Source organism: Streptomyces sp. 2A115, from assembly GCF_052245575.1.
In the GTDB taxonomy this organism is placed as follows: domain Bacteria; phylum Actinomycetota; class Actinomycetes; order Streptomycetales; family Streptomycetaceae; genus Streptomyces.
On sequence record NZ_JBQQCG010000042.1, the window covers coordinates 1 to 95,477 of the forward strand.

A 95,477-nucleotide genomic window follows, 5' to 3' on the forward strand; every position below is an offset into this window, starting at 1 on the left:
TTTGAGGGGTTAAGGCTCCCAGTAGACGACTGGGTTGATAGGCCAGATCTGGAAGCCCGGTAACGGGTGGAGGTGACTGGTACTAATAGGCCGAGGGCTTGTCCTCAGTTGCTCGCGTCCACTGTGTTGGTTCTGAAACCACGAACAACCGTCGTAGCCATGCCACGGCTCCGGTTGACAGTTTCATAGTGTTTCGGTGGTCATAGCGTGAGGGAAACGCCCGGTAACATTCCGAACCCGGAAGCTAAGCCTTACAGCGCCGATGGTACTGCAGGGGGGACCCTGTGGGAGAGTAGGACACCGCCGAACAAATTTTAGAGCTTCGGTTCTCGGACAATAAGTCCGAGAACCGAAGCTTTTTTGTTTTCCGGGGCTCTACCGAACCCCTCCGCGCTCCGGGTAGACGCCTGAGGGTAAGGTCAAGGGGCATCGTTGGCACGTTCCCACAGGAGGCCCCCGGGTGGAGGTCCAGGAGACCCGCGTCCAGACAGACCGGGTCCTCACCATCCCGAACATCCTCAGCATGGCGCGTCTGGCAGGCGTGCCGCTGTTCCTGTGGCTGATCCTCAGGCCGGAGTTCGGTGGGCCCGAGAGCGACGGCTGGGCGCTCCTGGTGCTCATGCTGAGCGGCATCAGCGACTATTTGGACGGGAAGCTCGCCCGTCGCTGGAAGCAGATCAGCAGCCTGGGCCGACTGCTGGACCCCGCTGCCGACCGGCTCTACATTCTGTCGACTTTGGTCGGTCTCACCTGGCGCGAGATTCTGCCGCTCTGGCTGACGGCTGCCTTGCTGGCGCGAGAGTTGGTTCTGCTGGTGATGGTGGGCATCCTCAGACGGCACGGCTATCCGCCGCCGCAGGTGAACTTCCTTGGGAAGGCTGCTACGTTCAACCTGATGTACGCCTTCCCGTTGCTGCTGCTCAGTGACGGAAGTGGATGGCTCGCGTCACTCGCTGCTATTTTCGGATGGGCGTTCGCGGGATGGGGTACAACGCTCTACTGGTGGGCAGGGATCCTCTACGTGGTTCAGGTCCGCCGCCTTGTCCGCGCGGACACCATGGCCGATTGAGCTCGCCGAATGGGCGGCCGTTAGTGGCCTCTGATGGCCCGCAAGCAGAACTGTGCGGGACAATCTGACGGGTGAAGTCGGCTATACCGTCGTCTCTTCAAGGAGGACGCTTCCGACATGAAGGCCGTCGTGATGGCCGGAGGTGAAGGCACCCGCCTTCGCCCCATGACCTCAAGCATGCCCAAGCCGCTCCTACCCGTGGCCAATCGCCCGATCATGGAGCATGTGCTGCGGCTGCTCAAGCGGCATGGGCTCAACGAGACCGTTGTAACCGTTCAGTTCTTGGCCTCGCTGGTCAAGAACTACTTCGGTGACGGTGAAGAGCTCGGTATGGAGCTCACCTATGCCAATGAGGAGAAGCCACTCGGTACTGCCGGCAGCGTCAAGAACGCCGAGGAGGCGCTGAAGGACGACACCTTCCTCGTGATCTCCGGTGATGCTCTGACCGACTTCGATCTCACCGATCTGATCAATTTCCATAAGGAAAAGGGTGCACTGGTCACTGTCTGTTTGACCCGTGTCCCGAATCCGCTGGAATTCGGCATCACCATCGTGGACGAAGAGGGCAAGGTTGAGCGCTTCCTTGAGAAGCCGACCTGGGGGCAGGTCTTCTCTGACACCGTGAATACGGGTATCTACGTCATGGAGCCCGAAGTTTTCGACTATGTCGAGGCCGATGTCTCCGTCGACTGGTCCGGTGATGTCTTCCCTCAGCTGATGAAGGAGGGCAAGCCGATCTACGGCTATGTCGCCGAGGGGTACTGGGAGGACGTCGGTACGCACGAGAGCTATGTGAAGGCGCAGGCGGATGTCCTGGAGGGCAAGGTTGACGTCGAGCTCGACGGCTTCGAGATCTCGCCCGGAGTGTGGGTCGCCGAAGGCGCCGAAGTACATCCCGACGCGGTACTGCGAGGTCCGCTCTACATCGGGGACTACGCCAAGGTCGAGGCCGATGTCGAAATTCGCGAGCACACCGTGGTGGGCTCGAACGTGGTCGTGAAAACCGGGGCCTTCCTGCACAAGGCAGTGCTGCACGACAACGTGTACATCGGTCAGCACAGCAATCTGCGTGGCTGCGTCGTCGGAAAGAACACCGACATCATGCGGGCCGCGCGCATCGAGGACGGCGCCGTCATCGGGGACGAGTGTCTCGTCGGCGAAGAATCGATCGTGCAGGGCAACGTCCGGGTCTATCCGTTCAAGACCATTGAAGCCGGCGCCTTCGTCAACACGTCGGTCATCTGGGAGTCCCGGGGCCAGGCACATCTCTTCGGCGCCCGCGGCGTGTCCGGGATCCTCAACGTGGAGATCACGCCCGAACTCGCCGTGCGGCTGGCGGGGGCGTATGCGACGACACTCAAGAAGGGGTCGACCGTCACGACGGCCCGCGACCACTCGAGAGGTGCTCGCGCACTCAAGCGGGCGGTCATCTCCGCGCTGCAGGCCAGCGCCATCGACGTACGGGACCTGGAGAACGTACCGCTCCCGGTGGCCCGGCAGCAGACCGGGCGGGGCAGCGCCGGCGGGATCATGATCCGGACGACGCCCGGGGTTCCGGATTCCGTCGACATCATGTTCTTCGACGGACGCGGGGCGGATCTGTCGCAGGGGAGTCAGCGGAAGCTGGACCGGGTGTTCGCGCGGCAGGAGTACCGGCGTGCGTTCCCGGGGGAGATCGGGGATCTGCATTTCCCGGCCAGTGTCTTTGATTCGTACACCGGCTCCCTGCTACGGAATGTCGACACCACCGGGGTTGCCGAGTCTGGGCTGAAGGTGGTCGTGGATGCCTCGAACGGGAGCGCCGGACTGGTACTGCCCAGTCTCTTGGGCAAGCTCGGTGTCGATTCGCTGACCATCAATCCCGGTCTCGACGAGTCGCGGCCCACGGAGACGGCGGACGCTCGTAGGTCGGGGATGGTGCGGCTCGGGGAGATCGTGGCGTCCGCGCGGGCAGCGTTCGGGGTGCGGTTCGACCCGGTGGGCGAGCGGCTGTCGCTCGTCGACGAGAAGGGGCGGATCATCGAGGACGACCGGGCGCTGCTCGTCATGCTGGATCTGGTGGCGGCGGAACGGCGTAGCGGGCGGGTGGCGTTGCCGGTGACCACGACGAGGATCGCCGAGCAGGTGGCGGCCTACCACGGGACACAGGTCGACTGGACGACGACGTCGCCGGACGATCTGACGCGCGTGGGGCGCGAGGAGTCGACGATCTTCGGTGGCGACGGTCGCGGTGGTTTCATCGTGCCGGAGTTCAGCAGTGTCTTCGACGGGGCGGCGGCCTTCGTACGGCTCATCGGTCTTGTGGCGCGGACGCAGCTCACACTCAGCCAGATCGATGCGCGGATTCCGCGGGCGCACGTCCTCAAGCGCGATCTCGCGACTCCCTGGGCGGTCAAGGGACTCGTGATGCGGCGCGTCGTCGAAGCGGCCGGTGACCGGTTCGTGGACACGACCGACGGCGTACGCGTGGTGGAGACTGACGGGCGTTGGGTGATGGTGTTGCCGGATCCCGCGGAGGCGGTCACGCATCTGTGGGCCGAAGGGCCCGATGACGCGTCCGCCCAGGCGTTGCTCGACGAGTGGTCCTCAATCGTGGACAGCGCCGGCCGCTGAGCTACGCGCGCGTGCCGGACGGCGCCCAAAGGGCCCGTTCGGCACGCCGGTGGGGCCATTCGGAGGTACTGGTTGCGACGTGCGACGATGTGCGGCATGCCGCAGCAGCCCCCCGTTCGGAGCACTCCTACGCGCCCCCCGCGCCCGGACGCCTCCATGTCGCTGCTCACCAACGTCATGGACCACAGCCTCGACGAGGGGTATGCCGAGGCGGCTGCCCGTAAGAATGCCGAAGGCGCCGGCGGTATGCCGAAGCCGTTGCGGGCGAAACTGGGACTGGCGGCCGGCCTGGTGCTCGCGGCCCTCGTGGTGACCGTGGGAGCGGCGCAGGCGCGGATAGCGGCTCCGGTCGTCGCCAAGGAGCGCGAGGAACTCATCGACCGTATCGACCGCGAGACGTCGGCGGCTGGCAAGCTCGAGGACAGCATCGACAAGCTCCGCGACGACGTGGGCGCGCGGCAGCGCGAGGCGCTGAAGAAGCACGGCGGTGACCAGGGTGAGCTGGTGGGCATCCTGTCGGGGGCGGTCGAAGTGCACGGCCCCGGTGTGAAGCTCGTCGTGAACGATGCCAAGGAAGCCGACCAGAGCGGTGACGGAGACGCACGCGAGACATCGGGCTTCTCCGACACCGGACGCGTTCGCGACCGCGACATGCAACGCGTGGTCAACGGACTGTGGGAGTCGGGCGCCGAGGCCGTCGCGATCAACGGACAGCGGCTGACGGCATTGTCCGCGATCCGGGCCGCGGGTGACGCGATACTGGTCGACAACAAGCCGCTGGTGCCGCCGTACACGGTGCTGGCGGTGGGGGACGGCCAGCGGCTGGGCACCAAGTTCCAGAGCAGTGGTGACGGACAGTATCTCAATGCTCTGAAGGAGAACTTCGGAATCCGGACCAGCATTTCCGTCGAGGACGACGTCAGGCTGCCCGCCGCACCGAGCGTGATCGTACGAACAGCAGAACCGAGCACAGAGAAAGGCACATCGTGATCGCCGTACTGGGCCTCGTCGTGGGAGTCGTGGCTGGATTGTTGGTCCGGCCCGAGGTTCCGGCGGTGGTCGAGCCGTATCTCCCGATCGCCGTCGTGGCGGCGCTCGACGCCGTGTTCGGAGGTCTGCGCGCGATGCTCGACGGCATCTTCGACGACAAGGTCTTCGTGGTGTCGTTCCTGTCCAACGTTGTCGTAGCCGCGCTGATCGTCTTCCTGGGCGACAAGTTGGGCGTGGGTGCCCAGCTGTCCACCGGTGTTGTGGTCGTCCTCGGTATCCGTATCTTCTCCAACGCCGCGGCGATCCGTCGGCACGTCTTCCGGGCGTGAGGCGGATGAGCGGCAAGGACGAGACCCCCGAGAACCCGCTGCGCAAGGAACTGCCCGAAGAAGTGCCGGCTGCCGCCTCCCCGGAGAAGCCGGATACCGAGTCTGAGCCGATCGGGCCGACTCTCACCGGCCGTCAGCGGCTGGTGAAGGGCCTGTGGCCGCCACGAGTGTCGCGGGCGCAACTCATCGTCGCCCTCCTGCTGTTCGGCCTCGGCTTCGGTCTCGCTGTCCAGGTGGCGTCCAACAGCGACAGTGACGGCGCCCTCCGCGGCGCGCGCCAGGAAGATCTCGTACGCATCCTCGATGAACTGGATGACCGTACGCAGCGTCTGGAGGAGGAGAAGCAGGGTCTCGAAGATCAGCGCACCGAGCTGGAGAACAGCTCGGACCAGGCTGAGGAGGCCCGCAAGCAGACGGTCGAGAAGGAGAAGCAACTCGGCATCCTTGCGGGCACCGTGGCGGCGCAGGGACCCGGCATCACGGTGACCATCGACGACACGAAGGGGACGGTCAAGGCCGACATGCTGCTCGACGCGATCCAGGAGCTGCGCGCCGCCGGCGCCGAAGCGATCCAGGTCAATGGTGTACGGGTTGTCGCCGACACCTATCTGACGGACGTGAGCGGCGGAGTCGGCGTCGACGGGAACAAGATCAGCGCCCCCTATCGTTTCAAGGTCATCGGCAAGCCTCAGGACCTCGAACCGGCCCTCAACATCCCCGGCGGGGTGGTGCAGACTCTGGAGAAGGAGCAGGCCACTGTCACGGTGGAGCGTTCGGACAAGATCGTCGTGGACGCCTTGCGACCGGCGAAGCGGCCTGACTACGCTCGGTCGTCCTCCCAGTGAGCCGGGGGCGCTTGGAGGCTGCTCCGCGAGGGCATGAGGTTGCGGGGGGTCGACGCACCGAATGGGTGGTGCGTGGTGGAAACTGTCTGGTGGACACGGACGTTGTGATGATGTCCGGCTCGACCGGTGTGTGTTGTCAGGGTTCGTCCTGCCCCACGGGCGGGTCTGTTTCGGTCAAGGGGAATCGCCCGTGAAGTTGTTTGCGAAGTTGTTCGGCAGGAGCACGCGAGAGGGTAGCGACAACGCCACTGCCCGGCATCGTGCTCCGCGCCATGGAGACGCCGAGGAGCAGGGGGATCGCCCGCTGTTCCGCGATCAGGTGGATGGTCCGGGCGGTGACATTTCCGGTGGTCAGGGCGCGCCGTCTGTTGACCCTGCCCAGTCCGGCCGCATAGGTTTCGGGGAACCGTCAGCCTCAAGTACGGGTGGAGGGTTTGCCTCCGACCCGTACGCGTCCAATGCCCCCGCGGGGCAGCCGCGGCAGGAGGATCCGTCCATGTCGGCCCTGGTGTGTACGAGGTGCGGGAACCGCAACGCGGAGGCGAGCCGCTTCTGCTCCAACTGCGGTGCGCCGCTGCGGGCCGGGGCGGTCCCGGAGCGTCCTTCGGAGACCACCTCGACGATCTCCATTTCGGGCATCGAGGCCTACGACGCCGAGGTCACCGGGCAGACGCAGATGCCGATGCTCTCGCCCGAGGCGCAGGCCGCCATCGACGCACTGCCGCTCGGCTCCGCGCTGCTGGTGGTGCGCCGCGGTCCCAACTCGGGCAGCCGCTTCCTGCTGGACGGTGAGCTGACCACCGCCGGTCGTCACCCGCAGAGCGACATCTTCCTCGACGACGTGACCGTGTCGCGCCGCCACGTGGAGTTCCGTCGCGCCCCTGACGGCTCGTTCACGGTGGCGGACGTCGGCAGCCTCAACGGCACGTATGTCAATCGGGAGCGGATCGACTCGGTCGCGCTGTCGAACGGCGACGAGGTGCAGATTGGCAAGTACCGGCTGGTCTTCTACGCGAGCCAGCGGGGCATCTGACCCTCCCCCAGACTCCGTCCGGGGGGACCCCCAGGAAGGTCCATGCTTCGAACACCGAGCGGCGGTGCCGGACACGGTACCGCCGCCGCGGACAACGGGCTGATGAGCATCGGCACGGTGCTGAACGTGCTGCGCGACGAGTTCCCCGAGGTCACCATCTCCAAGATCCGTTTCCTGGAGTCGGAGGGGCTCATCGAGCCGCAGCGGACCCCGTCGGGGTACCGGAAGTTCAGCACGGACGACGTCGAGCGTCTCGGCCACGTACTGAGGATGCAGCGGGACCACTATCTGCCTCTGAAGGTCATTCGCGAGCACCTGGACGCCATGGAGCGCGGTGAGGCGGTGCAGCTGCCGCCCCTGGGGCGCCAGCGTGACGGCGTGGTCCTCGGCGAGCCGGAGGGGCCGACGGCGGCCCGGATCGGCCGGGTCGAGCTGATGGCCGCCGCCGAGATCGGCGAGCAGGAACTCAAGGAGTGGGAGTCGTACGGGCTCATCACACCGTTGCCGGACGGGGGCTACGACGCCGAGGCGGTGACCGTGGCCGGGCTTGTCGTGGAACTCGGCCGGTTCGGTATCGAGCCGCGGCATCTGCGTGCCGTGAAGGCTGCCGCCGACCGCGAGGCCGGACTCGTCGACCAGGTCGTTGCCCCGCTCCGGCGTCACCGGAATCCGCAGACCAGGGCGCACGCGGAGGCGCAGACCAAGGAACTGGCGGGGCTTGCGGTGAAGCTGCACGCCGCGCTGGTGCAGGCGGCGCTAGGGGTGCGGCTGCCGTGACCCCGGGGTCCTGCGGGGCCTGGGATCGGCCGCCCATTCCGTGCCCGACTACCCAAAGGTGCCGAGCACGGCCTAGGGTTGCTGTGTGAACGAGCTCGACGTCGTAGGTGTCCGGGTCGAAATGCCCTCCAACCAACCGATCGTGCTCCTGCGTGAAGTGGGAGGCGACCGTTACCTCCCCATCTGGATCGGGCCGGGGGAGGCGACGGCGATCGCCTTCGCACAGCAGGGCATGGCTCCCGCGCGACCGCTGACCCACGACCTGTTCAAGGACGTGCTGGAGGCCGTCGGCCAGGAGCTGACCGAAGTGCGCATCACGGACTTGCGGGAGGGCGTCTTCTACGCGGAGTTGGTGTTTGCCAGCGGGGTCGAAGTCAGCGCCCGGCCGTCCGACGCCATAGCGCTCGCGCTGCGCACCGGTACGCCGATCTATGGCAGTGACGGGGTCCTTGACGACGCAGGCATCGCGATCCCGGACGAGCAGGAGGACGAGGTGGAGAAATTCCGCGAGTTCCTCGATCAGATCTCGCCCGAGGACTTCGGGACGAACAGCCAGTGAGCTTCTGGTGCCAACGTGCAGTGACTCTCCGGGCCCGTCGGACGACGGGCCGTGCGGCGGCCGTCCCCAGAGCATTCGGCTAGCCTTTCCCCGCGGTGGGACACGGGAAACCACTCTTAGGGTGATTATCACTCGGCGTGCCGAGTGTGGCGGTCGTTGACGCACCCCTGGTGGCTGCCTACCGTCGAGAAGGCAGGTCAAGGACGGAGGTCGGCGTGAGAAGCAGCGGCGACGGTACGGCTGGGGGTGCCCCGGGACGCAGTCTGGGGGAGAGCGGCCCGTACCCGCTTCACGGCAGCGCGGCCGATCACACACAGCGGCCGACGGCGGTACCGGGCGAGGGCGGGGTGGTGTCCGAGGAGGTCGGTTATCGCGGGCCCACGGCCTGCGCGGCGGCGGGCATCACCTACCGGCAGCTGGACTACTGGGCCAGAACGGGGCTGGTCGAGCCGAGCGTGCGGCCCGCCTACGGGTCGGGGACGCAGCGGCTCTACAGCTTCCGGGACGTCGTCGTCCTGAAGATCGTCAAGCGGTTCCTCGACACGGGTCTCTCGCTGCAGAACATCCGCACCACGGTCCAGCATCTCCGCGAGCGCGGGTTCCGCGATCTGGAGCGGATGACGCTGATGAGCGACGGGGCGACGGTCTATGAGTGTTCCTCGCCCGACGAGGTCCACGCGCTCCTCCAGGGGGGTCAGGGCATCTTCGGGATCGCCGTGGGCGTCGTGTGGCGGGACGTGGAGGGTGCGCTCTCGCAGTTGCACGGGGAGCGGGTCGACACGGGCGAGACCCTGGTCGGCCACAATCCGACGGACGAGCTGGCGCGGCGCCGCAATCGCGCGGTCTGAGGCGGCCGCGGCGTCCGGAGGCAGTCCGCAGCCCGAGGTCCGACAGGTGATGCCCCGGTGTACCGGGGCATTGTCAGTGGCGTAGGGCAGCATCGGACATGTGAGAGCCGCGCCCACGATCCTGCATCTCGACATGGATGCCTTCTTCGCCTCGGCGGAGCAGGCAGCCAAGCCGAGCCTGCGCGGGAAGGCGGTCATCGTGGGCGGCCTCGGACCGCGGGGAGTCGTCGCCACCTGCTCGTACGAGGCGCGGGTCTTCGGGGTGCATTCGGCGATGCCCATGGCCCAGGCACGCCGGCTGGCGCCGAACGCCGCGTATCTCGTGCCCCGATTCGGGCTCTACCGGGAGATCAGCGAGCAGGTGATGAAGCTGCTGCGGGACCTGTCGCCGCTGGTGGAGCCGCTGAGCCTGGACGAGGCGTTCGTGGACCTGGAGGCCGGGCAGGCGGCCTGGGACGAGGAGTCGGCACGGCTGGCCGGGGCTAGGCTGCGCGCCGACATCCGGACGGTGACGGGGCTGACCGGGTCGGTGGGACTCGCCGCCTCCAAAATGCTCGCGAAGATCGCCTCCGAGCAGGCCAAGCCGGACGGACTCGTACTGATAGAGCCGGGGACCGAACGGGCACTGCTCGCTCCCATGTCGGTGCGCATACTGCCGGGCGTGGGGCCCGCCACCGGGGACCATCTGCGGCGGGCCGGGATCGCCACGGTCGGGGAGATCGCCGAGGCGGGCGAGGACGAGCTCGTGAGGCTGCTGGGGAAGTCCCACGGGGTCGGGCTGTACGCCATGGCGCTGGCGCACGACGAGCGGCCTGTGGTGGCCGAGCGGGACACCAAGTCGGTGTCCGTCGAGGACACGTACGACGTGGACATCCACGACCGGGTGCGGGTGCGGATGGAGGTGCAGCGGCTCGCCGACCGGTGTGTGCGGCGGCTGCGGGGCGCCAGGCTGTCGGGGCGGACCATCGTCCTGAAGGTACGGCGGTACGACTTCTCGACGCTGACCCGGTCCGAGACGCTGAGGGGCCCCACGGACGACCCGGCGGTAGTGCGGGAGGCGGCCGGGCGGCTTCTGGAGTCCGTGGACACCACGGGCGGCGTACGGCTGCTGGGGGTCGGTGTCTCGGGGCTTGCCGACTACACGCAGGAGGATCTCTTCGCCCAGGCGCAGGCCGCCGCCGAGGAGCTGGAGCACTCGGTCGAGGAGGAGACGGAGCAGCCGGCCGAGGAGCCCGAGGCGCCCGCCGAGCGTCGGTGGAGTGCGGGGCACGATGTACGGCACGGTGAGTTCGGGCATGGATGGGTGCAGGGGAGTGGGCTGGGGCGGGTCACTGTGCGGTTCGAGACGCCCGACTCCGGGCCGGGCCGGGTGCGTACTTTTCGGACGGACGATCCGGAGCTGGAGCCGGCGGAGCCGCTGCCGCTGGTGGCGCGAAGACCTGGGGGCGCGGGGGAGCAGCTGCCGGGACGGGGTGTGTCCGACGCCGAGCCCGAGACGGCGTAGCCCGCAGCCGAGGCGATTCGGGCCGTGCGGGGCGTTTGTGGCGCTCCTTACGGGACGTCGTCCTTGCCTGCCAGGTGACCGAAGTCGTGGTCCGGGAGCGGGGGAGGGGGCGCCACGTCGAGGCCGTAGTGGTGGTAGAGCTGGATTTCCTGCTCGGGAGAGAGGTGGCGGCCGACTCCGAAGTCGGGGGCGTCCTTGATCAGGGCGCGGTCGAAGGGGATCCGCAGGGCGCCGTCGACGAATTCGCTGGGCTCCAGGGGTACGAAGGCGTCTCTGCTGAACAGGCCGGTGCGTATGGCCGCCCACTCCGGCGCTCCGGTCGCATCGTCGAGATAGACCTCGTCGACGGTGCCGATCTTGGAGCCGTTGCGGTCGAACGCCCTGCGGCCTATCAGGTTGCGCGGATCGATGTCGCTCTGCACGGGCCCTCCTGCTGCTCGCAACTCATCCCTAGGCACTACGAAAGAGCACTTTGAGGTGGGCGGCCACTCGGGGGAACCCCGCTGGTACCCTGGGCAACGGCTGCTGACCCCGTGCGGGAGAGTCCTCCAGGCTTCATCGGAGGCGCCGAAGGAGCAAATCCTCCCCGGAATCTCTCAGGCCCACGTACCGCACGGACGAGGTCACTCTGGAAAGCAGAGCGGGTGCCGACGGCTTCCGCTCTCACCGACGGTGAAAGCCGGTGCGCCTTCGTGGCGGACCGGTGAAACTCTCAGGTTGAGATGACAGAGGGGGAGGCCGTCGGGGTACCCGCGCCGTGGTGCCCCTCGAAGGTCGTCAGACCAGGAGGCCTCCTCAATGACCGCCCATCGCATTCCGCTCTCCGAGCTCGAACAGGGGATCCCCTTCGAGCAGCGCCACATCGGGCCCGACACCGAGGCCCGGGCCAAGATGCTCGCGCAGGTGGGATACGGCTCGTTGGACGAGCTGACGGCCGCCGCGGTCCCGGATGTGATCAAGAACGCCGACGCGCTCGAACTGCCGGGCGCGCGCACCGAGGCCGAGGTGCTGGCCGAGCTGCGTTCCCTGGCGGACCGCAACCAGGTGCTGGATTCCATGATCGGGCTCGGGTACTACGGGACGTTCACGCCGCCCGTCATCCTGCGCAACGTCATGGAGAACCCGGCCTGGTACACCGCGTACACGCCCTACCAGCCGGAGATCTCGCAGGGTCGGCTCGAAGCGCTGCTCAACTTCCAGACCGTGGTCGCCGAACTCACCGGACTGCCGACTTCCGGGGCGTCGCTGCTCGACGAGGGCACCGCGGCCGCCGAGGCCGTGGCGTTGTCGCGGCGCATGGGCAAGAACAAGAAGGGCCTGTTCCTGGTCGACGCGGACGCCCTGCCGCAGACCATCGCCGTGATCGAGACCCGTGCCGAGCCGACCGGCGTCGAGGTCGTCGTCGCCGACCTGAGCGACGGCATTCCCGCCGAGCTGGCCGAGCGTGAGATCAACGGCGTGCTCGTTCAGTACCCGGGTGCTTCCGGTGCCGTACGGGACATCAAGCCCGTCGTCGACCAGGCGCACGGACTGGGCGCCGTCGTCACCGTCGCCGCCGATCTGCTCGCCCTGACGCTGCTCACCTCGCCGGGTGAGCTGGGCGCCGACATCGCGGTCGGTACGACGCAGCGCTTCGGGGTGCCGATGGGCTTCGGCGGACCGCACGCGGGATACATGGCCGTGCGTGAGAAGTTCGCGCGGAGTCTGCCCGGCCGGCTCGTCGGCGTGTCGGTCGACGCGGACGGCAACAGGGCGTACCGGCTCGCCCTGCAGACGCGGGAGCAGCACATCCGCCGGGAGAAGGCGACCAGCAACATCTGTACGGCCCAGGTGCTGCTCGCCGTGATGGCCGGGATGTACGCCGTGTACCACGGGCCCCAGGGCCTCAGGTCCATCGCGCGGCGGACCCACCGTTACGCCACGATCCTCGCCGCGGGACTGAAGGCGGGCGGAGTCGAGGTCGTCCACGAGGCGTACTTCGACACGCTCACCGTGCGGGCGCCCGGGAAGGCCGCCGAGACCCTCGCGGCCGCGCGCGAGGGCGGGGTCAACCTGCACCTCGTCGACGCCGACCACCTGTCGCTCGCCTGCGACGAGACCACCACGCGGGCCCAACTGGGCGCCGTCTGGACCGCGTTCGGCGTGGAGGGCGACATCGAGGCGCTGGACGCGACGGCGGAGGACACGCTGCCCGCCGCGCTGCTGCGCACCGACGAGTACCTCACTCACCCGGTTTTCCACCAGTACCGTTCCGAGACGGCGATGCTGCGCTACCTGCGCCGGCTCGCCGACCGTGACTACGCGCTCGACCGCGGCATGATCCCGCTGGGCTCCTGCACCATGAAGCTCAACGGGACCACCGAGATGGAGCCGGTCACCTGGCCCGAGTTCGGGCAGCTGCACCCCTTCGCGCCGGCCGAGCAGGCGCAGGGCTACCTCACGCTGATCCGTGAGCTTGAGGAGCAGCTCGCCGAGGTCACGGGCTACGACAAGGTGTCGCTGCAGCCCAACGCCGGTTCGCAGGGCGAGCTGGCCGGTCTGCTGGCAGTACGCGGCTACCACCGCGCCAACGGCGACGACCAGCGCACCATCTGCCTCATCCCCTCCTCGGCGCACGGTACGAACGCGGCGAGCGCCGTGATGGCCGGGATGAAGGTCGTCGTCGTGAAGACCGCGGACGACGGTGAGGTCGACGTCGAGGATCTGCGCGCCAAGATCGAGCAGTACCGCGACGAGCTGTCGGTGCTGATGATCACGTACCCCTCGACGCACGGTGTGTTCGAGGAGCACGTCGCCGACATCTGCGCGCAGGTCCATGACGCGGGCGGCCAGGTGTACGTGGACGGTGCCAACCTCAACGCGCTGGTGGGGCTGGCCAAGCCGGGCCACTTCGGCGGTGACGTCTCGCACCTCAACCTGCACAAGACGTTCTGCATCCCGCACGGCGGCGGCGGTCCCGGCGTCGGTCCGGTCGGTGTGCGCGCGCACCTCGCTCCGTACCTGCCGAACCATCCGCTGCAGCCCGCCGCGGGGCCGGAGACGGGCGTGGGCCCGATCTCGGCGGCTCCGTGGGGCTCGGCGGGGATTCTGCCCATCTCGTGGGCGTACGTCCGTCTCATGGGCGGTGAGGGCCTCAAGCGGGCCACGCAGGTCGCCGTGCTCAGCGCCAACTACATCGCCAAGCGGCTCGAGCCGCACTATCCGGTGCTCTACACCGGTCCCGGCGGGCTCGTGGCGCACGAGTGCATCATCGATCTGCGGCCGCTGACCAAGGCGACCGGTGTGAGTGTCGACGACGTCGCCAAGCGGCTGATCGACTACGGGTTCCACGCGCCGACGATGTCGTTCCCGGTGGCCGGCACGCTGATGATCGAGCCGACGGAGAGCGAGGACCTGATCGAGATCGACCGGTTCTGCGAGGCGATGATCGCCATTCGCGCGGAGATCGAGCAGGTCGGCTCGGGCGAGTGGGCGGCGGACGACAACCCGCTGCGGAACGCTCCGCACACGGCTGCCGCGCTCGGTGGTGAGTGGGAGCACGCGTACAGCCGTGAGGAGGCCGTGTTCCCGGCGGGAGTCTCGGCCGCGGACAAGTACTGGCCGCCGGTGCGGCGGATCGACCAGGCGTACGGCGACCGGAACCTGGTCTGCTCCTGCCCGCCGCTGGACGCTTACGAGGAGTAGTCGCCCCCGGACATGCGTCAGGGCCGGCCCGGGAGTGCTTCCCGGGTCGGCCCTCGTTTCTGCGGGCGGCCTGCCTGTCGCCCGTGGTGCGCTGTGCGCTCAGGCGGCCGTCATCACCTGGTCGAGGACCCGCGGTCGGTGCGGGGCGATGATCTGGCCGTCCGGCAGAAGCTCACCGGTGTCCTCGAAGAGGAGGACGCCGTTGCACAGCAGGCTCCATCCCTGCTCCGGGTGGTGCGCCACGAGGAGCGCTGCTTCCCGGTCGGCGGAGTCGGCTGTCGGGCACGGTGGCTGGTGCTGGCACATGGATGGGATCTTTCGCTTCGGTGTGAGGTCGGTGATCGATGTCGTGTCTGTCCCGCGGCTCGAAGTGGTGCTCATGGCCGCCCCCCGTTTGTCTGATGGTCCGGAACCCAGTGTTGCCCTACGGGCGCCGATCCGCAGGGATTTCGCGGCAGCGCTCCTCACAGGTTCATGACGCATCACCCGGGCGGACGGTTCATTCCAACTGGGCTGTCCCTTCGGGTGGTTCGCGGTGGTCGGATGGGGCTAGTCCGGACGGGCCGGGCGTGCGCTGTGTCCCGGTGATGTCACTCGGTGCAGCGGCGTGCCCCGCGGCCCGGATGGGGGCGCGGGGCACGGAAGCCGGGGTGCGCTCAGGCGGGTGAGCCGAGCACGGAGCCGGGAGGCGCTCAGGCGGGTGAGCCGAGCAGCGGGGCGGGCGTGGGCGCGGATGTGGGCGCCGGCGTGAGGCGTTGGGTCAGAACGGGGAGCAGATCGGCCACGCGGTGCGGCCGGTGCGCGGCGATGCCGGGCGGCGCGGGCGCCAGCGGCACCAGGAGGTCGGTGGCGGCGGGGTGGCCCTCGGCGCCGTCGGCCTCGTAGTCGCCGTGCAGCCAGAGCGTGAGCATGTAGAGCTCGGGCACGGAGAGCAGACGGGGCTGGTAGGCCTGCGTCATCGTCTCCGCCTGGCGCAGGGCGCGCTCGGTGGCGGTGACGTAGGGGCCCTCGAAGAAGTGCGAGAAGGCCCAGCCGTCGGGGGTCAGCCTGGTCTCGGCGGCCGCCACGGCACGCTCGCCGCAGCGGATGAGGAAGCGCCACCCGGCGAGGCGGGTGGCCGAGGCGCCGTCCGGGGTGATCCGGTCGAGCACGTGGACGGGCAGCGGGAGCTCGGGCGTGGCGGGTCCCTGGGCGGCGCGCAGGGACGGGGTGCGCGCCTCGCGGACGGCGGTGGGAGAACCGAGTGCCGTGAGGACGGTGCGCAGGGCGGGCGCTGGAGCCGGGGGGACATGAAGCGGCATGGTGGGTCGCCTCTCATTCGACAGGCACAGGTGACGCGAGGGCGGGGGCGGACGACGCTGTCAGCTCTCGGGGTCAGAGGGGCGGGTGCGATGACCACGAGCGCCAACTCTCTGCCTCGTTCGCGGAGTTTATACGACACGTGTTCTGACGATGTTTCGTCTAGCCGGTCCGCTTATTAAGCGCAAGAGACAATTGGGTCGCTGTTACGAGCGTTTGGTCCTGGTTCTCCGCGGGTACTCGCCGATGACCTCGGAATACGCAGCCGAAGTGGACGGCCGGTTCTCGTCGGCGTTTTTCACGACAGTGCCGATCGTTGAAACTGCACACTGCCCCATGCCCCGTGAATGTGCCCGGAGGCAGTTGCGTTCAGCGTAGCGCCCGGTCGGCCTGTCCAGGGCGTTATCGATCACATTGCCTGGGCATCATCCCTCGTGACCCGGGACACCAGCGGCCGGTTCGTCGGGCTGCCCAGTCGAGGAGGGACACTTCGATGGGGGAGAAGGTCGAGGCGGTGCCGTTCGCGCTGTCCGATCGCCAGCGCTACCGCGCAAAGCTCCAGCAGTGTCTCGCGGGACTGGCGCGGTTGTTGGCGGAGAAGCGGTTCGACCGTCCCAAGAATCTCATGGGCCTGGAGATCGAGCTGAATCTCGCGGGCCCTGACGGTATGCCGAGAATGATGAATGCTGAAGTACTCGAACGTATAGCGAGCCGTGATTTCCAAACAGAACTCGCCATGTTCAATCTGGAAGTCAACATTGCTCCACACCGGCTCGGCGGCCGGGTATTCGATCGACTCGCCGAGGAGATACGCACCTCGCTCGCATACGCCCACCGGAAAGCGAACGAGGTCGATGCCGGAATCGTGATGATCGGCATTCTGCCGACACTCGCTCGGGACGACCTGGTCTCCGCGAACCTTTCCGACGTGGACCGCTACACACTGCTCAACGACCAGATCGTGGCCGCCCGCGGCGAGGACTTCGCGCTGGACATCGACGGCGTGGAACGGCTCAGCTGCACCTCGGCGTCCATCGCGCCCGAAGCGGCCTGCACCTCCGTGCAGTTGCATCTCCAGGTCACCCCGGGACGGTTCGCCGACGTGTGGAACGCGGCGCAGGCGGTGGCCGCCGCACAGGTCGCGGTCGGCGCCAACTCCCCGTTCCTGTTCGGCCGTGAGCTGTGGCGCGAGTCGCGGCCCCCGCTGTTCCTGCAGTCCACCGACACCCGCCCGCCCGAGCTCCAGGCGCAGGGAGTCCGTCCGCGCACCTGGTTCGGGGAACGGTGGATCTCGTCGGCGTACGACCTCTTCGAGGAGAACCTGCGCTACTTTCCGCCGCTGCTGCCCATCTGCGACGAGGAGGACCCGCACGGCGTCCTCGACGAGGGCGGCACACCCCGGCTCGCCGAACTCGTGCTCCACAACGGCACCATCTACCGCTGGAACCGCCCGGTGTACGGCATCGACGACGGCGTCCCGCATCTGCGCGTCGAGAACCGTGTGCTGCCCGCCGGCCCCACCGTCACCGACGTCATCGCCAACACCGCCTTCTACTACGGCCTCGTACGCGCCCTGGCCGAGGAGACCCGGCCCGTATGGACCCGGCTGCCCTTCGAGGCCGCGGCCGCCAACTTCGAGCACGCCTGCCGGTACGGCATCGAGGCACGCCTGGAGTGGCCACGGCGCGGCAGGTACGGCGGGACCACGCGGCTGCCCGCCGTGCAGCTCGTGCGGGACGAGCTGCTGCCGCTCGCGGCTGCCGGCCTGGACGCGTGGGGCGTCGAACCTGCCGACCGGGACCTCTACCTCGGCGTGATCGAGGAGCGGTGCAGGCGGCGGGCCAACGGGGCCACCTGGCAGTCCAGGACGTTCCACCGGGCGCTGGAGAGCGGCATGGGGCGGGAGGCCGCACTGGCCGCCACGACCAAGCGGTACTGCGAGCTGATGCACCTCGGCGATCCGGTCCACACCTGGCCGGTCGGATTACCGGAGCCCGCGATTCCGATGGGCTGATCGACTGGGCTGACCGGGTGGCCTGATCGGCTCCGGGCCGGGCTGATCAGTTCTGGCTGCCCGCCCCCACGATGGCCTTGAGGATCACCGAGTGGATCTGGGACGGGTCGGTGACCTGGTGGCCCGAGCCGCCGGTCGCCTCCGCGATCTCGTCGAGCTCGTCCCTGTCTGCCTCCGGGCCCACGGCGATCGCGATCAGCGGCACCGGGCGCTCCGGGTCGGTGAGCTTCCGGAGCTCGGCGATGAGGCCGGCGCGCGAGATGCTCCCCGGGTCCTGATTCACGCCGTCGGTCAGCAGCACCACCGCGTTGAACTTGTCCGGCACGTACGAGGCCGCGGCCGCCTTGTACGCCGCCAGCGTGGTGTCGTACAGGCCGGTCGGGCCGTCCGGGACAGGCTTCAGGCCGCTGAAGGCCGCCGACAGCCGGTCCCACTGGGTGCCGTCGCCCGCACGGTCGCCGAGCCGCTCGGTCGGTACGAGGACGCGGTAGTCGCGCTTGCCGTCGAGCTTGGTGGAGAACTCCCAGAGCCCGATCTCGTCCTCAGGGGTGAAGGTGGCCAGGGCCTGCAGCAGCGATGCCTTGGTCACGTCCATACGGGACTGGTCCGTGCCCGGCACCGGCTTCGACATGGACGCGGAGGCGTCGACGACCGTGGTGAGCCGGGCGCTCTGCACCGTGATCGTCCACAGGCCGAGGGCCTCCTCGATCTCCTTGTCCGTGGGCGGTTCGGCCAGCAACTCTCCGTACGGCTGCGGGCTGCGGCCGCCCGCCTGCGTGATCAGTTCCTTCGAGGTGTCGTCCTCCGTGCGGAAACCGTGCTTCGCCAGGATCTTCCGTCCGCCGGGCTCGCCGAGCAGAGTCATGAACCGCAGCGCGGCCCGGCTCTCGTCCGTGGTCAGCGCGGGCTCGTCGACCAGGGCGAACGGGTAGTCGAGCCGTGGTGACCCGTCCTTGGGATAGAAGAGGTCGAGGTCGTCGCCGCTGTCCGCCGACGTGTTGTACGCGAACGCCGCCTGCTCGGAGAGGATCAGCGCCTGGTTGCGCTTCGGGTTGCCCTGCTCGGTGCCGGAGAGGTCGCGCGGCAAAGTGTCCAGGACCTGGCTGTCGCTCTCGGAGATGCGCTGCGAGAGCGCCTTCGCCATGGCCGCCGCCACGGTGTCGCCGTCCGTGGACCTGCTCGCGGCCTGGGTCAGCCGAGTCAGGGCGAGCAGACCGGACGCACTGCGCGACGGGTCGCCCGCGCCGAGCTTCAGGCGGTCACTCGTCGTCGTAGCCCCCGCCAACTCGCTCCAGGTATACGTCTTGTCGGGCCACCCGAGGGATTTCGCAGCCGTCGGGATCATGGCGACGCCGACCGGGGTGAAGGCGACATTCCCCGTCGGTGTCACTCGAGTCGACCTGTCGTCCGCCAGGATCCGGTCCAGCCACACCTCCGAGTCCGGGACCCAGACATCGAAGTCGGTGGCGCTCTCATCCCGCGAGCGCAAGGCGTCCGTGACCTTGTACGCCTCCCGCGCGGTCACCCGGATGTCCAGGCAGCTGCCGTCGGAGGTCACGTCGTTGTCGCGGGCGTAGTCGGCCGCGTCCTTGAGTGCCGGCACGATGCCAGGAGCCGCGGCGATCCTGAGGCGTACCGCGCTGTCCCGGCAGGACGAGCCGAAGGAGAGCGGGCCGCCGTCCAGCGCGACCGCCGTGCCTGCGGCGACGACTGCGAGCGCGAGGATCGTCCCGATCGCCACGCCGCGGCGCCGCGCGCGCCGCCGGGGGCCGGTGACGCCCGTCCGGAACCCGTCAGGCAAGCTGTGACGTCCCATGGCGGTGGTATCCCTCCCCGGTCGGGCCTGGAGCCGTGAAGTGGCCGACTGATATGGCGTGGGGGGAGGTACGGCCGATACGGCGTCCGTCCCCTCGACAGCCTGTCGCGGGCGATCTTCGCAACTTCTTTCGAGACCCTAGCGGGGCGAAGATGGGGATGAGACGGGATTACTCAACTGGAGGCACGAGTGCAGGCGGAGACGGGGCCGGTGGCCGATTCTTTTCCCGATGAGCGGCCGGCACGGCGAATTTTCCGCGATGAAACGCTACTCGTGCTGGGGGTTTCGCTTGGGGCGAGCGGAGTCTCCGCACTGATCAGCTTTGTCGGGTCTGTCACCAAACCGGGAGGTCTGAAGGACCAGGCGGCCACGCTCAACGCCTCGGCCGCCCCCGGCCGCCCGTGGCTCGACCTGGCATGGCAGCTGTTCGGCATCGCGTCGGCGCTGGTGCCGGTGGCCCTTGTCGCGCACTTCCTGCTGCGCGAAGGGAAGGGGTTGCGCACGCTCGGGTTCGACCGCACCCGCCCGTGGCCGGATCTGGCTCGGGGCGCCGGGATCGCCGCGGTGATCGGCAGTTCGGGCATCGCCTTCTACCTGGCGGCACGCGGACTCGGCTTCAACCTCACCGTGGTCCCCGAGGCACTGCCCGAAGTCTGGTGGAAGTACCCGGTGCTGATCCTCTCCGCGATCCAGAACTCGGTCCTGGAGGAGGTCATCGTCGTCGGGTATCTGCTGCGCCGCCTCGACCAGTTGGGCTGGACGCCGGTCACCGCCTTGGTGGCCAGCTCCGTGCTGCGCGGCTCGTACCACCTCTACCAGGGCATCGGCGGGTTCATCGGCAACATGGTGATGGGCGTGGTCTTCGTCTACCTGTACCGCCGCTGGGGCCGCGTCGGACCACTGGTGGTCGCCCACTCGCTCCTCGACATCGGGGCGTTCGTCGGATACGCGCTGCTGGCGGGCAAGGTCGGGTGGCTGCCCACGGCGTGAGCCGGTGGGGAGGGGTGAGCTCAGGGGGCACGCGAAGGGCTTGCGAATGGCAGAAGGGGGCGTCGGCATTCTCGTACGCCCCCTTCGTGCTGTTTACGCGAGCAGCTCGCCCTCGATGACGGTGACCGCGCGGCCGGTGAGCAGCGTCCTGTCGCCGCGTAGCCCGGTGCGGACGCGGCCCGAGCGGGACGAGGCCTGAAGGCCGGTGAGGTCGGTGCGGCCGAGGCGCTCGGACCAGAAGGGGGCGAGGGCTGTGTGGGCGCTGCCGGTCACCGGGTCCTCGTCGATGCCGACGTTCGGGAAGAAGCACCGTGACACGAAGTCGTAGTCCTGGGCGGGGTCTTCGGCGAGGGCCGTGGCGATGATGCCGCGCTCGGAGTGGCGGGCGAGGGAGTTGAGGTCGGGGCTCAGACCCCGGACGGTCTTCTCGTCGGAGAGTTCCACCAGCAGGTCGCCGACGTTCGGGCCGGTGTCGTGGGTGGTGAGCGGCTCGGCGCCCAGGGCCTCGGCGAGGCCCGGCGGGACCTCGACCGGGGTGAGCGGGGCGGTCGGGAAGTCCAGCGTGACGGAGCCGTCGTCGTGTGCGGTGGCGATGAGCACGCCGCTTCTGGTCGCGAACCGTACGGGGCCGTCGGCGACTCCCGTGGTGGCCAGCACGTGCGCGGTCGCGAGTGTCGCGTGGCCGCACATCGCGACCTCGGCGGCGGGCGTGAACCAGCGCAGCGCCCAGTCGGCCCCACCGCCCTCCGGGAGGGGGTGGGCGAACGCGGTCTCGGAGTGGTTGACCTCCAGGGCCACGTGCCGCATCCAGGCGTCGTCCGGGAAGGACTGGGAAGCGTCGAGGATGAGGACCCCGGCCGGGTTGCCGGCGAAGGGGCGGCCGGTGAAGGCGTCCACGATTCGAATCCGCATGAGGGCAACGCTAGGGGCGAGGAAAGGCACAGGCCAAGGCCAATTCGGGGTGGGTGGACTGGTGGTGCGCGTCCCGGTGGTCCGTGGTTCCTGTTGGGTCGGCGGGGTTGGGTCGGGGAGGTGCGGTCGTCGTGACCGTGGTGGCGGGCCGGGTGGGTTTCGGGGCGCGGCTCCGGTCGTGACCGGGAGGGCGCGTCGGGCGGTGCACGGACGGGGCACGGACGGTGTCTCCATTCGCGGGGCTGTGATCGCCGCGCGGGTCGCGAGGGTGTCGGCTCTCGCCGTTCCTTCGTGTTTCGGCTGGTCACGGCCCTGAGGGTCCTCGCTGTCTCAGCGGAGATTCCGTGAATCTCAGCGAAGGCGAACGGGCGCCCGTCAGTCTCACCGAAGGCTGAGCCCCTGCCGGCTTCGGGCTGGGGTGCGGTGGAAGCTCTGTCGCGCGCGTACGGCGACGAGGCGTTGGAGCGTTTGAGCTGGAGGCCCGAGGCTGCTCCCTGTCGCGATGAGTTCCGGCCGGGGCGCGAGTCTGTTCTGGTGAGCGTTGGAGGAAGCCGTACGACGCTGCCCGGCACGAGACACCACGGAGGACACATGACGACCACGCCGAGTGACCCGACCACGGCACTGCCCGGCCGTCCGCCCGTCGTTGACCTGGCCACCTGGCAGGCCGCCCGTGACAAGCTGCTGGTCCGCGAGAAGGCGCACACCCGTGAGGGCGACGCGATCGCCGCGGCCCGGCGGCGCCTGCCCATGGTGGAACTCGACGGGACGGTCGAGGTCGTCGGACCCGACGGCCCGGTCGCGTTCCTGGACCTGTTCCAGGGGCGCGACGAGCTCGTGGTCTACAAGCACATGTGGTACGACGGCGCGCCGCACCAGGGGCAGTGCGAGGGCTGCACCACCACGGCCTGGCACCTTAAGGACGCGGTCTACCTCAACGCCCGCGGCGTCTCGTTCGCCATCCTGACCACCGGCCGTTGGGACGAGGTGGCCTCCTACGTCGAGTTCATGGGTTACACCCAGCCCTGGTACTCGGTTCGCGACGTGGCCGCGCCGGTCGGCGGGAGCATGGGTTACATCACCTGCTTCCTGCGCGACGGCGACCGCGTGTTCCTCACCTACTCCACGACGGGCCGTGGCAACGAGCGGGTCAACGGGTCCCTCGGCCTGCTCGACATGACGCCTTACGGCCGCGGCGAGGCGTGGGAGGACAACCCCGAGGGCTGGCCCGAGGGGCGCAACCCGTGCTGGTCCTGGCGCGCGGACGCGGACGGGAACTCCACCTGGGGCCCGACGAGCCGCCCCGTGCCGCAGTGGACCCGCCCCGGCGCGACCCCCGTGGAGACCCTCGGCCGGCACGGCCACCACCACTGACGCACCCTTGTCGACGGCGTCGGCAAGGGTGCTGGGTGCCGGGCGGAACCTTCGGACGATGCGAACGGCCCTTCGTGCGCTCGATCGGTGGGTGGTTCGCCCGGGAGGTGAAGGGCTCCTGGTAGGAGGGGGCTGTCCTGGCTTGCCGGTCCTACCAGGAGTCCGGGTCCGCGTGTCGTCCACGGGCCAGTCCTTGTCCTCCAAGTGCCAGTATTTGTCATGCCCCGCTCATGACTGCGGTGGTGATCGTCCGTCGCGACGGCACTCCTGCCGGCGTTCAGCGGTCCGTAGGGGGTGTCCCGCAGGCGCTGGTCCGCCGCCTCCCGCACCGAGGCGACCACCCGGGCGGGCATCGTCACGCCGGTCGTCAGCGCGCGCCGCTCGCGCAGCAATCCCACCGCCGCGTCGAACAGCGCCTTCCGGCCCTCCCGGTCGTCCAGGCCCGCGCCGCCACCCATGCGCGCAACTCGCTTCCGCCTCGCACCCTCCGTGTACTTCAGAGTTCACGCAGGTCCCGCACGTGTTTGAACCGGGTCTTCCACCGCTGTCCGCCGTACGTCTTTGGCGCCGAGGAGTCGGCGAGTCAGCGAGTCGGCGAGTCGGCGAGTCGGCCCAGGTCAAAGCACTCTCAGGCGTGCGATGGGCTCAGGGGGGTTTAGGGGCCGGTTTCGTTCCGAGGTTCCTCGGCCCCCTCATCGGGTTGCCGCAACGCCGTACCCCGCCGAGCGGCGCGAGCGTCCGAGCCCTCGGCCGAGGCTTGTCAGGCGAGCTGTTCCGATATATCGTTGAAGCATCGCGACAGATCAACGACTGAATGGAGTGATTGCGATGCGTTCCCATGGAGAGGAATTCGGACCGGGCTTCGGCCCCGGTCCTGGACGTGGACACGGCGGGCCCGGCCGGGGCGGCTTCGAGGGGCGGCGTGCCGCCTTCGGTCCCTTCGGACCCGGTTTCGGTGGTCCCGGCTTCGGTCCGGGCCCCTGGGGCGGGCGCGGAGGCCGGGGCGGACCGCGGGGCAGGGCGCGGCGCGGTGACGTACGCGCGTCGATCCTGGCCCTGCTCAAGGACCGGCCCATGCACGGATACGAGATGATCCAGGAGATCGCCGAGCGCAGTGGCGGGGCGTGGAAGCCCAGCCCCGGCTCGGTGTACCCCACGCTTCAGCTGCTGGAGGACGAAGGCCTGATCAGCAGCGCGACCGAGGGCGGCAAGAAGCTGTTCTCGCTCACCGAGGCGGGCCGTGCCGCGGCCGACGAGGGTCCCGACGCGCCCTGGGAGGACGCCGGGCGCGGGGTCGACTGGGAGGCGCTGAGCGACATCCGCCAGGCCGGCTTCGGTCTGATGGAGGCGTTCGGGCAGGTCTGGAAGACCGGCAGCAAGGAACAGCGCGAGAAGGCGCTGTCCGTCATCAACGAAGCCCGCAAGAAGCTGTATCTGATCCTCGCCGACGAGGACTGATGGCCCGCAAGTAGGGGGGTACTTCGATCTCGAAGTACCCCCCTGAGTGTGTGTTGGCGTCGAAGCCCCGGATGGTGCCGTCCTAGGCCACCATCCCGCCCAGTTTGCGCAGGGACTCGTTGAGGGCCGCCGTCGCCGAGTCCTTCAACTTGCCCGCCATCAGTGAGACGGCGGCGCCCGTGAACTCGCCGTCGATGCGGACCGTCGTGGCCTCGCCGTCAGGGGTCAGTGTGTAGCGCGTGGCGACGGTCACGGCCATCGGGCCCTTGCCGCGGATCGCGAGCGTACGGGCGGTCTCCAGCTCCTCGATGGTCCACTCGACCTCGGCGGGGAAGCCCATGAGCTTCATGTTCTCCTCGAAGGTGCCGCCCACTTCGAGGGTTTCGGGGCCGCCTTTCGGGAAGCTGGTGTGGGTGGAGTTCCACTCGCCGTACGACGAGAAGTCCGTGAGCTGCGCCCAGATCTTCTCGGCGGGCGCCTCGATCCGTGCTTCCGCGCTGACTTCGGCCATGCGACCACCCCTTCGTCTCGGGCGCTGCGCCGAGCGCAGCTACGGTGTCGCGGAACGTAGCCGCAGGCCCTGGAACATTCAATACTGATGAACCGTCAGAAAGTGTGGAGGCGGCCTCGGCGTCGGGGCCTCCGCGGTGCGCCAGTGGGAGGCAGGGGTCAGACCTGGCGTATCACCGCCGCGTCGAACAGGTCCCACGCGCGCGGGAAGGGCCCCTCGTCGTGGCAGTGCCACGCTTCCCAGAACAGGTCGGCCGGCAGCGCGTCCTCGGGTGCGTAGACCCGGTACACGTACTGCCTGCCGTCGATCGCCGGCAGAGCCACCAGCCAGCACCCGCTCTCCATGCTCCTGTGGACGGGCGCCGGAGCGATGCGGTTGCGCGTGAGGCGCGGGGCAAGGCGGCGCGCGCCGCCGAGGGAGAACGCCGCGATGTCCTCCGTAAGGAGGAGGGACCGGGTGTGGATGCCCACCCTGTGTTGGAGGCGGAAATGCTTCCGTGCGGGGATGACCGAACGCGGAGTGGCTGATGAGGTAGGGGATGTGCGACCCCGTATCCCCCACCAGCAGGCCGCCGAGCGCGGCCCGGTCCCCGTGGACATCGAGGCCCGGCTCGACGCGGAGCTGGCGTCGGTGGTCACCGGTGCGCGCAGGCGGGCGTTGCGAGACGGGGACCGGCAGATCGACACGGCCCACCTGCTGCACACGCTTCTGGAGTCCGACCCCGAGGTGCGCGCCGTCTTCGACAGCGCCCCGCAGGTCGCACGGCTGCTCGGCTATCTCGTCCAGCGCAGCATCGGCTACGGGCTGCGCTGGCAGAGCTCTGTCGAGGACTCCGGTGCCGTGCCGACCGTGATCGAGGGCGGGTGGTCGCCGGTCGCGGCTCGCGCCATGGAGGCCGCGTGCGAGTGGGCCGTACGGCGGGGCGACGAGCTCGCGGGCGGAGTCGACCTGTTCGCGGCGATCGTGACCGATCCCGAGTCGCGGGCGGTGGAGGTGCTGGGGCGCGCCGGAGTGGATGTGCCGGCGTTGCTGGCGCGGATCGGGACCGCGGCGGGGCGGGGCATAGAGGCCTGAGGCCGGGTGGGGCACAGAGCCGGAGGCTGGGTGGGGCACACAGCCTGAGGCCGGGTGGGCGACGGGGCAGTGGGTGCGCGCCGGGGGTGGCGGTCCACGGAGTCTGTCCGGCGGGCGAACTCCGGCCCCCCGGTGAGCAGCGGCGAGGGCGAGCCTTGACCTGCGCCCGAGTCGGTCCCGGTGTGTGTCTCGGCACTCGGCGCGTCCAGTCGTTGAGACAGGTGCCATTGGGTGTGACGCTCATGTCATCGCCTGTCATCATGTGGCGGTGCATACGTCTGAGAGCAGTCAGGGCAGGCGGGGGAGGGGCGTCGGGCTGGGCCTCGCGCTCGTGTCGGCGGTCGCCTTCGGGGGATCCGGTGTCGCGGCGAAGCCGTTGATCGAGGCGGGGCTCGACCCTCTTCACGTGGTGTGGCTGCGCGTCACGGGTGCCGCGCTGGTGATGCTCCCGCTGGCCGTGCGGCACCGGGGGCTGCTGCGCGAGCGTCCCGCGCTGCTCGCGGGGTTCGGACTCCTCGCCGTGGCCGGTGTGCAGGCCTGTTACTTCGCCGCGATCTCCCGGATCCCCGTCGGGGTCGCGCTGCTCGTCGAGTACCTGGCGCCGGCGCTGGTGCTCGGCTGGGTGCGGTTCGTGCAACGGCGGCCGGTCACCCGAGCCGCCGCCCTCGGGGTCGTACTCGCCGTCGGCGGTCTCGCCTGCGTCGTCGAGGTGTGGTCGGGGCTGAGTTTCGACGCCCTCGGCCTGCTGCTCGCACTCGGCGCCGCCTGCTGCCAGGTCGGCTACTTCGTCCTGTCCGACCACGGCGGCGACGCGGGCGAGGAGGCCCCGGACCCGCTCGGCGTCATCGCGTACGGACTGCTTGTCGGCGCGCTCGTCCTGACGGTCGTCGCGCGGCCGTGGGGGATGGACTGGTCGGTCCTCGGCGGCAGTGCGGACATGGACGGTACGTCCGTCGCGGCCTCGCTGCTGCTGGGCTGGATCGTGCTGATCGCGACCGTCATCGCCTATGTGACCGGCGTGGTGGCCGTGCGCAGGCTCTCGCCGCCGGTGGCCGGTGTCGTGGCCTGTCTCGAAGCGGTCATCGCGACCGTGCTGGCCTGGGTCCTGCTCGGTGAGCACCTGTCGATGCCGCAGATCGTCGGCGGTGCGGTGGTTCTGTTCGGTGCGTTCATCGCGCAGTCTTCGACGCCGGCCAAGGCCGCACGGGCACCGGTGGCGAGCGGCGGGGACGACGCCGAAAAGGAATTGTCGGCGCGGGGCAGCGCCGCCTAGGCTGCCGATCATGCATTCTGACGCACTCGTTCTTCCGCCGCCGGCCGCCTGAGGCGGGCCCTCCGGAATCCCCGCCCGGCCACTGGCCGGGCGGAACGGTGCTGCCCGCAGATGAAGTCCGAGGACCTTCCGCGCTGACGTGCCCTGTGCCCCGTAGGCACGACGCACGAGCGCGACGCGGTCCTTCACCGAACTTCTGCGTATCTGCGGAGAGAACACGTGTCGAATGCTGCTTCCGGCCTGCCCATCGGGCGAGGCCTCCTCTATCTGACCGTCGCCGGCGCCGCCTGGGGCACCGCGGGCGCGGTCGCCTCGCTCGTCTACCGGGCGAGCGACATGGGCCCCGTCGCCCTGTCCTTCTGGCGCTGTGCCGGGGGACTGGTCCTGCTGCTCGCCGTCCGGCCGCTGCGGCGCCGGTCACGCTCCACCGAACGACCCCGCCTGCCCCTTCGTACGCGCCTGCTGCGGACCGGCGTCACGGGCCTCGGGCTCGCCGTGTTCCAGACCGCGTACTTCGCCGCCGTCGAAGCCACCGGACTCGCCGTGGCCACCGTCGTCACCCTCGGCGCCGGTCCTGTTTTCATCGCGCTCGGGGCGCGGTTGACCATGGGGGAGCGGCTCGGGCGGGGCGGATTCGCCGCTGTCGCCGGGGCGCTCGCCGGGCTCGCGGTGCTGGTGCTGGGCAGCGGGGACGCGACGGTCAGGCCATGGGGCGTCCTGCTCGCGATCGTGTCCGCCGCCGGGTACTCCGTGATGACGCTCCTGACCCGGTGGTGGGGGCGCGACGGCGACGTCGACGTGTCCTCCACCACCGTGGGAGCGTTCGCCGTCACGACCCTGTGCCTGCTGCCGTTCGGCCTCGCCGAGGGGCTGGTGCCGCACACCGCCGCACCCGCCCAGGTCATCGCTTTGTTGGCGTACATCGCGGCGGTACCGACGGCCCTCGCCTACGCCCTGTACTTCGCGGGCGCCGCTGTCGTCCGCTCGGCCACCGTCTCCGTGATCATGCTCCTGGAACCGGTGAGCGCGGCGGTGCTGGCCGTCGGGCTGCTCGGCGAGCGGCTCACCGCGGCGACGGTCGCGGGCACGTCGCTGATGCTCGGGTCGGTCGCGGGGCTCGCGTTCGCGGAGACGAGGGGCGCGGGGGCCGCGGGGCGGGCGCCTGAGGAAGCGTCGGCGTTGCTCTGAACGAGCTTCTGCTACCGGCCGTGTGGGCTCCACCTTCGTAGGGCCCACACGGCCGGTCACTCCTGACAGAGCATCAGAGCGCAGCCAGGTAGTCGGGGAGCTCGATGCCGGGGGCCAGGTCGTCGGCGGGGAGCGGGGGGCCGTATCCCTTGCGGAGTGGGAGGACTCCGGTCCAGTGCGGCAAACCGAGGTCCTCGGGATCGTCGTTCGGGCCGCCGGTGCGCAGCTTGGCGGAGACCTCCGCGAGGTTCAGGCGGAGTACGGCGGTGGCGGCCAACTCCTTGGCGTTGGCGGGCCGGGAGTCGTGGGAGCGGCCGGGCACCACGTGGTCGACCAGCGAGTCAAGGGCTTCCCGCTTCTCGTCCGGGTCCGTCACCTGGTGGGCGACGCCGTGCACCACTACGGAGCGGTAGTTGATCGAGTGGTGAAAGGCCGAGCGGGCCAGCACCAGGCCGTCGACGTGTGTGACGGTGAGGCAGACCGGCAGGCCCGGGTCGGCCTGGCCCGCCATACGCAACGGGCGCGAACCCGTCGAGCCGTGCACATAGAGGCGCTCGCCGACCCGGCCGTACAGCGTGGGCAGCACGACCGGCGCCCCCTCGCGGACGAAGCCCAAGTGGCAGACATACCCCTCGTCGAGGATCGAGTGCACCATCTCGTGGTCGTATGCGGCGCGATTCGCGGAGCGGGTGGGGACGGTGCGGTCGGTCGGGGTGTAGGTGGCGGGGTGCGGGGCGGCCGTCTCCGTCATGTGGCTCTCCAGGTCTCCGTTGCCAATTGACATCTGTTCTCGCAGGTACGCCGTTGTCATCCGCTCTGGCGTGTACGCCGCGCGCCTGACTCCGTGCTCGCCTTGCGCAGCAGCATTGCACTAGTGCATACTCTGCTTTGTGCTAGGAGAGTATCGGATCGAGGGAAAGCGCGCAGCCGAGATTGCGGCCGCCGTCGAGCGGGCGGTGGGCGCGGGGGAGCTGGGCCCCGGACAACTACTGCCGCCCATGCGGGAGTTGGCGGTCCAGCTGGGCGTGAATCCCAATACCGTCGCGGCCGCCTATCGCACGCTGCGAGAGCGCGGGGTCATCGAGACCGCGGGTCGGCGCGGCAGCCGCGTACGGCCCAAGCCCGTGACGACGGCCCGTGAGCTGTCGCGTCCGGACGTACCTCCCGGCGTGCGGAACCTGTCCGACGGCAATCCGGATCCGGCCCTGCTGCCCGCGCTCGCTGAGGCGTTCGCGGAGGCCGCGGCGTACGCGGACCGCGAGCCGGTGCTCTACGGAGAGGCCGCCGTGGAGCCGGAGTTGGCGCGGATCGCCCGCGCGGCCCTGGACGCGGACGGCGTGCCGGACGGGCCGGTCGTGGTCACCTCCGGATCGCTCGACGCCATTGAGCGCGTGCTGGCCGCCCACCTCAGGCCCGGAGACGCGGTCGCCGTCGAGGACCCGGGCTGGCACAGTGTGCTCGATCTCGTGCCGGCGCTCGGGCTGCGGACGGTCCCGGTCGGCGTCGATGACGAAGGGCCGCTGACCGACGACGTACGAGCCGCCCTGGAAGCGGGGGCGCGCGCCCTGATCGTCACCGACCGCGCGCAGAACCCGACCGGCGCCGCGGTGAGCGCCACGCGTGCGCGTGCGCTGCGTTCTGTGCTCGAGGCGTACCCGGAGACCCTGCTCATCGAGGACGACCACGGTCATCGCATCGTCGATGTGCCCATCCACCCGCTGGCCGGCGTCACCCGGCACTGGGCCTTCACCCGCTCGGTCGCCAAGGCGTACGGGCCCGACCTGCGGCTCGCCGTGCTCACCGGCGACTCCGTCACCGTGGATCGCGTCCAGGGGCGGCAGCGGCTGGGGCCGGGCTGGGTGAGCCGGCTGCTGCAACGGGCCGTTGTGCGGCTGTGGTCGAGCGATGCGTTGGACTCGCGGGCTGTGGCGGCGGCGTACGGGCGGCGGCGGAACGCGCTGATCGGTGCGCTCGCTGAGCGTGGCATCGCGGCGCACGGGCGCAGCGGGATGAACGTGTGGGTGCCCGTCCCGGACGAGACCGGGGCCGTCGCGCGGCTGCTGCACTCCGGCTGGGCCGTCGCCCCGGGTGCCCGTTTCCGGATGAGCGCGCCGCCCGGGCTGCGGATCACCGTATCCACGCTCGAACCGCACGAGGTCGGGGCGGTGGCGGACGCGGTCGCCTCGGCTGTCGGGCCGGCGCCTGGGCGGCGTTACGTATGACTCACGTCTGAGTCCGGGCGCGGCGACGCGCGGTGCCTGGGCGGGGTTGCGTCGATGCCTTGGGGCTTGACTGGGCCGATGCCTTGGGCCTGGACTGGGTGAGTGCCGCTCCCGCCAGCACGATGACCGCGCCCACCGGCGTCGACCAGGTCAGCGATTCGCCGAGGATCGCCACGCCCGCGGCCGTGGCGATGACCGGGATGAAATACGTGACCATCTGGGCCGTCGTCGGACCGACCTCGGCGACCAGGCCGTACTGGACGAGCATGGCGACGCCCGTGCCCAGCGTGCCGAGCGCGATGATCGCGAGCAGCGGCATGACCGCGAGGCGGGTCGGCAGCGTGGTGAACAGAGGTGTGACCACGGCCAACTGGGCGGTGGCCAGCAGCAGTTGAGCACCGCTCAGTGACAGGTTCGAGTGGCTGGAGCCGGCCAGTGTGCGGCGGACGTAGATCCAGCCGATCGGGTAGCTGAGCGAGGCCAGCAGCGCCATCGCCGTGCCCGCCGCATCCTGGCCGTTGAAGCCCTGCCAGGCGCCCAGGACGGTCAGTACCCCGAGGAAGCCGATGCCGAGACCGGCGACTCGACGCCGGGTGGGCCGGTCCTCCGAGAGGGCGACCAGCGACAGGGCCATGCCCCACAGCGGCGAGGTCGCGTTGCATATCCCCGCCAGGGTGGACGGGATCGTCAGCTCGGCGTACGCGAACAGCGACCACGGCAGGGAGTTGATCAAGAACGCCGCGACCGTGAGATGCGCCCAGGTCCGGGCCCCGCGTGGCAGGCGCTCCCGTTTCCAGACCATCACGACCGCGAGCACCAGGGTCCCGAACACCAGCCGCCCGAGCGTCACTTGGAAGGGCGCGTACCCCTCCGTGCCGACCTTGATCAGTAGGAAACTGAAGCCCCAGATCAGTGTCAGGACGCCGAAGCGGACGCGCCAGTCGCGGGCGGGGTGACGGCGCGGTGTGGCGGAGACGGGCGGTGCGGCGGAGAGATGCGGGGTCGGAGGGGTGCGGGATTCGGTGACGGCTCTCATACGGACCACGATGACGGAGATGATCTCGTAGCACAAGCGAGATTTTTCGCCCGGTATCTCGTAGGATTGCTTACATGTTGAACCTGGAGCGCCTGCGCACCCTCGACGCCCTCGCCCGGCACGGCTCCGTCAGTGGGGCGGCCGAGGGGCTGCATGTGACGACCTCGGCCGTGTCCCAGCAGATGTCCAAGCTGGAGCGGGAGGTGGGGCAGCAACTGCTCGCCAAGAACGGGCGCGGGGTGCGGCTCACCGACGCGGGACGGCTGCTCGCCGAGCATGCCGCGCGCATTCTGTCCCAGGTCGAGCTCGCCCAGTCCGATCTGGAGGCGCAGCGCGGCCAGGTGGTCGGGGAGCTGCGGATCTCGGCGTTCCCCACCGCCGCCCGCGGGCTCTTTCCCGCCGCGCTCGCCGCGCTGCGTGCGGAGCACCCCGCACTGCGGGTCCGCTCGCGGGAGCTGGAGCCCGAGGAGAGTGTCGCCGGGGTGATCCGCGGTGACCTCGACGTGGCGGTCGTCCTCGACTGGTACAACAAGCCGATGACCGTGCCCGAGGGCCTCGTCAAGGCTTCGCTCCTCGACGACCCCGCGGATGTGGCGATGCCCGCCGGTCATCCGCTCGCCGACCGTGCCTCGGTGGACCTCGAAGACTTCGCCGAGGACGAGTGGGTCACGTGGGGCGAGGGCGAGTTCTGCCACGAGTGGCTGATGTTCACGCTTCGTGCGAAGGGGATCGAGCCGGTGATCGCCCACCGCGCGGAGGAGCACCATACGCAGCTCGCGCTGGTCGGAGCGGGGCTCGGCGTGTGCGTCGCGCCCCGGCTCGGGCGCGATCCGATGCCGGCCGGCGTGCGCACCGTGCCGGTGCGGCATCGCGTCAGCAGGCACGTGTACGCGGTGTGGCGCGCGGACGCGGACCGCCGACCGTCGATCCGGGCGGCGGTGGAGGCATTGCGGTCGGCGGGGACGGGCGTCGAGTAGTACTCGTCGGATGGCGGTGCGTGGCTCTTACAGTGAAGCCAGCTTGCGGAAGTCCCAGGAAGCCACGGACTCCGGCGTAAGCCGCATCCACGCGTGTCGCCCGTCGTGCGGCATCTCGGCCAGGCTGAAGTTCTTGCGGGCGAACAGCCGCTCCACGGCGTCGAGTTCGGGGCTCGGCTCGCCCGTACGAGGAGCCTCGCCGACGAACTCGACGGTGCCTGACAACTCGACGCCCCGCAGCTCGCCGTACTCCTCGCCCGAGTCGACCACCACGGCGACCCGTGGATCGCGCCGCAGGTCGGCCCAGCGCTTGCTGCGGGTGATCGAGTACAGCCAGAGCGACATGCCGTCCCAGGCGAACCAGAGGGTGCTGACATGCGGGGCGCCATCGGCCGAGACGGTCGCGACGCGGCAGGTGCGCTGGGTGGTGAGGAACTCGTCCAGCTCGCCGGGTGTCATCATGATCCTTCGGCCCCGGCGCTGAGTGACGGCCATACGGTTTCCCTCTTCTCTGAGGCAGCGTCAGGAAAGCATGGGCCGTCTTCCGTCCACGCGCAATGGTGGCTACGCTCGCCCTCCCCCGCTCCCGGAATCTCCCCACTCCCGACTTCGCTCGAGCGAGGGACTCCCATGGGCGGGGGACTCCATCGCCGACCAGGTCCCGACAAAGGCCCGCGGGCCGCCCGCGACAGGGGGAGCCATGCCGTCGTACGAAGAGCTCAGCGCACTCCTCGACCCCGCGACCACCGTCCTGCTGACCGTCGAGTGTCAGCAGGGAGTCGTCGGCCCGGACAGCGCGCTGCCCGAACTCGCGAAGGAGGCCCGTGCGTCGGGTGCCCTCGCCCATGTCGCCCGCCTCGTCGCCGCGGCCCACGACAGCGGCGTACAGGTCATCCACGCGGTCGCCGAGCGCCGCCCCGACGGCCGGGGCGCCAACCGCAACGCGCGGCTCTTCCGCGCGGCGGAACGCCTGCCGGTGCGGCAGCTGACGGGGACGACCGCGGTACGGGTGGCGTCGCCCATCGAGGTCGCGGACGAGGATCTCGTCGTACGCAGATTGCACGGGCTGTCGCCCATCGCGGGTACCGATGTCGACGCGCTGCTGCGCAACCTCGGCTGCCGCACGCTGATCGTGACCGGCGTGTCGGCCAATGTGGCGATACCCAACGCCGTCTTCGACGCCGTGAACCGCGGCTACACCGCCGTCGTCCCCAGGGACGCCATCGCGGGGGTGCCCTCCGACTACACCCCCGCGATGATCCGCAACACGCTCGCCCTGGTGGCCACCGTCACCACCACGGACGAGGTGCTGGCCTGTTTCAAGCGTCCGCTCAAGATCACATGAGCATGATCGAGTCTCCGTCGACCATGACCTTCGCAGCGGTCAGCCCACTGGTCGCGGGCCCCTTCTCGACGCTGCCGTCCGTGACGCTGAACTGGCTGCCGTGGGCGGGGCAGGTGATGAGGCCGTTGTCCACACTGTTCACCTTCTGCTTCTGGTGCGGACATGTCGTGGAGAAGGCCTTGAACTCGCCGGCGGTCGGCTGCGTGACGACCACGGACTGGTCGGCGAAGACCTTGCCGCCGCCCTCCGGTATGTCGCTGGTCTTGGCCAGCGCTTCGCCGCTGGAGGATCCGGAGGAGCTGGAAGAATCGGAGGAGCCGGAGGAGCCGGACGAACTGTCGTCGGAGCCCCCGCACGCGGTCAGCGTGGCGGCGATACCGGCCCCGCCGAGCGCCGCCAAGAGGGTGCGACGGCAGAGCGCCGGCGCAGGCTGAACTGATTCGCTGGACATGTGGCGGTCCCTTCCACAGATGTGCAGATGTGCTTTTGCGCAGACGTGCTTTGATCCAACAAGGGGTACGGGTATTTGAGCCGCGTAGTTCAGGTGGTTCAGGAGCTCAGCGACTTCTTGATGAAATCGAGATCCAGCCGGAGCAGGGTGTCCATCACGCCTTCCTGCGTGACCAGATGGGTCGCGCCGGGCGCCGGTTCGCCGTCCCGCAGCACGGTCACCGTCTGCCCGTCCAGGGTCCTCTGTCCAGCACGACGGTGTCGCCCCCGACCGCGGCGGTGTGCCCGCCCGGCTCGTCGGTCAGCCGCACGAAGCCGCCCTCCGGGTCGTACGACCAGACGTGGGCCTCGGTCGGCTCCTCGCTCGCCGAGAAAGAAGAGCCGCTCGCCCGTCACACCGAGCAGGGCTTGAGATTGCCCGTTGCGGATCCTGAGCGAGGTCGCCGGTTGTCGGCGTACACCTCCGAACGCGCACCGATTGGTACGGATCAAAGTGCGCAACGTCTATCCGGTGCGCGTCTGCCCCAAGAGCGGGTGGTCTCTCGGTGCCTTCCCCCAACAGGCATGACCTGCGCCGTCTGGTGCCTCTTCAGGGCGTGGTCCGGTCTGCTGCTTCTCGGGTGATGTCGGCGTAGAGGGTGATGTCGGCGTAAGGACGGAAGAGCGTCGGCCGGGCTTCGCCGGGGTCGCGTTCGGACAGGGCCGCCCAGCATCGGGCGATGAGCTCCCTGGCCCGGGTACCGGGCCAGGGTCGGGGCAGGAGCTGAGGCGGCGGCAGCGGGTCGGGCTCCATGGCACGGGTGAGTTCGGCCGCCAGCTCGACAGCGATCGTGAGCAGTTCGGAGGGGGAGAGTCCGGCAGAGCCGGTGAGCCGGTCGAGGCGGGGCCGGGCGATGCGGCTGAGGTGGTGACAGCGGTCGGCGATCTCCTGCAGGCCTCGATGACCAGGCTTCCGACGCCGCGGCCGCGCACGTCCGGGGCGACGGCGATGCCGTCCATGACGAGCTGTCCGGGGGCCGGGTGGCGTTCGAACAGGGCGAGGAGCGGGAGGCGGTGCTCGGGCACTTGGAAGTGGCAGTGGGAGGCGGCGCCGAAGGATGGGTTCCATGCGCTGTGGCACTCCGCTGCCTCGGTCATGCCGGAGGTGGGGAGTCCGTGGTGACCTTGGCGCGGTGGCTCGGGCATTCCTCACAGGCGATCACCCTCGGTTACTATGCTCACTTCATGCCGGAGGCCGGGAGTGAGGGGCGCACCGTCATTGACGGGATGCTCGGGAGGCAGGGAACGCGGCATGCCAGTCGAAACTCCCCAGACTCTCCCCGTGGCTGATCGCGGCAGACTCCCTGGAGCGGCGTGTCTGGAGTTGATCGTGGATTGTAAGGCTGAAGACTCGGATGGCCTGGGAAAATGTTGACTGGTGTCAGTGTGACCCGCTACATCACGCCCTTGCGCGAGGGCGGCTCGCTGCCGGGGCTCGTCGAGGCCGACGATCTCGGAACGTACGTCATGAAGTTCACCGGCGCGGGACAGGGGCGCAAGACCCTCGTCGCGGAGGTCGTCTGCGGTGAACTCGCCCGTCGCCTGGGCCTGCGCGTGCCCGGCCTTGTCACGATCGGACTCGATCCGGTCATCGGGCTCGGCGAACCGGACCAGGAAGTACAGGAGTTGCTCAAGTCGAGCGGCGGGCTGAACCTCGGGATGGACTTCCTCTCCCGGGCGATCGGATTCGACGCTCTCGCGCACCGGGTGAGCCCGGAAGAAGCCGGGAAGGTCGTCTGGTTCGACGCGCTGGTCAACAACGTCGACCGATCGTGGCGAAACCCCAACATGCTGGTCCGGCAAGGCGATCTGTGGCTCATCGACCACGGCGCCACCATGATCTGGCACCACAACTGGCCCGGGGTGCAGGCCTCCGCGGCCAAGCCCTACGACGCCTCCGACCACGCCCTCGCACCCTTCGGCCCGGACATCGCCTCCGCCGCCGCTGAGTTGGCGCCGCTGGTCACCGAGGAACTGCTCGCCGAGGTGACGGCCGCGATCCCCGAGGTGTGGCTGGCGGAAGAGCCGGGGTTCGACTCGGCCGACGCGCTCAGGCGCGCGTACGCCCAGCCGTTGCTGGCACGCGCCGCGACCATTCACAAGCGCATCCGTATCGAGGAGGGGACCAAGTGAGCGAGCGCGACGGCCGCGACGTCTACGAGTACGCGCTGCTGCGCGTCGTGCCGCGCGTCGAGCGGGGGGAGTGCTTCAACGCGGGCGTGCTCGTGTACTGCCGCGCGAAGTCCTTCGTGGCCGCGCGCACGCATCTCGACGAGGCGAAGCTGCGGGCCCTCGACCCGGCGGCGGACTCGGCCGGTGTGCGGGCCGCGCTGCGTGCCGTCGAGGGTGTCTGCGCCGGGGGCGAGGCCGCCGGGCAGGCCGCGCACGACGACGCCGGCCGGCGCTTCCGCTGGCTGATCGCGCCCCGCTCGACGGTCGTCCAGCCGGGTCCCGTGCACACCGGTCTCACCGCGGACCCCGAGGCCGAGGCGGAACGGCTGCTCGACCTGCTGGTCAGGTAATGGGTCACACGTACGGGGCATGTCGTTGACACTGGGTGCCAGGGCTTCTAGCGTCACGTCTGCCTCAGGTACTAAGCGGTCGCTCACTAGCGGGGGCGTACTGTGCGGGCCGCAGGCTTTCCAGGCTTCCGCAAGGTTGCCGAGACAGGTTTCCAAGGGTCTTTCCAAGGGCGAGGAGAACCAGCAATGTCCACCACTGAGCAGCGCGTAGCCGTAGTCACCGGTGCCGCGCGCGGCATCGGCGCCGCGACCGCCGTACGACTGGCAGCCGAGGGCCGCGCCGTCGCGGTGATCGACCTCGACGAGTCCGCGTGCAAGGACACCGTGGAGAAGATCACCGCCGCCGGTGGCAAGGCGATCGCGGTGGGCTGCGACGTCTCCGACGAGGCGCAGGTCGAGGCCGCCGTGACGCGGATCGCCGAGGAGCTCGGGGCCCCGACGATCCTGGTGAACAACGCGGGCGTCCTCCGCGACAACCTGCTGTTCAAGATGAGCGCGTCCGACTGGGACACGGTCATGAACGTGCATCTGCGCGGCTCCTTCCTGATGACGCGCGCCGTCCAGAAGTACATGGTGGACGCCAAGTTCGGCCGCGTCGTCAACCTCTCCTCGTCCTCGGCGCTCGGCAACCGCGGCCAGGTCAACTACTCGGCGGCCAAGGCAGGTCTGCAGGGCTTCACCAAGACGCTCGCGTTCGAGCTCGGCAAGTTCGGCGTCACCGCGAACGCCGTCGCACCCGGCTTCATCGTCACCGACATGACCGCCGCCACCGCCGAGCGGGTCGGCATGGGCTTCGAGGAGTTCCAGGCCGCGGCCGCCACCCAGATCCCGGTCCAGCGCGTCGGCAACCCGGACGACATCGCCAACGCGATCGCGTTCTTCACGGGCGACGCCGCCGGATTCGTCTCCGGCCAGGTGCTGTACGTGGCCGGCGGACCGCTCAACTAGGGCCGGGAGACAGGGACATGACCACTGTGGAACTCTCGGGCAAGGTCGCCCTCGTCACCGGCGCCAGCCGCGGCATCGGATACGGAGTCGCCGAGGCACTGCTGGCTCGCGGCGACCGTGTGTGCATCACGGGCCGCAACGAGGACGCGCTCAAGGAGGCCGTCGAGAACCTCGGCGCCGACCGGGTCATCGGCGTCGCGGGCAAGGCCCACGACGAGGCCCACCAGGCCATCGCCGTCGAACGCACCATGGAGGCCTTCGGCCGCGTCGACTTCCTGGTCAACAACGCCGGCACGAACCCGGTGTTCGGACCGATCGCCGACCTCGACCTCAACGTGGCACGCAAGGTCTTCGAGACCAACGTCGTCTCGGCGCTCGGCTTCGCCCAGCGGACCTGGCACGCGTGGCAGAAGGACAACGGCGGCGCGATCGTCAACATCTCCTCCGTCGCCGGCGTCTCGGCCTCACCGTTCATCGGCGCGTACGGCATCAGCAAGGCCGCCATGATCAACCTGACGCTGCAGCTGGCGCACGAGTTCGCGCCCAAGGTGCGGGTCAACTCGATCGCGCCCGCGGTCGTCAAGACCCAGTTCGCGAAGGCCCTGTACGAGGGCCGCGAGGCGGAGGCGGCATCGGCCTACCCGCTCGGCCGGCTCGGCGTGCCCTCGGACATCGGCGGCGCCGCCGCGTTCCTCACCTCGGAGCAGTCGGACTGGGTCACCGGCCAGACGCTCGTCGTCGACGGCGGCATCTTCCTCAACGCCGGAGTCGGCTGACGGAGGTGGCGGAAGGCGCCCGGGCGGCCCTGGCCGAAACCGTGCGGGCGCCCTCTGGTGAGGGATGCGCGAAGGAAGGACACCGTTCTGACACCGTACGGACATATTCGCTGATCAACGGCCCCGCCAGGGTGAAGACTCATCCGGCCGGGCGCTGCGGTATGGTCTGGCCACCCTTGTGGTAGGGCCGATCGAGGAGCGTGCACGTGTTCAAGCGGGACAGATACCTGCGTCACCTGGGGGCGACCACGTCCATAGCCCTGGTCGCCGGATGCGGTCTCTTCTCCTCGGACTCCTCCGACGGCGGGAAGTCGATCGTCGTGGGAACGACCAGTGAGCCCAGCACCCTGGATCCGGCGGCCTCCTGGGACAACTCGTGGGAGTTGTTCCGCAACGTCCACCAAACCCTGCTGAACCTTCCCGCCGGCGCGTCCCGGCCCGAGCCCGACGCGGCCGAGAGCTGTGAGTTCACCGACGGCTCGAGCGAGGTGTACAGCTGCACACTGCGTGAGGGCCTGAAGTTCTCCGACGGACACAAGCTGGACGCGAAGGCCGTCAAGTACTCCTTCGACCGGATCAAGAAGATCAACGTCAACGGCGGCCCCGCCGGCCTGCTGACCAGCCTCTCCCGGGTCGAGGCGAAGAGCGACCGCGAGGTCGTCTTCCACCTGAACCAGCCCGACGCGACGTTCCCCTTCGTGATCTCCACGCCCGCCATGTCGATCGTGGACCCCGATGAGTACCCCGCGAACGCGCTTCGCAAGGACGGCAAGGTCTCCGGCTCGGGGCCGTACAGCCTGGAGTCCTACGAGGCGGGCAAGCAGGCCGAGCTCGTCAAGAACGACAACTACAAGGGCATCGCGGACCGCAAGAACAGCGCCGTCACCATCCGCTACTTCAAGGGGTCGGCCGAGGTTGCCGACGCTCTGAGGGCCAAGGAGATCGACGTCATCTACCGCGGTCTCCGCGCCTCGGACATCGTGGACATCCAGGACAACGGTGAGAAGCTGGGGCTCCAACTCCTCGAGAACCCCACCACCGAGATCAGTTACCTGGTGTTCAACCCCAAGGACCCGTGGTCCAAGAAGCCCGCGGTCCGCAAGGCGATCGCCCAGATCGTCGACCGTCCGGCGCTCGCCCACAACATCTACAAGGACACCGTCGAGCCGCTGTATTCCATGATCCCCAAGGGCCTGGTCGGCCACAGCACCGGCTTCTTCGACGACTTCGGGGAACCCAGCTCCTCCAAGGCGAAGCAGCTCCTCCTGGAGGACGGCATCACCGAGCGCGTCCCGCTCACCCTCTGGTACACGACCGACCGTTACGGCTCCCAGACCAAGCCGGCCTTCGAGGAGCTGAAGCGGCAGCTCGAGGCTTCCGACCTGTTCACCGTCAAGCTCAAGAGCCGCCCCTGGAAGAAGTACGTGGAGGGGTACCAGAAGGGCGAGTACCCGATCTTCGGGCGCGGCTGGTTCCCCGACTTCCCCGATGCCGACAACTTCATCGCGCCCTTCGTGGGCGAGCAGAACGCCCTCGGTACCCCGTACACGACGTCCGAGATCACCGATGAGCTGCTGCCCGCGTCGCGCCAGAAGAGCGACCGCGGGGCCGTGGCCGCGGAGTTCGAGGAGGCCCAGCAGATCCTCGTGGACGACGCCCGGCTGCTGCCGCTGTGGCAGGGCAAGCAGCACGTGGCTGCGAACGAGGAGATCGGCGGTGCCGAGCTGGCCATCGACCCGGCGACGATGATGACGATGTGGGAGCTGTACCGGAAGACCAGCTGGTAGCCCCGCCTTCGGATCCGGTTGTCAGTGGGCGCCTGTAGGTTCTGTGCTCTGAGGGTGGCCGCGCCTCGCGTGGCCACCCATGGCCGCACGCGCTGCGGCCGTGAAGTGAGCGCACACCGGAGGAAGTTGACGTGACCGACACCGCCATGCTGCCCGAGTCCTGGCGCGGCGTCCTGGGCGACGAGCTGCAGAAGCCCTACTTCAAGGAGCTCACCGAGTTCGTCGAGGAGGAGCGCGCGAAGGGGCCCGTCTACCCGCCGCGCGAAGAGGTCTTCGCCGCGCTCGACGCGACGCCGTACGAGAGCGTGAAGGTGCTCGTCCTCGGCCAGGACCCGTACCACGGTGAGGGCCAGGGCCATGGCCTGTGCTTCTCGGTCCGCCCCGGTGTGAAGACGCCGCCCTCGCTGCGCAACATCTACAAGGAGATGAAGGAGGAGCTCGGCCACCCCGTGCCGGACAACGGCTATCTGATGCCGTGGGCCGAACAGGGTGTCCTGTTGCTCAACGCGGTGCTGACGGTCCGTGGCGGCGAGGCCAACTCGCACAAGGGCAAGGGCTGGGAGAAGTTCACGGACGCGGTGATCCGGGCCGTGGCGGAGCGGCCCGACCCGGCGGTCTTCGTGCTGTGGGGCAACTACGCGCAGAAGAAGCTCCCGCTCATCGATGAGGCGCGGCACATCGTGGTGAAGGGCGCGCACCCCTCGCCGCTGTCCGCGAAGAAGTTCTTCGGCTCGCGTCCCTTCACGCGGATCAACGAGGCGGTCGCCAAGCAGGGTCACGATCCGATCGACTGGCGGATCCCGGACCTGGGCTGAGGCGGAGTCCGCGGGGCGGGTGCGGCGGTGTCCCGGGCCCGGGCTTGTCGTGGCTCGGGGCCAGGCCTTGTGCGAGTGAGGGCTGCTGGTCCGTGAGCCGTCCGCGCTGTGTGCGTCGTACGCGTCGTCTGCGTGCTCTGCGTGGTCCGTGTTGTCCACGCCGTCCGTCACTGGCCTGGCTCAGTGACAGTGGCCCGTGGGGCCGCCTGAGGTCGATTGTCAGTGCCTGCCGTTAGCGTCGGAGGGTGACATGGCAACGGTCGGCGCGTGGGCGGTGGCCGGCGGACGAGCGCGGAGGACGACCCGGTGGCGGAGCAGCAGGAGCAGGCGGCGGCGGACGCGATGATGACCAGGATCGGACAGGTCGTCATGCTGCACCGCGGGGGTGACCGCGAAGAGGCCCGCGACCGTTTCCTCGACCTGTGGGCGGAGATCGGCGAGGACGGCGACCCGCTGCACCGCTGTACGTTGGCGCACTACATGGCCGACACGCAGGACGACCCCTCCGACGAACTCGCCTGGGATCTGCGAGCCCTGTCGGCCGCAGAGGAACTCAGCGACGACCGTGTCGCCGAGCACCACCAGTCGCTCGCGGTGCGCGCCTTCTATCCCTCCCTGCATCTGAACCTCGCCGCCGACTATGTGAAGCTCGGCCGTTCCGAGGCCGCCCGCAGCCATCTGTCCCGGGCGCGTGGTTCCGTGGACGTCCTCGGGGACGACGACTACGGGGACGGGATCCGCGCGGGGATCGGCCGACTGGAACTCCGACTCGAGGAGGAGGGCCTGTCGGGAGGGGCGCCCGAACCGGCTCCGGGGCGGGGGAAGGGGCCGGGTGGGGAGACGCTGGGGCCGCCGCGACGCAGGCCGTAGGGGGCGGGTGGGTTGAGCGGAGGACTTTCACCCCCGCCGCCCCTACCCGTCCCATCCCTGGGGGCTGCCGCCCCCAGACCCCCGCTTATCGGCCTGAACGGGCCTCGTCCTCAAACGCCGGACGGGCTGGTTGTGCCTGCACTGGGCTGGAAGGTTCAGCGGGCGACGGCGCCACGTAAGCCCAAAGGCGTCACTCCTTGCCGCAGAGCTTCAGCACCTCCGACGCCGAGCACGGCAGATGGCCGTGGGCCCGGATCACGGTCTCGCTGGTGCCCTGGCCGACGTAGGCGAGGAAGCTGGCGGCGAGGGAGCCTACGGGCGGGCGGTGGTAGGTGTAGGCGTACTCGGCTCCGCGGTACGGGTAGTCGCTCCTGCCGTACTCGATGTCCTCGACGGAGGCATCGGCGCCGTCGAGGACCACCCGGCGCAGGCCCTGGTGGCCGGTGGCGAGGTTGAGTTCGCTGTAACCGATGGCTCCGGGTATCTCGGCCACCTTGTCCAACACCTTTTCGGTGGAGCCGAGTTCACAGCGCATGACGGGGGCGGACCGGTCGTCCTTGCGGACGCAGTCCAGTGACGTGCTGGAGACCCGTTCCCAGCTCCCCAGCACCCGCCGCTGGAAGATCTGTCGCGTGCCGGAGTCGGCGTTCCGGCTGACGAGGACGACGGGCAGGTCGGGAAGCCTGTCGTCAAGCTGCTTCCAGCGCGTGATCTCACCGCGGTAGATGCGGCGTACGTCGTCCAGGGAGAGCCCCCGCTCGAGATCGATGTCGTCGTTGACGACGAGCGTGAAGACGGACAGCGCGATCCGGCGCCCCGACAGTTCGGGAGGACCACCGACCGTGGGGCCGTCGGAGAACGCGATCACGGACGGGGAGCCGGAGTCCTTCTCCGACTGGGCGCCCAGGGCGGCGAGTTCATCGACGCCGCCCGCGCTGCCGCGCGCGTCCACCGTGATGTCGGAGCCCTCGCAGTCCTTCTCGTACTCCTTCGCCAGCTCCCGTATCACGGGTGCGAAGGCGGTCGAGCCGGTGATCTTCAGCGTCCCCCGCTCGCAGCCGATCGGCGACTGGGTGTCGTCGCGGGCGACCACGAGGACCGCGAGCGCGACGACGCACAGCGTGAGCAGCCCGGTGATCAGCCGTGAGGCACGGCTGAACAGGGGCGGCTTCTCGTCCGGCGTCGCACTGCGGTTGGGGTGCACCTCGCCGTCCCGGATGCCGCCGATGAGCCGTATCCCGCTGCCCACGTCGCCGCCCGACAGCAGCACGAGCACCTTGAAGTGCTCGCCTCGGTTGAGCGGCACGCGCGGGATGCACAGCACGCCGTCCTCGTACCTGAGTCCGTTCGACGGGGTGAAGTGGTCCATGAGGTGGTGCGTGCCGGACGGCTGCGTGACCGAGACACCACGGATCGTGCGGTCCGCGAACACGGCGGTCAGGCCGTGCAGTTCACGTCCCGTGTAGTCCATGTCGGCGATGCTCTGCGAGCCGTCGTTCTCGATGCGGAGGAGGACGAGGGTCGCGTCGGCCATTCCCGGGGCCTCGTCGAACAGTCCGAGCCGTACGTTCGCTCTGCCGAGACGGACGTCGTCCCCTATCGGGTTGTCCATCTGTACGCGGTAGCCGATGCGTTTGCGGCGCGGGACCCGGCGCTCGTACCAGACCATGATTCCCGAGGCCACGATGCCGACGAACGCCGTGCCCACGGCGACGACGTTCTCTGCGCTCAGCCACTCCACGGCCACTCCACTGGGTGCCCCCGACCACTCCCGGAGTTCGACGGTTCGCACACTGTACGGGCGGGCTGGAGTCAACTCCGGTGGCGACAGGGGAAGTTCAGCAGCTGTTCAGGGAGTTGTTTCAGGAGGCTGTTCAGACGGTTGGACAGGGCGAGCGGGTCAGCCCTGTTTGGTGTAGGTCAGCTCGTCGCCGTTGCTCGTGTTCACGCGGCGGAGGCGGCCGTCCGGGAGGATGGTCAGTTCCGAGGCGGCGCCCGGGGTACAGGACGTGGCCGGTTCGCCGACGGTGACCTCGGACGGGCCGATCCGTAGCGGGCCGCCGGCGGCCGGGGCCTCGGCCAACTCCGCCCGGAACACGCAGTGGTACGTACCGTCGCCCGCCGGGCCGTCCGCTGTGAGCGCGAGCACCGTGTCGCCCACCTCGCCCTGCTGGATGGTGAGTCGGCGGGTGTTGCGGCCCGTGTCGTTGTCGATGGACCCGCTCCACGTGCCGAGGTACTCGGTGGGTACCGCCCCGTCCTCCGGCGTCTCCTCCTGCGTGGTCGACGGCTGGGTCGTGGGGTCCTGGGTGGCGGAGCCCTCGGTCGTGGGCGCGTCGGCCGTCGGGGACGCGGTGGGATCGCCGCCCGCGCGGTTGTTTCCGTCCCCGTTCATCAGCGTGAAAACGGACGCGCCCGCGGCGAGCGCGACGATCAGGGCCACCACGATCAGGACGGCCGTGGATCGGCCGCTCCTTCGCGAGGGCTCGTGGAGCGGGGCGGCTCCCGGCCCGTACGGGGGTGTTGGGCCGTAGGGGGGAGTCGAGCCCGGCGCCGGTGCGTACCCGCTCGGTGGCGGCGGCCCGGACCAGGCACCGGGCTGCTGCGGGTAGCCGTAGGCGGCGGGCTGGGGGTGCTGTTGCGGGATGGTCGGCGGAGGTGTTCGGGGCCCGCCCGTGATCACCGTGGGGAGGTGGTCGAAGGGGGCACCGCCCGGAGTGCCCGGCGGGGGCGGGGCGGAGTCGTCGGGGGCGGGGGCGTGTTCGGGGGACGCTTCGGGGGCGGGAGTGGGAATGGCAGTAGGGGTGGTGGGGGTGAAAGTGAGGCTCGGGGGCCATACGGGGCTTGCCGGGGCGGCCGGAGCGGCCGGAGCGGAGGCAGGGGTGACCGGGGCGCCCTGGGCATCCGCGGAGCCGGACGCACCGGAGGAGCCCCGGCCGCCCACCGCACCCGGGGCGCCCTGACCAGCCGGAGAACCCCCAGCGGCCACAGCACCTGGGGAGCCCGAGCCGCTCGTCGCACCGGGCGTACCCGTAACACCTGAAGCAGCAGAGGAGCCCGATGAGCCCGAGGAAGCCGATGAAGCCGATGGATCTGAAGCGCCCAGCGCACCCGAAACGCCCAGCGCACCCGAAGAACCCCGAGAACCCGACTTGCCCACCTCAGGACCCCGCGCCTCCGGATCCCTCACCTCCGGATCCTCCGTATCCAGCAACCGCACCGCGTGCCGCCCCAGTTGGGCCACCAGCATCCCCGGCAGCCACGGATCACGGCTGCGCCCGTCCGCGACCGTGTCCTCCGCGCCCGTGCGCTGCAGGATGTCGTCGAGGGAGGGACGGGCCGCGGGGTCCTTGCGCAGGCACTGCCGGACGAGATCGGCGATGCCCTCCGGAACACCCTCCAGGTCCGGATCCTCCTGGGCGATGCGGAACATCAGGGCGTGCACGCCGCTGTTGGTCGTACCGAACGGGAGGTCGCCCGTGGCCGCGTACGACAGGACCGAGCCGAGACAGAACACGTCGCACGCGGGCGTGACGCGGTCGCCGCGGACCTGCTCGGGGGCCATGAAGCCGGGCGAGCCGACGAGCGCGCCGGCGCGGGTGAGGCCGCCGTCGGTCACCGTCTCCAGGGCGCGGGCGATGCCGAAGTCGATGACGCGCGGGCCGTCGATCGTGACGAGGACGTTGGAGGGCTTGAGGTCGCGGTGGATCAGCCCGGCGGCATGGATGTCCTTCAGCGCGTGCGCGAGCCCGGCGGCGAGGATCCGTACGGAACGCTCCGGCAGCGCACCGTGGTCGTGCCCGACGACCGCCTCGAGCGAGGGCCCGGCGACGTAGCCCGTGGCGACCCAGGGAATGGCCGCCTCGGTGTCCGCGTCCAGCACCGGCGCCGTCCAGTACCCGCCCACCCGCCGGGCGGCCTGGACCTCCTGCCGGAAGCGCGCGCGGAACTCCTCCTGCTCGGCGAGCTCCTGCCGCACCAGCTTGACCGCGACGGTCCGCCCGCGGTCCGAACGCGCCAGGTACACCCGGCCCATACCGCCCGCGCCCAGCCGCGCCAGCAGTCTGTACGCGCCGATCCTCTGCGGATCCCCCGGCCCCAGCTGCTCCATGTCCGCGCCGCCCTCCCCCGTACGTGTGCGACAGACCGAGGATAGTGCGGGGGAATGGGGAGGTGGCCTGGCGGTCTCTACGATTCCGTAACAGGGCCGTCCTCGTCGGCGAGGGTCTCCATCACGGTGCTGAGCCGCTCCAACACACGTACGGTCTCGGCGAAATCGGTCTCCCCGAGGGCTCCCGCGAGTCGGTCCGCGAAGGCCGCGTGCCCGGGGCCGATCTTCTCGATGGCCGCGCGTCCGTCCTCCGTGGGCCGGAGCAGCTTGGCGCGGCGGTGGGCGGGGTTGGGCGCGTACTCGGCGAGCCCTCGCTCCACCAGCAGATCGGCGATCCGCTGCACGCTCTGCCGCGTGATGCCCATGACGCGGGCTATCCCGGAGACGGGCAGCGGCTCCTTCAGTACGGCTCCGAGGACCTGCCACCAGGCAGCGGTGAGCCCGGACGGCTTGGCCAACTCCTCGGCCACGCCCATGAATTGACCGTTCAACCGGAAGACGCCGAGTGCGCTGCGGCTGAACAGGTCCTGGTGCCGCCCGCTCCCCGAACTCACTGCCCGGCCGCCTCGAGGACCGCGTACGCCTCCGCGTCCGAGTCGTGGAACAGCCGGTACCAGGCGTCCAGCACCTCTGCCTCGTACACGCCGAGCAGCCCGAACACCTCCCGCGCGAACGCGACGGGTTCGGTGGGCCCCGCGGTGATCAGCTTCCCGTCCGTCACGGCGTCGGCGTCGACGTAGCGCTCGCCGCCCTTGTAGCCGGTGGCCGCGAGGTAGAAGGACACGGCGCTGGTGTGCGCCCGGTCGTCGAGCAGGCCCTCACGGGCGAGCCCGGCCGTGCCTCCGCAGATCGCGGCCACGGGCACGTCGGCGTCCAGGAACTCCCGCGCCTTGCGGGCGAAGGGCGCGAGCTCGTCGCTCGTGTCCCAGAGATCGGCTCCCGGCAGGATCAGCAGCGCACTGTCCTCGGGGCGTACGTCGTCGAGCGCGGCGTCGGGCTGGATGCGCAGCCCGCCGACGGACTTCACGGGAGCGAGGGACGCGCCCACCGTCCGGATCTCGTACCCGGCTCGGGCGAGGTACGCGGTGGTGTGACCGGTCTCCCAGTCGGCGAGGGTGTCGTAGACGGCGAGGTACACGGGCTTGTGGGTCATGGCTCCTCCTTGAGTCACGGTCTTTATGTAAGAATGCTGTCATGATGACAGCTTGCTGTCAATAGGAGAGGTGTCCAGGAGGCGGTCCTGGCGGAGCCCGGGACCTCGTTAACCCCGAATGAGGGCGGCGTTAACCTCCCGTTCCCTAGCGTCATCGGCATGGACAGCACAGGAAACCTCGGACAGATAGCCGCCCATCTGGGCCTCGACCTCGTCGCCGTGACGCTGCTGACGTTCGCCGTCTTCTATCCACGGCATCGGCGGCGCGAGCTGGTACCCGCGTATCTCGCTCTGAACGTCGCGCTGTTCGCGGTCGTCGCCGCACTCGGCAGGGTGGGCGACAGCGGCGGCCTCGCGCTCGGGTTCGGGCTCTTCGGGGTGCTGTCGATCGTCCGGCTCCGCTCGGCCGCGGTGCAGCACCAGGAGGTCGCGTACTACTTCACGACCCTGGTCCTGGGACTGCTGTGCGGGCTGCCCGGCCTCGGCATCGGCGTGGCCGCGGGGCTCGCGGGTGTCCTGTTGCTCGTCATGTACGTCGCCGACCACCCGCGGCTGTACGCGCGGGACCGGCGGACGGTCGTCACCCTCGACACCGTGCACCGGGACCCGGAGGCGCTCCGCGCGGACCTGGGGCGACGGCTGGGCAACCCGCTGGGGTGGTCGGTCCAGGAGGTGGACTACGTCCGCGACCTGATGGTGGTGGAGGTGCGGTACCAGGAGCCCCAGCGCGGCGGAAGGCCGGAGCCCGCGCCGCGGAACGGTACTCGGGTCCACGCCGCGAACGTCGCCAAGGAGCCGGTGTGGTGAGCGTCGCCGTCCACGCCCTGGAGCGCGCGGCCCTCGCCGCGCACCCCCTCTCGCTGGCCGAGCTGAACGCGCGCGCGGAACTGCTGGCCCGCCTGGACCGCAGCTACCTGGTCCCCGCCGGCGTCTTCGAGGAGTTCGCCGCCCGGCTCACCGATCCGCGGCGCGCGGACGGCCCCTTCCGGGTCCTCGCCATCGACGGACTGCGCACGTTCCGGTACGCCTCCACCTACTACGACACCCCCGCGCTGCGTACCTTCCACGATCACCGGCAGGGGCGCAGGCTGCGTTTCCGGGTGCGGGAACGGGTCTACGAGGACAGCGGGGAGCGGCAGTTCGAGATCAAGCTCAAGAGCGGGCGCGGGGAGACGGTCAAGCACCGGCAGCGGATGGCGGGGGACGACCACCCGCTGGACTCGACGCGGCGCGGGTTCCTCGCCGCCGTGCTGCACCGGTCGTACGGCATCGCCGCCCCGTCCGGCCTGGTCCCCGCGCTGCGGACCGACTACCGGCGGGTGACGTTCGTCGCGGACGGCCGACGGGTGACGTGCGACGCGGGTCTGGTCGTACGGGATCTCGCGACAGGCCGCGCGGCGGACGCCGACGGCGGTCTGGTCCTCGTCGAGACGAAGACGAAGGGCCATCTGACGGAGGCCGACCGCATCCTGCACGGGTACGGGCTGCGGCCGGCCGAGTTCACCAAGTACAGCGCCGGATGGGCCGCCCTGAGGCCGGAGTTGGGGATGAACCGGTGGGCGCGGGCGGTGCGGGTGGCGTTTCCGTCCCGGTATCCCTCGTCCCTGGGCTCCTCGTCCCTGGGCTCCTCGTCCCGGGGCCCCTCCTAGGGCTTGTCCTGGGTGCCGGCCGTGGGGAGCGTGAGGGTCACCCGGGCCCCCGGAGTGTCGGCCGTCCCGAAGGCGCCCCCGGCGTCCACAGCCGTACGGCGGGCGATGTCCAGGCCGAGGCCCGTGGAGCCCGCCCCGCTGCTGCCGCGCTCGGCGGCGTACGCGGCGGGAAATCCCGGCCCCTCGTCCGCGACGACCAGCTCCGCCCCGTCGGCCGTCGTGCGCACCTCGACGCGGAACGCCGTTCCCTGAGGCGTGTGATCCAGCACGTTGCCGATCAACGCGTCGAGGGCGGCGGCGAGTTCGTCGGCCGGCACGGCCACGGGGAGGGCGCCGGCAGGGGTGCTGACGTCGACCGCGCGTCCCTGGTCCTCCGCCAACGGCAGCCAGAAGGCGACCCGTTCGCGGGCGACCGCCGCGAGGTCGGCGCCCGGCGCCGTCTCGCGCAGGGGCCGCCGTGCCCTGCGGATGACCTCGTCGACGCTGCGTTCCAGGGCGGCCACGTCTCCGGCGATGCGTTCGGCCTCGGCGTCGTCCCGCAGCGTCTCGGCGTCCAGGCGGAGGGCGGCGACGGGAGTACGGAGGCGGTGGGCGAGGTCGGCGGCGTTCTCCCGCTCGGCGGCGAGCAGTTCGTCGATGCGGGCGGCAAGCCGGTTCAACTGCCCGGCGACCAGTCTCAGTTCGGGCGGGCCGACCGGTTCGGCGCGGGCCGTCAGGTCTCCGGCGGCCAGCCGCTCCGCGGTGCCGGCCAGCGCGCGCGTCGCACCGACGAGCCGCGCGCCCAGTCGGTCGGCGAGCAGCAGTCCGAGCAGTACGAGTCCCACGCCGATCCCGGCCAGGACCAGCCACGAGGTGAGCACGCCGTCGTACAACCGCGCCCGGCTGAGCGCCACTTGGACCACCGCCGTGCCGTCGGGGGACCCCTGCACCGGCACGAGGACAAGCCGGCCACCGTCCGGTGCCTCGTAGGTGAACGCCCGTCCCGTGCGGGCGAGCCGTACCGCGTCCGTGACCCGGGCGGGCGCGCCGACGACGGTGCCGTCGGCGAGTACCAGCGACGTCCGCGGCAGACCGGCCCCGTTGACGCTCTGTACGGCCTGCTCCACCGACCGCGTCTCGACGGCGGCGAGCTCGGGCCCGACGGTGGACGCCACCCACTGCGCCCGCGCCGTCGCCTCCGCGGTGGCCCGGTCCACGGCATGGCTGCGCGTGAGCAGGGTGAGCGGCACCAGCAGGGCGGCGAGCACCAGCGCGGTGGTGGCACCGGTGAGCAGGAGAAGACGGCGCCGCATCAGCTGACGCCGGGGGCGGCGCCGGGGTTCGCCGCGGAGTCGGGGTCGGCCGCGGAGTCGGGGTCGGCGGCGGAGGCACGGTCGGCAGCTGAGTCAGGGTCGGGGCCGGGCGCCACCAACTTCACCCCCACCGTGCGGACCGTATGCAGGTAGCGCGGTGCCTGGGCCGTCTCACCCAGCTTCCTTCGCAGCCAGGACAGGTGGACGTCCACCGTCTTGTCGGCGCCGCCCAGCGGCTGCTGCCACACCTCGGCGAGGAGCTCGCGTCGCGACACCACCTGGCCGGGGCGGCGTGCGAGATGGGCGAGGAGATCGAACTCCCGGGGCGTGAGATCGACGGCACGGCCGTCCAGCGTGACCTCGCGGGCGGCAAGGTCCACCGTGAGACCCCCCACCCGGAGCGGCTCCTCCGCGTCGGTCACGCCCAGGCGGCGGAGCACCGCCTTGATCCGCGCGTCCAGCTGGGCCGCGCCGAACGGCTTGACGATGTAGTCGTCCGCGCCGCTCTCCAGGAGCGCGACCATCTCCGGCTCCTCGTCACGCGCCGTCGCCACGATCACCGGAACGTCACTGACGGCCCGCAGCATCCGCAGCACCTGGTCGCCGTCCACGTCGGGCAGTCCCAGATCGAGCACCACGAGATCGGGCCGGTGGGTCACCGCCGCGTCGAGCCCCGCCATGCCGCTGGGTGCCGTCGCCACGGCATGCCCTTTGTCCCGCAGCGCGCGCACCAGGGCTCCGCGCAGCACGGGATCGTCCTCCACGACGAGCAGATGAGCCATGCGGCCACCGTAGCCAGGGAGTTGTGTCGCGGGGATGCCGGTCCCTCCTCGCGCACCTCCTCGTACTCATCCTTGTACGTGCCTTAACCGGACGTTAGGAAAGAGCGCGAGAGGCTGTCCCCGACGAGCAGGAGGCCCGTATGAGGTGGCGGAGCGCGGTGGTGACCGCGGCATGGGTCGCGGTGGGCACCGGCGCGGGCGGACTCGGGGCGTGGCAGCTCGCGACGGCCGACGGGGACGCGGCCGCGCACGGGCGGACGCTGGACGACGCGGCGGTGCGGCGTGCCCTGGCTACGGGTGAGCGCTCGCCGGAACCCACCCGTTCGCGGACGACCGGTGCACGGTCGCCGGAACCCACCTCTTCCCGAACGCCCTCGCCCGCCGCGCCCTCCGTCCAGCAGGACACCGTCCGCTTCACCGGAGGCAGCGTGACCGTCGAGTGCCGTCCGGACGGGACCGTGTACCTCGTCTCCTGGAGTCCGGCCAACGGCTACCACTTCGACGAGGGCGTCGTGCGCGGACCGGCCCCGACCGCCCGTCTGGAGGCCGAGCCGAGCGTGGACAACGACGGCGAGGACGACGCGGACGACCTCACGTACGAGATCTCGTGCACCCCGGACGGGGCCCGGGCCCGGCTGACGGCGGACGACGCCGACGACTGATCCCGCGCGCGTCCCGTACACCCCGCCCAGATCCCTCGCACCCCGCCCGCAGGCCCGCCCCGTACACCCGACAGACTGTCGCGTCAGGCCCCCGACCGCAGACAGGACGCCGATGTCGCGTCCACACACCGGCCACCTACGCTCGGGCGCATGACCCCTCAGCACAGCCTCAGCCCCACTCCCGATCCCCAGGTCGGCGCCGCCGTGAAGGCCGCGGACCGTGCGCACGTGTTCCACTCCTGGTCGGCGCAGGAGCTCATCGACCCGCTCGCCGTCGCCGGTGCGGAGGGGTCCTACTTCTGGGACTACGACGGCAACCGGTATCTGGACTTCACCAGCGGGCTCGTCTTCACGAACATCGGCTACCAGCACCCGAAGGTCGTCGCCGCGATCCAGGAGCAGGCCGCGAAACTGACCACCTTCGCGCCCGCCTTCGCCGTGGAGGCGCGGTCGGAGGCGGCGCGGTTGATCGCCGAGCGGACTCCGGGGGACCTCGACAAGATCTTCTTCACCAACGGGGGCGCGGAAGCCGTCGAGAACGCCACCCGCATGGCCAAGCTGCACACCGGCCGGCCGAAGGTGCTGAGCGCCTACCGCTCGTACCACGGCGCCACCTCCGCCGCGATCAACCTCACCGGCGACCCGCGCCGCTGGCCGAACGACAGCGGGGCCGCGGGGGTCGTGCACTTCTGGGCGCCGTTCCTGTACCGCTCGCCCTTCCACGCGGAGACCGAGCAGCAGGAGTGCGAGCGCGCGCTCCAGCACCTCGAGGACACCATCACCTTCGAGGGCCCGGCCACCATCGCCGCGATCATCCTGGAGACCATCCCCGGCACGGCGGGGATCATGATTCCGCCGCCGGGTTACCTGGAAGGCGTCCGCGCTCTCTGCCACGAGTACGGCATCGTCTTCGTCCTGGACGAGGTCATGGCGGGCTTCGGGCGTACGGGCCAGTGGTTCGCCGCCGACCACTCCGGCGTCGTACCGGACCTGATGACCTTCGCGAAGGGCGTGAACTCCGGATACGTGCCGCTCGGCGGCGTCGCGATCTCGCCGGCCATCGCGGAGACCTTCGCGCGACGTCCGTACCCGGGCGGGCTCACCTACTCCGGGCACCCGCTCGCCTGCGCCGCCGCCGTCGCGACCCTCAACGTGATGGAGGAGGAGAAGATCGTCGAGCAGGCCACCCGGATCGGCGAGACCGTCCTCGGCCCCGGTCTGCGCGACCTCGCCGAGCGCCACCCGAGCGTGGGCGAGGTGCGGGGCACGGGTGTGTTCTGGGCCCTTGAACTCGTCCGGGACAAGGAGACCCGCGAGCCCCTCGTCCCGTACAACGCGGCGGGCGAGGCCAACGCGCCCATGGCGGCCTTCGGCGCCGCCGCGAAGGCCCGCGGTCTGTGGCCCTTCATCAACATGAACCGCACCCATGTCGTGCCGCCGTGCAACATCACGGAGGCGGAGGCCAAGGAGGGCCTGGCCGCTCTGGACGAGGCGCTGTCGGTGGCGGACGAGCACACGGCAGCGGCATAGGTACCGCGCCCCTTCCGGGGCGCGGGGGCTGGGCGAGCTCCCGCGTTCGGATGCTCGCGCAGCTGGGCCGCCTTCAGTGCCTCTTTGCGCGCCCGGGTGGCACGTTCGCCGGACGCCTCGTCGGGCAGCGCCGGGCACCTCGATCTCCTTGAGGGCCACCTGGGCCCGCAGCTCCTGGTCCTCCGCGAGCCAGACGCCTCCCATGCCTCCGGTTCCCAGCCGCTGCCGCAGCCGGTAGCGCCCGGCGACGATCCGTTCCTGCTTCCCTGCCACGAGCACTCCCCTCTCCATGTCACTGTGAGCCATCGTGGCGCGAGGTGCTGGGGAGCCTTCCCGAACCGTGCGGGCCATGGGTGCCGGAGCACCTGGTCGAGGCGTGTCGGAGCACACCCGGTGGTGAAACTTTCCCGGGAATCCGAACGCGTAAGGTGACTGGCTCGTAGACATGGTCGTAGACCTGAGCGAGTACTTACCCGATCGGGGGAGGGACACGACGATGCCCGGCACCGGCGGTGGCAATGGCACCGTAACCCGCAGCACCCTGCGGCAGCAGATCGCGGACGCGCTCCGCGACGAGGTGCTGGGCGGCCGCCTCCAGCCGGGGCAGGAGTTCACCGTCAAGGAGATCGCCGAGCAGTACGGCGTCTCCGCGACCCCCGTCCGCGAGGCCTTGGTCGACCTGTCCGCGCAGGGCCTCCTCGACGCGGACCAGCATCGCGGGTTCCGCGTCCACGAGTACTCGCTGAACGACTACCGGGGCATGATCGAGGCGCGGGCCCTGGTCACGGACAGCATCTTCCGCGGCCTCCTGAACGAGGAGGCCACCACCACCCGGGGCGCCCGCGTCGCCCTCGCGACCCGTGTCGACGACCCGCGCACCGCCGCGTCCCTGGCCGGTGTCCGCCGCCGCGGCGAGGAGGCCCAGCGGGCCGCCACCGCCGGCGACCTGAACATCCTCATCGGCTACGACCTGCGCTTCTGGCGCGAGCTCAGCGGCCTGTTCGGCAACTCCTACCTCGCCGACTTCCTGCACCGGCTGCGCGTCCAGTCCTGGGTGTGCGCGGTGCAGCACCTGCGCCGGATCGCGGACCTGCGCGGCCAGCTGTGGGCCGAACACACCGACCTCGTGGACGCCCTCACGCGCCGCGACGCCACCACCGCGCACGCGATCGTCACCGCGTACAACGCGCACTCGCTCGCGCTCATCGAGCGCCTGGCGGGCGGCTGACGCCACGGACCTGACGGAATCCGGTGGTGGATCGCCGGGTATGGGGTACGCGACCTGCACGGGTGTGGGGTACGCGACCTGCGGGTCTGGGGTAAGCGACCCGCGGGTGTGGGGTACGCGACCCGCACAACGGGTACTGACCGAGCCGCCACCCATTACGCTGCCTTGACCACCGTGCTACGCGAGGAGCTCTCAGTTGGCCTGTGACCTGTGGCTGGTCCCGCTCGTCGACGTGTTGTGCCACACCCCCGACAACCCCTTCGCCGAGGAACTCGCGCTCTACGACAAGGTTCTGGGCGAGGCCGGACTTCCGCCGGTGCCGGTCTACGCGTACATGCCGGGCCTGTCCGGCAACGTGGCCCCGGTCGCGGGCTTCGACTACGACGCGCTGCACTTCCTGCGCCGCGCGTACCTGCTGCAGGTGTGCGGTCTCGCGGTGACGCCGGTCGACGAACTGGGCGGCGACTACGAGCAGTTGCTGGAGATGTTCGAGGCGACGGCCCAGCAGTCGCACCTGGTCTGGCACTACGACCACGCCGGTGCGTACGTACCGGTGGACTTCCCGCACCCGCTGTCCAGCGACGAACTCCTCGCGGGCGGCGGCCCGTTGGGCTCGTCCCAGACGTTGTTGCGCGAGCTGGAGTTCGTGGCCCCGTCGATCGGCATCGACCCCGCCAACCCCCCACTCCCGCCCACACCCCCCATGGCCCCCACGGAGTTGGAGGAACCGGCCGCCCCGGCCCCCTTCGACGCGAGCCCGTTCGCCCGCGAACGGCACGTCTGGCTGGGGCTGCATGCGGCGGCTACGCGGAGTCTGGCACAGGGTTCGATGATCATCTTCAGCTGAGGCGGGGAGGGGCGGGGCGGGACCGCGGGTCGCACTCGCCCCCGCCCCGCCTGTCGCCCTGGCCGCTCTGCCCCCGTCTCCGGAGGCCGCCGTCCGCAGGCGCCGCCTGCCCACGCCGGTCGCCGTAAAGCGACGAGCGCAAGTCGTAACTGTCCGTCGCAACTGTCTGTCGCAACTATCCGTCGTAACTGTCTTTTTCCGGACGGAAGTCCGTGTTCTTCACTCCTGGGGGCGAAGCGGGCGAAACCTCTGCAGTCGGTCCGGTCAGCGCAGCTTGGCCAGGCCGTTCTGGAGGTCCTCGCCGTTCATCACCGGGGTGACCTCGACCTCGGCGTTGAACTGGGTGAAGAACGGCTCACCCGTGGACGGCAGATCGGAGCTGTCCTTCATGTCGAGTACCAGCAGCGCGGTACGCCGGCCGCCCAAGGGCCCGAAGTACGCCGCCTCGGGCTTGATCTGGTCCAGGATCTCCTTCAGCAGCTCCGGCATCTTGCCGCTTCGGATCGCTTCGTTCCCCTTTTCCGTGTCCAGAGTCGCCTTCAGCAGAACTCGCATCGGACTCACCTGCTTCACCGTCGACACACGCACGTCTACTCCTGCTTTTCAAGCCTATGCCCGTTATGCGAGGCACGCCCACTCCTGTGAGTGGAGCGCGGTACGCAGGAGCAGTGTGTGTACGAGGCGGCCGTCGACACCGGGCCGGCAGTGCCAACTCAGCGGCCCGGTGTGGCCGTCGAGGGCCGGAGCCGAGCCCCGGAAGCCAGAAGGGCGCCCCGGCCGGGGCGCCCTTCTTCACGCAGCGGTTCTGCTGGTCGTCATGCAGCGGTTCTTCTGGTCGCCCGAAGTGGCCTGTCAGATGAACGAGTTGATCTCGATCGTCTCGTCGCGGCCGGGGCCGACCCCGATCGCGGAGATCGGGGCGCCGGACATTTCCTCCAGCGCCTTCACGTAGTCCTGGGCGTTCTTCGGGAGGTCGGCGAAGGTCTTGGCCTTGCTGATGTCCTCGGACCAACCCGGCAGCATCTCGTAGACCGGCTTCGCGTGGTGGAAGTCGGACTGGGAGTACGGGAGTTCCTCGACGCGCTTGCCGTCGATCTCGTACGCGACGCAGACCGGGATCTGCTCCCAGCCGGTGAGGACGTCGAGCTTGGTCAGGAAGAAGTCCGTCAGGCCGTTCACGCGAGTCGCGTAACGCGCGATGACCGCGTCGAACCAGCCGCAACGGCGGTCACGGCCGGTGGTGACGCCGCGCTCGTGGCCGATGCGACGCAGGGCCTCGCCGTCCTCGTCGAAGAGCTCCGTCGGGAACGGGCCCGCGCCCACCCGCGTCGTGTACGCCTTGAGGATGCCGATGACCCGGCTGATCTTCGTGGGGCCCACGCCCGCGCCGGTGCAGGCGCCGCCGGCCGTCGGGTTCGACGACGTCACGAACGGATACGTGCCGTGGTCGATGTCCAGCAGCGTGCCCTGGCCGCCCTCGAAGAGGACCACCTTGTCCTCGTCGAGCGCCTTGTTGAGGACCAGCACCGTGTCGGCGACGTACGGGCGCAGCTTCTCCGCGTAGGTCAGCAGCTCCCCCACGACCTGGTCCACGGCGATCGCGCGACGGTTGTAGACCTTGGTGAGCAGCTGGTTCTTGCCGTCGAGGGCCGCCTCGACCTTCTGCGTCAGGATCGACTCGTCGTACAGGTCCTGGACGCGGATGCCGACACGGTTGATCTTGTCGGCGTACGTCGGGCCGATGCCGCGCCCGGTCGTGCCGATCTTCCGCTTCCCGAGGAAGCGTTCCGTCACCTTGTCCACCGTCACGTTGTATGGCGTGATGATGTGCGCGTTTCCGCTGATGAGGAGCTTGGAGGTGTCGACGCCTCGCTCGTTCAGTCCGTTCAGCTCGGAGAACAGGACCGACGGGTCGACGACGACTCCGTTACCGATGACCGGAGTACACCCCGGCGAGAGGATTCCGGAAGGGAGGAGGTGGAGGGCGTACTTCTGGTCGCCCACGACTACCGTATGGCCGGCGTTGTTGCCGCCCTGGTAGCGCACCACATAGTCCACGGAACCACCGAGCAGGTCGGTGGCCTTTCCCTTGCCTTCGTCACCCCACTGAGCACCGAGCAGCACAAGTGCGGGCACGCGCGTACACCCCTTCCGGGCGGGGCATGTCCAAGGTCGGGGACGTACGCGGCACAGCGCATGACTGCGGTGACCGTGAACGTCGGCGACCTTCGTTGGCCGCGACCGTCGGACCGGATGCCCCGGAATAGACGAAGCCCCTGGCGCAATAGCGCAAGGGGCTCTTGCACAAAGATGCTACCCGAGGAAGCGAGGCATGACCGAGGTGGCGACTTCCGACCAGCTCCTGGTGGTCATCGACCCGGTCGCCCGTCACGGTGACGGTGAGTCGGTACGGATCGCAAAAGACGTGCTCAGCGCGGGTGCGAGCGCCAAGGTGTGCCTTCCGGACGGACCCGAGGAATTCGATCGGGTACTGGCCCGGAGAGGGTCCCGCCGGCTGGTCGTCATCGGCGACGACCGCGCCCTCTTGCGAACTGTGTCCCTTTTGTACCGACAACGGGAACTGGCCGGATGCGCACTGTCGCTGGTGCCGGTCGGGATGGGCGGCGGTGCGTTGTCGCTCGCGCGGGCACTGGGGGTGCCCACGGGCGCCGTCGCCGCGGCGCGGGCCGTGCTCGAGGGCTCCGAGCGGCGGCTCGACCTGCTCGTGGACGACAGTGACGGGGTGGTTCTCGGGGCGCTGCGGATCCCGCCGCTCACCACGTCGGCCGCGACCGCGTCTCCGCCCGCGGATCCGTCTCCGGAGCACACCGCCCACCACCACTGGCTCCGCACCTGCCAGTCCCTCGTACGCACCCTCGCGGCCCGTCCTGCCCGGCTCACGTCGCCTCCCGCACCCGGGCCGAGCCGCCTGCGCATCGAGGTCGACGGCGTGACGCTCGTCGATCTGGACCAGCCCCTGGAGGGAGTATCGATCACGCCCGGCGGCTCCGGGGGCGCCCGAGTCGAGATCCGCCGCGCGTCGGTCGGTGCGGAGGCCGCTCCGCTGGAAGCCGTGGCCCGAACGATCACCGTGTCGGGCCCGGACTTCCGCTATCGCGCGGACGCGGTGCTGGGGGGTCCGGTGCGCACGCGGACGTGGACGGTGCGGGAGGGGGCGTGGGGGCTGACGCTGCCGGGTTGAGCTGTTGCTCGGGCCGGTGGGTGTCGCTCCGGCGGGCTCGGCGTGGCGCCGGCGCGAGGCCGGTGGTGATGTGCGGGTCGGTGGGGGCTGGTCGCGCCCCGCGGCGGGGCCACCTGATGTCACGGCCCCCGCCCCTGACGGGACGCGGCCTCAGCCCCGCCCCACCCGTCGGCTACTCACCGGCCTCCGCGCGAAGCGCCGGCACGTCCGACTCGTCCTTCAGGGCCACCCCTGTGAGGCGGGCTTCCCGGGCCCGCCTCATCAACGCCACCAGCTTCGCGGCAGCCACCCCGTACGACAGTCCCAACGGCGGCCGAATGTTGGACAGACAGTTGCGTTCGGCATCCGTGGTGCGCCCGGGCACAGGCCCGTACGTCAGGTAGGCACCCAGCGAGTCCGCCGCGGACATTCCGGGCCGCTCCCCGATGAGGACGACGACCATCGCCGCCCCCACCGCGTGAGCGATGTCGTCACCGAGCGCCACCCGAGCCTGCTCGGCGAGAACGACCGGCGCGACACTCCACCCGTCCCCGTCCCCGTCCCCGTGGGCCTCCCCGTCCCTGCCGCCGTCCCCGTCCAGCAAGGCCACGACCTCACGAACCACCGCCGCCGCATGCTCATGAACCGCCCGGCTGGACAGCCCATCGGCCACGACGAACACCACGTCCCACTGCCCCACGGGAAGATGGGCCCGATCCGCGCCCTCCAACCGCCGCCCCAGATCGGGCCGTTGAAGATACGTGAGCCGATCCGGAGCGGCACTACGCACCCGCACCGTAGCCATCCCGGTGCCGGCAAGCCCCGCCGCGACGACATCCGGCTCGAACGGCGAGTGCACCGCATCCCGCGCGGCCGCATGCGCGGCCTGAAGCTCCAGCCGGTGCCGGGTCGGCAGACCGGACCCCGCCCGGCCGAGCCCGATCCGCGCCTGGGTGTGCCGCCGCAGCGTGGCCCACAGCGCGGCATCGGAGGACTCGGGCGCCACCAGAGCCCGTACAAGCGTGGCCAGTTGACGGTCCGTCATGCTGCGAGCTCCTTGCCGATGGCCGTAAGCGGATGTCCCGTACCGGTGACATCCCGTATCGCGCCCCGCTCGTCCAGCAGCCCGATCCCGGCCAGCCACGCCTCGAACTCCGGCGCGGGGCGCAGCCCGAGAACGTCGCGCAGGTACAACGCGTCGTGGTAGGAGGCGGATTGGTAGTTGAGCATGATGTCGTCGCCGCCCGGCGTGCAGATCACGAACGAAGCGCCCGCCACGCCCAACATGGTGAGCATCGTCGCGATGTCGTCGTCATCGGCGTCGGCGTGGTTGGTGTAGCAGATGTCCAGGCCCATGGGCAGGCCGAGGAGCTTGCCGCAGAAGTGATCCTCCAGAGCCGCCCGCAGGATCTGCCGGCCGTCGTAGAGGTACTCCGGGCCGATGAAGCCGACGACCGTGTTGACGAGCAGCGGGTCGTAACGGCGGGCGACCGCGTACGCCCGGGCCTCGACCGTCTGCTGGTCCACCCCGTGGTGCGCGTCGGCGGAGAGCGCGCTGCCCTGGCCGGTCTCGAAGTAGAGGGCGTTCTGCCCGACCGTGCCGCGGCCCAGCCCCTTCGCCGCCTCGTGCGCCTCGTCGAGGAGGCCGAGCGTGACGCCGAAGGACGCGTTCGCGGCCTGCGTACCGGCGATGGACTGGAAGACCAGGTCGACCGGCGCCCCGGCGGCCATCAGGTCGATGCTCGTGGTGACGTGGCAGAGCACGCAGGACTGGGTGGGGATCGCGTAGCGCTGGATGACGCCGTCCAGCAGTTCCAGCAGATTCCGTACGGCCTTGGGGCTGTCCGTCGCCGGGTTGATGCCGATGACCGCGTCACCGGAACCGAGCAGCAGCCCGTCGAGGAGGGCCGCGGCGACTCCGGCGGGGTCGTCGGTGGGGTGGTTGGGCTGGAGGCGGGTGGCCAGCCGGCCGGGCAGGCCGATCGTGGAGCGGAAGGCGGTGACGACGCGCGTCTTGCGGGCGACGGCGACCAGATCGGCGTTGCCCATGAGCTTGGAGACGGCCGCGGCCATCTCGGGGGTGATGCCCGGGGCCAGCGCGGTCAGGGCCTCGGCGTCCGCGGCGTCGGACAACAGCCACTCGCGGAACTCCCCGACCGTGAACGACGCCACCGGCGCGAAGGCCGTCGCGTCGTGCGTGTCGACGATGAGACGCGTGACGTCATCCGCCTCGTACGGGATCAGCGGCTCCGTGAGGAACCGTGCGAGCGGCACGTCCGCCAGCGCCCAGCGCGCCGCGACCCGGGCCTGCGCCGACTCGGCGGCGAGCCCGGCGAGACGGTCGCCGGAGCGCTCGGGGCTCGCGGCGGCGAGCAGCCGCGCGAGGCCGTCGAACCGGTAGGCGTGGCCGCCGAGGGTGGAGGTGTACGAGCTGGAGGTGTGCGTGCTCATGCCGATGACGGTACGAAGGGCGGGCTTCCGGGGTCCATGGCCGGCCGGAGAGTTAACGCAGACGTTCGTTCGCACAGCGTTCTAAAGGTCTGGTTGACAAACATTTAACGCCAGGACCAGAGGAGTGACTTATTTTCCATGCAGCATTCCGGTCGACCGCAGACGAACGAGTGATCACGAAGAGGGGCCACCCGATGGCAGTACAAGAGGGCGCAGCCCCAGAGGCGACGGTGAGCGAGGACACGACCGTCCACCGGCTCAAGCCCAACGCGATCGGCCTGCTCGGCGTGGTCTTCATGGCCGTCGCCACGGCCGCGCCGATCACCGCGATGACGGGCAACGTGCCCTTCATGGTCTCCGCCGGAAACGGCATCGGAGCCCCGGCCAGCTATCTCGTCGCAATGGTCGTCCTGGCGATCTTTGCGGTCGGCTTCACGTCGATGGCGAAGCACATCACGTCCACGGGCGCCTTCTACGGGTTCATCTCGTTCGGCCTCGGCCGGACCGTGGGTCTTGCCTCCGGGCTCCTCGCGACCTTCGCGTACGTCGTCTTCGAACCGGCTCTGATCGGCATCTTCTCGACCTTCGCCACGACGACGCTGAACGACCAGACGGGGATGGACGTCCCCTGGTGGGCGTTCGCGATCCTGATGCTCGCGATCAACGCGATGGGCACGTGGTTCGGCGTCTCCGTCGCCGAGAAGCTGCTCGTGGTGCTGCTGGCCACCGAGGTGACGATCCTCGCGGCGATGGCGATCTCCGTCGCGCTGCACGGCGGCGGCCCGAACGGCTTCACGTTCGGCCCGGTGAACCCGGTCAACGCCTTCCAGGGCACGAGCGCCGGGCTCGGTCTCTTCTTCGCCTTCTGGTCGTGGGTCGGTTTCGAGTCGACGGCCATGTACGGCGAGGAGTCCCGCGACCCGAAGAAGATCATCCCGAAGGCGACGATGATCTCCGTCCTGGGCGTCGGCGTCTTCTACGTCTTCGTCTCCTGGATGGCCATCACGGGCAACGGCGAGACGGCGGCGGTCAAGGCGGCCTCGTCCTCGAACCCGCTCGCGCTGTTCTTCAATCCCACCGAGCAGTACGTCGGGCACTGGGCCGTCGTCGTCATGCAGTGGCTGATGATCACCGGCTCGCTGGCCTGCGGCATGGCCTTCCACAACTGCGCGGCCCGCTACCTGTACGCGCTCGGCCGAGAGGGTGTCCTCCCCTCCCTCCAGCGCACCATCGGCCGCACCCACCCCGAGCACGGCTCCCCGCACATCGCGGGACTCGTCCAGACGGCCGTCAGCGCCGTGCTGCTCGGCGCGTTCTGGGCGGCCGGCAAGGACCCGTACACCGGTACGTACGTCCTGCTCGCCATCCTCGGCACGATGGCCATCCTGGTGGTGCAGGCGGTGTGCTCGTTCTCGGTGCTTGCGTACTTCCGTAAGAACCACCCGGAGTCCCGGCACTGGTTCAAGACCTTCACGGCACCGCTCGTCGGCGGTCTCGCGATGCTCGCGGTGGTGGTGCTGCTGGTGTCCAACATGGGGGTCGCGGCCGGGCCCGAGTCCGGGTCGATCGTGCTGAAGGCCACGCCGTGGATCGTCGTACTGATCGTGGCGGGCGGGACCGGATACGCGCAGTACCTGAAGCGGCGGCAGCCCGACCGGTACGCGCTGCTCGGGCGGACGGTGCTGGAGGAGACGAAGGAGCGGTAGCCCTCCGGGGGTTCGGCAGTCTCGGGGTGCTTCAGTAAGGGGCGGGCGCGATAGCGTCCGCCCCATACCGTTTACCGTGTTCAGCCTTCGCCGAAGAGGTCCGCGCGATGGGCGCGCCAGCGTTCCATGAGCTTGACGAGTTCGTCGTCGAGGAACTCGAAGAAGGCGAGGGTCTCGGCGAGACGGCGTCCCGCAGGGGTCTCGCGACCGAGGGCTTCGACGCCCTCGCGCAAGGCGTACTCCCAGCGCTTGAGCACCGCGTCCCGGTTGGTCAACGCCTCGTACCACTGATTGCCGTGCACGCGATACCGCTCGCGCCGGGAGCCGGGTTCGCGCTCACGCGAGACCATGTGCTGCTGCGCGAGATAGCGCACCGCTCCGGAGACGGCGGCCGGACTGACCTGGAGCTGCTCGCCGACCTCGGCGGAGGTGAGGGCACCGGAGTCGGAGGAGAGCAGCGCCGCGAACACCCGGGCCGGCATCCGCGTCATCCCGGCCTCGACGAGGTGAGCCGCGAAGCTCTCCACGAACTTCGACACCGCCTCCGCGTCCCGCTCGGCCTCGAACGATTCCGCCATCCCTGCATCATCTCCCCTGCTCGCGCGCCACCCGTTCAGTCTATCCGGCCTTTTAACGCTTCCTTAACTTCACAAATTTCTGAAGGAAGCGTACGTTCTGAATCATGACGAAGGCAATCACCGTCTCCGGACTGCACAAGTCGTTCGGCAAGACACACGCCCTGGACGGCCTCGACCTGGACGTCGAGACCGGTGAGGTGCACGGCTTCCTCGGCCCGAACGGCTCCGGGAAGTCCACCACCATCCGGGTCCTGCTTGGCCTGCTGCGCGCGGACTCGGGCGCGGCACAGCTGCTGGGCAGGGATCCCTGGACCGACGCGGTCGAGCTGCACCGCCAGGTCGCGTACGTCCCCGGCGATGTGACGTTGTGGCGGAACCTGTCCGGCGGCGAGGTCATCGACCTCTACGGACGGCTGCGCGGCGGCCTGGACAAGGCTCGGCGCACCGACCTGATCGAGCGGTTCGAGCTGGACCCCACCAAGAAGGGGCGCACCTACTCCAAGGGCAACCGGCAGAAGGTCGCCCTCGTCGCCGCCTTCGCCTCGGACGTCGAGCTGCTGATTCTGGACGAACCGACCTCCGGCCTCGACCCGCTCATGGAGGAGGTCTTCCAGAGCTGCGTGACGGAGGAGCGCGACCGCGGCCGCACCATCCTGCTCTCCTCGCACATCCTCAGCGAGGTGGAGGAGCTGTGCGACCGCGTCAGCATCATCCGCAAGGGCGTCACCGTGGAGAGCGGTTCGCTCGCCGAACTGCGCCACCTGACACGCACGAGCGTCACGGCCGAACTCGCGGGCCCGCCCAACGGGTTGTCCGGCCTGCCCGGGGTGCACGACCTCGACATCCAAGGCACGGGGGTCCCCCCGGACGGAGTCTGGGGGAAGGTCAAGCTCCAGGTCGAGAGCGACAAGCTGGACGCGGTCCTGCGGTCGCTGACCGAATCGGGCGTACGGTCGCTGACCTCGAGGCCGCCGACCCTGGAGGAGCTGTTCATGCGGCACTACCAGGACCAGGATGAGGTCGCCGCGGAGGCGATGTCACGATGACCGCCGTGGCTTCGGACACCCGGTTCGCGGTACGGACCGGGGGATCGCGTCAACTCGCGGGAACAGGCGCCCTGTTGAGGCTCGCCCTACGCCGTGACCGGGTGATGATCCCGCTGTGGGTCGGGGTCATCGCCCTGATGGTGCTCTCCATGCCGGGCTCGCTGGAGAGCGTGTACTCCACCGCCGCCGAACGCGCCGACGTCAGTCGGCAGATGCTGACGAACAGCTCGCTGCGCGCCACGTACGGGCCGGTGTTCAACGACTCGCTCGGCGGACTCGTCGCCTGGCGCATCGGGGTGTTCGCCGCGGTCTTCGCCGGAATCATGAGCCTGCTCATCGTCGTACGGCACACCCGGGACGAGGAGGAGAGCGGCCGTCAGGAGATGGTCTCGGCCGGGATGGTGGGGCGGCGCGCCCCGCTGACGGCGGCACTGCTCGCGGCGTTCGTCGCGAACACGGCGCTGGCGCTGCTCATCGCCGGAGGCCTCGCCGGGCAGGGCGCGACGGGCGCGCTGGCGCTCGGGCTCGGCACGGCCGGGGTCGGGATGGTCTTCGCGACGATGGCCGCGATCGTCGCCCAGCTCACGGAGAGCGCGCGGCTCGCCAAGGGGCTGACCGGCGGGCTGCTGGGCGCGGCGTTCGTACTGCGGGCGGCGGGCGACTCGGCGACCGACGACGGTTCGTCCGTGCTGACCTGGCTCTCGCCGATCGGCTGGCTGGAGAACCTGCGGGCCTTCGCCGACGAACGCTGGTGGGTGCTGCCGCTGTTCGTCGCGGCCGTCGCGATCCAGGCCATGGCCGCGTACGAACTGGCCGGCCGCCGCGATGTCGGCATGAGCTTCCTGCCGGCCCGGCCCGGACCCGCCGCCGGCCGGCTCGGCACGGCGGGGGCACTGGCCTGGCGGCTGCAGCGCGGCAGCGTGCTCGGCTGGGGCCTCGGGTTCTTCGCCGCGGGGGTGGCCTTCGGCGGGATCACGAAGGGGGCGGCCGACCTGGTCGGCGACAACGCGCGGACCCGGGACATCATCGAGCGGATGGGCGGACAGTCCGGGATCACGGACGCGTTCCTCGCCACGATGGTCGGCATGCTCGGGATGGTCGCCGCGCTCTACATCGTGCAGTCCGTACTGCGGCTGCACGGCGAGGAGACCTCACAGCGCGCCGAGCCGGTCCTCGCCAACGCCGTGGGCCGTCTGCGCTGGGCCTCCGGCCATCTCCTCATCGCCTTCGGCGGGTCCGTACTGATCATGCTCCTGGGCGGCCTCGGTCTGGCCCTCGGCTACGGCCAGGACCTCGGCCCCATCCTCGGCGGCTGCCTCGTCCAACTCCCCGCGATCTGGGCCATCGGCGGCTTCGCCGTCCTCCTCCACGGAGTGTCTCCGCGGGTCGCGCCGGGAGCTTGGGCTGTGGCAGGCGCCGCCCTGCTCCTGGGCTGGATCGGCCCGGCCCTGGAACTCCCCGACTCCGCCATGGACCTCTCCCCCTTCGGCCACCTCCCGAAGCTGCCGGGCGGGGACATGACGTGGACACCGGTACTGGTCCTGACGGCGATCACCGCCGCCCTTGTCGCGGTGGGGCTGGGAGCGCTCGGGCGCCGGGACCTGAGCACCTGAAGACGCCCCGTAGGGGCACGGGCTGCCACATCATGCGGCTCCGCCGCGTGGACGCGCTCGGCCCGCGACCACCCGCACCCGGCGATGCCCCGGAACCCGGCGGGAGCCACCCGCGTCCCTCTCGGGCATGGAGCAACGAGAAACCGCGGCGTCGTGCGGGGGCTGCGTGCTGTCGATCGCCGGGGCCACGGCAGCCGCACTCACCTGGGCCTCCTCCGCCCGAACCCGGCGGCACATGGGCGCCGGGTTCGAAGGCGAAGGCACCGACTACAGCGTCCTGCTCACCGAACTCCCCCTCGTCGTGGCAGCCGGCGCCGCCCTCCCCGCCCTCGCCTGCGCACTGCTGATCCACCAGATGCGCAGGCGTCGGCGGAAAACGGCCCGGGACACATCTCGGGACACGGCCCAGAACACGGCTGAGGACACGGCTGAGGACACGGCCCAAGCCACGACCCTGGGCGTGGAGTCACAGCTCGACGAGTAGCCCCTCCAGCCCCCGGATCACAAAGTTCGGCTTGCGCTCCGGCTCGGCCGCGAGCCGCAGCGACGGAGCCTGATCCAACAACGCCCCCATGGAAGCGGCCAGTTCGATACGAGCCAGCGGCGCCCCGATGCAGTAGTGGATCCCCGCGCTGAAGGAGATGTGCGGGTTGTCCGAACGGGACAGGTCGAGCGTCTCCGGCTCGGCGAACACCGCCGGGTCGTGGTTGGCGGAACCGAAGAGCAGCGCCACCTCACTCCCCCGCGGAATCACCGTCCCGTCGACCTCGATCTCGTCCAGCACCCACCGCTCGAACAACTGCAACGGAGTGTCGTACCGCATCAACTCCTCCACAGCCGTGGCCACCAGACCCCGGTCCGCACGCAGGGCCGCCAACTGATCCGGATGCCGGAACAGCGCCCACCAGCCATTCACCGTGGCGTTCACCGTCGCCTCGTGCCCCGCGTTCAGCAGCAGCACGCACGTCGAGATCATCTCCTGCTCACTGAGCCGCTCCCCCTCGTCGTACGCCGCGATCAGCCCGGAAACCAGGTCGTCCCCCGGCTCCTTGCGCCGCGCGGCGATCAGCTCCCGCAGGAACTCGGTGAACTCGACCGCAGCCCGCACCGCCTTCGCCGCCGTGTCCTGAGACGGATTCAGCTCGTACATCCCACAGATGTCCGCCGACCAGGGCCGCAGCTGCGCCCGCTCGGACTCCGGAATCCCCAGCATCTCCGCGATGACCGCCACCGGAAGCGGCTCGGCGACGACCGTCAGCAGATCACCGCCACCCGCCCCGACCAGCTCCCCGACCAGCTCGGACGCCAACCGGTCCACATACGGCCGCAGCCGCTCGACCGTCCGCGGCGTGAACGCCTTCGACACCAGACGCCGGATCCGCGTGTGGTCCGGCGGCTCCAGGTCGAGCATCCCGTGGTCGTTCAGCACATGGAACGGCTCGTGCTCCGCCGGCGGCGCCGTCCGCCCGAAGTCCTCGTGCGTGAACCGGTGCTGATACGTCCGCCCCAGCCGCCGGTCCCTGAGCAACCCCGACACGTCCGCGTGGTGCGGCACCAGCCACTGGTTGGTGGGCTCGTAGTAGTGCACCCGGCCCCGGGCGCGCAGCTCGGCGTACGCGGGGTACGGGTCGGCCACGAATGCCTGGTCCCAGGGGTCGAAAGCCTGCGGGGTCTCCAAAGCTGCCATGTCCGGACGCTAACCGTAGGGACCCCCGCCTGACCAGCGCGAAGCCGATCGCTCCGCGGGAAGGGCCGGGCCGTATGGAAAGTGCGGGTCGACTGTGGCTGGTCGCGCAGTTCCCCGCGCCCCTTTCAGGGGCGCTCCCTCACCCCGGCGTGACCAGTCGCGCCTCGTACGCGAAGACCGCCGCCTGCGTGCGGTCCCGCAGCCCCAGCTTTACCAGGATGCGGCTGACGTGGGTCTTGATGGTGGACTCGGCGACCACCAGCCGCCCGGCTATCTCCGCGTTGGACAAGCCCTGCGCGATGAGCACCAGCACCTCCGTCTCCCGCTCGGTCAGATCCCCGTACGCCGCATGCGCGGTCGCCGACAGCCGGGGCTCCTCGGCCAGCTTCGAGAACTCCGTGATCAACCGCTTCGTCACCGACGGCGCCAGCAGCGCCTCGCCGGCCGCCACCACCCGCACCCCGTCCGCGAGCTGCCGGGCCGAGGCGTCCTTCAGGAGGAAGCCCGACGCCCCGGCACGCAGCGCCTGGTACACGTACTCATCGAGGTCGAACGTCGTCAGCACGAGCACCTTCGCCGTACCGTCCGCCGCCACGATCTCGCGCGTCGCCTCGATTCCGTTCATCTCGGGCATCCGGATGTCCATCAGGACGACGTCCGGGGTGAGCTCCCGGACCCGGTCGACGGCCTCCCGACCGTTGACCGCCTCGCCGACCACCTCTATGTCCGGCATCGCGCCGAGCAGTACCGAGAAGCCCTCGCGGATCATCATCTGGTCGTCGGCGATCAGCACACGGATGGTCATTCGGAGTCCTCCGTCGGCGCGTCCGCCTGAACCGGCAGGAAGACCGCGACCTCGTAGCCCCCGTCGTCCGTCGTGCCCGCCGTCATCTCCCCCTCCAGCATCGTCACGCGCTCCCGCATGCCCGTGATGCCATGCCCCGCGCCGGGCGAGGGCTTGACCAGGCCGGTCGCCGGACCATTCACTATCCGCAACCCGAGGCCGCCGAGCACATAGCTGATCTCCACCTTGGCCGCGGCGCCCGGAGCGTGGCGCAGGCTGTTGCTCAGCGCCTCCTGGACTATTCGGTACGCCGAGAGCTCGACACCCTGCGGGAGTTCACGCACCGCCCCCGTGACCGCCTTCTCCACTTCGAGCCCCGTGTCTCGCACGTTCTCCAGGAGCCGGTCCAAGTCCGCGAGCGTGGGCTGCGGGGCGTCCGGGGCCTCGTAGTCCTCCGCCCGCACGACACCCAGGACTCGGCGCAGCTCGGAGAGGGCTATGACCGCGTTCTCCCTGATCACCGCGAAGGCGTACTCCAGCTCCGGCGGAGGGTTCTCCACCCGGTAGGGCGCGGCCTCCGCCTGGATGGCGACCACCGACATGTGGTGGGCGACCACATCGTGCAGCTCGCGGGCGATCGTCGTGCGCTCTTCCAGGAGCGTCCGCTTGGAGCGTTCGTGCGCGGTCACCGTCTGCTGGGCGGTCACCTTCCGCGCGGCCTCGTGCCGGACATGCCACACCGTGACGAGCAGCAGCGCCAGCGCGCTCACGAAAAGGAAAGGCAGGGTGTTCGTCGAGTAGTAGTGACCGCTTCCGAAGAAGACCTCCGCTACGAAGCCATAACCCGCTGTGACCGCCCACATCCACGCGGCCGTGCGGGGTCTGGTCCGAAGCGCCACGACCGTGAGCACGACCAGATGGGTCGCGAAGCTGCCGGGCAACCACGGCCAGTCGGTCGAGGAGCTGCCCAGCACGGCTGTGACGGGTGTCGCCGCGCAGGAGACCCAGAAGGCGCCGATCGGCCTGACCAGGGTCAGCAGGATCGCGCCCAGCGCGATGAGGCCGGTCGTGAGCTGCAGGACGTCCTCGCCGCCGTTGCCGCCATTGCCGACGAGGGAGATGAGCAGCGTCAGCAGTCCGGTGGCCACCACCACGGCATGCGGGGCCCAGACCGCCTTCTCGCGCAGGCGTGCGGGCAGCAGCCTGGTGAGGGGGCCGTCCACCCGCATCTGCGGAAGCGGGCGGTAGGCGAACGGGTCATGGAGCAGGTCCTGCCGCAGCCCCCGCATCGCGTCCATCGCCAGCTTGAACTCGGGGCTGCGCGGCCTGGTGCCGTCCGCCGATGTCGTCTGCGTCTGGGTCGTCTCGGTCACATACAGAACCGTAGGCGGAGGCCGGGGTCGCGGTCGTCACCAGTGAGAAGGGTCCTTCGGAGTCCCCCTCAGGTACTACGGGTATCGCCGGGGGAACCGCCAAGAGCTGAGCAACGGGGCTCAGTAGCCACTGGGGCGTACCAATCCGCACTCGTACGCGAACACCGCCGCCTGCGTGCGGTCCCGCAGCCCGAGTTTCACCAGGATGCGGCCCACGTGGGTCTTCACGGTCTGTTCGGCGACGTAGAGCCGCTCGGCGATCTCCGCGTTCGACAAGCCCTGTGCGATGAGCGCGAGGACCTCCGTCTCGCGTTCGGTCAGTTCGCCGACGCGCTGCTTGAGCGGGGCACGGGGCGTCGAGTCCAGCCGGGAGAACTCGGCGATGAGACGGCGGGTGATTCCCGGCGCGAGCAGGGCGTCACCGGCGGCCACCACCCGCACCGCCTCCGCCAGCTGGTCGGCGGACGCGTCCTTGAGCAGGAACCCGGAGGCGCCCGCGCGCAGGGCGTCGTACACGTACTCGTCGAGGTCGAAGGTGGTCAGCACCAGGACCCTGATCTGCGGGGTCTCCTCGATGATGCGCCTGGTGGCATCGATGCCGCCGAGTACCGGCATGCGGATGTCCATCAGGACGATGTCCGGGGCGAGTTCGGCGACCTTGGCGATCGCGTCCAGGCCGTCGACCGCCTGGCCGACCACGTCGATGTCGGGCTGGGTGTTGAGCAGCACCGTGAAGCCCTGCCGGACCATCTGCTGGTCGTCGGCGATGAGTACGCGGATGCTGCCACTCGTCATGGAGTCTCTCCTGTGGGGTCTGTGAAGTTGTCGGGAGTGGATCTCCCGGAGGTGGATTTCCCGGAGGTGGATTTCCCGGGGGTGGAACGGTCGGCTGTGGCTTCGTCGAGGGCGGCGGTCCCGGCACGTGGGAGGAACGCCGCCACCGCGAAGCCACCGCAGGACGTCTGCATGGCCATGAGGGTCCCACCGAGCATCACGGCGCGCTCCCGCATACCGAGCAGACCATGGCCGGCTCCCGGGGACGGCGGAGCGGGACGCCTCGGCGCGGAGTTGACGACCCGGATCTGCAGACCGCGCGGAAAGTGCGTGAGCTCCACCCGCACCGTGGAACCGGGGGCGTGCCGCAGCGCGTTGCTGAGCGCCTCCTGGACGATCCGGTACGCGGACAGCTCCACGCCGGGCGGCAACGGGAGCCGTTCGCCGCTGATCTCGGTGCTCACCGCCAGGCCGGCGGCACGGGTGTTCTCGACGAGCGCGTCGAGCCGGTCGAGAGTCGGCTGCGGGGCGTCGGGGGCGGCGCCGGTGCCGGGGGCGCCGAGGCCGTACGGGTCGTCGGGATTCTCCGAGCGCAGCACGCCGAGCACTCTGCGCAGCTCGGTGAGTGCCTCCAGGGCGTTCTGCCGGATGCCGTCGAGGTTCTCCTTGAGTTCCTCGGACGGCTGCTCCACCAGGTGCGGGGCGACCTGCGCCTGGATCGAGATGACCGACATGTGGTGGGCGACCACGTCGTGCAGCTCGCGGGCGATGCGGTTGCGCTCCTCCAGGAGGGTGCGACGGGAGCGTTCCTCGGCGGTCAGCGAGGCCTGCTCGACGAGTTGGGTGCGGGCCTCGCGTCGGCCACGCAGAGCGGTGCCGAGGAGGACCGCGACCGCGAAGACCGTGACTGCCAGGACGCCCGTCGAGGTGTACTGGTTACCACCGATGACTCCCTGGACGAGGTACGTGAGCAGACCGGTCAGGGTCAGTGCCCCGACGGCCACACGGGCGCGCATCCGCAGAGCGAGGAGAAGGAGGACGAGGGCGTGCGCGATGATCGCGGGCGCGCTCCACGGCCAGTTCGGGCCGGGCTGCGGGATGCCCCCCAGTCCCGGCTGCGGGACGAGGTTCACCCGTGCGGCCACCGCGGCCACGACGACGCCGGTCAACGACAACCACCAGGCCGGAACGGGCCGCCACAGGGCGAGTACGAGCGCCACGCCCTGCACGAATCCGGTCAGCAAGCCCAGTTCCACGCCGAGTTCATAGCCGTTGCTCATCTCGTCGGTACCGGACAACGCGACACCGAGCGCGATGCAACAGAGCACCGCGTGCGGCAGCCAGCGCAGCCGGCGGGGACGAGAAAGGGGAAGCAGAGGAGCGTGGGCACCGTTCCAGAGGTCTGCTCGGAGGGTGCGGAGGAGCGCGCGGGCACGGACGTGAGCGCGGGTGCGGGTGCGGGGCACGGGTGTCCCGCCGACGTAGGCCTCGTCGCCCGGCATGTCCTTTTCCTCCGAGCCGTCCACGAGGTCAACCCTAGGCACGGCGGGCTTCCTTCGCCTCCACTGTGCGGTGGTTGACGTGGACGACGCGCGACGGGCGCCGGACCCGGTGGTGGTGGCGGTGATGGCGGTTTCCCTGTTCGTAGGAGCGAAAGGCGGCCCGACACACCGTCAGGGCGAGGGCGAAGACCGGAAGCCAGGCCAGGCGGGCCGCAACCCAGATGAGGTTGTCGGGTGTGGTGTGCAGGCCGGGGAGACGGCCCGCCGACAGGCCCACCGCGGTGACCGACATCAGTGCCGTCTGATGCCACAGGAAGATCGTCATCGCGGAGAGGTTGATGCAGGCCACCGAAGCCCAGAGCGCGGGCCGCCGCATCGCCCGGCGCAACGGCGCCCGCAACAGCAGGGCGAGCCCGCACTGGGCCAGGCCGAAGGCGACGGCGGCCAGGGTCGGCGGGTTGAGGTTGGAGATGGTGGCGCCGGGCACGCCGACCATCGACGCCGGGTAGCCGGCCCACGCGACCAGCACCGCGGTCGCCACCGCACCGCCCGCGAGCAGCACCCAACCGGCACGCCGGGTCAACTCGCCCCGGGTCCAGGCCGCGCCCACCGTGAACGGCACCAGCCAGCCCGCCGCCACATTGATCCAGCCCAGCCAGGCCGGACCCCCGAACCCGAAACGGATGAGGTCCACGTACAGGACGACGGCCAGCGGCCACAGAGGGTTGAGCCTCGCCACCAGGGGAGTCACCGCCGTCAGCCCGGCGAAGACCAGCAGGAACCACAGCGGCGACAGGACCAGCTTCAGCAGCGCATGGACCGTACCCAGGCCCGCGCCCGTCACGAGGAGGCCGACCGTCGCCACTGTCCACAGACCGAGCACGGCCGCCACTGGTTTGAACAGGCGGGACAGACGCGTACCCAGCCATCGTCCGTACCTCGTACCGCGCGCCCGCGCCGACTCGTAACTCCTGGTCGCCACATGCCCGCCCACCAGGAAAAACACGGCCAATGTCTGGAAGACCCACGAGACCGGAGCCAGCCAGGGCATGTGCGCCAGCGGGCTCGACGTGCGGAGAGTCCCGCCGTCCGCGACGAGGGCCGTGACCAGCCAGTGGCCGAGAACGACGCCGAGTATCGCGAAGGCTCGCAGGGCATCGACGGAGCGGTCTCGGTCCGCGGGCGTGGCCGCGTCGATCCGCTCGGCGCCGCGACGGAGGCGGCGTACGCCGTCGCGCAGGAGTGGGCGCGAGCCTCCTCGGAGAGAACCGTCCTTCCTGGGGGATCCCTCCCCCTCCCCCCTCCCCTCCCCCTCTGCCCTCTTTCCCTCTGCCTTCTTCCTCTCTCTCCTCTCCCTCTCTTTCCTCTCCCTCCCTGCCCCCTTCACCTCACGCACGGGTTACCTCCGAAGTCTCGCCGAGCACGATCCGGGCGAGGTTGTCCAAGGACACCGAGCCCGGTTTCAGGTAGTCGCTGTGGCCGCCGTCTCCCGCCGCGAAGACCATGGCGCCGAAGGCCGGGGATACGGGGTCGGTGCCGAAGCCGACGGTCGTGCCGAAGAGGTCGGCCTTGGCGTGCGGGACGTCGGCGATCCAGTCGTCGGCGCCCCGGCCCGCCCAGACGCGGGCCTTCGTGCGGAGTGCTGTTGCGGAGTCCGCGCCGGTGCCGGGGCTGCCGAAGAAGACGAGGTCCGAGATGTCGAGGCCGTTCGCCACGCGGGCGCCCACGACTGTCCCGTACGAGTGGCACAGCAGGGAGACCCGGGCCCGCGCGTTCACCGCCTCCAACTCACCTATGAATCGAAGGAGTTCAGGTGCCGCCTCCTCTGCGCGTCCCGTGGTGAGCACCTCGGAGCTGATGGTGCCGGGCGTCTCGTAGCCGAGCCAGGCGACGACTGCCGCGCGTGTCCCGAGCCGCTCGTGCAGGGCGAGGGCCCCCGCGCGGAAGCGCTCGTACGTGTCCAGGCTCGTGTCGGAGCCGGGCACGAGTACGGCCACGTGGTCGGCCTTCGCCAGGTCGCCGAAGACCTCGACGGCCCGGCCGGAGCCGCGGGCGTCGAAGGAGAGGAAGTGGCGGGACGGGTCCGCCATGGAACGGACGGCGGTCGCGCGGCTGCGGTCGCCGTGGTCCGCGGCCATGCGGGAGGCCTCGGCTGCGTTCGCGCGGTTCGCCTCGTACGTGCTGTCCAACGTCGTGGCGGTCACCGTGCCGATGTGGGCCGGGGCCGGAGCCGGTATCTCCGGGTGTGCGGTCGCCGCGGACACCGGGACGACGACAGCGCCCGTGACCAGCGCGGCGAGCAGCCCACGCCGCAGCCTGCCCAGCCACCGCGCCCGCTTCGGCCGCACCGCCGGCTCCGACCACACCAGAGTCGGTCCCGTCCCGTCCTGCCCTGTCCCGACCGGCAGTGTCCCGGCCGGCAGTGTCCCGACCGACCGCGTCGGAAGCGTCGCCTCCGTCGCCGAATCCGCCCTCGCCCCCACCCCCATGGCCCGCTTCCCCTCCCAGTCCGCCCGCTCATCGGGCCTCACGGGAAAGGAAGTTACGGATCCGGGCTTGTGGTCAGCGTCCCGCCAGGGAGCTCACCTGCGACGTAGCTCTCAGGTATTACGGGTATCACCGCGGCGATTACGGGTATCACCGCGGCGGGCCAGGGGCTCGCCCTGCTCCCCCTCCCGGCCGACTGCCTACCAGGCCGACTGCCTACCAGACCGGCTGCCTACCAGGCCAGCTGCGTGATCTCCTCCGCCACCACCGCACACGCGTCCGCCGCCGGATCGATCAGCGGAAAGTGCCCCACATCCTCCAGGAGCGTCAACCCCACCACCTCGCCGGCCTTCGCCGCCGCGTCCGCGTACGACTCGGCGACGGCCTGCGGGACAACGACATCCTCCCGCCCCTGCACCAGGGTCGTGGCAATCCCGGTGGGCAACAGCAGCGCCGGATCGACGTACGGCTGCCGCTCCCCGAACTTCCCTTCCCCACCCAGGAGTTGGAGCGTCGCGCCGGAACAGACATCCAGCTTCTCCGCGACCGTGAAGTCGGCGATCGGGGCGAGTGCGACGACGCCGCGCAGCGGGGCGGGCCGGTCCGTGAACCAGGGCGCGTCGGCCGGCAGCAGATGACGGGCGGCGGCCCAGAGGGCCAGCTGGCCGCCCGCCGAGTGTCCGGTGACCACCATGCGGCGCGGGTCGGCCTGCGGCAGGATCGCGCGTACGAGGCCGGGGAGTGCGTCGAGCGCGGCCGCGACGTCGTCGAAGGTGTCCGGCCAGCGCCCGGCGACGGGCCCCGCGCCGCCCTGCCCGGCGGCACCGCCCCGCCCGGGGGCGCCGCTCTGCCCGGGGGCGCCGCTCTGCCCCGGGATCACGCTGCCCCGCCGGTACTCGACATTGGCCACGGCGAAACCGCGCCGGGCCAGGAAGTCCGCGAACGGGGTGATGTGCCGACGGTCGTACGGAGCCCGCCAGGCGCCGCCGTGCAGGACGACGACGAGCGGGGCCAGTTCCTCGCCGCCGCGCGGGGCGTAGAAGTCGATCACCTGGTCGGGGTGGTCACCGTACGCGGCGGTGGTGTCGGGGTCGACCGGCGGGTGCGAGAAAGCCGACTCCTCTTCCGCGGCATCGCGGGCCACAGCCGCGGCGCGGGCAGCGGCATCGTCCGCGTCATCCGGTTCCGTGGCTTCGCGGGCGTCGTCCGGCATGCTCCAACCTCTCAGCGGTGCGGTGCGTGTTCACTGGGCCCTTGCCCCGTGCGTTCGTGTGCCCGTGCGCGTCGGCGGGGCGGGCCCCGGCCCCGGAGTCCGGTCGGGCCGCTTGCCCAACACGCTCCGGCGCACGGGCCGTTGGCGGGACGTTATCAGGCCGGTGACGTGCGTCAACACGGGGCTGTCACGCTCGGTGAGGGTTAAACGGTTCTGGCGTTTCGTTATGCTGGCGGGATACCGCTCACCTCCGCGAAGGAGCCCCTCATGTCCGCCGAACCCGGCACCGTCCGCCCCGGAGGACGTACCGCACGCGTGCGTGCCGCCGTGTTGCGAGCGGCGGGGGACGTGCTCGCCGAGCAGGGGTTCGCCCATCTCGACCTGGCCGATGTCGCACGGCGGGCCGAGGTCGGCAAGACCACCGTGTACCGGCGGTGGGGGACGGTGACGGGACTCGTCGCCGACCTGCTCGCCGACATGGCCGAGCAGTCGCTGCCACGCACGGAGACGGGCTCCGTCCTCGGCGACCTCCGCGCCAACGCCGGCCTCGTCCGACGGACCCTGGCCGATCCCCGCCAGGGGGCGCTCTTCCGCGCCGTGATCGCCGCCGCGGCCTGCGACTCCCGTACGGCGTCGGCGCTGCGCCACTTCTACGACGTTCGGATCGCCGAGTGGGCGCCGTGTGTCGAACAGGGCGTGGCACGGGGCGAGCTGCCGCCGGGTACCGACTCCGCGACGGTCGTACGCGCCGTCTCCGCACCCCTCTACTACACGTTGCTCACCACCGGGACGGCCCCGGACGCGGCCGCCGCGGACCGCGCCGCGGAGGCGGCCTTCGCCGCCGCGACGGCAGGGGTGTACGTCACTCCCCGATGACCCGGGGCTCCCCGGCGACGCCGACTACTACCGACCGCTACCGACCGCTACCGACCGCTACCGACCCGCCATTACCGCACGACCGCCGATGTCGCCATGGCCCTCGAGGTCGAGCAGATGGCGCAGGTCGCGGCCGGAGACGTACCGCATGGGCCCCCGAGGCGCCGACGAGCGCGATGGTCCCGCCCGGAGCGACAGTGAGCCACAGCACGCCGCCGCCCTGCCCGACGCCGAGCGGTTGAACGGCGTCGCGGAGGAGCTGAGCCGCCAGCTGGCGGATCGGCAGCCGAACCGTACCGTCGTCCGCAGCCTCCTGGACTCGCTGACGGCGGGAGCCGGCAGCGTGACCGCCGTCCTCACCGCCGTCACGAGACTCTGTTCACGCCATGACTCTGCTCAGGTCACCGAACTGGTTCACGTCATGAACTGTCACGTCACGAACCGGTTCACGTCATGAACTGTCGTCATGAACTGTCCGTCATGACGTGATCTCCGCGAGCACCCTGGCCGCCCTCTCCACATCCCCGAACCCCACATACAACGGCGTAAAACCGAAGCGCAGGATGTCCGGTTCGCGGAAGTCGCCGACCACGCCGCGCTCGATCAGGCGGCGCATCACCCCGCCGGCGTCGGAGCACCGCAACGCGACCTGGCTCCCGCGTTCCGCGTGTGCCGCGGGAGTCACCGACTCCACAGCGCCCTCAGGGACGTACGCCGAGACGCACTCCAGGAAGAAGTCCGTCAGGGCGAGGGACTTCGCGCGGACCGCCGCGACGGAGACGCCGTCCCAGACCTCCAGGGCCGCCTCCAGGGCGAGCATGGAGAGGATGTCCGGGGTGCCGACGCGACCGCGGAGGGCACCCGGGGCCGGGGTGAAGTCCGGGGTCATGCCGAACGGGTCGGCGTGGGAGTTCCAGCCGGGCAGTGGCGAGTCGAAGCGCGGCTGGAGGTCCCGGCGGACGTAGAGGTACGCCGGTGAACCCGGGCCGCCGTTGAGGTACTTGTAGGTGCAGCCGACCGCCAGGTCCACGCCGTGTTCGTCGAGCCCTACCGGCAGGGCGCCCGCACTGTGGCAGAGGTCCCAGACCGCGACCGCGCCCGCATCGTGGATCGCCGCCGTCAGGGACGGGAGGTCGTGCAGGCGGCCCGTCCGGTAGTCGACGTGGTTCAGCAGCACCGCCGCCGTACGCGGACCCAGGGCCCCGGGTACCTCGTCCGGCGTCACCGGACGCAGTGTGCAGCCGGTGAGACGCGCCGCCGACGCCGCGATGTACCCGTCCGTGGGGAACGTCGTCGCGTCGACCAGGATCTCGTCCCGACCGCCACCGCCCCCCTCACCATCACCGTCACCATGGCCGTCGCCGCCACCCGCGAGCCGTACCGCCCCGACAACCGCCTTGAAAACGTTGACACTTGTCGAGTCGCTGACGACGATCTGCCCGGCCGCCGCGCCCACCAGCGGAGCGATCAGGTCGCCGATCCGCTCCGGCGCCGTCCACCAGCCGCTCTCGTCCCAGGACCGTATGCGCAGGGAACCCCACTGCCGGCGCACGACGTCCTCGACGCGCCCGGGCACGGAGCGGGGCAGCGCGCCGAGCGAGTTCCCGTCCAGGTACACCGCGTCATCGAGGACGAACTGCGCGCGCAGCTTGCCCAGTTCGTCCACGGCGTCCAACGCCGCCGCCTTCTCGGCGTACGACTCAGACATGGGACCGCGCCGTCCACAGCTCGGGGAACACGTTCTTCTGGGCCCGCTTCTCCAGCCAGGCCACACCGGCGGAGCCGCCCGTGCCGGTCTTCGAGCCCATCGCGCGCCGGGTGGCGACGAGATGGTCGTTGCGCCAGCGCCACACCAGCTCGGCGACATCGGTCAACGCCTCGCCGAGCCGGGCGAGTTCGGAGTTCTCGTCGCCCGCGTACAGGGCCGTCCACACGGCCTCGACCTCGGGCGACGGGTCGTAGCGCAGGGATACGTCGCGGTCGACGACCGACGCCGGAACCGCGTGCCCGCGCCGCGCGAGCAGCCGCAGCACCTCGTCGTACAGGCTCGGCTCGTGCAGTGCCTTCTCCAGCTCGGCGTGCACGCGGGGCGCGCCCCGGTGCGGTACGAGCATGGACGAGGACTTCTCGCCGAGCAGGAACTCCATCCGCCGGTACATCGCGGACTGGAAGCCGGAGCCCTCGCCGAGGGCGCTGCGGTACGAGTTGAACTGGGCGGGGGTCAGCTGGCCGAGGGGCTTCCAGGAGGCGTTCAGCGCCTCCAGCTCCCGTACCGACCTCTTCAGGGCCGCCACCGCGACCGGCACGTCGTCGCCGCGCAGGGCACGGGCCGCGGTCTCCCACTCGTGGACGATGACGGTGAACCACAGCTCCATGACCTGGGTGGTCACCAGGAAGACCATCTCTCCGGGGTCGTCGGAGAGGGTGTGCTGGAGGTGGGTGAGGACATCCGCCTGGACATAGTCCTCGTACGGGGTCGTACCGGCGAAGTCGAGATGCGGGGTCTCGGGCTCGTGAGCCTCGTCAGAGTACTGAGCCTGGTGGGACATCGCTGTCTCCTGTTATGTACTCCGGGTAGCGGTCCGCCCCTGCCGAATTCCGACACGGGGGCCCCGGTCCCCACCGGCATCCTCCACAATCGTGCCCCGAAACCGCAAGGTCCGCCTGGTCACACCAGGCGGACCTGCACAAACGTGACCCGTCCCGGGTCCTGTCGCCTAGCCCAGCGTCTGCGCCGCCGTCGGCGAGGAGTCCTTCAGGAACTCCGTGCAGCGCTCGTACTCCTCCTTCTCGCCGATCGCCTGAGCGGCGCGGGCGAGACCGTGCAGGGCGCGCAGGAAGCCGCGGTTCGGCTCGTGCTCCCAGGGCACCGGGCCGTGGCCCTTCCAGCCGCTCCGGCGCAGGGAGTCCAGGCCGCGGTGGTAGCCGGTACGGGCGTACGCGTACGACTCGACGACACTGCCGCGCTCGTACGCCTCGTCGGCCAACTGGGCCCAGGCGAGCGAGGAGGTGGGGTACTTGGCGGCGACATCGGCGGGTGCCGTGCCGTTCGCGAGGAGCTCGCGCGGCTCCGGGTCGTCGGGCAGGTTGGTCGGGGGCGGTCCCCCGAGGAGGTTCTCGTGAATGGCCATGGGTTCCAGTTTGCCTGGCCTCGGCGCCTGCGCGAGCACCGCGGTCCGGGTTTACTCGGGACGCGAACGCGTGTGTTCGCTCCAGGTGCGCCGCGGGTGCGCTCCGGGTGTCTACTCCAGTCGCGAACGGGCCTGCGTCGGCTCCAGCGGCGGGGCCGTCACATTGCCGTGGGTGAGGCACTCGGGCCGGCGGCAGTCCGGCGGCGGCTTGCGCACCGTCGCGAAGGCGACCACCGCGCCCAGGACCAGTACGCCCGCGCACAGGGGCATCGCCCGCTGGAAGGCGTCGTTGAAGGCGTCCGCCGAGCGGTACGCCTCCTCCCCCATCCCGACCAGCAGCGGCAGCGCCGCGACCGCGACGAGGCCGGCCGCGCGGGCCGCCGCGTTGTTGATTCCGCTGGCCAGACCCGCCCGCCCGACGTCCACGGAGGCGAGCACGGTCGCCGTGAGGGGCGCGACCAGCGTCACCATGCCCAGGCCGAGCACCAGCACCGCGGGCAGCACGTCACCTACGTACGAGGCGTCGGCACCCACCCGCAGCATCAGCAGCATCCCGCCCGCGCACAGCAGCGGCCCCACGGTGAGCGGGATGCGCGGCCCGATGCGCCCGGCGAGTTCGCCGGAGCGGGCCGACAGGAGCAGCATCAGGACGGTCGTCGGCAGCAGGGCCGTGCCCGCGCCGAGGGCCGAGTAGCCCGAGACGACCTGAAGCTGGACCGCGGAGAGGAAGAAGAACCCGCCGAAGGCCGCGTAGACGCACAGGGTGACTAGATTGACCGCCGTGAACTGGCGCGAGCCGAAGATGCTCAGCGGCATCATCGGGTCCGCCCGGCGCCGCTCCACGGACACGAAGGCCACGCCCGCCGCGACACCCGCGGTCGCCGTCACGGCGACGACGGGCACCGAGCCGCTGGGCGCCTCGATGAGCGCGTACGTCACCAGGGCCAGCGCCAGCGCGCCGAGGGCCGCGCCCAGCACGTCGAACCCGCGCCCGTGCACCCGGTCGTCCTTCGACTCCGGTACGTGGCGCAGGGCGATCGGCGCGCAGAGCAGCGCGAGCGGGACATTGAGGAGGAACACCCACCGCCAGCCGGGGCCGTCCACCAGCCAGCCGCCCAGGAACGGGCCGACCGCCGCGCCCACGCCGCCGAAACCCGACCACAGGCCGACGGCCCTCGCCCGGTCGTCCGGGTGGAACGACGCCTGGATCAGCGCGAGAGAACCGGGCGTGAGCAGTGCCCCGCCGATGCCCTGCAGAGCCCGGGCCGCCACCAGCACCTCGGCACTGGGCGCGAGTCCGCACAGCAGGGACGCCGCCGCGAACCACACCACGCCGACGACGAAGACCTTCCGGCGCCCGAAGCGGTCGCCGAGCGCGCCGCCCAGGAGGATCAGGCCGGCGAGGGTCAGCATGTAGGCGTTGATGGTCCACTGAAGACCGGCCAGGTCGGCGTCCAGGTCGCGGCCGATCCTCGGCAGCGCGACGTTCACGACCGTCGAGTCCAGCAACGCCATGCTCGAACCGAGCACCGTGGTCAGCAGGATCCACTTACCGGCAGGACTGGACATCCTGACGGCCGAGTTCTCCTGCGGAGGGGCAGCCATACCCGGGAGCATACGTACATGCGGCAGGGCCCGGCCCCCCGAGGGGAGAACCGGGCCCTGCCGTTCATGCCGTCGGAACAATGCCGTCGGAACAAAGAGGGCTTACTTGATCTTCGTTCCCGTGGACCGCAGGTTCGCGCAGGCCTCCGTGACGCGCGCCGCCATCGAGGCCTCGGCGAGCTTGCCCCAGGTGCGGGGGTCGTACGTCTTCTTGTTGCCGACCTCGCCGTCGACCTTCAGGACGCCGTCGTAGTTGCGGAACATGTGGTCCGCGACCGGCCGCGTGAAGGCGTACTGCGTGTCGGTGTCGAGGTTCATCTTCACGACGCCGTTCTCCAGCGCGGTGGCGATCTCCTCCGCCGTGGAGCCGGAGCCGCCGTGGAAGACGAAGTCGAACGGGGATGCCTTGCCGTACTTGGCGCCCACGCCCTCGTTCAGCTCCTTGAGCAGCTCGGGGCGGAGCACGACGTTGCCCGGCTTGTACACGCCGTGCACGTTGCCGAACGACGCCGCCAGCAGGTAGCGGCCCTTCTCGCCCAGGCCCAGCGCCTCGGCCGTACGGATCGCGTCGTCGACCGTCGTGTACAGGTTGTCGTTGATCTCGTGGCTGACGCCGTCCTCCTCACCACCCGTCGGGGTGATCTCGACCTCGAGGATGATCTTCGCGGCGGCGGCGCGGGCCAGCAGCTCCTGCGCGATGGAGAGGTTGTCGGCGAGGGTCTCCGCCGAGCCGTCCCACATGTGCGACTGGAACAGCGGGTTCTGACCGGCCTTGACGCGCTCCTCGGAGACGGCCAGCAGCGGACGTACGTACCCGTCGAGCTTGTCCTTCGGGCAGTGGTCCGTGTGCAGGGCCACCGTGATGTCGTACTTCGCGGCGACGATGTGCGCGAACTCGGCCAGGCCGACCGCGCCGATCACCATCTCCTTGTTGTGCTGGCCGCCCAGGAACTCCGCACCACCGGTGGAAATCTGGATGATGCCGTCGCTCTCTGCCTCCGCGAAGCCGCGCAGCGCAGCGTGCAGGGTCTGGGACGAGGTCACGTTGATGGCCGGGTAGGCGAACTTGCCTGCCTTCGCCCGGTCCAGCATCTCGTTGTAGACCTCGGGGGTTGCGATGGGCATCTGTCCGCTCCTTGTATGTGCGGGTGGCGTGCTGCTTACGTCCCTGACCTAGGGGGCGACGTCATCGTCGTCCCCATCTTTCCAGACTTGACCGGATGTTCCTGCCGCGGCGTCCGGGCCTGTGGACAAGTCTCGGAACTTGTTCGATCCGACGGATTCTGTCCGGTCCGACGGGTCTCGCTCAGTCGAGGCCCAGCTCGTCCTTCGAGTATGCGAAGAGGTACGGGACGCCGGCGCCCTGCTCGATCTTCTCGGCGGCGCCCGTCGCACGGTCGACGATGGTCGCGACGGCGACCACCTCGGCGCCGGCCTCGCGCACCGCCTCGACGGCCGTGAGCGGGGAGCCACCGGTGGTGGAGGTGTCCTCGACGACGAGCACGCGCCGCCCCTCGATCCCGGGGCCTTCCACGCGTCGCTGCAGGCCGTGCGCCTTGGCGGCCTTCCGTACGACGAAGGCGTCGAGCCTCCGGCCCCGGGCGGCGGCGGCGTGCAGCATGGCCGCGGCCACCGGGTCGGCGCCCATGGTGAGGCCGCCGACCGCGTCGAAGTCGAGGTCCGCCGTCAGGTCGAGCAGCACCTGGCCGACCAGCGGAGCGGCCTGGCCGTCCAGCGTGATCCGTCGCAGGTCGACGTAGTAGTCGGCCTCAAGACCCGACGAGAGGGTCACCTTGCCGTGCACCACGGCCTTGTCCTTGATCTGCTGCAGCAGCTCGCCGCGTACGTCACTCATGCGGTTCAGCTTAGAGGCGCCGCCAGGTCCAGGTCGTGGTGGCTTCCAGGGGTTCGATGGGGGTGACCAGGCGAGGCAGGGTGTTGAGGCCGTTGGGCGGTCCGGTCTGCGGCTCCACGCATACGGCGGCCTCCTGCTCGTCGTAGACCACGACCCACTCCTCGCGGCTGGCGACCTTCAGCTCCAGTCGTCCCGGCCAGGTGAGGGTGACGTCGACTCCGTCGGGCATGCCGAAGCAGTCGTCCCAGGGGCCGGGCTTCGGGTCGATGCGGCGGCCGGTGGGCAGGTGGTCGTCGCCTCGCTCCTCCTGCCAGGTGGGGGCGAAGTCGACGCGTACGTCTTCCCCGCCCTCGCCGCCCAGGTTCCGGTTGAACCACGGGTGCCAGCCGATCTGCGCCGGGAAGGAGTCGTCGTACGTCTCCACGGACATCGTCAGCGTCAGCGAGTTCTCGGTCAGCGTGACGGCCTGGGTGACGCGGCCCGCGTACGGCCAGGGGTCGACGAGGTCGTACGTGATGACCGCCTCGGCCTCGCTCCTGCGGGCCGTGCGCCAGGAGCCGTCGCGGGCGGTGCCGTGGATGGCGTGCGGTGGGGAGTTGAGGGGGAGCTGGTGCGCGGTGGCGCCGTTCAGGAACCGGCCGTCCCGGGTCCGCCCGCACCACGGGACCATCGGGAAGCAGCCGAACTTCGCGCCCTGCCGGAGGAGTTCGACTCCGTCGACCCGTAGTCCGCCGATTCGGCCGCCGTTGGCCGGCTGCACGGTCGCCTCCGCGTTGCCGCCCGCGGTCAGCGTGATGTCTTCGTTACTCACCCGGGAGACCTTAGCCTCCGGCGGTCGGGTGATTCGTCTGCGGGTTGTTTTGAGCTGCTTGGGCGGTTGTTCGGGTGCGGGTGGGTGGGGGCTTGTCGCGCAGTTCCCCGCGCCCCTTAAAAGATCGGGGCCTCAGGTCAGTTCCTACACTGCCGGACCTCGTGGGCTGAGCGCGCAGTTCCCCGCGCCCCTGAAAAGCCTCAGCCCCCACCCGTCCGCACCCGGCCCTCGGCGTGAGGGGACGTGCCGGGGCGTCCGAGCGCCGCGCTTCCCGGCCGACCCGACTACCTCAGAGTGGCGCTCGGATGCCCCGGCGCGGCCCCGCCCCACATCCAACCCAGGGGCGCGGGGAACTGCGCGACCAGCCCCCACCACCCCGCAGACAAACAACCACCCCACCCCGGAGGCACCCGCACCCAAAAAACCACCCACCCGCCCAAACCCCCGGAGGGGTCAGCGGCGTTTGCGGAAGGCTCGCCCCACGACGATGGCCGAGGCGAGGACGAGGGCCGCCGCGGGAGCCGCCCAGCGGAGGGCCGCGCTACCACCGGCGGCCTGCGGCGCCGGCACCGGCGCGTACCGGCCCCGCGGAGGCGCATGGTCGACCTCCTCGGCACTGCGCCCGATCATCGTCCGCCGCGCGTGCGCCGCCTCGGCGGGCGGCTGGGCCGGAGCCTCGTCATCCTCCTCGAACCCGCCCTCGAAGTCACCCTCGGCGAAGGGGGCGAGGGAGGGGGGCGGGACTTCGGTCTCGTAGACGGAGGGGGGTTCCTCGGCGGAGGTGGGCTCCTCAGCAGTCGGCGGAGCCGGGGCTTCAGGATCGGTCGCAGGCGGCGCCTGCTCAGGCGCCGTCCCGGCCGAGCCCGCCGCCCCACCGCCGGAGGCACCCGTACTCGACAGGTTCTCGGCGAAACGGTTCAGGAGTCGGGTCGTCGCCGAAGCCACCGCGTCCGACGGCAGCTCCAGGACACGCCCGTCCGCCGAAGCCGTGCCGGCGAAGGTGAGCGTCGAGCCGTCCTCCGTCGGACGGAGTGACAACGTGAGCGCGAGTTTCACCGAGCCGCTGCCGCGGGCCTCCGTGGCGTCGCCCTCGACGGCGTACGAGCCTTCGTCCTGCGCGGAGACGCGGAGCGTCCCGCGATACGTGATGCTGTGACTTCCGACGCGTACCTTCAGGCGACCGGAGACGGGCGCCGTTCCCGCGTCCTGCTGGAGCCCGGGCACCGCCCGGGCCACCCGCGCGGGATCGGCGAGAGCCTCCCGGAGAAGCTCGACGGGAACCGGAACGAACACCTCATGCTCCATGTCGGCCGAGCCTACCCAGCAGGGCGCGTACCGCACCCCCGGTATCAAGGGATTCCCTCCGATCCACCGACAGACGGACCCAGACGGACCCAGACGGACCCAGAAGAACTCGGAAGAACTCGGAAGAACTCGGACGGATTCAGTCGGAGTACCTCGGATGTACGAGCGTCGACGCCGGGAGGCCGGAGAGGCGGGTGCGTTCCGCGGCGCGTGCCCCCGCCTGCAGGGACGGTACTTCCGTTGTGCCCGGCGGGATGCGCAGCCACGGGCGGGTGCGGGAGGCGAGGACGAAACCCCAGTCCCGCGGAGCCCTGGACGCGTCCACCGTACGGTCCCGGCCGCCGGCGGAGTACGGCGCCGTCCGCAGGCCGGCCGCCCGAACCGTCGCGTCGACGGTCCAGAAGACCCGGGGCCGCGACGTCACGGGGCCCGCGTGCACGACGAGCCGCCCGCCGTCCGCGAGGACCCCGCGCGCGAGCCCGTAGAACTCCTGCGAGTACAGCTTCGTACTGGCGGTGATGGCGGGATCCGGCAGGTCTGAGATCACTACGTCGTACGTGCCCCGCGGCGCCCGCCGCAGCCAGCCGAACGCGTCCGCGGCGACGACCCGCACGCGCGCGTGCCGGAACGCGTGCCCGTTGAGCTCGGACAGCGCCGGGTCGGTGCGCGCCAACTCCACGAACTCCGTGTCGAGTTCGACCACGTCGACCTGTCGTACGCCCTGGTGTCGCAGTACCTCGCGGACCGCGAGCCCGTCGCCGCCGCCGAGGACGAGCACGCGCGCGTGCGGGCCGTTCATGGCGGGATGGACGAGGGCCTCGTGGTAGCGGCGCTCGTCGCGGCCGCTGACCCAGAGCCGGCCGTCGAGGAAGAGGTCGAGTGAGCGGCCGTCCGTGCCGCCGGTGAGGACGACCTCCTGGACGTCGGTGTGCGTCGCCACCCGTACGTCCTTGCCGTACACCGCGTGCCGCGCGGCCCGTTCGAAGTCGTCGACCAGGACGGCGGCCGAGGCGAGCACAGCGAGTACGGCGACGTTGGCGGCGACCAGCAGCAGGCGGCCGCGCCGGGTCAGGTCCTGCCGGAAGAGGAAGAGGACGAGCGCGCCGCCCGCGGTCGCGTTGACGGTTCCGGTGATGAGCGTGGCGGTCAACTGGCCGAGCAGGGGCAGGAGAAGGAAGGGGAACGCCAGTCCGCCGACCAGCGCGCCCACGTAGTCCGCGGCGAACAGGTCCGCGACCGCGCCGCCCGCGTCCTGCCGCCGGATGCGCTGGATCAGCTCCATCAGGAGCGGAACCTCGGCGCCGATGAGCAGTCCGATGGCGAGCGAGAAGGCGACGAGCAGGCAGCTGGAGCCACCCGCTCCGGTGCCGCCCCAGTCGCCGGTCCAGGCGAAGGCGGCGTAGAGGGCCATCGCGCTGCAGCCGCCGACCAGCGCGAGCAGCGCCTCGACGGCACCGAACCCGGCCGCGGCGCGGCAGCGCAGCCGCTTGGCGAGGAGCGAGCCGATGCCCATCGCGAAGACCATCACGGACAGGACGACGGAGGCCTGGGTGACCGAGTCACCGATCAAGTACGAGGCCAGGGCGACGAGTTCGAGTTCGTACACGAGTCCGCAGGCCGCGCAGATGAAGACGCCGGCAAGGACGAGGAACCGCCCGGTGGTCGGCCTCACCGGCAGCCGCGCCGGGCCCGGACCGCTCCAGGGCGGCGGGGTCCTGCCGGGCGGGGCCGGGGCCCTGCCGAGCGGGGCGGGGGCGTGCGGTTCGATCACCCAGCGAACGCTACGTCACCGCACAACTGCGCCTCGTCACCCACACGTGTGGAAACTCCGCCCTCGACGCATACTTTGGCCAGTGCGGGTACGCCCAGTGAGCGCTTCGCCCGGTCGGGTTGAGTCGGGTTGAGATGTGCGGGTCGTGAGGGCTGGTCGCGCAGTTCCCCGCGCCCCTGGTGGAGCGCCCCTTCAGGGGCGCGGGGAACTGCGCGACCAACCCCCACTCACCCGCACCCAAAAAACAACCCAACCGCCCAACCGCCGGAGGCAACCGCTTACGCCGGCGCGGCCACCCGCACCCCGACCCGCGTACGCGTCGCGACCAACTGCCCGTCCTGCGGATACGCGTGCCACGTACGCCAGTGCATCTGCCCCTCATGCCGCTGCGCGAGCATCGCGGTGAACGCGTGCGGACTACCGGGGAAGACCCCGGCCAACCCGTTCGGATGGTCCGCGACCAGCGCGAGCAACTCCTGCGCGCGCCCCGCGAACGAGCCCCGCGAGAGGGTCTCGACGCGCGCAGCGAACTCGTACTCCCAGTCGCCCACTCGCTTGGCGACACCGAGCGGCAGCGGTGAGCTGCTGCCCGCGATACAGGCGACGGTCTCCGAGCAGCTACCCCGCTCCTCCTCCAGGAGCACTTGATGGGACGCGCCGAGCAGTCTCAACTGAAGCTTCGTGTCGGCCAGTTCAAGGTCGAGCGTGGCGAGCGCGGGCAGTGGTTCGCGTCCCAGGGCCCAGGCGAGGTCGGCCGCGCGCGTGTCGGTGTAGGCGGTGTTGAGGGTCGTGAGCATGGGTCGGCTCCGCTGCACGCAAAGGGTGGGATTGGTCGGTCGCACCCCGGTCGGCGCCGGGAGATTTCGGCCCGGTCGGCCAGGTCAGAAGGAAGTTCCGGGGTCTGCGTCGGCGATTACGAAGAAATCATGAACGGCGCGTCCGCCACAGCGTTTTTACCCAACTTCGTAGGGTTTTCATCCCTCAGAGGGCTCCACAGCTCAACTGTTCAACGAGGTAGTGCGCCGTTCGTTCACACGTGCGCCTTCACGCCCCTGAACACTCCCCCTGCCCCGCAACGGTGAAGCGCCCGCCGGGAGATGACTCCCGGCGGGCGCTCGTGGTGCCGGACGGTCCGGATACGGTTCCCCCTCCGGAGCTCAGCTGCCCCGTGTCAGCTGCCTCCGCCGCATCCCCCACCGCCCCCGCAGGACGACCCGCCGCCGCACGAAGAGCTCCCCGATGAACAGGACGCTCCGCCGGAGGACCCTGAACCGCCCCCGCTGCCTGCCCACCAGCTGCTGGAGCGACCACGCGTGCGCGCGCGCCTCCTCGTGTTGCTGATGGCGAAAAAGAGCCCCACTGCGACTATCGCCAAGATGATGCCTACAGCCATGGCGCCACCCTCCTTCCGTTCCCCCGCAGCGGCCCCCCGTGGGCCCTGCTTCTCGCGTGTACTTGCTTGTGCCTCTTGCTGTGCCTCTTGTTGTGCCTCTTGCGTGAAGGTGGGATGCCCCCGCGTCTCGCAAGCCAAAGCAGAGTTGAGCAACTCCAGAGGTTGAGCGCAGGATGGCCGGCATGACCTCCAGCTTCCGCCGCCCTCTTCTCAACCGCCGCCTCGCCGAGTTCGGGACGACGATCTTCGCCGAGATGTCCGCCCTGGCCCTGAGCACCGGCTCGATCAACCTCGGCCAGGGCTTCCCCGACACGGACGGCCCGGAGGAGGTCCGCGAGGCGGCGGTACGGGCGCTGCGCGACGGCCGGGGCAACCAGTACCCGCCGGGCCCGGGCGTCCCCGAGCTGCGTACGGCCATCACCGCGCACCAGGAGCACCGGTACGGCCTGGCCTACGACCCCGACACCGAGGTCCTGGTCACCGCGGGCGCCACGGAGGCCATCGCCGCCGCCCTGCTCGCCCTCGTCGAACCGGGCGACGAGGTGATCGCCCTGGAGCCGTACTACGACTCGTACGCGGCCTGCATCGCCATGGCGGGCGGCACGCGCGTGCCGGTCACATTGCGCCCGCACGAGGGAACCCGCGACGGAGTCGCGCATCGACGCTTCCGGCTGGATCTGGACGAGCTGCGCGACGCGGTCACGGACAACACCCGGCTGCTGCTGATCAACACCCCGCACAACCCGACCGGCACGGTCCTCACCCGCGAGGAGCTCACCGCGATCGCCGCGCTGGCCGTCGAGCGGGACCTGATCGTGGTCACCGACGAGGTGTACGAGCACCTGGTCTTCGACGAGGCCGAGCACATCCCCCTCGCCACCCTGCCCGGCATGCGCGAGCGCACGGTCACCATCGGCAGCGCGGGGAAGAGCTTCTCGTTCACCGGCTGGAAGGTCGGCTGGGTGACGTCGGCGCCCGCGCTGGTGGCGGCGGTGCGCTCGGCGAAGCAGTTCCTGACGTACGTGGCCTCCGGGCCGTTCCAGTACGCGGTCGCCGAGGCGCTGGCGCTGCCCGACACGTACTTCGAGGCGTTCCGCGCGGACATGCTGACCAAGCGGGACCTGCTGAGCGCGGGGCTCGCGCAGGCAGGCTTCAAGGTGTTCCGGCCGGCCGGGACGTACTTCGTCACCACCGACATCCGCCCCCTCGGCGAGAGCGACGGCTTCGCGTTCTGCCGGGCGCTGCCGGAGCGGGCCGGCGTCGTCGCGATCCCGAACGCCGTCTTCTACGACCACCGCGAGGCCGGGGCGCCCTTCGTGCGGTTCGCGTTCTGCAAGCAGACCTCGGTGCTGGACGAAGCGGTGAAACGCCTCACGGCACTCGCCGGCTGAGGGCTCCGGGTGCTCGCCGGCCGAGGGCTCGGGGCACTCGCAGCCGAGAGCTTCGGGCACTCGCAGGCCGAGGGCTCCAGTCGCTCGCCGGCCCGGAATCCGCGCCCGCCTCTGTCACGGCGACGCGCCGGAGCGGTGGAAGCGCGGAGGAATCCGCACCCGCTCGGCCGTGTAAGGCTCGCAAATGCCCTCACTTGCCCGCAATGTTCGGGTGTGACCCACGTCAGTACCCTCGCGCCCCCCACTGTCACGGAACCCGCCACCGAGGGCCCTGCCCGTCCGCGTGCGCCCCTGGTGGCGGCGATGGGTGTCGCCCTCGGGCTTTTCGCCACCGCCCGGCTGCTGGGCGTCACGGCGCTGGCCATGGCCGCGTGGGCGACCGGCCGGCATCCGGTCGCCCTGCTCGGGCAGTCCTGGGACTCGGAGTGGTATCTGCGGATCGCCGCCGACGGCTACGGGCACACCGTGCACTTCCGCGACGCCGTCGCCTACAGCGACCTGGCGTTCTTCCCGCTGTACCCGGGTCTGATCCGGGCCGTCACCGAGCTCACCCCGATCGACGGACCCGGCGCGGGTCTGCTGATCTCGTGGACGGCCGCCGCGGTCGCCGCCTGCGGGCTCTACGCGATCGGCGTCCGGCTGCACGATCACGCCGTCGGCACCGCCCTCGTACTCCTGTGGGGTCTACTGCCCCACTCCGTCGTGCTGTCGATGGCCTACACGGAGCCGGTCCTCACCGCCTTCGCCGCCTGGTCGCTGTATGCCGTGCTCAGCGGCCGCTGGCTGTGGGCGGGCGCGCTCGCGGCGGGCGCGGGGCTGGCTCGGCCGAACGGGTTCGCCGTGGCGGCGGCGGTGCTCGCGGGGGCCGCGTACGAGGTCTGGCGGCGGCGCGGAAAGGTTTCCCACAGGCTGTGGACGGGCGCGGCGCTCGCGCCCGCCGGGTGGGGGGCGTACGTGCTGTGGGTGGGACACCGGAAGGGGGATCTGCTCGGCGGGTACTTCGAGGTGCAGCGGCTGTGGGGCTCACGCTTCGACTTCGGATACGAGTCGCTGCGCTTCATCAAGCACCTGCTCCTGCGGGGCGACCTGCTCGTCTTCCCGATGGCGATGGTGATCGTGGCGGCGGGCATGCTGCTGTACGGCCTGCTGGTCGCGGACCGCGCGCCGCTGCCGCTGCTCGTCTACGCGGGCGCGCTCCTGCTCATCGCGGTCGGCGGCTCCGGCTTCTTCGAGTCCAAGCCGCGGTTCCTGCTGCCGGCCTTCCCGCTGCTGCTGCCGCTGGCGGTCGCGCTGGCGCGGACGGCGAAAGCCCGGCCTCGGCACGCGACGCTGGTGGTCGGCGCCCTGGCCGGGCTCTCGTTCGCGTACGGGGCGTATCTGGTCGTGATCGCCCACAAGCCCCTGTGAGCTCTCCAGCTCCACGGGCCCCTTGAGCTCAGTGAGCTCTGCGAGTCCTGTGTGCCCTGTGGGCTTTCTGCGCCCTGTGGGCTTCGTGCCCCTGCGAGAGGACTACTCCTCGTCCGGCTTCTCCGCCTCGTTGATCTCCTGCTCCAGGCCGAGCTGCTCCACGAGCCACTTGTCGAACTCGATGGCGGCCCGCACCCAGCTGACCGTCGACGACACGAAGTGCTCCAGGCTGACGCCGGTGCCGATCAGCATCTGCGCCTCGCCGATGAGGCGGACGGTGCCGTCGTCGTGCGTGTGGCTGTAGACCTTGGGCCAGAGCGTGCGCCGGTTCCAGTCGTCGATCGACTCCAGCAGCTGGGGCTTGATGTCGATCTCGTGCGGCCGGTCGTAGAACGTCCGCACCGAGAAGACCTGCTGGTCCCCCTCGCCACGGAACATGAAATACGTACGGAACTGCTCCCACGGCGCCGCGAGGTCACCCTCGTCGTCGACGACATACTTCAGCTCCATCTGGTCCAGGAGCTGCTTCACAAGGTCCTGATCCGGGACGACGGGGCCCGCCGGTCCGCCGGGGTTCGGCTCGGGCTGGCCCCCGAAGTTCGGAATCGAGGACGGGTCGATAGACATCGGTGGATACTCCTGAGGATTGCATGTAGTTGCCTGACTTCGACCCTAGCCGTGATCGGCGGCCAGTAGTCCGGTGGCCTCAGGAGAATCCCCGTCCCCCCACGACCCCAGCGGGCAGTGAATCACCCACTGACCTGCGAGGCTGCCAGATCAGGCCATCCAGACCGAGGCTCTCGCGCCACGCGCCGAGAAATGCCCTCGCCAGCGTTTCCCATCTCTCCGGCCACTCAACACCGCGAACGTCGGACGGACGGTCACGTGCCCCTGGAGACGGCTCGCCTCACCGCGGTTACAGCGTCTTTCCGCTCGCCGGCCCCACGATCAGCCCGTCCCCGAACGAGTCCACCCGGACCGTGTCGCCGTCCTTGACCTCGCCCGCGAGGATCTCCTTGGCGAGGCGGTCGCCGATGGCGGTCTGGACGAGGCGGCGCAGCGGGCGGGCACCGTACGCGGGATCGTTGCCCTCGTCGGCGAGCCAGGCCAGCGCCTCGTCGGTGACCTCCAGGGTGAGCCGGCGCTCGGCGAGACGCTTCGCGAGCCGGTCGACCTGGAGCCGGGCGATCCGCTCCAGCTGCTCCTTGTGCAGCGCCGAGAAGACCACCAGGTCGTCGAGCCGGTTGAGGAACTCCGGTTTGAAGGAGGCGCGGACGATCTCCAGGACCTGCTCCTTCTTCTCCTCCTCGCTGGTGATCGGGTCCACCAGGAACTGGCTGCCCAGGTTCGAGGTGAGGACGAGGATGGTGTTGCGGAAGTCGACCGTGCGGCCCTGACCGTCCGTCAGGCGCCCGTCGTCCAGCACCTGCAGCAGGACGTCGAAGACCTCGGGGTGTGCCTTCTCGACCTCGTCGAGCAGGATGACGCTGTACGGGCGACGGCGGACCGCCTCCGTCAGCTGGCCGCCCTCCTCGTAGCCGATGTAGCCGGGCGGGGCGCCCACCAGCCGGGCGACGGTGTGCTTCTCGCCGTACTCGCTCATGTCGATGCGGACCATCGCCCGCTCGTCGTCGAAGAGGAAGTCCGCGAGGGCCTTGGCGAGTTCGGTCTTGCCGACACCGGTCGGGCCGAGGAAGAGGAACGAGCCGGTCGGGCGGTCCGGGTCGGCGATTCCCGCACGCGTGCGGCGTACGGCGTCGGAGACCGCCTGCACGGCCTCCGTCTGGCCGATCAGGCGCCGACCCAACTCCTCCTCCATGCGCAGGAGTTTCTGCGTCTCGCCTTCGAGGAGCCGCCCGGCGGGGATGCCCGTCCAGGAGCCGACGACGTCCGCGATGTCGTCGGGGCCGACCTCCTCCTTCACCATCGTGTCCTTGGCGGCCTCCTCCTCTGCCTCGGAGGCTTCCTCCAAGTCGCGTTCCAGGGCGGGGATCTCGCCGTACAGCAGCTTGGAGGCGGTGTCGAAGTCGCCGTCGCGCTGGGCCCGTTCGGCCTGGCCGCGCAGTTCGTCGAGCTTCTCCTTCAGCCCACCGACCCGGTTGAGGGACTCCTTCTCCTTCTCCCAGCGGGCGGTGAGGCCGCGCAGCTCCTCCTCCTTGTCGGCGAGGTCGCGGCGCAGTTTCTCCAGGCGCTGCTTCGAGGCCGGGTCGGTCTCCTTCTCGAGCGCCAGCTCCTCCATCTTCAGCCGGTCGACGGAGCGCTGGAGCTCGTCGATCTCGAGGGGCGACGAGTCGATCTCCATACGCAGCCGGGACGCGGCCTCGTCGACGAGGTCGATGGCCTTGTCGGGCAGGAAACGGGAGGTGATGTACCGGTCGGAGAGGGTCGCCGCGGCCACCAGCGCGCTGTCCGCGATCTGCACCTTGTGGTGGGCCTCGTACCGGCCCTTGAGGCCGCGCAGGATCGCGATGGTGTCCTCGACGGACGGCTCGGCGACCAGCACCTGCTGGAAGCGGCGCTCCAGCGCCGGGTCCTTCTCGATCCGCTCGCGGTACTCGTCGAGGGTCGTCGCGCCCACCATGCGCAGCTCACCGCGCGCGAGCATGGGCTTCAGCATGTTGCCGGCGTCCATGGCGGAGTCGCCGCCGGCGCCCGCGCCCACGACGGTGTGCAGTTCGTCGATGAAGGTGACGATCTGCCCGTCGGAGTCCTTGATCTCGGCCAGGACGGTCTTCAGGCGCTCCTCGAACTCACCGCGGTACTTGGCGCCCGCGACCATGGCACCGAGGTCGAGTGCGACGAGCCGCTTGTTCTTGAGGGACTCCGGGACGTCGCCCTTGACGATGCGCTGGGCGAGCCCCTCGACGACGGCGGTCTTGCCGACGCCGGGCTCGCCGATGAGGACGGGGTTGTTCTTGGTACGGCGGGACAGCACCTGCACGACCCGGCGGATCTCCTGGTCCCGCCCGATGACGGGATCGAGTTTTCCTTCCCGCGCGGCTGCGGTGAAATCCGTACCGAACTTTTCGAGTGCCTTGTACTGGCCCTCGGGATCCGCGGTCGTCACCCGGCGCCCTCCCCTGCTCTTCTGGAACGCCTCCAGCAGCTTCTTCGCACTGGCGCCCTGCTGGGAGAGTACGTCGCCGGTCTGGCCGCCCTTCGCGGCGATGCCGATGAGCAGGTGCTCCGTGGAGAGGTACTCGTCGCCCAGCTCCTTGGCCCGCTCCGCTGCGTCGGCGATGACGGCGAGCAGCTCGCGGTTGGGCTGGGGCGGCGCGACGGTGGAACCGGTCACGCTGGGCAGCGCGCTCAGTACGCGCTCGGTGCCGGCCCGTACGGCGGCCTGGTCGGCGTCGACGGCGGCCAGCAGGTCGGTGATGTTCTCGTTCTCCTGCCCCTCGAGCAGCGCGAGCAGCAGGTGCGCGGGGGTCAGATCCGGGTGGCCCTCGGACACGGCCCTGTTGCTGGCCGCGTTGATCGCGTCCCGGCTCCTGTTGGTCAGCTCGGCGTCCACTTTCGCGTTCTCCTCCTCATGAGCCTGCTTCTGCTTCTGCTCGTGTGTTTCTGTTCGGGCTCGGGCTCGGGCCCGAGCTAGTGCTTGTGCTTGTGCTTGGCGCTCCCGCGTTGGCTGACCCAACCAACGTACACAAAGTTGAGTCTATTCCACTCAAGAAGCTCCTGGGGAGGGGCAGGGCGACGTGCGGGCGGGGCAGCGGCTAGGTTCCGGTCCATGGCCTCGTATCCCGTGGATCCGCGCTCCCCCGACGACTCGTACCTCAGCTTCTGGCGGGAACGCCACCTGTGCACTCTGACGACCCTCCGTCCCGACGGCACGCCGCACGTGGTGCCGGTCGGGGTTACATACGATCCGGAGGCCGGTCTGGCTCGGGTGATAGCCGACAAGTCGAGCGCGAAGGTGCGGAACGTGCTGGCCGCGGGCCCCGACGGGGTGCCGGCGGCCGTCTGCCAGGTGGACCGGCGGCGCTGGGCGACGCTGGAGGGGCGCGCGACGGTGTCCGCGGACCCCGGTCGGATCGCGGACGCTGAGCGACGGTACGCCGAGCGCTACGACCGGACGCCGTCGCCCAATCCCTCCCGGGTGGTCATCGAGATCGAGCTGGCCTCGGCGATGGGGCGCGGCTGACACGGGGGCGGCACCCGGCCGCGGGTACGAGGGGTCGGCATGCGGCCGGTCGGCATGCGGCCCGCCGGTACGAGGGACCTGGCACGCGGCCCATACGCGGCTGATTTCGGCCCTTGTGGAAACCAGTGGATAGCCTGAAATATCCCTGGAAACTGCAGCGGAGGAAAAGGGTTCAGGTCACGGTGACGCCGC

At 70.3% G+C, this 95,477-nt stretch carries 87 protein-coding genes, 2 rRNA genes, 1 pseudogene and 1 riboswitch; of the genes and pseudogenes, 46 read left to right on the forward strand and 44 right to left on the reverse strand.

The window, feature by feature from the left end; all coding sequences use genetic code 11:
• The 12 genes and pseudogenes from ACTWQR_RS30935 to ACTWQR_RS30990 all read left to right on the forward strand — a co-directional run.
• A 23S ribosomal RNA gene (locus ACTWQR_RS30935) occupies window positions 1-106 on the forward strand; the annotation flags it as partial.
• Window positions 107-192: 86 nt separating this feature from the next.
• Window positions 193-309 (forward strand): 5S ribosomal RNA (gene rrf / locus ACTWQR_RS30940).
• A gap of 151 nt (window positions 310-460) precedes the next feature.
• Window positions 461-1,069, forward strand: a complete 609-nt coding sequence (locus tag ACTWQR_RS30945; RefSeq protein WP_443230504.1) for a CDP-alcohol phosphatidyltransferase family protein — start codon at window positions 461-463, stop codon at window positions 1,067-1,069.
• A 117-nt stretch (window positions 1,070-1,186) separates the two neighbouring features.
• Window positions 1,187-3,682, forward strand: a complete 2,496-nt coding sequence (locus ACTWQR_RS30950) for a sugar phosphate nucleotidyltransferase (protein ID WP_443230505.1) — start codon at window positions 1,187-1,189, stop codon at window positions 3,680-3,682.
• An 87-nt stretch (window positions 3,683-3,769) separates the two neighbouring features.
• On the forward strand, window positions 3,770-4,672 hold the full coding sequence (locus tag ACTWQR_RS30955; RefSeq protein WP_443230584.1) for a DUF881 domain-containing protein: 903 nt from the start codon (window positions 3,770-3,772) through the stop codon (window positions 4,670-4,672).
• On the forward strand, window positions 4,669-5,001 hold the full coding sequence (locus ACTWQR_RS30960; protein ID WP_003988855.1) for a small basic family protein: 333 nt from the start codon (window positions 4,669-4,671) through the stop codon (window positions 4,999-5,001). Before ACTWQR_RS30955 ends, ACTWQR_RS30960 begins: the two co-directional genes overlap by 4 nt.
• A gap of 5 nt (window positions 5,002-5,006) precedes the next feature.
• Entirely contained in the window at window positions 5,007-5,846 is an 840-nt protein-coding gene (locus ACTWQR_RS30965) for a DUF881 domain-containing protein (protein WP_443230506.1), read from the forward strand.
• Between the two features lie 61 nt (window positions 5,847-5,907).
• Entirely contained in the window at window positions 5,908-6,879 is a 972-nt protein-coding gene (locus tag ACTWQR_RS30970; RefSeq protein WP_443230507.1) for an FHA domain-containing protein, read from the forward strand.
• Window positions 6,880-6,921: 42 nt separating this feature from the next.
• A complete protein-coding gene (gene ftsR / locus ACTWQR_RS30975) occupies window positions 6,922-7,656 on the forward strand; it encodes a transcriptional regulator FtsR (RefSeq protein ID WP_443230508.1) in 735 nt (244 codons plus the stop codon).
• A gap of 85 nt (window positions 7,657-7,741) precedes the next feature.
• Entirely contained in the window at window positions 7,742-8,215 is a 474-nt protein-coding gene (locus ACTWQR_RS30980) for a bifunctional nuclease family protein (RefSeq protein ID WP_006123076.1), read from the forward strand.
• A gap of 215 nt (window positions 8,216-8,430) precedes the next feature.
• Window positions 8,431-9,063 (forward strand): MerR family transcriptional regulator, encoded by a 633-nt coding sequence (locus ACTWQR_RS30985; RefSeq protein ID WP_443230509.1) that lies wholly within the window; start codon window positions 8,431-8,433, stop codon window positions 9,061-9,063.
• Window positions 9,064-9,163: 100 nt separating this feature from the next.
• Window positions 9,164-10,645 (forward strand): annotated as a pseudogene (locus tag ACTWQR_RS30990) (DNA polymerase IV).
• Here ACTWQR_RS30990 and ACTWQR_RS30995 read toward each other — a convergent pair.
• Window positions 10,615-10,989 (reverse strand): PRC-barrel domain-containing protein, encoded by a 375-nt coding sequence (locus ACTWQR_RS30995; RefSeq protein WP_443230510.1) that lies wholly within the window; start codon window positions 10,987-10,989, stop codon window positions 10,615-10,617. The pseudogene ACTWQR_RS30990 and the gene ACTWQR_RS30995 overlap by 31 nt on opposite strands.
• Before the next feature lie 104 nt (window positions 10,990-11,093).
• A riboswitch (glycine riboswitch) is annotated at window positions 11,094-11,189 on the forward strand.
• Between the two features lie 176 nt (window positions 11,190-11,365).
• Here ACTWQR_RS30995 and gcvP point away from each other — a divergent pair.
• Window positions 11,366-14,251 (forward strand): aminomethyl-transferring glycine dehydrogenase, encoded by a 2,886-nt coding sequence (gene gcvP, locus ACTWQR_RS31000; RefSeq protein ID WP_443230511.1) that lies wholly within the window; start codon window positions 11,366-11,368, stop codon window positions 14,249-14,251.
• A gap of 99 nt (window positions 14,252-14,350) precedes the next feature.
• Here gcvP and ACTWQR_RS31005 read toward each other — a convergent pair whose 3' ends face one another.
• Complete coding sequence (locus ACTWQR_RS31005; protein ID WP_443230512.1) at window positions 14,351-14,557, reverse strand: DUF5999 family protein; 207 nt, start codon at window positions 14,555-14,557, stop codon at window positions 14,351-14,353.
• Between the two features lie 386 nt (window positions 14,558-14,943).
• Window positions 14,944-15,552 (reverse strand): hypothetical protein, encoded by a 609-nt coding sequence (locus ACTWQR_RS31010; RefSeq protein WP_443230513.1) that lies wholly within the window; start codon window positions 15,550-15,552, stop codon window positions 14,944-14,946.
• Window positions 15,553-16,043: 491 nt separating this feature from the next.
• Here ACTWQR_RS31010 and ACTWQR_RS31015 point away from each other — a divergent pair, with 491 nt between their 5' ends.
• Complete coding sequence (locus ACTWQR_RS31015; RefSeq protein WP_443230514.1) at window positions 16,044-17,564, forward strand: glutamate--cysteine ligase; 1,521 nt, start codon at window positions 16,044-16,046, stop codon at window positions 17,562-17,564.
• 46 nt (window positions 17,565-17,610) lie between these two features.
• Here ACTWQR_RS31015 and ACTWQR_RS31020 read toward each other — a convergent pair whose 3' ends face one another.
• Window positions 17,611-19,380: a substrate-binding and VWA domain-containing protein gene (locus ACTWQR_RS31020; RefSeq protein ID WP_443230515.1), complete on the reverse strand. Its 1,770-nt coding sequence runs from the start codon at window positions 19,378-19,380 to the stop codon at window positions 17,611-17,613.
• Between the two features lie 189 nt (window positions 19,381-19,569).
• On the opposite strand from ACTWQR_RS31020, the gene ACTWQR_RS31025 reads away from it, so the two are divergent.
• Window positions 19,570-20,370, forward strand: a complete 801-nt coding sequence (locus ACTWQR_RS31025) for a CPBP family intramembrane glutamic endopeptidase (RefSeq protein WP_443230516.1) — start codon at window positions 19,570-19,572, stop codon at window positions 20,368-20,370.
• Window positions 20,371-20,463: 93 nt separating this feature from the next.
• On the opposite strand, the gene ACTWQR_RS31030 is transcribed toward ACTWQR_RS31025, so the two are convergent.
• Window positions 20,464-21,282: a PhzF family phenazine biosynthesis protein gene (locus ACTWQR_RS31030; RefSeq protein ID WP_443230517.1), complete on the reverse strand. Its 819-nt coding sequence runs from the start codon at window positions 21,280-21,282 to the stop codon at window positions 20,464-20,466.
• 591 nt (window positions 21,283-21,873) lie between these two features.
• Between ACTWQR_RS31030 and ACTWQR_RS31035 the strand changes: the two genes are divergently transcribed.
• Together ACTWQR_RS31035 and ACTWQR_RS31040 are read left to right on the forward strand one after the other, a co-directional pair.
• Complete coding sequence (locus tag ACTWQR_RS31035; RefSeq protein ID WP_443230518.1) at window positions 21,874-22,656, forward strand: DUF899 domain-containing protein; 783 nt, start codon at window positions 21,874-21,876, stop codon at window positions 22,654-22,656.
• Between the two features lie 828 nt (window positions 22,657-23,484).
• Window positions 23,485-24,114, forward strand: coding sequence for a PadR family transcriptional regulator (locus ACTWQR_RS31040; RefSeq protein ID WP_443230519.1), 630 nt, complete (start codon window positions 23,485-23,487; stop codon window positions 24,112-24,114).
• Window positions 24,115-24,196: 82 nt separating this feature from the next.
• Here ACTWQR_RS31040 and ACTWQR_RS31045 read toward each other — a convergent pair whose 3' ends face one another.
• Window positions 24,197-24,625 carry a type II toxin-antitoxin system Rv0910 family toxin gene (locus ACTWQR_RS31045; RefSeq protein ID WP_443230520.1) on the reverse strand — a complete coding sequence of 143 codons (429 nt, stop codon included), beginning with the start codon at window positions 24,623-24,625 and terminating at the stop codon, window positions 24,197-24,199.
• Window positions 24,626-24,783: 158 nt separating this feature from the next.
• Window positions 24,784-24,969 (reverse strand): hypothetical protein, encoded by a 186-nt coding sequence (locus ACTWQR_RS31050; protein WP_443230585.1) that lies wholly within the window; start codon window positions 24,967-24,969, stop codon window positions 24,784-24,786.
• A gap of 196 nt (window positions 24,970-25,165) precedes the next feature.
• Here ACTWQR_RS31050 and ACTWQR_RS31055 point away from each other — a divergent pair, with 196 nt between their 5' ends.
• The 3 genes from ACTWQR_RS31055 (at window position 25,166) to ACTWQR_RS31065 (ending at window position 28,160) form a co-directional block, all read left to right on the forward strand.
• Complete coding sequence (locus ACTWQR_RS31055) at window positions 25,166-25,699, forward strand: Clp protease N-terminal domain-containing protein (RefSeq protein WP_443230521.1); 534 nt, start codon at window positions 25,166-25,168, stop codon at window positions 25,697-25,699.
• A gap of 262 nt (window positions 25,700-25,961) precedes the next feature.
• Entirely contained in the window at window positions 25,962-26,972 is a 1,011-nt protein-coding gene (locus ACTWQR_RS31060) for an EamA family transporter (protein WP_443230522.1), read from the forward strand.
• Window positions 26,973-27,191: 219 nt separating this feature from the next.
• Entirely contained in the window at window positions 27,192-28,160 is a 969-nt protein-coding gene (locus ACTWQR_RS31065) for a DMT family transporter (RefSeq protein ID WP_443230523.1), read from the forward strand.
• Window positions 28,161-28,233: 73 nt separating this feature from the next.
• Here ACTWQR_RS31065 and ACTWQR_RS31070 read toward each other — a convergent pair whose 3' ends face one another.
• A complete protein-coding gene (locus ACTWQR_RS31070; RefSeq protein WP_443230524.1) occupies window positions 28,234-28,911 on the reverse strand; it encodes a pyridoxamine 5'-phosphate oxidase family protein in 678 nt (225 codons plus the stop codon).
• A gap of 139 nt (window positions 28,912-29,050) precedes the next feature.
• Between ACTWQR_RS31070 and ACTWQR_RS31075 the strand changes: the two genes are divergently transcribed.
• Window positions 29,051-30,382 carry an aminotransferase class I/II-fold pyridoxal phosphate-dependent enzyme gene (locus ACTWQR_RS31075; protein WP_443230525.1) on the forward strand — a complete coding sequence of 444 codons (1,332 nt, stop codon included), beginning with the start codon at window positions 29,051-29,053 and terminating at the stop codon, window positions 30,380-30,382.
• Between the two features lies 1 nt (window position 30,383).
• Here the strand turns inward: ACTWQR_RS31075 and ACTWQR_RS31080 are convergent, their stop codons facing one another.
• Complete coding sequence (locus tag ACTWQR_RS31080) at window positions 30,384-31,418, reverse strand: DMT family transporter (RefSeq protein ID WP_443230526.1); 1,035 nt, start codon at window positions 31,416-31,418, stop codon at window positions 30,384-30,386.
• A 74-nt stretch (window positions 31,419-31,492) separates the two neighbouring features.
• Between ACTWQR_RS31080 and ACTWQR_RS31085 the strand changes: the two genes are divergently transcribed.
• The gene (locus ACTWQR_RS31085; protein WP_443230527.1) at window positions 31,493-32,395 is read left to right on the forward strand and encodes a LysR family transcriptional regulator; all 903 of its coding nucleotides are present in this window, start codon (window positions 31,493-31,495) and stop codon (window positions 32,393-32,395) included.
• A gap of 27 nt (window positions 32,396-32,422) precedes the next feature.
• Here the strand turns inward: ACTWQR_RS31085 and ACTWQR_RS31090 are convergent, their stop codons facing one another.
• Window positions 32,423-32,890 carry a pyridoxamine 5'-phosphate oxidase family protein gene (locus ACTWQR_RS31090; protein WP_443230528.1) on the reverse strand — a complete coding sequence of 156 codons (468 nt, stop codon included), beginning with the start codon at window positions 32,888-32,890 and terminating at the stop codon, window positions 32,423-32,425.
• 205 nt (window positions 32,891-33,095) lie between these two features.
• Between ACTWQR_RS31090 and ACTWQR_RS31095 the strand changes: the two genes are divergently transcribed.
• Complete coding sequence (locus ACTWQR_RS31095; RefSeq protein ID WP_443230529.1) at window positions 33,096-33,740, forward strand: cysteine hydrolase; 645 nt, start codon at window positions 33,096-33,098, stop codon at window positions 33,738-33,740.
• Here the strand turns inward: ACTWQR_RS31095 and ACTWQR_RS31100 are convergent.
• The 3 genes from ACTWQR_RS31100 to ACTWQR_RS31110 form a co-directional block, all read right to left on the reverse strand.
• Window positions 33,733-34,191: a Rieske (2Fe-2S) protein gene (locus ACTWQR_RS31100; RefSeq protein WP_443230530.1), complete on the reverse strand. Its 459-nt coding sequence runs from the start codon at window positions 34,189-34,191 to the stop codon at window positions 33,733-33,735. The genes ACTWQR_RS31095 and ACTWQR_RS31100 overlap by 8 nt on opposite strands.
• 98 nt (window positions 34,192-34,289) lie before the next feature.
• A complete protein-coding gene (locus ACTWQR_RS31105; protein ID WP_443230531.1) occupies window positions 34,290-34,412 on the reverse strand; it encodes a hypothetical protein in 123 nt (40 codons plus the stop codon).
• Window positions 34,413-34,779: 367 nt separating this feature from the next.
• Window positions 34,780-35,298, reverse strand: coding sequence for a PaaX family transcriptional regulator C-terminal domain-containing protein (locus ACTWQR_RS31110; RefSeq protein WP_443230532.1), 519 nt, complete (start codon window positions 35,296-35,298; stop codon window positions 34,780-34,782).
• A 299-nt stretch (window positions 35,299-35,597) separates the two neighbouring features.
• Here ACTWQR_RS31110 and ACTWQR_RS31115 point away from each other — a divergent pair, with 299 nt between their 5' ends.
• From ACTWQR_RS31115 to ACTWQR_RS31145, 7 genes are all read left to right on the forward strand, one after another.
• Complete coding sequence (locus ACTWQR_RS31115; protein ID WP_443230533.1) at window positions 35,598-36,362, forward strand: HipA family kinase; 765 nt, start codon at window positions 35,598-35,600, stop codon at window positions 36,360-36,362.
• Complete coding sequence (locus tag ACTWQR_RS31120; RefSeq protein WP_443230534.1) at window positions 36,359-36,751, forward strand: DUF3037 domain-containing protein; 393 nt, start codon at window positions 36,359-36,361, stop codon at window positions 36,749-36,751. The genes ACTWQR_RS31115 and ACTWQR_RS31120 overlap by 4 nt, the downstream gene beginning before the upstream one ends.
• A gap of 186 nt (window positions 36,752-36,937) precedes the next feature.
• On the forward strand, window positions 36,938-37,699 hold the full coding sequence (gene fabG / locus ACTWQR_RS31125) for a 3-oxoacyl-ACP reductase FabG (protein ID WP_443230535.1): 762 nt from the start codon (window positions 36,938-36,940) through the stop codon (window positions 37,697-37,699).
• 17 nt (window positions 37,700-37,716) lie between these two features.
• Window positions 37,717-38,475 (forward strand): SDR family oxidoreductase, encoded by a 759-nt coding sequence (locus ACTWQR_RS31130; RefSeq protein WP_443230536.1) that lies wholly within the window; start codon window positions 37,717-37,719, stop codon window positions 38,473-38,475.
• A 206-nt stretch (window positions 38,476-38,681) separates the two neighbouring features.
• Complete coding sequence (locus ACTWQR_RS31135) at window positions 38,682-40,262, forward strand: ABC transporter substrate-binding protein (RefSeq protein WP_443230537.1); 1,581 nt, start codon at window positions 38,682-38,684, stop codon at window positions 40,260-40,262.
• A 131-nt stretch (window positions 40,263-40,393) separates the two neighbouring features.
• The gene (locus tag ACTWQR_RS31140) at window positions 40,394-41,077 is read left to right on the forward strand and encodes a uracil-DNA glycosylase (RefSeq protein WP_443230538.1); all 684 of its coding nucleotides are present in this window, start codon (window positions 40,394-40,396) and stop codon (window positions 41,075-41,077) included.
• Window positions 41,078-41,383: 306 nt separating this feature from the next.
• Complete coding sequence (locus ACTWQR_RS31145) at window positions 41,384-41,947, forward strand: hypothetical protein (RefSeq protein ID WP_443230586.1); 564 nt, start codon at window positions 41,384-41,386, stop codon at window positions 41,945-41,947.
• Window positions 41,948-42,137: 190 nt separating this feature from the next.
• Here ACTWQR_RS31145 and ACTWQR_RS31150 read toward each other — a convergent pair whose 3' ends face one another.
• The 4 genes from ACTWQR_RS31150 to ACTWQR_RS31165 form a co-directional block, all read right to left on the reverse strand.
• A complete protein-coding gene (locus tag ACTWQR_RS31150) occupies window positions 42,138-43,688 on the reverse strand; it encodes a PstS family phosphate ABC transporter substrate-binding protein (RefSeq protein ID WP_443230539.1) in 1,551 nt (516 codons plus the stop codon).
• Between the two features lie 159 nt (window positions 43,689-43,847).
• Window positions 43,848-46,058 (reverse strand): serine/threonine-protein kinase, encoded by a 2,211-nt coding sequence (locus ACTWQR_RS31155; protein WP_443230540.1) that lies wholly within the window; start codon window positions 46,056-46,058, stop codon window positions 43,848-43,850.
• Between the two features lie 77 nt (window positions 46,059-46,135).
• Window positions 46,136-46,612, reverse strand: coding sequence for a MarR family winged helix-turn-helix transcriptional regulator (locus ACTWQR_RS31160; protein WP_443230541.1), 477 nt, complete (start codon window positions 46,610-46,612; stop codon window positions 46,136-46,138).
• Window positions 46,609-47,211 carry a DJ-1/PfpI family protein gene (locus tag ACTWQR_RS31165; RefSeq protein ID WP_443230542.1) on the reverse strand — a complete coding sequence of 201 codons (603 nt, stop codon included), beginning with the start codon at window positions 47,209-47,211 and terminating at the stop codon, window positions 46,609-46,611. Before ACTWQR_RS31165 ends, ACTWQR_RS31160 begins: the two co-directional genes overlap by 4 nt.
• 159 nt (window positions 47,212-47,370) lie before the next feature.
• Between ACTWQR_RS31165 and ACTWQR_RS31170 the strand changes: the two genes are divergently transcribed.
• Both ACTWQR_RS31170 and ACTWQR_RS31175 read left to right on the forward strand, forming a co-directional pair.
• On the forward strand, window positions 47,371-48,018 hold the full coding sequence (locus tag ACTWQR_RS31170; RefSeq protein ID WP_443230543.1) for a DUF4956 domain-containing protein: 648 nt from the start codon (window positions 47,371-47,373) through the stop codon (window positions 48,016-48,018).
• On the forward strand, window positions 48,015-48,860 hold the full coding sequence (locus ACTWQR_RS31175; RefSeq protein WP_443230544.1) for a VTC domain-containing protein: 846 nt from the start codon (window positions 48,015-48,017) through the stop codon (window positions 48,858-48,860). The genes ACTWQR_RS31170 and ACTWQR_RS31175 overlap by 4 nt, the downstream gene beginning before the upstream one ends.
• On the opposite strand, the gene ACTWQR_RS31180 is transcribed toward ACTWQR_RS31175, so the two are convergent.
• Window positions 48,857-50,152, reverse strand: a complete 1,296-nt coding sequence (locus ACTWQR_RS31180) for a sensor histidine kinase (RefSeq protein WP_443230545.1) — start codon at window positions 50,150-50,152, stop codon at window positions 48,857-48,859. The two genes, ACTWQR_RS31175 and ACTWQR_RS31180, sit on opposite strands and share 4 nt — an antisense overlap.
• The gene (locus ACTWQR_RS31185) at window positions 50,152-50,934 is read right to left on the reverse strand and encodes a response regulator transcription factor (RefSeq protein WP_443230546.1); all 783 of its coding nucleotides are present in this window, start codon (window positions 50,932-50,934) and stop codon (window positions 50,152-50,154) included. The genes ACTWQR_RS31180 and ACTWQR_RS31185 overlap by 1 nt, the downstream gene beginning before the upstream one ends.
• A 140-nt stretch (window positions 50,935-51,074) precedes the next feature.
• Here ACTWQR_RS31185 and ACTWQR_RS31190 point away from each other — a divergent pair, with 140 nt between their 5' ends.
• From ACTWQR_RS31190 to ACTWQR_RS31205, 4 genes are all read left to right on the forward strand, one after another.
• Window positions 51,075-51,596 (forward strand): hypothetical protein, encoded by a 522-nt coding sequence (locus ACTWQR_RS31190; RefSeq protein ID WP_443230547.1) that lies wholly within the window; start codon window positions 51,075-51,077, stop codon window positions 51,594-51,596.
• A 150-nt stretch (window positions 51,597-51,746) separates the two neighbouring features.
• Window positions 51,747-53,126, forward strand: coding sequence for an aspartate aminotransferase family protein (locus ACTWQR_RS31195; protein WP_443230548.1), 1,380 nt, complete (start codon window positions 51,747-51,749; stop codon window positions 53,124-53,126).
• Window positions 53,127-53,622: 496 nt separating this feature from the next.
• On the forward strand, window positions 53,623-54,354 hold the full coding sequence (locus ACTWQR_RS31200; protein ID WP_443230549.1) for a GntR family transcriptional regulator: 732 nt from the start codon (window positions 53,623-53,625) through the stop codon (window positions 54,352-54,354).
• A 196-nt stretch (window positions 54,355-54,550) separates the two neighbouring features.
• Window positions 54,551-55,201 (forward strand): hypothetical protein, encoded by a 651-nt coding sequence (locus ACTWQR_RS31205; RefSeq protein ID WP_443230550.1) that lies wholly within the window; start codon window positions 54,551-54,553, stop codon window positions 55,199-55,201.
• A 264-nt stretch (window positions 55,202-55,465) separates the two neighbouring features.
• Here ACTWQR_RS31205 and ACTWQR_RS31210 read toward each other — a convergent pair whose 3' ends face one another.
• Together ACTWQR_RS31210 and ACTWQR_RS31215 are read right to left on the reverse strand one after the other, a co-directional pair.
• On the reverse strand, window positions 55,466-55,756 hold the full coding sequence (locus tag ACTWQR_RS31210; protein ID WP_443230551.1) for a hypothetical protein: 291 nt from the start codon (window positions 55,754-55,756) through the stop codon (window positions 55,466-55,468).
• A 297-nt stretch (window positions 55,757-56,053) separates the two neighbouring features.
• Window positions 56,054-57,337: an adenylosuccinate synthase gene (locus tag ACTWQR_RS31215; RefSeq protein WP_443230552.1), complete on the reverse strand. Its 1,284-nt coding sequence runs from the start codon at window positions 57,335-57,337 to the stop codon at window positions 56,054-56,056.
• 196 nt (window positions 57,338-57,533) lie between these two features.
• Here ACTWQR_RS31215 and ACTWQR_RS31220 point away from each other — a divergent pair, with 196 nt between their 5' ends.
• Window positions 57,534-58,403, forward strand: a complete 870-nt coding sequence (locus ACTWQR_RS31220) for a diacylglycerol kinase (protein ID WP_443230553.1) — start codon at window positions 57,534-57,536, stop codon at window positions 58,401-58,403.
• 172 nt (window positions 58,404-58,575) lie between these two features.
• On the opposite strand, the gene eutC is transcribed toward ACTWQR_RS31220, so the two are convergent.
• Both eutC and ACTWQR_RS31230 read right to left on the reverse strand, forming a co-directional pair.
• Window positions 58,576-59,427, reverse strand: coding sequence for an ethanolamine ammonia-lyase subunit EutC (gene eutC, locus ACTWQR_RS31225; protein WP_443230554.1), 852 nt, complete (start codon window positions 59,425-59,427; stop codon window positions 58,576-58,578).
• Window positions 59,424-60,833, reverse strand: coding sequence for an ethanolamine ammonia-lyase subunit EutB (locus ACTWQR_RS31230; protein WP_443230555.1), 1,410 nt, complete (start codon window positions 60,831-60,833; stop codon window positions 59,424-59,426). Before ACTWQR_RS31230 ends, eutC begins: the two co-directional genes overlap by 4 nt.
• A 194-nt stretch (window positions 60,834-61,027) precedes the next feature.
• Between ACTWQR_RS31230 and ACTWQR_RS31235 the strand changes: the two genes are divergently transcribed.
• A complete protein-coding gene (locus ACTWQR_RS31235; protein WP_443230556.1) occupies window positions 61,028-62,539 on the forward strand; it encodes an APC family permease in 1,512 nt (503 codons plus the stop codon).
• An 80-nt stretch (window positions 62,540-62,619) separates the two neighbouring features.
• Here ACTWQR_RS31235 and ACTWQR_RS31240 read toward each other — a convergent pair whose 3' ends face one another.
• Window positions 62,620-63,117 carry a GbsR/MarR family transcriptional regulator gene (locus ACTWQR_RS31240; RefSeq protein ID WP_443230557.1) on the reverse strand — a complete coding sequence of 166 codons (498 nt, stop codon included), beginning with the start codon at window positions 63,115-63,117 and terminating at the stop codon, window positions 62,620-62,622.
• Between the two features lie 104 nt (window positions 63,118-63,221).
• Here ACTWQR_RS31240 and ACTWQR_RS31245 point away from each other — a divergent pair, with 104 nt between their 5' ends.
• The 3 genes from ACTWQR_RS31245 to ACTWQR_RS31255 all read left to right on the forward strand — a co-directional run bounded on the left by ACTWQR_RS31245 (window position 63,222) and on the right by ACTWQR_RS31255 (window position 66,260).
• On the forward strand, window positions 63,222-64,163 hold the full coding sequence (locus ACTWQR_RS31245; protein WP_443230558.1) for an ATP-binding cassette domain-containing protein: 942 nt from the start codon (window positions 63,222-63,224) through the stop codon (window positions 64,161-64,163).
• Window positions 64,160-65,776: an ABC transporter permease gene (locus ACTWQR_RS31250; RefSeq protein WP_443230559.1), complete on the forward strand. Its 1,617-nt coding sequence runs from the start codon at window positions 64,160-64,162 to the stop codon at window positions 65,774-65,776. Before ACTWQR_RS31245 ends, ACTWQR_RS31250 begins: the two co-directional genes overlap by 4 nt.
• A gap of 127 nt (window positions 65,777-65,903) precedes the next feature.
• Window positions 65,904-66,260, forward strand: coding sequence for a hypothetical protein (locus tag ACTWQR_RS31255; protein WP_443230560.1), 357 nt, complete (start codon window positions 65,904-65,906; stop codon window positions 66,258-66,260).
• Here ACTWQR_RS31255 and ACTWQR_RS31260 read toward each other — a convergent pair.
• From ACTWQR_RS31260 to ACTWQR_RS31295, 8 genes are all read right to left on the reverse strand, one after another.
• The gene (locus ACTWQR_RS31260; protein WP_443230561.1) at window positions 66,243-67,463 is read right to left on the reverse strand and encodes a cytochrome P450; all 1,221 of its coding nucleotides are present in this window, start codon (window positions 67,461-67,463) and stop codon (window positions 66,243-66,245) included. The genes ACTWQR_RS31255 and ACTWQR_RS31260 overlap by 18 nt on opposite strands.
• 139 nt (window positions 67,464-67,602) lie before the next feature.
• The gene (locus ACTWQR_RS31265; protein WP_443230562.1) at window positions 67,603-68,268 is read right to left on the reverse strand and encodes a response regulator; all 666 of its coding nucleotides are present in this window, start codon (window positions 68,266-68,268) and stop codon (window positions 67,603-67,605) included.
• Window positions 68,265-69,620 carry a sensor histidine kinase gene (locus ACTWQR_RS31270; RefSeq protein ID WP_443230563.1) on the reverse strand — a complete coding sequence of 452 codons (1,356 nt, stop codon included), beginning with the start codon at window positions 69,618-69,620 and terminating at the stop codon, window positions 68,265-68,267. The genes ACTWQR_RS31265 and ACTWQR_RS31270 overlap by 4 nt, the downstream gene beginning before the upstream one ends.
• Before the next feature lie 120 nt (window positions 69,621-69,740).
• Entirely contained in the window at window positions 69,741-70,415 is a 675-nt protein-coding gene (locus ACTWQR_RS31275) for a response regulator (protein WP_443230564.1), read from the reverse strand.
• A complete protein-coding gene (locus ACTWQR_RS31280; protein ID WP_443230587.1) occupies window positions 70,412-71,896 on the reverse strand; it encodes a sensor histidine kinase in 1,485 nt (494 codons plus the stop codon). Before ACTWQR_RS31280 ends, ACTWQR_RS31275 begins: the two co-directional genes overlap by 4 nt.
• 34 nt (window positions 71,897-71,930) lie before the next feature.
• On the reverse strand, window positions 71,931-73,136 hold the full coding sequence (locus tag ACTWQR_RS31285) for an acyltransferase family protein (RefSeq protein ID WP_443230588.1): 1,206 nt from the start codon (window positions 73,134-73,136) through the stop codon (window positions 71,931-71,933).
• A 148-nt stretch (window positions 73,137-73,284) separates the two neighbouring features.
• Complete coding sequence (locus ACTWQR_RS31290) at window positions 73,285-74,427, reverse strand: alpha/beta hydrolase (protein ID WP_443230565.1); 1,143 nt, start codon at window positions 74,425-74,427, stop codon at window positions 73,285-73,287.
• Between the two features lie 188 nt (window positions 74,428-74,615).
• On the reverse strand, window positions 74,616-75,596 hold the full coding sequence (locus tag ACTWQR_RS31295) for an alpha/beta hydrolase (protein ID WP_443230566.1): 981 nt from the start codon (window positions 75,594-75,596) through the stop codon (window positions 74,616-74,618).
• A 267-nt stretch (window positions 75,597-75,863) separates the two neighbouring features.
• Between ACTWQR_RS31295 and ACTWQR_RS31300 the strand changes: the two genes are divergently transcribed.
• Together ACTWQR_RS31300 and ACTWQR_RS31305 are read left to right on the forward strand one after the other, a co-directional pair.
• Window positions 75,864-76,472 carry a TetR/AcrR family transcriptional regulator gene (locus ACTWQR_RS31300; protein WP_443230567.1) on the forward strand — a complete coding sequence of 203 codons (609 nt, stop codon included), beginning with the start codon at window positions 75,864-75,866 and terminating at the stop codon, window positions 76,470-76,472.
• A 148-nt stretch (window positions 76,473-76,620) separates the two neighbouring features.
• Window positions 76,621-76,929 (forward strand): hypothetical protein, encoded by a 309-nt coding sequence (locus tag ACTWQR_RS31305; RefSeq protein ID WP_443230568.1) that lies wholly within the window; start codon window positions 76,621-76,623, stop codon window positions 76,927-76,929.
• Window positions 76,930-76,950: 21 nt separating this feature from the next.
• On the opposite strand, the gene kynU is transcribed toward ACTWQR_RS31305, so the two are convergent.
• From kynU to ACTWQR_RS31355, 10 genes are all read right to left on the reverse strand, one after another.
• Window positions 76,951-78,180 carry a kynureninase gene (gene kynU / locus ACTWQR_RS31310; RefSeq protein ID WP_443230569.1) on the reverse strand — a complete coding sequence of 410 codons (1,230 nt, stop codon included), beginning with the start codon at window positions 78,178-78,180 and terminating at the stop codon, window positions 76,951-76,953.
• Window positions 78,173-79,021 (reverse strand): tryptophan 2,3-dioxygenase family protein, encoded by an 849-nt coding sequence (locus ACTWQR_RS31315; protein ID WP_443230570.1) that lies wholly within the window; start codon window positions 79,019-79,021, stop codon window positions 78,173-78,175. The genes kynU and ACTWQR_RS31315 overlap by 8 nt, the downstream gene beginning before the upstream one ends.
• Before the next feature lie 168 nt (window positions 79,022-79,189).
• Complete coding sequence (locus tag ACTWQR_RS31320) at window positions 79,190-79,603, reverse strand: DUF3151 domain-containing protein (protein ID WP_443230571.1); 414 nt, start codon at window positions 79,601-79,603, stop codon at window positions 79,190-79,192.
• Window positions 79,604-79,714: 111 nt separating this feature from the next.
• The gene (locus ACTWQR_RS31325; protein WP_443230572.1) at window positions 79,715-81,208 is read right to left on the reverse strand and encodes an MFS transporter; all 1,494 of its coding nucleotides are present in this window, start codon (window positions 81,206-81,208) and stop codon (window positions 79,715-79,717) included.
• Window positions 81,209-81,310: 102 nt separating this feature from the next.
• Window positions 81,311-82,333, reverse strand: a complete 1,023-nt coding sequence (fbaA, locus tag ACTWQR_RS31330; RefSeq protein WP_443230573.1) for a class II fructose-bisphosphate aldolase — start codon at window positions 82,331-82,333, stop codon at window positions 81,311-81,313.
• Between the two features lie 181 nt (window positions 82,334-82,514).
• The gene (gene pyrE, locus ACTWQR_RS31335; protein ID WP_443230574.1) at window positions 82,515-83,063 is read right to left on the reverse strand and encodes an orotate phosphoribosyltransferase; all 549 of its coding nucleotides are present in this window, start codon (window positions 83,061-83,063) and stop codon (window positions 82,515-82,517) included.
• A gap of 10 nt (window positions 83,064-83,073) precedes the next feature.
• Window positions 83,074-83,874, reverse strand: coding sequence for an aldose epimerase family protein (locus ACTWQR_RS31340; protein ID WP_443230575.1), 801 nt, complete (start codon window positions 83,872-83,874; stop codon window positions 83,074-83,076).
• 453 nt (window positions 83,875-84,327) lie between these two features.
• Window positions 84,328-85,179, reverse strand: a complete 852-nt coding sequence (locus ACTWQR_RS31345) for an SRPBCC domain-containing protein (protein WP_443230576.1) — start codon at window positions 85,177-85,179, stop codon at window positions 84,328-84,330.
• Between the two features lie 139 nt (window positions 85,180-85,318).
• Entirely contained in the window at window positions 85,319-86,950 is a 1,632-nt protein-coding gene (locus tag ACTWQR_RS31350; RefSeq protein WP_443230577.1) for a polyamine aminopropyltransferase, read from the reverse strand.
• Window positions 86,951-87,228: 278 nt separating this feature from the next.
• On the reverse strand, window positions 87,229-87,747 hold the full coding sequence (locus ACTWQR_RS31355; RefSeq protein WP_443230578.1) for a DUF2617 family protein: 519 nt from the start codon (window positions 87,745-87,747) through the stop codon (window positions 87,229-87,231).
• A 769-nt stretch (window positions 87,748-88,516) separates the two neighbouring features.
• Between ACTWQR_RS31355 and ACTWQR_RS31360 the strand changes: the two genes are divergently transcribed.
• Window positions 88,517-89,734 carry a pyridoxal phosphate-dependent aminotransferase gene (locus tag ACTWQR_RS31360; protein WP_443230579.1) on the forward strand — a complete coding sequence of 406 codons (1,218 nt, stop codon included), beginning with the start codon at window positions 88,517-88,519 and terminating at the stop codon, window positions 89,732-89,734.
• Between the two features lie 213 nt (window positions 89,735-89,947).
• Window positions 89,948-91,141: a hypothetical protein gene (locus ACTWQR_RS31365; protein ID WP_443230580.1), complete on the forward strand. Its 1,194-nt coding sequence runs from the start codon at window positions 89,948-89,950 to the stop codon at window positions 91,139-91,141.
• Between the two features lie 102 nt (window positions 91,142-91,243).
• On the opposite strand, the gene ACTWQR_RS31370 is transcribed toward ACTWQR_RS31365, so the two are convergent.
• Window positions 91,244-91,768: a YbjN domain-containing protein gene (locus ACTWQR_RS31370; protein WP_443230581.1), complete on the reverse strand. Its 525-nt coding sequence runs from the start codon at window positions 91,766-91,768 to the stop codon at window positions 91,244-91,246.
• Between the two features lie 289 nt (window positions 91,769-92,057).
• On the reverse strand, window positions 92,058-94,655 hold the full coding sequence (gene clpB, locus ACTWQR_RS31375) for an ATP-dependent chaperone ClpB (protein WP_443230582.1): 2,598 nt from the start codon (window positions 94,653-94,655) through the stop codon (window positions 92,058-92,060).
• Between the two features lie 216 nt (window positions 94,656-94,871).
• On the opposite strand from clpB, the gene ACTWQR_RS31380 reads away from it, so the two are divergent.
• A complete protein-coding gene (locus ACTWQR_RS31380; RefSeq protein WP_443230583.1) occupies window positions 94,872-95,285 on the forward strand; it encodes a pyridoxamine 5'-phosphate oxidase family protein in 414 nt (137 codons plus the stop codon).
• The last annotated feature ends 192 nt before the right edge of the window (window positions 95,286-95,477 follow it).

Bases quoted from the DNA above. Each gene is read 5' to 3' on its own strand.
- ACTWQR_RS30950 (WP_443230505.1), top strand. From the start codon at position 1,187: ATGAAGGCCGTCGTGATGGCCGGAGGTGAAGGCACCCGCCTTCGCCCC.
- ACTWQR_RS30955 (WP_443230584.1), top strand. From the start codon at position 3,770: ATGTGCGGCATGCCGCAGCAGCCCCCCGTTCGGAGCACTCCTACGCGC.
- ACTWQR_RS30965 (WP_443230506.1), top strand. From the start codon at position 5,007: ATGAGCGGCAAGGACGAGACCCCCGAGAACCCGCTGCGCAAGGAACTG.
- ACTWQR_RS30970 (WP_443230507.1), top strand. From the start codon at position 5,908: ATGGGTGGTGCGTGGTGGAAACTGTCTGGTGGACACGGACGTTGTGAT.
- ftsR (WP_443230508.1), top strand. From the start codon at position 6,922: ATGCTTCGAACACCGAGCGGCGGTGCCGGACACGGTACCGCCGCCGCG.
- gcvP (WP_443230511.1), top strand. From the start codon at position 11,366: ATGACCGCCCATCGCATTCCGCTCTCCGAGCTCGAACAGGGGATCCCC.
- ACTWQR_RS31005 (WP_443230512.1), bottom strand. From the start codon at position 14,557: ATGTGCCAGCACCAGCCACCGTGCCCGACAGCCGACTCCGCCGACCGG.
- ACTWQR_RS31010 (WP_443230513.1), bottom strand. From the start codon at position 15,552: ATGCCGCTTCATGTCCCCCCGGCTCCAGCGCCCGCCCTGCGCACCGTC.
- ACTWQR_RS31015 (WP_443230514.1), top strand. From the start codon at position 16,044: ATGGGGGAGAAGGTCGAGGCGGTGCCGTTCGCGCTGTCCGATCGCCAG.
- ACTWQR_RS31020 (WP_443230515.1), bottom strand. From the start codon at position 19,380: ATGGGACGTCACAGCTTGCCTGACGGGTTCCGGACGGGCGTCACCGGC.
- ACTWQR_RS31030 (WP_443230517.1), bottom strand. From the start codon at position 21,282: ATGCGGATTCGAATCGTGGACGCCTTCACCGGCCGCCCCTTCGCCGGC.
- ACTWQR_RS31035 (WP_443230518.1), top strand. From the start codon at position 21,874: ATGACGACCACGCCGAGTGACCCGACCACGGCACTGCCCGGCCGTCCG.
- ACTWQR_RS31040 (WP_443230519.1), top strand. From the start codon at position 23,485: ATGCGTTCCCATGGAGAGGAATTCGGACCGGGCTTCGGCCCCGGTCCT.
- ACTWQR_RS31045 (WP_443230520.1), bottom strand. From the start codon at position 24,625: ATGGCCGAAGTCAGCGCGGAAGCACGGATCGAGGCGCCCGCCGAGAAG.
- ACTWQR_RS31050 (WP_443230585.1), bottom strand. From the start codon at position 24,969: ATGGAGAGCGGGTGCTGGCTGGTGGCTCTGCCGGCGATCGACGGCAGG.
- ACTWQR_RS31070 (WP_443230524.1), bottom strand. From the start codon at position 28,911: ATGACGGAGACGGCCGCCCCGCACCCCGCCACCTACACCCCGACCGAC.
- ACTWQR_RS31080 (WP_443230526.1), bottom strand. From the start codon at position 31,418: ATGAGAGCCGTCACCGAATCCCGCACCCCTCCGACCCCGCATCTCTCC.
- ACTWQR_RS31085 (WP_443230527.1), top strand. From the start codon at position 31,493: ATGTTGAACCTGGAGCGCCTGCGCACCCTCGACGCCCTCGCCCGGCAC.
- ACTWQR_RS31090 (WP_443230528.1), bottom strand. From the start codon at position 32,890: ATGGCCGTCACTCAGCGCCGGGGCCGAAGGATCATGATGACACCCGGC.
- ACTWQR_RS31095 (WP_443230529.1), top strand. From the start codon at position 33,096: ATGCCGTCGTACGAAGAGCTCAGCGCACTCCTCGACCCCGCGACCACC.
- ACTWQR_RS31100 (WP_443230530.1), bottom strand. From the start codon at position 34,191: ATGTCCAGCGAATCAGTTCAGCCTGCGCCGGCGCTCTGCCGTCGCACC.
- ACTWQR_RS31110 (WP_443230532.1), bottom strand. From the start codon at position 35,298: ATGGAACCCATCCTTCGGCGCCGCCTCCCACTGCCACTTCCAAGTGCC.
- ACTWQR_RS31115 (WP_443230533.1), top strand. From the start codon at position 35,598: ATGTTGACTGGTGTCAGTGTGACCCGCTACATCACGCCCTTGCGCGAG.
- fabG (WP_443230535.1), top strand. From the start codon at position 36,938: ATGTCCACCACTGAGCAGCGCGTAGCCGTAGTCACCGGTGCCGCGCGC.
- ACTWQR_RS31130 (WP_443230536.1), top strand. From the start codon at position 37,717: ATGACCACTGTGGAACTCTCGGGCAAGGTCGCCCTCGTCACCGGCGCC.
- ACTWQR_RS31155 (WP_443230540.1), bottom strand. From the start codon at position 46,058: ATGGAGCAGCTGGGGCCGGGGGATCCGCAGAGGATCGGCGCGTACAGA.
- ACTWQR_RS31165 (WP_443230542.1), bottom strand. From the start codon at position 47,211: ATGACCCACAAGCCCGTGTACCTCGCCGTCTACGACACCCTCGCCGAC.
- ACTWQR_RS31170 (WP_443230543.1), top strand. From the start codon at position 47,371: ATGGACAGCACAGGAAACCTCGGACAGATAGCCGCCCATCTGGGCCTC.
- ACTWQR_RS31180 (WP_443230545.1), bottom strand. From the start codon at position 50,152: ATGCGGCGCCGTCTTCTCCTGCTCACCGGTGCCACCACCGCGCTGGTG.
- ACTWQR_RS31185 (WP_443230546.1), bottom strand. From the start codon at position 50,934: ATGGCTCATCTGCTCGTCGTGGAGGACGATCCCGTGCTGCGCGGAGCC.
- ACTWQR_RS31190 (WP_443230547.1), top strand. From the start codon at position 51,075: ATGAGGTGGCGGAGCGCGGTGGTGACCGCGGCATGGGTCGCGGTGGGC.
- ACTWQR_RS31195 (WP_443230548.1), top strand. From the start codon at position 51,747: ATGACCCCTCAGCACAGCCTCAGCCCCACTCCCGATCCCCAGGTCGGC.
- ACTWQR_RS31200 (WP_443230549.1), top strand. From the start codon at position 53,623: ATGCCCGGCACCGGCGGTGGCAATGGCACCGTAACCCGCAGCACCCTG.
- ACTWQR_RS31210 (WP_443230551.1), bottom strand. From the start codon at position 55,756: ATGCGAGTTCTGCTGAAGGCGACTCTGGACACGGAAAAGGGGAACGAA.
- ACTWQR_RS31220 (WP_443230553.1), top strand. From the start codon at position 57,534: ATGACCGAGGTGGCGACTTCCGACCAGCTCCTGGTGGTCATCGACCCG.
- eutC (WP_443230554.1), bottom strand. From the start codon at position 59,427: ATGACGGACCGTCAACTGGCCACGCTTGTACGGGCTCTGGTGGCGCCC.
- ACTWQR_RS31230 (WP_443230555.1), bottom strand. From the start codon at position 60,833: ATGAGCACGCACACCTCCAGCTCGTACACCTCCACCCTCGGCGGCCAC.
- ACTWQR_RS31235 (WP_443230556.1), top strand. From the start codon at position 61,028: ATGGCAGTACAAGAGGGCGCAGCCCCAGAGGCGACGGTGAGCGAGGAC.
- ACTWQR_RS31240 (WP_443230557.1), bottom strand. From the start codon at position 63,117: ATGGCGGAATCGTTCGAGGCCGAGCGGGACGCGGAGGCGGTGTCGAAG.
- ACTWQR_RS31245 (WP_443230558.1), top strand. From the start codon at position 63,222: ATGACGAAGGCAATCACCGTCTCCGGACTGCACAAGTCGTTCGGCAAG.
- ACTWQR_RS31250 (WP_443230559.1), top strand. From the start codon at position 64,160: ATGACCGCCGTGGCTTCGGACACCCGGTTCGCGGTACGGACCGGGGGA.
- ACTWQR_RS31255 (WP_443230560.1), top strand. From the start codon at position 65,904: ATGGAGCAACGAGAAACCGCGGCGTCGTGCGGGGGCTGCGTGCTGTCG.
- ACTWQR_RS31260 (WP_443230561.1), bottom strand. From the start codon at position 67,463: ATGGCAGCTTTGGAGACCCCGCAGGCTTTCGACCCCTGGGACCAGGCA.
- ACTWQR_RS31265 (WP_443230562.1), bottom strand. From the start codon at position 68,268: ATGACCATCCGTGTGCTGATCGCCGACGACCAGATGATGATCCGCGAG.
- ACTWQR_RS31275 (WP_443230564.1), bottom strand. From the start codon at position 70,415: ATGACGAGTGGCAGCATCCGCGTACTCATCGCCGACGACCAGCAGATG.
- ACTWQR_RS31280 (WP_443230587.1), bottom strand. From the start codon at position 71,896: ATGCCGGGCGACGAGGCCTACGTCGGCGGGACACCCGTGCCCCGCACC.
- ACTWQR_RS31295 (WP_443230566.1), bottom strand. From the start codon at position 75,596: ATGCCGGACGACGCCCGCGAAGCCACGGAACCGGATGACGCGGACGAT.
- ACTWQR_RS31300 (WP_443230567.1), top strand. From the start codon at position 75,864: ATGTCCGCCGAACCCGGCACCGTCCGCCCCGGAGGACGTACCGCACGC.
- ACTWQR_RS31305 (WP_443230568.1), top strand. From the start codon at position 76,621: ATGGGCCCCCGAGGCGCCGACGAGCGCGATGGTCCCGCCCGGAGCGAC.
- kynU (WP_443230569.1), bottom strand. From the start codon at position 78,180: ATGTCTGAGTCGTACGCCGAGAAGGCGGCGGCGTTGGACGCCGTGGAC.
- ACTWQR_RS31315 (WP_443230570.1), bottom strand. From the start codon at position 79,021: ATGTCCCACCAGGCTCAGTACTCTGACGAGGCTCACGAGCCCGAGACC.
- ACTWQR_RS31320 (WP_443230571.1), bottom strand. From the start codon at position 79,603: ATGGCCATTCACGAGAACCTCCTCGGGGGACCGCCCCCGACCAACCTG.
- ACTWQR_RS31325 (WP_443230572.1), bottom strand. From the start codon at position 81,208: ATGGCTGCCCCTCCGCAGGAGAACTCGGCCGTCAGGATGTCCAGTCCT.
- fbaA (WP_443230573.1), bottom strand. From the start codon at position 82,333: ATGCCCATCGCAACCCCCGAGGTCTACAACGAGATGCTGGACCGGGCG.
- pyrE (WP_443230574.1), bottom strand. From the start codon at position 83,063: ATGAGTGACGTACGCGGCGAGCTGCTGCAGCAGATCAAGGACAAGGCC.
- ACTWQR_RS31345 (WP_443230576.1), bottom strand. From the start codon at position 85,179: ATGGAGCATGAGGTGTTCGTTCCGGTTCCCGTCGAGCTTCTCCGGGAG.
- ACTWQR_RS31355 (WP_443230578.1), bottom strand. From the start codon at position 87,747: ATGCTCACGACCCTCAACACCGCCTACACCGACACGCGCGCGGCCGAC.
- ACTWQR_RS31360 (WP_443230579.1), top strand. From the start codon at position 88,517: ATGGCCGGCATGACCTCCAGCTTCCGCCGCCCTCTTCTCAACCGCCGC.
- ACTWQR_RS31370 (WP_443230581.1), bottom strand. From the start codon at position 91,768: ATGTCTATCGACCCGTCCTCGATTCCGAACTTCGGGGGCCAGCCCGAG.
- ACTWQR_RS31380 (WP_443230583.1), top strand. From the start codon at position 94,872: ATGGCCTCGTATCCCGTGGATCCGCGCTCCCCCGACGACTCGTACCTC.